The 113,166-nt window shown below is 59.9% G+C and carries 109 protein-coding genes, 1 tRNA gene and 2 pseudogenes (2 of these 112 cut by a window edge); 79 read left to right on the forward strand and 33 right to left on the reverse strand.

What is annotated here, in order from left to right; genetic code table 11:
• Both metC and ACYZTZ_RS10920 read left to right on the forward strand, forming a co-directional pair.
• Window positions 1-1,765, forward strand: the 3' portion of a protein-coding gene (metC, locus tag ACYZTZ_RS10915; RefSeq protein ID WP_461998180.1) for a cystathionine beta-lyase. 989 nt of this gene lie to the left of the window's left edge; 1,765 of the gene's 2,754 nt are visible here — the last part of the coding sequence; the start codon falls outside the window, past its left edge; it ends in the stop codon at window positions 1,763-1,765.
• 1,005 nt (window positions 1,766-2,770) lie between these two features.
• Window positions 2,771-3,997 carry an RtcB family protein gene (locus tag ACYZTZ_RS10920; protein ID WP_461998181.1) on the forward strand — a complete coding sequence of 409 codons (1,227 nt, stop codon included), beginning with the start codon at window positions 2,771-2,773 and terminating at the stop codon, window positions 3,995-3,997.
• Between the two features lie 81 nt (window positions 3,998-4,078).
• Here ACYZTZ_RS10920 and ACYZTZ_RS10925 read toward each other — a convergent pair whose 3' ends face one another.
• Together ACYZTZ_RS10925 and ACYZTZ_RS10930 are read right to left on the reverse strand one after the other, a co-directional pair.
• Entirely contained in the window at window positions 4,079-4,792 is a 714-nt protein-coding gene (locus ACYZTZ_RS10925; protein WP_461998182.1) for a cupin domain-containing protein, read from the reverse strand.
• A 40-nt stretch (window positions 4,793-4,832) separates the two neighbouring features.
• Window positions 4,833-5,690 (reverse strand): GNAT family N-acetyltransferase, encoded by an 858-nt coding sequence (locus ACYZTZ_RS10930; RefSeq protein ID WP_461998183.1) that lies wholly within the window; start codon window positions 5,688-5,690, stop codon window positions 4,833-4,835.
• 242 nt (window positions 5,691-5,932) lie between these two features.
• On the opposite strand from ACYZTZ_RS10930, the gene ACYZTZ_RS10935 reads away from it, so the two are divergent.
• From ACYZTZ_RS10935 to ACYZTZ_RS10995, 13 genes are all read left to right on the forward strand, one after another.
• A complete protein-coding gene (locus ACYZTZ_RS10935; protein WP_461998184.1) occupies window positions 5,933-7,405 on the forward strand; it encodes an aldehyde dehydrogenase family protein in 1,473 nt (490 codons plus the stop codon).
• A gap of 476 nt (window positions 7,406-7,881) precedes the next feature.
• The gene (locus tag ACYZTZ_RS10940) at window positions 7,882-8,550 is read left to right on the forward strand and encodes a haloacid dehalogenase type II (protein WP_461998185.1); all 669 of its coding nucleotides are present in this window, start codon (window positions 7,882-7,884) and stop codon (window positions 8,548-8,550) included.
• Window positions 8,551-8,607: 57 nt separating this feature from the next.
• The gene (locus tag ACYZTZ_RS10945) at window positions 8,608-9,882 is read left to right on the forward strand and encodes an NAD(P)/FAD-dependent oxidoreductase (protein ID WP_461998186.1); all 1,275 of its coding nucleotides are present in this window, start codon (window positions 8,608-8,610) and stop codon (window positions 9,880-9,882) included.
• A 94-nt stretch (window positions 9,883-9,976) separates the two neighbouring features.
• Window positions 9,977-11,614, forward strand: a complete 1,638-nt coding sequence (locus ACYZTZ_RS10950; RefSeq protein ID WP_461998187.1) for an ABC transporter substrate-binding protein — start codon at window positions 9,977-9,979, stop codon at window positions 11,612-11,614.
• A gap of 45 nt (window positions 11,615-11,659) precedes the next feature.
• The gene (locus ACYZTZ_RS10955) at window positions 11,660-12,616 is read left to right on the forward strand and encodes an ABC transporter permease (protein ID WP_056743945.1); all 957 of its coding nucleotides are present in this window, start codon (window positions 11,660-11,662) and stop codon (window positions 12,614-12,616) included.
• Window positions 12,613-13,488: an ABC transporter permease gene (locus ACYZTZ_RS10960; RefSeq protein ID WP_033062146.1), complete on the forward strand. Its 876-nt coding sequence runs from the start codon at window positions 12,613-12,615 to the stop codon at window positions 13,486-13,488. Before ACYZTZ_RS10955 ends, ACYZTZ_RS10960 begins: the two co-directional genes overlap by 4 nt.
• Before the next feature lies 1 nt (window position 13,489).
• A complete protein-coding gene (locus tag ACYZTZ_RS10965; RefSeq protein ID WP_461998188.1) occupies window positions 13,490-15,331 on the forward strand; it encodes an ABC transporter ATP-binding protein in 1,842 nt (613 codons plus the stop codon).
• Window positions 15,328-15,636 (forward strand): (2Fe-2S)-binding protein, encoded by a 309-nt coding sequence (locus ACYZTZ_RS10970; protein ID WP_415769402.1) that lies wholly within the window; start codon window positions 15,328-15,330, stop codon window positions 15,634-15,636. The genes ACYZTZ_RS10965 and ACYZTZ_RS10970 overlap by 4 nt, the downstream gene beginning before the upstream one ends.
• Window positions 15,618-17,009, forward strand: a complete 1,392-nt coding sequence (locus ACYZTZ_RS10975; RefSeq protein ID WP_461998189.1) for an FAD/NAD(P)-dependent oxidoreductase — start codon at window positions 15,618-15,620, stop codon at window positions 17,007-17,009. Before ACYZTZ_RS10970 ends, ACYZTZ_RS10975 begins: the two co-directional genes overlap by 19 nt.
• Window positions 17,006-18,160: an NAD(P)/FAD-dependent oxidoreductase gene (locus tag ACYZTZ_RS10980; protein WP_461998190.1), complete on the forward strand. Its 1,155-nt coding sequence runs from the start codon at window positions 17,006-17,008 to the stop codon at window positions 18,158-18,160. Before ACYZTZ_RS10975 ends, ACYZTZ_RS10980 begins: the two co-directional genes overlap by 4 nt.
• The gene (gene argE / locus ACYZTZ_RS10985) at window positions 18,157-19,314 is read left to right on the forward strand and encodes an acetylornithine deacetylase (protein WP_461998191.1); all 1,158 of its coding nucleotides are present in this window, start codon (window positions 18,157-18,159) and stop codon (window positions 19,312-19,314) included. The genes ACYZTZ_RS10980 and argE overlap by 4 nt, the downstream gene beginning before the upstream one ends.
• Window positions 19,315-19,587: 273 nt before the next feature.
• Entirely contained in the window at window positions 19,588-21,045 is a 1,458-nt protein-coding gene (locus ACYZTZ_RS10990; RefSeq protein ID WP_461998192.1) for an NAD-dependent succinate-semialdehyde dehydrogenase, read from the forward strand.
• 25 nt (window positions 21,046-21,070) lie between these two features.
• On the forward strand, window positions 21,071-22,150 hold the full coding sequence (locus tag ACYZTZ_RS10995) for a tartrate dehydrogenase (protein ID WP_461998193.1): 1,080 nt from the start codon (window positions 21,071-21,073) through the stop codon (window positions 22,148-22,150).
• A gap of 123 nt (window positions 22,151-22,273) precedes the next feature.
• On the opposite strand, the gene ACYZTZ_RS11000 is transcribed toward ACYZTZ_RS10995, so the two are convergent.
• The gene (locus ACYZTZ_RS11000) at window positions 22,274-23,200 is read right to left on the reverse strand and encodes a 2-hydroxyacid dehydrogenase (RefSeq protein WP_461998194.1); all 927 of its coding nucleotides are present in this window, start codon (window positions 23,198-23,200) and stop codon (window positions 22,274-22,276) included.
• A 272-nt stretch (window positions 23,201-23,472) separates the two neighbouring features.
• Between ACYZTZ_RS11000 and gabT the strand changes: the two genes are divergently transcribed.
• From gabT to ACYZTZ_RS11110, 22 genes are all read left to right on the forward strand, one after another.
• On the forward strand, window positions 23,473-24,765 hold the full coding sequence (gabT, locus tag ACYZTZ_RS11005; RefSeq protein ID WP_461998195.1) for a 4-aminobutyrate--2-oxoglutarate transaminase: 1,293 nt from the start codon (window positions 23,473-23,475) through the stop codon (window positions 24,763-24,765).
• Between the two features lie 95 nt (window positions 24,766-24,860).
• The gene (locus ACYZTZ_RS11010) at window positions 24,861-25,517 is read left to right on the forward strand and encodes an HAD family hydrolase (RefSeq protein WP_461998196.1); all 657 of its coding nucleotides are present in this window, start codon (window positions 24,861-24,863) and stop codon (window positions 25,515-25,517) included.
• A 45-nt stretch (window positions 25,518-25,562) separates the two neighbouring features.
• The gene (locus tag ACYZTZ_RS11015; RefSeq protein WP_008055821.1) at window positions 25,563-26,051 is read left to right on the forward strand and encodes an Lrp/AsnC family transcriptional regulator; all 489 of its coding nucleotides are present in this window, start codon (window positions 25,563-25,565) and stop codon (window positions 26,049-26,051) included.
• 401 nt (window positions 26,052-26,452) lie between these two features.
• Window positions 26,453-27,223, forward strand: a complete 771-nt coding sequence (locus tag ACYZTZ_RS11020) for a DUF4198 domain-containing protein (protein WP_461998197.1) — start codon at window positions 26,453-26,455, stop codon at window positions 27,221-27,223.
• Window positions 27,224-27,251: 28 nt separating this feature from the next.
• Window positions 27,252-28,457 carry a DUF1624 domain-containing protein gene (locus ACYZTZ_RS11025; protein WP_461998198.1) on the forward strand — a complete coding sequence of 402 codons (1,206 nt, stop codon included), beginning with the start codon at window positions 27,252-27,254 and terminating at the stop codon, window positions 28,455-28,457.
• Window positions 28,458-28,523: 66 nt separating this feature from the next.
• Window positions 28,524-29,867 (forward strand): OprD family porin, encoded by a 1,344-nt coding sequence (locus ACYZTZ_RS11030; RefSeq protein WP_461998199.1) that lies wholly within the window; start codon window positions 28,524-28,526, stop codon window positions 29,865-29,867.
• Between the two features lie 20 nt (window positions 29,868-29,887).
• A complete protein-coding gene (locus ACYZTZ_RS11035) occupies window positions 29,888-30,133 on the forward strand; it encodes a hypothetical protein (RefSeq protein WP_461998200.1) in 246 nt (81 codons plus the stop codon).
• A gap of 95 nt (window positions 30,134-30,228) precedes the next feature.
• The gene (gene nirB, locus ACYZTZ_RS11040; RefSeq protein ID WP_461998201.1) at window positions 30,229-32,790 is read left to right on the forward strand and encodes a nitrite reductase large subunit NirB; all 2,562 of its coding nucleotides are present in this window, start codon (window positions 30,229-30,231) and stop codon (window positions 32,788-32,790) included.
• On the forward strand, window positions 32,790-33,167 hold the full coding sequence (gene nirD / locus ACYZTZ_RS11045) for a nitrite reductase small subunit NirD (RefSeq protein ID WP_461998202.1): 378 nt from the start codon (window positions 32,790-32,792) through the stop codon (window positions 33,165-33,167). The genes nirB and nirD overlap by 1 nt, the downstream gene beginning before the upstream one ends.
• A 40-nt stretch (window positions 33,168-33,207) precedes the next feature.
• A complete protein-coding gene (locus tag ACYZTZ_RS11050; RefSeq protein WP_046046902.1) occupies window positions 33,208-33,648 on the forward strand; it encodes a CBS domain-containing protein in 441 nt (146 codons plus the stop codon).
• A 956-nt stretch (window positions 33,649-34,604) separates the two neighbouring features.
• Window positions 34,605-35,048: a CopD family copper resistance protein gene (locus tag ACYZTZ_RS11055; RefSeq protein ID WP_347806199.1), complete on the forward strand. Its 444-nt coding sequence runs from the start codon at window positions 34,605-34,607 to the stop codon at window positions 35,046-35,048.
• A gap of 116 nt (window positions 35,049-35,164) precedes the next feature.
• Window positions 35,165-36,511 carry an oxygen-independent coproporphyrinogen III oxidase gene (locus tag ACYZTZ_RS11060; protein WP_461998203.1) on the forward strand — a complete coding sequence of 449 codons (1,347 nt, stop codon included), beginning with the start codon at window positions 35,165-35,167 and terminating at the stop codon, window positions 36,509-36,511.
• A 23-nt stretch (window positions 36,512-36,534) separates the two neighbouring features.
• Window positions 36,535-37,923: an oxygen-independent coproporphyrinogen III oxidase gene (gene hemN, locus ACYZTZ_RS11065; RefSeq protein WP_461998204.1), complete on the forward strand. Its 1,389-nt coding sequence runs from the start codon at window positions 36,535-36,537 to the stop codon at window positions 37,921-37,923.
• 66 nt (window positions 37,924-37,989) lie between these two features.
• Window positions 37,990-40,203, forward strand: coding sequence for a transcriptional regulator NosR (gene nosR / locus ACYZTZ_RS11070; protein WP_461998205.1), 2,214 nt, complete (start codon window positions 37,990-37,992; stop codon window positions 40,201-40,203).
• A gap of 53 nt (window positions 40,204-40,256) precedes the next feature.
• On the forward strand, window positions 40,257-42,179 hold the full coding sequence (nosZ, locus tag ACYZTZ_RS11075) for a TAT-dependent nitrous-oxide reductase (RefSeq protein WP_409201459.1): 1,923 nt from the start codon (window positions 40,257-40,259) through the stop codon (window positions 42,177-42,179).
• Between the two features lie 27 nt (window positions 42,180-42,206).
• Entirely contained in the window at window positions 42,207-43,496 is a 1,290-nt protein-coding gene (locus ACYZTZ_RS11080; RefSeq protein ID WP_461998206.1) for a nitrous oxide reductase family maturation protein NosD, read from the forward strand.
• Window positions 43,493-44,416 (forward strand): ABC transporter ATP-binding protein, encoded by a 924-nt coding sequence (locus tag ACYZTZ_RS11085; protein WP_461998207.1) that lies wholly within the window; start codon window positions 43,493-43,495, stop codon window positions 44,414-44,416. Before ACYZTZ_RS11080 ends, ACYZTZ_RS11085 begins: the two co-directional genes overlap by 4 nt.
• Window positions 44,413-45,243: an ABC transporter permease gene (locus ACYZTZ_RS11090; RefSeq protein WP_461998208.1), complete on the forward strand. Its 831-nt coding sequence runs from the start codon at window positions 44,413-44,415 to the stop codon at window positions 45,241-45,243. The genes ACYZTZ_RS11085 and ACYZTZ_RS11090 overlap by 4 nt, the downstream gene beginning before the upstream one ends.
• Before the next feature lie 32 nt (window positions 45,244-45,275).
• Window positions 45,276-45,779, forward strand: a complete 504-nt coding sequence (locus tag ACYZTZ_RS11095) for a nitrous oxide reductase accessory protein NosL (protein WP_461998209.1) — start codon at window positions 45,276-45,278, stop codon at window positions 45,777-45,779.
• A gap of 109 nt (window positions 45,780-45,888) precedes the next feature.
• Window positions 45,889-46,632: an SDR family NAD(P)-dependent oxidoreductase gene (locus ACYZTZ_RS11100; protein ID WP_461998210.1), complete on the forward strand. Its 744-nt coding sequence runs from the start codon at window positions 45,889-45,891 to the stop codon at window positions 46,630-46,632.
• Window positions 46,633-47,357: 725 nt separating this feature from the next.
• A complete protein-coding gene (locus ACYZTZ_RS11105) occupies window positions 47,358-47,663 on the forward strand; it encodes a transposase (protein WP_056742306.1) in 306 nt (101 codons plus the stop codon).
• Window positions 47,660-48,496, forward strand: coding sequence for an IS3 family transposase (locus ACYZTZ_RS11110; RefSeq protein ID WP_056742309.1), 837 nt, complete (start codon window positions 47,660-47,662; stop codon window positions 48,494-48,496). The genes ACYZTZ_RS11105 and ACYZTZ_RS11110 overlap by 4 nt, the downstream gene beginning before the upstream one ends.
• 379 nt (window positions 48,497-48,875) lie before the next feature.
• Here the strand turns inward: ACYZTZ_RS11110 and ACYZTZ_RS11115 are convergent, their stop codons facing one another.
• The 11 genes from ACYZTZ_RS11115 to ACYZTZ_RS11165 form a co-directional block, all read right to left on the reverse strand.
• Complete coding sequence (locus tag ACYZTZ_RS11115; RefSeq protein ID WP_461998211.1) at window positions 48,876-50,369, reverse strand: cytochrome D1 domain-containing protein; 1,494 nt, start codon at window positions 50,367-50,369, stop codon at window positions 48,876-48,878.
• Entirely contained in the window at window positions 50,366-51,205 is an 840-nt protein-coding gene (cobA, locus tag ACYZTZ_RS11120) for a uroporphyrinogen-III C-methyltransferase (RefSeq protein ID WP_461998212.1), read from the reverse strand. The genes ACYZTZ_RS11115 and cobA overlap by 4 nt, the downstream gene beginning before the upstream one ends.
• A 70-nt stretch (window positions 51,206-51,275) precedes the next feature.
• Complete coding sequence (gene nirJ / locus ACYZTZ_RS11125) at window positions 51,276-52,454, reverse strand: heme d1 biosynthesis radical SAM protein NirJ (protein ID WP_461998213.1); 1,179 nt, start codon at window positions 52,452-52,454, stop codon at window positions 51,276-51,278.
• A gap of 26 nt (window positions 52,455-52,480) precedes the next feature.
• A complete protein-coding gene (gene ahbB, locus ACYZTZ_RS11130; RefSeq protein WP_461998214.1) occupies window positions 52,481-52,984 on the reverse strand; it encodes a siroheme decarboxylase subunit beta in 504 nt (167 codons plus the stop codon).
• Window positions 52,959-53,402: an Lrp/AsnC family transcriptional regulator gene (locus ACYZTZ_RS11135; RefSeq protein ID WP_461998215.1), complete on the reverse strand. Its 444-nt coding sequence runs from the start codon at window positions 53,400-53,402 to the stop codon at window positions 52,959-52,961. Before ACYZTZ_RS11135 ends, ahbB (ACYZTZ_RS11130) begins: the two co-directional genes overlap by 26 nt.
• A complete protein-coding gene (gene ahbB, locus ACYZTZ_RS11140) occupies window positions 53,395-53,910 on the reverse strand; it encodes a siroheme decarboxylase subunit beta (protein WP_461998216.1) in 516 nt (171 codons plus the stop codon). The genes ACYZTZ_RS11135 and ahbB (ACYZTZ_RS11140) overlap by 8 nt, the downstream gene beginning before the upstream one ends.
• Window positions 53,907-54,365: an Lrp/AsnC family transcriptional regulator gene (locus tag ACYZTZ_RS11145; protein WP_461998217.1), complete on the reverse strand. Its 459-nt coding sequence runs from the start codon at window positions 54,363-54,365 to the stop codon at window positions 53,907-53,909. The genes ahbB (ACYZTZ_RS11140) and ACYZTZ_RS11145 overlap by 4 nt, the downstream gene beginning before the upstream one ends.
• 1 nt (window position 54,366) lies before the next feature.
• Window positions 54,367-55,545, reverse strand: coding sequence for a cytochrome D1 domain-containing protein (locus tag ACYZTZ_RS11150; protein ID WP_461998218.1), 1,179 nt, complete (start codon window positions 55,543-55,545; stop codon window positions 54,367-54,369).
• Window positions 55,542-55,868: a c-type cytochrome gene (locus tag ACYZTZ_RS11155; RefSeq protein ID WP_461998219.1), complete on the reverse strand. Its 327-nt coding sequence runs from the start codon at window positions 55,866-55,868 to the stop codon at window positions 55,542-55,544. The genes ACYZTZ_RS11150 and ACYZTZ_RS11155 overlap by 4 nt, the downstream gene beginning before the upstream one ends.
• Window positions 55,869-55,884: 16 nt before the next feature.
• Window positions 55,885-56,199 (reverse strand): c-type cytochrome, encoded by a 315-nt coding sequence (locus tag ACYZTZ_RS11160; protein ID WP_056739447.1) that lies wholly within the window; start codon window positions 56,197-56,199, stop codon window positions 55,885-55,887.
• 24 nt (window positions 56,200-56,223) lie between these two features.
• The gene (locus ACYZTZ_RS11165; RefSeq protein WP_461998220.1) at window positions 56,224-57,912 is read right to left on the reverse strand and encodes a cytochrome D1 domain-containing protein; all 1,689 of its coding nucleotides are present in this window, start codon (window positions 57,910-57,912) and stop codon (window positions 56,224-56,226) included.
• A 199-nt stretch (window positions 57,913-58,111) separates the two neighbouring features.
• On the opposite strand from ACYZTZ_RS11165, the gene ACYZTZ_RS11170 reads away from it, so the two are divergent.
• From ACYZTZ_RS11170 to ACYZTZ_RS11195, 6 genes are all read left to right on the forward strand, one after another.
• Entirely contained in the window at window positions 58,112-58,915 is an 804-nt protein-coding gene (locus ACYZTZ_RS11170; RefSeq protein WP_046046542.1) for a CbbQ/NirQ/NorQ/GpvN family protein, read from the forward strand.
• Window positions 58,899-59,486, forward strand: coding sequence for a cytochrome c oxidase subunit 3 family protein (locus ACYZTZ_RS11175; protein ID WP_192408277.1), 588 nt, complete (start codon window positions 58,899-58,901; stop codon window positions 59,484-59,486). Before ACYZTZ_RS11170 ends, ACYZTZ_RS11175 begins: the two co-directional genes overlap by 17 nt.
• Window positions 59,487-59,496: 10 nt before the next feature.
• Window positions 59,497-59,754 (forward strand): cytochrome C oxidase subunit IV family protein, encoded by a 258-nt coding sequence (locus ACYZTZ_RS11180; RefSeq protein WP_461998221.1) that lies wholly within the window; start codon window positions 59,497-59,499, stop codon window positions 59,752-59,754.
• Between the two features lie 246 nt (window positions 59,755-60,000).
• Window positions 60,001-60,441, forward strand: coding sequence for a c-type cytochrome (locus ACYZTZ_RS11185; RefSeq protein ID WP_033062194.1), 441 nt, complete (start codon window positions 60,001-60,003; stop codon window positions 60,439-60,441).
• 3 nt (window positions 60,442-60,444) lie between these two features.
• Window positions 60,445-61,872 (forward strand): cbb3-type cytochrome c oxidase subunit I, encoded by a 1,428-nt coding sequence (locus tag ACYZTZ_RS11190; protein WP_056739455.1) that lies wholly within the window; start codon window positions 60,445-60,447, stop codon window positions 61,870-61,872.
• Window positions 61,873-61,951: 79 nt separating this feature from the next.
• The gene (locus ACYZTZ_RS11195) at window positions 61,952-63,793 is read left to right on the forward strand and encodes a nitric oxide reductase activation protein NorD (protein ID WP_461998222.1); all 1,842 of its coding nucleotides are present in this window, start codon (window positions 61,952-61,954) and stop codon (window positions 63,791-63,793) included.
• A gap of 23 nt (window positions 63,794-63,816) precedes the next feature.
• Here the strand turns inward: ACYZTZ_RS11195 and ACYZTZ_RS11200 are convergent, their stop codons facing one another.
• Both ACYZTZ_RS11200 and ACYZTZ_RS11205 read right to left on the reverse strand, forming a co-directional pair.
• On the reverse strand, window positions 63,817-64,017 hold the full coding sequence (locus tag ACYZTZ_RS11200; RefSeq protein ID WP_461998223.1) for a protein DnrP: 201 nt from the start codon (window positions 64,015-64,017) through the stop codon (window positions 63,817-63,819).
• On the reverse strand, window positions 64,014-64,697 hold the full coding sequence (locus ACYZTZ_RS11205) for a Crp/Fnr family transcriptional regulator (protein ID WP_046046537.1): 684 nt from the start codon (window positions 64,695-64,697) through the stop codon (window positions 64,014-64,016). The genes ACYZTZ_RS11200 and ACYZTZ_RS11205 overlap by 4 nt, the downstream gene beginning before the upstream one ends.
• Window positions 64,698-65,144: 447 nt before the next feature.
• On the opposite strand from ACYZTZ_RS11205, the gene ACYZTZ_RS11210 reads away from it, so the two are divergent.
• Both ACYZTZ_RS11210 and ACYZTZ_RS11215 read left to right on the forward strand, forming a co-directional pair.
• The gene (locus ACYZTZ_RS11210; protein WP_461998224.1) at window positions 65,145-66,335 is read left to right on the forward strand and encodes an NnrS family protein; all 1,191 of its coding nucleotides are present in this window, start codon (window positions 65,145-65,147) and stop codon (window positions 66,333-66,335) included.
• Window positions 66,336-66,360: 25 nt separating this feature from the next.
• Window positions 66,361-66,801: a CopD family copper resistance protein gene (locus tag ACYZTZ_RS11215; RefSeq protein WP_461998225.1), complete on the forward strand. Its 441-nt coding sequence runs from the start codon at window positions 66,361-66,363 to the stop codon at window positions 66,799-66,801.
• A 75-nt stretch (window positions 66,802-66,876) separates the two neighbouring features.
• Here ACYZTZ_RS11215 and ytfE read toward each other — a convergent pair whose 3' ends face one another.
• The gene (ytfE, locus tag ACYZTZ_RS11220) at window positions 66,877-67,551 is read right to left on the reverse strand and encodes an iron-sulfur cluster repair protein YtfE (protein ID WP_056739463.1); all 675 of its coding nucleotides are present in this window, start codon (window positions 67,549-67,551) and stop codon (window positions 66,877-66,879) included.
• Window positions 67,552-67,706: 155 nt separating this feature from the next.
• Between ytfE and norR the strand changes: the two genes are divergently transcribed.
• The 9 genes from norR to ACYZTZ_RS11265 all read left to right on the forward strand — a co-directional run bounded on the left by norR (window position 67,707) and on the right by ACYZTZ_RS11265 (window position 76,100).
• Window positions 67,707-69,236 carry a nitric oxide reductase transcriptional regulator NorR gene (norR, locus tag ACYZTZ_RS11225; RefSeq protein WP_056739464.1) on the forward strand — a complete coding sequence of 510 codons (1,530 nt, stop codon included), beginning with the start codon at window positions 67,707-67,709 and terminating at the stop codon, window positions 69,234-69,236.
• A gap of 72 nt (window positions 69,237-69,308) precedes the next feature.
• Window positions 69,309-69,956, forward strand: a complete 648-nt coding sequence (pdxH, locus tag ACYZTZ_RS11230; RefSeq protein WP_461998226.1) for a pyridoxamine 5'-phosphate oxidase — start codon at window positions 69,309-69,311, stop codon at window positions 69,954-69,956.
• A 243-nt stretch (window positions 69,957-70,199) separates the two neighbouring features.
• The gene (gene moaB / locus ACYZTZ_RS11235) at window positions 70,200-70,754 is read left to right on the forward strand and encodes a molybdenum cofactor biosynthesis protein B (protein WP_046046532.1); all 555 of its coding nucleotides are present in this window, start codon (window positions 70,200-70,202) and stop codon (window positions 70,752-70,754) included.
• On the forward strand, window positions 70,751-71,986 hold the full coding sequence (locus ACYZTZ_RS11240; RefSeq protein ID WP_461998227.1) for a molybdopterin molybdotransferase MoeA: 1,236 nt from the start codon (window positions 70,751-70,753) through the stop codon (window positions 71,984-71,986). The genes moaB and ACYZTZ_RS11240 overlap by 4 nt, the downstream gene beginning before the upstream one ends.
• A 76-nt stretch (window positions 71,987-72,062) precedes the next feature.
• On the forward strand, window positions 72,063-73,058 hold the full coding sequence (ubiU, locus tag ACYZTZ_RS11245; protein ID WP_150655791.1) for a ubiquinone anaerobic biosynthesis protein UbiU: 996 nt from the start codon (window positions 72,063-72,065) through the stop codon (window positions 73,056-73,058).
• Window positions 73,059-73,068: 10 nt separating this feature from the next.
• Window positions 73,069-73,959: a U32 family peptidase gene (locus tag ACYZTZ_RS11250; RefSeq protein WP_461998228.1), complete on the forward strand. Its 891-nt coding sequence runs from the start codon at window positions 73,069-73,071 to the stop codon at window positions 73,957-73,959.
• Entirely contained in the window at window positions 73,953-74,423 is a 471-nt protein-coding gene (gene ubiT, locus ACYZTZ_RS11255) for a ubiquinone anaerobic biosynthesis accessory factor UbiT (RefSeq protein ID WP_461998229.1), read from the forward strand. The genes ACYZTZ_RS11250 and ubiT overlap by 7 nt, the downstream gene beginning before the upstream one ends.
• A 538-nt stretch (window positions 74,424-74,961) precedes the next feature.
• Complete coding sequence (locus ACYZTZ_RS11260) at window positions 74,962-75,267, forward strand: transposase (protein WP_056742306.1); 306 nt, start codon at window positions 74,962-74,964, stop codon at window positions 75,265-75,267.
• Window positions 75,264-76,100 (forward strand): IS3 family transposase, encoded by an 837-nt coding sequence (locus ACYZTZ_RS11265; RefSeq protein ID WP_056742309.1) that lies wholly within the window; start codon window positions 75,264-75,266, stop codon window positions 76,098-76,100. Before ACYZTZ_RS11260 ends, ACYZTZ_RS11265 begins: the two co-directional genes overlap by 4 nt.
• 429 nt (window positions 76,101-76,529) lie before the next feature.
• Here the strand turns inward: ACYZTZ_RS11265 and ACYZTZ_RS11270 are convergent, their stop codons facing one another.
• The 4 genes from ACYZTZ_RS11270 to ACYZTZ_RS11285 all read right to left on the reverse strand — a co-directional run bounded on the left by ACYZTZ_RS11270 (window position 76,530) and on the right by ACYZTZ_RS11285 (window position 80,207).
• Window positions 76,530-76,925 carry a putative zinc-binding protein gene (locus tag ACYZTZ_RS11270; protein ID WP_461998230.1) on the reverse strand — a complete coding sequence of 132 codons (396 nt, stop codon included), beginning with the start codon at window positions 76,923-76,925 and terminating at the stop codon, window positions 76,530-76,532.
• A 74-nt stretch (window positions 76,926-76,999) separates the two neighbouring features.
• On the reverse strand, window positions 77,000-77,674 hold the full coding sequence (locus tag ACYZTZ_RS11275) for a Crp/Fnr family transcriptional regulator (RefSeq protein ID WP_461998231.1): 675 nt from the start codon (window positions 77,672-77,674) through the stop codon (window positions 77,000-77,002).
• An 86-nt stretch (window positions 77,675-77,760) separates the two neighbouring features.
• Entirely contained in the window at window positions 77,761-78,408 is a 648-nt protein-coding gene (gene narL, locus ACYZTZ_RS11280; RefSeq protein WP_461998232.1) for a two-component system response regulator NarL, read from the reverse strand.
• Window positions 78,405-80,207 carry a HAMP domain-containing protein gene (locus ACYZTZ_RS11285; RefSeq protein WP_461998233.1) on the reverse strand — a complete coding sequence of 601 codons (1,803 nt, stop codon included), beginning with the start codon at window positions 80,205-80,207 and terminating at the stop codon, window positions 78,405-78,407. The genes narL and ACYZTZ_RS11285 overlap by 4 nt, the downstream gene beginning before the upstream one ends.
• A gap of 304 nt (window positions 80,208-80,511) precedes the next feature.
• Here ACYZTZ_RS11285 and ACYZTZ_RS11290 point away from each other — a divergent pair, with 304 nt between their 5' ends.
• The 12 genes from ACYZTZ_RS11290 (at window position 80,512) to ACYZTZ_RS11345 (ending at window position 96,988) form a co-directional block, all read left to right on the forward strand.
• Window positions 80,512-81,816 carry an MFS transporter gene (locus tag ACYZTZ_RS11290; RefSeq protein ID WP_461998234.1) on the forward strand — a complete coding sequence of 435 codons (1,305 nt, stop codon included), beginning with the start codon at window positions 80,512-80,514 and terminating at the stop codon, window positions 81,814-81,816.
• Window positions 81,794-83,191: a NarK family nitrate/nitrite MFS transporter gene (locus tag ACYZTZ_RS11295; RefSeq protein ID WP_461998235.1), complete on the forward strand. Its 1,398-nt coding sequence runs from the start codon at window positions 81,794-81,796 to the stop codon at window positions 83,189-83,191. Before ACYZTZ_RS11290 ends, ACYZTZ_RS11295 begins: the two co-directional genes overlap by 23 nt.
• Before the next feature lie 69 nt (window positions 83,192-83,260).
• Complete coding sequence (locus ACYZTZ_RS11300; protein WP_461998236.1) at window positions 83,261-87,034, forward strand: nitrate reductase subunit alpha; 3,774 nt, start codon at window positions 83,261-83,263, stop codon at window positions 87,032-87,034.
• 1 nt (window position 87,035) lies between these two features.
• Window positions 87,036-88,574: a nitrate reductase subunit beta gene (gene narH, locus ACYZTZ_RS11305; RefSeq protein WP_046047388.1), complete on the forward strand. Its 1,539-nt coding sequence runs from the start codon at window positions 87,036-87,038 to the stop codon at window positions 88,572-88,574.
• Window positions 88,575-88,576: 2 nt separating this feature from the next.
• Window positions 88,577-89,332 (forward strand): nitrate reductase molybdenum cofactor assembly chaperone, encoded by a 756-nt coding sequence (gene narJ, locus ACYZTZ_RS11310; RefSeq protein WP_056739482.1) that lies wholly within the window; start codon window positions 88,577-88,579, stop codon window positions 89,330-89,332.
• Window positions 89,325-90,005: a respiratory nitrate reductase subunit gamma gene (narI, locus tag ACYZTZ_RS11315; protein WP_461998237.1), complete on the forward strand. Its 681-nt coding sequence runs from the start codon at window positions 89,325-89,327 to the stop codon at window positions 90,003-90,005. Before narJ ends, narI begins: the two co-directional genes overlap by 8 nt.
• A gap of 10 nt (window positions 90,006-90,015) precedes the next feature.
• Window positions 90,016-90,975 carry a peptidylprolyl isomerase gene (locus ACYZTZ_RS11320; protein ID WP_461998238.1) on the forward strand — a complete coding sequence of 320 codons (960 nt, stop codon included), beginning with the start codon at window positions 90,016-90,018 and terminating at the stop codon, window positions 90,973-90,975.
• A gap of 25 nt (window positions 90,976-91,000) precedes the next feature.
• Complete coding sequence (gene moaA, locus ACYZTZ_RS11325; RefSeq protein ID WP_461998239.1) at window positions 91,001-91,993, forward strand: GTP 3',8-cyclase MoaA; 993 nt, start codon at window positions 91,001-91,003, stop codon at window positions 91,991-91,993.
• A 374-nt stretch (window positions 91,994-92,367) separates the two neighbouring features.
• On the forward strand, window positions 92,368-94,383 hold the full coding sequence (locus ACYZTZ_RS11330; RefSeq protein ID WP_461998240.1) for a ribonucleoside triphosphate reductase: 2,016 nt from the start codon (window positions 92,368-92,370) through the stop codon (window positions 94,381-94,383).
• A 32-nt stretch (window positions 94,384-94,415) separates the two neighbouring features.
• The gene (gene nrdD, locus ACYZTZ_RS11335; RefSeq protein WP_017338867.1) at window positions 94,416-94,583 is read left to right on the forward strand and encodes an anaerobic ribonucleoside-triphosphate reductase; all 168 of its coding nucleotides are present in this window, start codon (window positions 94,416-94,418) and stop codon (window positions 94,581-94,583) included.
• Entirely contained in the window at window positions 94,580-95,275 is a 696-nt protein-coding gene (locus ACYZTZ_RS11340; protein WP_461998241.1) for an anaerobic ribonucleoside-triphosphate reductase activating protein, read from the forward strand. The genes nrdD and ACYZTZ_RS11340 overlap by 4 nt, the downstream gene beginning before the upstream one ends.
• A 93-nt stretch (window positions 95,276-95,368) precedes the next feature.
• The gene (locus ACYZTZ_RS11345) at window positions 95,369-96,988 is read left to right on the forward strand and encodes a methyl-accepting chemotaxis protein (RefSeq protein WP_461998242.1); all 1,620 of its coding nucleotides are present in this window, start codon (window positions 95,369-95,371) and stop codon (window positions 96,986-96,988) included.
• Between the two features lie 28 nt (window positions 96,989-97,016).
• On the opposite strand, the gene ACYZTZ_RS11350 is transcribed toward ACYZTZ_RS11345, so the two are convergent.
• From ACYZTZ_RS11350 to ACYZTZ_RS11370, 5 genes are all read right to left on the reverse strand, one after another.
• Window positions 97,017-98,396: a 4Fe-4S binding protein gene (locus tag ACYZTZ_RS11350; RefSeq protein WP_461998243.1), complete on the reverse strand. Its 1,380-nt coding sequence runs from the start codon at window positions 98,394-98,396 to the stop codon at window positions 97,017-97,019.
• A complete protein-coding gene (locus ACYZTZ_RS11355; RefSeq protein ID WP_461998244.1) occupies window positions 98,384-99,238 on the reverse strand; it encodes an FTR1 family iron permease in 855 nt (284 codons plus the stop codon). The genes ACYZTZ_RS11350 and ACYZTZ_RS11355 overlap by 13 nt, the downstream gene beginning before the upstream one ends.
• A 22-nt stretch (window positions 99,239-99,260) precedes the next feature.
• On the reverse strand, window positions 99,261-99,593 hold the full coding sequence (locus tag ACYZTZ_RS11360; protein ID WP_461998245.1) for a cupredoxin domain-containing protein: 333 nt from the start codon (window positions 99,591-99,593) through the stop codon (window positions 99,261-99,263).
• Window positions 99,594-100,124: an iron transporter gene (locus ACYZTZ_RS11365; RefSeq protein WP_461998246.1), complete on the reverse strand. Its 531-nt coding sequence runs from the start codon at window positions 100,122-100,124 to the stop codon at window positions 99,594-99,596.
• 93 nt (window positions 100,125-100,217) lie between these two features.
• The gene (locus tag ACYZTZ_RS11370) at window positions 100,218-100,565 is read right to left on the reverse strand and encodes a hypothetical protein (RefSeq protein ID WP_461998247.1); all 348 of its coding nucleotides are present in this window, start codon (window positions 100,563-100,565) and stop codon (window positions 100,218-100,220) included.
• Between the two features lie 171 nt (window positions 100,566-100,736).
• On the opposite strand from ACYZTZ_RS11370, the gene ACYZTZ_RS11375 reads away from it, so the two are divergent.
• The 5 genes from ACYZTZ_RS11375 to ACYZTZ_RS11395 all read left to right on the forward strand — a co-directional run bounded on the left by ACYZTZ_RS11375 (window position 100,737) and on the right by ACYZTZ_RS11395 (window position 104,141).
• Window positions 100,737-100,958, forward strand: coding sequence for a DUF3079 domain-containing protein (locus ACYZTZ_RS11375; RefSeq protein ID WP_033055179.1), 222 nt, complete (start codon window positions 100,737-100,739; stop codon window positions 100,956-100,958).
• A gap of 204 nt (window positions 100,959-101,162) precedes the next feature.
• Window positions 101,163-101,236: transfer RNA gene (locus ACYZTZ_RS11380), tRNA-Cys, on the forward strand.
• A gap of 488 nt (window positions 101,237-101,724) precedes the next feature.
• Complete coding sequence (locus ACYZTZ_RS11385) at window positions 101,725-102,717, forward strand: hypothetical protein (protein WP_461998248.1); 993 nt, start codon at window positions 101,725-101,727, stop codon at window positions 102,715-102,717.
• Window positions 102,718-102,723: 6 nt separating this feature from the next.
• Complete coding sequence (locus tag ACYZTZ_RS11390) at window positions 102,724-103,293, forward strand: hypothetical protein (protein WP_461998249.1); 570 nt, start codon at window positions 102,724-102,726, stop codon at window positions 103,291-103,293.
• Between the two features lie 188 nt (window positions 103,294-103,481).
• Window positions 103,482-104,141: a hypothetical protein gene (locus ACYZTZ_RS11395; RefSeq protein WP_461998250.1), complete on the forward strand. Its 660-nt coding sequence runs from the start codon at window positions 103,482-103,484 to the stop codon at window positions 104,139-104,141.
• 169 nt (window positions 104,142-104,310) lie between these two features.
• Here ACYZTZ_RS11395 and ACYZTZ_RS11400 read toward each other — a convergent pair whose 3' ends face one another.
• From ACYZTZ_RS11400 to ACYZTZ_RS11420, 5 genes and pseudogenes are all read right to left on the reverse strand, one after another.
• Window positions 104,311-105,378, reverse strand: a complete 1,068-nt coding sequence (locus ACYZTZ_RS11400) for a tyrosine-type recombinase/integrase (protein ID WP_461998251.1) — start codon at window positions 105,376-105,378, stop codon at window positions 104,311-104,313.
• 2 nt (window positions 105,379-105,380) lie between these two features.
• Window positions 105,381-105,635: a DUF4224 domain-containing protein gene (locus ACYZTZ_RS11405; protein WP_461998252.1), complete on the reverse strand. Its 255-nt coding sequence runs from the start codon at window positions 105,633-105,635 to the stop codon at window positions 105,381-105,383.
• Window positions 105,632-105,904: a hypothetical protein gene (locus tag ACYZTZ_RS11410; RefSeq protein ID WP_461998253.1), complete on the reverse strand. Its 273-nt coding sequence runs from the start codon at window positions 105,902-105,904 to the stop codon at window positions 105,632-105,634. Before ACYZTZ_RS11410 ends, ACYZTZ_RS11405 begins: the two co-directional genes overlap by 4 nt.
• An 89-nt stretch (window positions 105,905-105,993) precedes the next feature.
• Entirely contained in the window at window positions 105,994-106,215 is a 222-nt protein-coding gene (locus ACYZTZ_RS11415; RefSeq protein WP_461998254.1) for a hypothetical protein, read from the reverse strand.
• Window positions 106,212-106,391: pseudogene (locus ACYZTZ_RS11420) on the reverse strand (hypothetical protein); the annotation flags it as partial. The gene ACYZTZ_RS11415 and the pseudogene ACYZTZ_RS11420, both read right to left, overlap by 4 nt.
• Before the next feature lie 191 nt (window positions 106,392-106,582).
• Here ACYZTZ_RS11420 and ACYZTZ_RS11425 point away from each other — a divergent pair.
• The 8 genes and pseudogenes from ACYZTZ_RS11425 to ACYZTZ_RS11460 all read left to right on the forward strand — a co-directional run bounded on the left by ACYZTZ_RS11425 (window position 106,583) and on the right by ACYZTZ_RS11460 (window position 111,600).
• Window positions 106,583-106,948 carry a PA0613 family protein gene (locus ACYZTZ_RS11425; protein WP_461998255.1) on the forward strand — a complete coding sequence of 122 codons (366 nt, stop codon included), beginning with the start codon at window positions 106,583-106,585 and terminating at the stop codon, window positions 106,946-106,948.
• A gap of 526 nt (window positions 106,949-107,474) precedes the next feature.
• On the forward strand, window positions 107,475-107,879 hold the full coding sequence (locus ACYZTZ_RS11430) for a phage holin family protein (protein WP_461998256.1): 405 nt from the start codon (window positions 107,475-107,477) through the stop codon (window positions 107,877-107,879).
• A gap of 93 nt (window positions 107,880-107,972) precedes the next feature.
• A pseudogene (locus tag ACYZTZ_RS11435) lies at window positions 107,973-108,212 on the forward strand (phage tail protein); the annotation flags it as partial.
• Complete coding sequence (locus ACYZTZ_RS11440) at window positions 108,187-108,393, forward strand: tail protein X (RefSeq protein WP_149417768.1); 207 nt, start codon at window positions 108,187-108,189, stop codon at window positions 108,391-108,393. The pseudogene ACYZTZ_RS11435 and the gene ACYZTZ_RS11440, both read left to right, overlap by 26 nt.
• Before the next feature lie 78 nt (window positions 108,394-108,471).
• Window positions 108,472-109,518 carry a phage late control D family protein gene (locus ACYZTZ_RS11445; RefSeq protein WP_461998257.1) on the forward strand — a complete coding sequence of 349 codons (1,047 nt, stop codon included), beginning with the start codon at window positions 108,472-108,474 and terminating at the stop codon, window positions 109,516-109,518.
• 49 nt (window positions 109,519-109,567) lie between these two features.
• Window positions 109,568-110,131 (forward strand): glycoside hydrolase family 19 protein, encoded by a 564-nt coding sequence (locus ACYZTZ_RS11450; RefSeq protein ID WP_461998258.1) that lies wholly within the window; start codon window positions 109,568-109,570, stop codon window positions 110,129-110,131.
• Entirely contained in the window at window positions 110,113-110,655 is a 543-nt protein-coding gene (locus ACYZTZ_RS11455) for a lysis protein (protein WP_461998259.1), read from the forward strand. Before ACYZTZ_RS11450 ends, ACYZTZ_RS11455 begins: the two co-directional genes overlap by 19 nt.
• A gap of 150 nt (window positions 110,656-110,805) precedes the next feature.
• Window positions 110,806-111,600 carry a DNA adenine methylase gene (locus tag ACYZTZ_RS11460; protein ID WP_461998260.1) on the forward strand — a complete coding sequence of 265 codons (795 nt, stop codon included), beginning with the start codon at window positions 110,806-110,808 and terminating at the stop codon, window positions 111,598-111,600.
• 379 nt (window positions 111,601-111,979) lie between these two features.
• Here ACYZTZ_RS11460 and ACYZTZ_RS11465 read toward each other — a convergent pair whose 3' ends face one another.
• Complete coding sequence (locus ACYZTZ_RS11465) at window positions 111,980-112,687, reverse strand: hypothetical protein (RefSeq protein ID WP_461998261.1); 708 nt, start codon at window positions 112,685-112,687, stop codon at window positions 111,980-111,982.
• Between the two features lie 12 nt (window positions 112,688-112,699).
• On the reverse strand, window positions 112,700-113,166 hold the 3' portion of the coding sequence (locus ACYZTZ_RS11470) for a hypothetical protein (protein WP_461998262.1). The gene runs 889 nt beyond the window's last position; 467 of the gene's 1,356 nt are visible here — the last part of the coding sequence; the start codon falls outside the window, past its right edge — the gene reads right to left on this strand; the stop codon is at window positions 112,700-112,702.

A 113,166-nucleotide genomic window follows, 5' to 3' on the forward strand; every position in this document is an offset into this window, starting at 1 on the left:
CGTGCGCGCACCGATTGTTGCCAGTTGGCTTCGACAATTGGGGTATGCGGCGTATGTGCTGGCAGGTGGGGTGAGCAGTGATCTGGTGTTGCCTGCGCTTGAGGTGATAGATCACGAGGCGTTGCCATCGATCACGGCGCGGGCCTTGGCCGATGCGCTGAAGGATGACGCGGTCGCACTGATTGACCTGCGACCGAGCATGACCTTCCGCAAGGGGAATATCGCCGGGTCGCGCTGGTCGATTCGCTCGTTGCTGGCGTCTGAAGTGGCCGGTGAGCAACGGCCACTGGTGTTGGTCGCGGATGATCCGCGGCTGGCTGCTTTCGCGGCGCAGGAGCTGCCGGAAAATCAGCGCCTTCAAGTCCGGCTGCTGGACGGCGGGATCGATGCCTGGCGCGCAGAAGGGTTCGCGGTGCAGGAAAATCCGACCACGCCTTCCGATCAGCAGTGCATCGATTTTCTGTTCTTCACCCACGACCGTCACGCCGGCAACAAGGACGCAGCGCGTCAGTACCTGGCCTGGGAAATCGGTTTGCTGGCGCAGATGAACGACGACGAGATCGGCAGTCTCAAGCCGCTGCGCGTCACAGTGCCCCGCGATGCCCGGGTGCGTACGCGTCTGGTCCATTCGGCGCGTACCGAACAGGGCAGTGGCGGGCGGGCAGTCAACGTGCCGGTCACGCGGTTGAGCACGGTGCTGTTCGATAACCTGGCGCAAATGCGCGACGCCCGTGCTCGCCGTGATAGCGAGCGGGTCTTGAGCTATGGCGCCCGAGGCAATCCGACGGCCTTCGCCCTGGAAGATCTGGTGACGGAACTGGAGGGCGGGTACCGCACTCGCTTGTTCGGCACCGGGCTGGCAGCGATCGCGCAGACCTTCCTGGCCTACCTGCGGCCCGGCGATCACGTACTGATCAGCGACGCGGTCTACGCGCCCGTGAGACGGCTGGCCCGTGAGTTTCTCGAGCCGTTCGGTATTCAGGTCAGCTACTTCGCGCCGGATGGCAGCGGTCTGCAAGCGCAACTGCAAGCCAACACCAAAGTGGTCTACACCGAAGTGCCGGGCTCCTTGCTGTATGAACTCTGCGACTTGCCGGCCATCGCCGCCCTGTGCAAACCGCGAGGCATTCTCCTGGCTGTCGACAACACCTGGGGCTCGGGTTACCTGTACCGACCGCTGACGCTGGGCGCGGACATCTCGATCATGGCGTTGACCAAGTACCTGTGCGGCCACAGCGACGTGGTCATGGGCAGCGTCTGCACCCGCGAAGAAGTCTGGCAGCCACTGGCGTCCATGGGCGACACCTTTGGCGCCACGGTCAGCCCCGACGATGCCTATCTGGTGCTGCGCGGCGCGCGAACCCTGGCACCGCGACTGGAAGTGCACGAACGCCAGGCGCTTGAAATCGCTCATTGGCTGCAAGCGCAACCGCAGGTGAAACGGGTGTTCCATCCAGCGTTGCCCGAGCATCCCGGTCACGCCTTGTGGCAGCGCGACTTCAATGGCAGCAATGGTTTGCTGTCCTTCGAATTGCGTGATGCGGACCCGACCTACGTTGAACGTTTTATTGATTCGCTGCAGTTGTTTGGGCTCGGCGCTTCTTGGGGCGGTTATGAAAGCCTGGTTACCGTCGCCGATACCACGGATCGCAACAGTGTTGCGGATCGTTCATTGAATCCGGTGCTGCGGTTGCATATCGGGATTGAGGATGTCGAGGCGTTGATTGAAGACCTGCAGCGCGGGTTTGCGGCAATGGATAACTAGGTTTCACCGCCAACAGCTGAAAGGGTGCGTATTCATTACTCCAGCAGAACCCACAAAAAACGCCGCTCAGTGAGGGTGATGCTGTTCACTTAGGGGGGTACATATCCGTTTCTTCGGTCACGGCGGCTGGCGGTTTCGCTTTTACAGCGACTCCCTTTTGCAGACGCCCAAAAGGAAGCAAAACGCTTTGCCCCTCCATTCGGTGCCTCGCTTAGGCTCGGCATGCCCTTACTCCGGCATTGCTCCGGGGGCCCGCCGCCATCGGCCATCCATGGCCGGGGGCGGCTACCGCGGCATCCTTGCCGCGGTGCCCCCCTGCGCAACGCCTGCGTTCGGCCTCTGGGAAAGGGGCAGTAGATCAAAATCAAACGCCAGAGCCAGAGCCAGAGCCACAGCAAGATCTAAAGATCGCAGCCTCGTTTCACTCGACAGCTCCTACAGAAGGGAAGGGTGTACGCACGCTCATCACAACTCAACAGGCCGAGCGTTAGCTCGCCTGCAGCTTTTGATCTTGATGCACCGCCCCATCGAGAGGCCGAGTGGAGGTTCTGCGCAGTGGGCAACCCGGCATGGATGCCGGGTTAGCCGCCCCCGGCCATGGATGGCCGATGGCGGCGGGCCCACGGAGCAGGACCGGAGCGAGGGCATGCCGAGCCTAGGCGAGGCACCGAACGAAAGGGGCAAGAGCCCTTGGTTACTTGGGGCTCTTCCAAGTGACTCGCTGTAAAAGCGAAACCGCCAGCGGCCGTTACCGCAGAATCGGATATGTACACAAAAAACAAAAGACAGGTCGGCGGCTGTTTTCTACGGTGTACCGAGCGCTACTCGGGGAATCCTTGTCTGCTCATCGAAGCTTGCGTACCGGGCGATTCCCAGTAAATAAATTTGTCCCCTTTTTTCCGCGAAGTAGGAGAATCAAAGCTGGCGCGTCGGCTGCTAATACCTTTTTCACCTCAGGCGCCAGAACAACGCCGAACAGTTGGCCAATAGAAAAGAATCAAAATCATGCAAGCACATACTTACCAACTGCTGGAAGTCGCCAACGGTAAACCGATCAAGCTCTGGACCGAAGGCGTGCCGGTAGAAAACGAAGCCAGACAGCAATTGATGAACACCGCCAAGATGCCGTTCATCTTCAAGCATCTGGCCGTGATGCCCGACGTACACTTGGGCAAGGGTTCGACCATCGGCAGTGTGATTCCCACGGTGGGCGCAATCATTCCGGCCGCTGTTGGGGTGGATATCGGTTGCGGGATGATCGCCGCGTGCACGTCGCTGACCGCCAGCGATTTACCGGACAACCTGCATGGCTTGCGTTGCGCGATCGAGAAAGCGGTGCCCCATGGCCGCACCGGGGGGCGCGGCGGTCGGGACAAGGGCGCCTGGGACAGCGTTCCGCGTCAGGCGGACCGGGCCTGGGCGGCACTGGACTCGCGGTTCAAGGCGATCACCGGCAAGTACCCGAAAATCTCCAACACCAACAACCGTGGGCACTTGGGCACGCTGGGCAGCGGGAACCACTTCATCGAGGTGTGCCTGGATGAAACCAACCGGGTCTGGTTCATGCTGCACAGCGGCTCCCGTGGCGTCGGCAACGCTATCGGCAACCTGTTCATTCAGATGGCTCAGGCGGACATGCGTCAGCACCTCGCCAATCTGCCGGACCGTGACCTGGCTTACTTTAAAGAGGGCAGCCGGCACTTCGCTGACTACGTCGAAGCGGTCGGCTGGGCCCAGGACTTCGCCAGGCAGAACCGTGCATTGATGATGCAAGCGGTGATTCAGGCGACCCGAAAAGTGATCAGCAAGCCCTTCGAGGTGGCGCTGGAAGCGGTGAACTGCCACCACAACTACGTGCAGAAAGAGCGGCATTTTGGTGAGGAAATTCTGGTCACCCGCAAAGGCGCGGTATCGGCCAGGAAGGGCGAGCTGGGGATTATTCCGGGATCGATGGGCGCCAAAAGCTTCATTGTCCGTGGGCTGGGTAACGAGGATTCATTCTGCTCCTGCAGCCACGGCGCCGGCCGCACCATGAGTCGTACCAAAGCGAAAAGCCTGTTTACCGTCGAAGACCAGATCCGTGCCACCGCCCACGTGGAGTGCCGCAAGGATGCTGCCGTCATCGATGAAATTCCGATGGCCTACAAGGACATCGACCACGTCATGCACGCCCAGCGCGATTTGGTGGAAGTGCTGCACACCTTGCGTCAGGTGGTGTGCGTAAAAGGATAGAAAAAAGGGGCGCGCGTTCATCGCGGCAGCATTGGAGCGTACCTACCCAAACTGCCGCGCACTCAGGAAGACGCTACGCCACTACTTCACCGCATAGAACTTGCGCACATACCGCGTACTTTTCCACGCGCACCGTGCCCCTAGCGGCACAAACACGCTGTCGCCGGTATTGACCTCCACGCTCGTTCCGTCAGGCGCCAGCAGGGTGACACTGCCTTCGATCAGGTTCATCAGCTCATGGAGTTTGTGCGGGCGGCCGTGACGCTCATACGGTGTCGAATCCCAAACGCCGACGCGCAGGTGAGTGGCGTCTTCTTCAAAGGCATTGTGTGAGCGGCACTGCGGCGTCGGCCCGATCAAAATCTGCGGTTCCGGTGCGGCCGAAGGCGAGAGCATGTCCAGCGGGTCGAGCGCGGTCAGGCCGGGTGTTGGGCTAGCGGTAGGGCTGGTGACGGCACAAAAGGCCCAGCACGTATCAGCTTGAGCCTGGAGTCGCAGCGCTGTACCGCGACCGATCACGGCGCTGGCGCCGACGCCCAGTTTCAGCGTCTGCGTTTCGGATTGCAGCACGACGTGGCCGGCGTGGACCACGATCACTTCGGTGTGCGGAAAGTCATCGCTATCGAGCGTTCCGCTGATGTGCACGATGCCCGCTGACACGCCATCCGGCCCGTTGTAGGCCACCTGACGACCGTCCTTGAACGGATCGAAAGTACCCAAAGACGCTGCTGTAAAAGACGTGGTAACGCGGCTGCCGTCGGCGCGAGCCAACAGCAGAACGGTAGGTTCAGACATACGGGTGACGCTCCATAAAAAAGGACTGTGGGGACAGCGATCAGCCAATGGCTTGAGTCACCAGTGCGAACTGTTGGACGCCATTGGCTGTTTGTGGCGGCGTGCCCTTGGCCATTTGCGCCACGGTATCGACCTGCTTCAAACCTGCCGACTCCAGCCATTCGGCCAGACCGCTGTCTGCCGGAATGTCGATGCGCACGAAGGCGTCAGGTACGTGCGCCAGCAACACCTCAATCAGGTGTTTGGCCTGTTCGAGGTTTTCGGCGACGACCGGGCCGATGCAACGACCACGGCCGAAGGGGCGCAGCAGGGCGAAGGCGCGTAACTGGCCGTCGCGTTCGATCCCCACGGAATGCTCGACCACCTCAAACAGATCGGTCAGCACCGCTTTGCGATCCAGGCCGCTGCCGGCGTTGGCCAACGCCAGCACGCGGGCCTGATCCGCCGCGTTCAGTGCGCGGCAGTGTTCGCCGTCGGCCAGTGCTGCGGGCGCAGGTTCATTGGCGTTGCCCTGATGCTGCTGAATCCGGCCGAATTCGACAAAGCCCTGACTGGCGTAAAGCGGTGCCCCGGCCAGTGTGGCGTTGAGCATCGGGGTGCGTGACTGGCAGGCATCCAGTGCCTGTTCCATGAGCTTGCGACCGATGCCCTTGCCTTGATAGTCATCACTGACGATTACCAGGCCAATGGTGGTGAAGCCGCCTTGGGGGCAGGCGAATGCCGTGCCGATCAGACGATCGCCATCGAGCACCACAAAACCGTCACTGACCCGTTGCAGCATCGCCCAGTCGTCCAGGCGATGGGGCCACTTCAACTGCACGGACAAGGCATGGGCCGAGGGCAGGTCGGCGGCCGTCATTGGCCGATAGACATAAGCAGGTTGTTGCAAGGCGGACATGGCGAGTCTCCGTTGGACAGTGTGCGCGAGCGGCCGGTTTTCCAGCGCGATGGTGCCTGTATCCCATCTGTGTGAAGGCCTGACAAGGGGGGCTGGAGCATTCGGCAGATTCCGCAAGCCCGAGGCCGGCAGACCACACTTACTACTTAAATGCACCGCAAGGTCGGCAGCAAATGCCAGGGCTTTTTTTCTACGATGGAGACCTGAGTTCACGACGCCTCGTCCCTTGTTTGGAGTGCTCCATGGATAGCTTCGATCCCCGCCTTATCGCTGTGCGCAGCGCTCACTTCATTGCGGGTAAATACCGCGATGCGCAACCCGGGCTTGAAGTGGTGCGACCCTCTGACGGCCAGGTCTATGCGCAGTTGCCAATCGCCGATGCCGACCTGGTGGATGAAGCGGTCACTGATGCCTGGCAGGCGTTCAACCGCAGCGATTGGGCCAGCCGTCCACCCCGGGAGCGGGCGCGGGTGATGCGCCGCTGGGCCGATCTGATCGAGGCGGACGCTGCCATTCTGGCACCGCTGGAAGCCGTGGGCTCGACGCGTCCTCATAAAGATGTGATCGCCTGGGACATTCCTTATGTCGCCGAAGGCATTCGCTTTTTCGCCGAGCTGGCGGACAAACATGGCGGTCACGTGGCGGCGACCCAGACCGATCGACTGGGCATGCAGATCGCCGAACCCTACGGCGTCATTGCCGCCATCGCACCGTGGAATTTTCCCTTGAGCATGGCCTCCTGGAAAGTGGCCCCGGCGTTGGCCGCCGGTAATGCCGTGGTGCTCAAACCTTCGGAGCTGACACCGTTCTCCAGCCTGCGCTTTGCCGAACTGGCGCTGCAGGCGGGCATTCCGGCGGGGATTTTCAACGTCATCCAGGGCGATGGCCACATCACCGGCGATGCTTTGTGCCGCCATCCTCGAGTGGCCAAGGTGACGTTCACCGGGTCCACGGCGACAGGGTCGAGCATCATGTCGACTTGCGCGTTAGTGGGGCCGAAACCGGTGACGCTGGAACTCGGCGGCAAGAGCCCGCAACTGGTATTCGCCGACGTGCCGGACATCGCCAAAACCGCGCGCACTGTGGCGCTGGCCATCACCGGCAACGCCGGGCAGGTGTGCGTGTCCGGTTCGCGGTTGTTTATCCAGCGCTCGATCATGGAACCGTTTATCGCGCATTTGCAGGCGTATTTCGAGGAGCTGCGCCCGGGGCCGACCTGGTCAGCCGAGAGCACGTTGTCGCCGATCATTTCCCGACTGCAAGCCAGCCGCATCGACGGCATCGTCCAGCGCTCGCGTCAGGCCGGTGCTGAAGTGCTGACCGGCGGCGGAGTGTTTGAAGGTCTGGGCGGCGCTTATTACCAACCGACCTTGCTGACGGGGCTGGACAATGACAACCCGGCCGTCTGCGAAGAAATCTTCGGCCCGGTGCTGACGGTGCAGGCATTCGATGATGAAGAGCAGGCGCTGAGCCTGGCCGCGCATGCCACCTACGGCTTGGCGGCGGGCGTACACACCGCCGATATCAATCGCGCCCTGCGTCTGGTTCGGCGGCTGGAGGCGGGGACCGTTTGGGTTAACCGTTACGGGCGCAGTAACGATTACATCCTGCCGACTGGCGGCTACAAACGCTCCGGCATCGGCAAGGACCTGGGGCGCGAAGCGTTCGAAGCCAATTTACGCTTCAAGAGTGTGCTGATCGATATCGTCCAGTAATACAAATCCCCCTGTGGGAGCGGGCTTGCTCGCGAAGGCGGTGTGTCAGGCAGCATTGATGTCGACTGACACTCCCTCTTCGCGAGCAAGCCCGCTCCCACAGGTTCTCAGCAACCTCCAGATATTCGCCACGATTAAATCAGCACCCAAACGGGCGCTTCCGCAAGGAAGCGCCCGTTTTCGTTCAGCCCGGCGCAGGTTCTGCGGTAGATCGGTGCGTGATCGGCCCTTGCAGGGCTATAAAGGGCCATAAGAGCGCACAAATACGGGGTTTGCCCAAGGCTTGTGCGCGCCGCAAAGTCTGCTGAGGGCGGGTGTTAAAACGGTGGTTTGTATCAAGCGAAGGTCGCTTTTAACGCCATCTGCTGATTTCACAGTGTTGTAATGACGGTGTGCTGCAGCGTTGCATCACAGCTTCGGTAACGGAGCAAATGCTTGTCACGCCATGACCTCAACGAACTTCAGGACCGCACTCAATGAGCTTTCTTCGCCCCAAATTCATTACGTTCGACTGCTACGGTACGCTGACCAATTTCCACATGGGCACGATGACTCGCGAACTATTCGCCGATCGCGTGAAGCCCGAGCAGATGGATCAGTTCGTCAAGGACTTCTCGGCCTACCGCCTGGACCAGGTCATGGGTGACTGGATGCCGTATGACGAAATCCTCAAGACCGCACTGGCGCGGACCTGCAAGCGCTGGGGCATCGAGTACCGTGACGAAGGTCAGCTGTATTACGACGCCGTGCCGACCTGGGGCCCGCACGCCGATGTGCCGGCCGGCCTGTCGAAAATCGCCGACAAGATCCCGCTGGTGATTTTCTCCAACGCCAGCGACAGCCAGATCATGTCCAACGTCGACAAGCTCGGCGCGCCGTTCCACAAGGTTTTTACCGCCGAACAGGCCCAGGCCTACAAGCCGCGTCTGGCCGCGTTCGAGTACATGCTCGACAACCTCAACTGCGGACCGGAAGACATCTTGCATGTGTCCTCCAGCTTCCGTTATGACCTGATGCCGGCCCACGACATGAAGATCAAGAACAAGGCCTTCGTCGCCCGTGGTCATGAAGTCCCGGGCAATGCCTTCTACGGCTACCAGCAGATCACCGATATTGGCGGGCTGGCCGCGCTGGTCGGGCTCTGAGTCGAACGGTAACGGCACTCTTCAGCGCATTCTTTTTTTGGCATAGGCGGGTTAGACATGGGCAGTGAATCCTACTGGCTCGACACCGCACCGGCGTTCAGCGGTGCACAGCTCGGCGCATTGCCCGGGCAGGTCGACGTGGCCATCGTCGGTGGTGGTTTCACCGGCCTGGCGGCGGCCCGGGCGTTGGCCTTGAAGGGCGCCAGTGTGGTGGTGCTCGAGGCCGGAAGGGTCATCGGTGAAGCGTCGGGACGCAATGGCGGCCAGTGCAACACCGGCGTTGCCCAGGATTACGCCGGGCTCAGCGCCAGCCTCGGTGCCGACAAGGCTCGGGCTTATTACCAGGCTTACGAAAGCGCGGTGCAGAGTGTCGTTTCATTAGTGGACCAGGAGCAGATCGCCTGCGACCTGATCCGCAATGGCAAGCTCAAACTGGCGGCCAAGCCCATGCACTACGAGGGCCTGGCACGGACCTGCGAACTGATTCGCAAGGAAGTCGATGCCGACGTCGAATTGCTGACTGCCGAGCAGACCCGCGCGGAAGTCAATTCAGCGCAGTTCCACGGTGGCTTGCTGCAGCGCAACGGTGTGCAAATGCATGTCGGGCGCTTCGGTGTCGGGTTGGCCGAGGCCGCCGCTCGCCATGGAGCGTTGATCCATCAAGGCACCTCGGTGACGGACTGGAAAGCCCAGGCCGGCGGTTATCAGGTCAACACCAGCAAGGGATCGCTGCACGCCGGCCAGGTGCTGTTGGCCACGGGCGCCTGTCAGCACGGCGGTTTGGGCTGGTACCGGCGGCGGATCGTGCCGGTGGGCAGTTTCGTGATTGCCACCGAAGTCCTTCCACCGTCGCTGATCGAGCAATTGTTGCCGGGCCGCCGCGCCTATGTCACCAGCCGCATGATCGGTAACTACTTTCGCCTCACCCCGGATAACCGCCTGCTGTTCGGCGGCCGTGCGCGGTTCGCCATGTCGGACAGCGTCAACGACGCCAAAAGCGGCAAAGTGCTGCAAGCGGCGATGGTGCAGATGTTCCCGCAGTTGGCCAACGTGAAGATCGACTACTGCTGGGGCGGGCTGGTGGACATGACGTCCGATCGGCTACCCCGGGCCGGTCAACACGGCGGGATTTATCACTCCATGGGCTACAGCGGCCATGGCGTGCAGATGTCGGTGCACATGGGCCAGGTCATGGCCGATGTCATGGCCGGCAACGTCGAAGCCAACCCTTGGCGCGAACTCGAATGGCCGGCGATTCCCGGGCATTTCGGCAAACCGTGGTTCCTGCCGTTTGTGGGCGCCTATTACCGCTTCCAGGATTATTTACATTGAGTTGATGTTGTGGCGTCACCGTCGTTTGCGTTTCCAGACGCTCCGGATAACCAGGAGCACTCGAGCCTTCTCATTTTCGACAGGTACAACTGATATGACTGACAACAAGATCGACTCCCAACTGATCTCCGGCCAGGAAAGCCTGCGGGTATTCGAAGGCCTCAATCGCGGCATGTCGCGCCGTAACGCCTTGCAAATGCTCGGCGTGGCCGGTGTGGCTGCGGCGGGCGCCGGCAGCCTGTTCGGCGCCGCCGGCAAACTGTTCGCCGAAGAAGCTGCCACCCCTGGCAAAGGCAAACCGGGCGGGCGGATTCGTGTCGCCGGCATGTCCAGTTCCACCGCCGATACGCTGGACCCGGCCAAAGGCGCATTGTCGACCGACTACGTGCGCCACTTCATGTTCTACAACGGCCTGACCCGTTTCGACAGCCATCTGGTGCCGCAACTGGAACTGGCCGAGCGCATCGACAACACCGATGCCACGCTGTGGACCATCACCCTGCGCAAGGATGTGACCTTCCACAACGGCAAGACCCTGAGCGCCGCCGATGTGGTGTACTCGCTGTCGCGCCACAAGGATCCACTGACCGGTTCCAAGGTCATGCCGCTGATGGCGCAGTTCGAAGAAATCAAAGCCACCGGCCCCAACGAAGTTCAAATCCGCCTGAGCGCGCCGAACGCCGAGCTGCCGTCGATCCTCGCCGTGTCGCACCTGCTGATCGTTCCGGAAGGCACCACCGACTTCAACCAGGGCATTGGCACCGGGCCGTTCAAGGTCAAGGAGTTCAAACCGGGCGTGCGCTCGATTGCCGCGCGCAATACCGGCTACTGGAAACCGGGGCTGCCGTACCTGGACGAGATCGAGTTCATCGCCATTGCCGATGAGCCGTCGCGGATCAACGCGTTGCTGTCGGGTGACGTGCACCTGATCAACGAGGTCAACCCGCGCTCAACCACGCGCATCAAGGCCAGCCCCAAGCACCGTGTCGTCGATGCACCCTCGGGCAACTACACTGACTTGATCATCCGCCAGGATCAGATGCCGGGCAAAAGCGCTGAATTCACCCAGGCCATGAAGTACCTGCTGGACCGTGAACAGGTCAAATCCGCAGTGTTCCGCGGCTTTGCCGTAGTCGGTAACGACCATCCGATTTCCCCGGGTTCGCGCTACTACAACGCCGATCTGCCGCAAAGGGTCTACGACCCGGAAAAAGCCAAGTTTCTGCTCAAGAAGGCCGGCATGGAAAGCATCACCATGCCGCTGGTCGCATCGCCAGCCGCCACCGGTTCGGTGGACATCGCGGTGCTGTTGCAACAGTCGGCGAAACAGGCCGGGCTCAAGCTCGACGTCAACCGCCTGCCGAGCGATGGCTACTGGTCCAATCACTGGATGAAGCACCCGCTGAGCTTCGGCAACATCAACCCGCGGCCGAACGCCGACGTGATGTTCTCGCAGTTCTTCCAGTCGAAAGCACCGTGGAACGAATCGGGCTGGCAGAACGATCAGTTCGATCAGTTGCTGATGCTCGCCCGGGGTGAAACCGACGACGCCAAGCGCAGCAAGATGTACGCCGACATGCAGACCCTGGTGCATGACCACAGCGGTATCGGCGTGCCGGTGTTCATCAGCAACATCGACGGTGTCGACCAGCGCATCAAAGGCTACGGCAGCAACCCGTTGGGCGGTTTCATGGGCTACATGTTCGCCGAGCAGGTCTGGCTGGACGCTTGATGTGCGGTGGTTGAAGCGACGGGGACATTGCATGAGGGTAGGGCGATGAATAGCAACACACTGTGGTTGATCGGCCGGCGCCTGGGCGCCGCGATCGTGACTTTGTTGATCGTGTCCATGGTCGTGTTTGCGATCACGGCGGTACTGCCGGGGGACGCGGCGCAACAATCGCTCGGGCAGTTCGCCACGCCGGAACAAGTGGCGGCGTTGCGCCTGAAACTGGGGCTGGATCAGCCCGGTGTGTTGCGTTACCTGCACTGGTTGATGAACCTGCTGAGCGGCGACATGGGCCAGTCGGTCTCCAACGCCATGCCGGTCAGCGAGTTGATGGCCGGGCGGGTGCCCAACACCTTGATGCTGGCGGCCGCCACGGCGCTGGTGTCAGTGCCGGTGGCGTTGATTCTGGGCATCGGCTCGGCGATGGGCCGCGGTGGGCGCATCGACAGCTTCCTGAGCTTTTTCACCCTGGCCATGGTCGCGGTGCCGGAGTTTCTGGTGGCGACCCTGGCGGTGCTGATTTTTGCGGTGAACCTGGGCTGGTTGTCGGCGCTGTCGTACGCCAGTGACATCACCTCACCTTGGCAATTCATGCGCACTTACGCCTTGCCGGTGCTGACGCTGTGCTGCGTGATCGTCGCGCAAATGGCCCGCATGACCCGGGCGGCGGTGATTGATCAACTGGACAGTCCCTACGTGGAAATGGCCCGGCTCAAAGGCGTGAGCCCGATGCGCATCGTCTTGCGCCATGCCTTGCCCAATGCCATCGGGCCGATCGCCAATGCCATCGCCCTGAGTCTGTCCTACCTGTTGGGTGGGGTGGTCATTGTCGAGACGATCTTCAACTACCCCGGCATCGCCAGCTTGATGGTCGATGCGGTGACCAACCGTGACATGGCGCTGGTCCAGGCCTGCACCATGCTGTTTTGCACGGCGTACCTGGGGTTGGTGCTGCTGGCCGACCTGTGCGCGATTCTGTCCAATCCGAGGCTGAGAAACCAATGAACAATCTCATTGTGAAATCGACGCCTGCGACCCCCGACCTGTCGGTTGGCAAGGTGTCTCATGGCCCGGCCTGGCTGGGTCTGATCGGGGCTGCGATGTGCGTTATCTGGTTGCTGGTGGCGATTTTCGGCCCGTGGCTGGCGCCGCACCCGGTGGGCGAAGTGGTCTCTGACAATGTCTTTGACAGCATCAGCGCCGTTTACCCGTTCGGTACCGATTACCTGGGCCGCGACATGCTTAGCCGAATCCTCGTCGGCGCACGCTTCACCGTCGGCCTGGCGTTGGTGGCGGCGGTGTTGGCCAGCGGTCTGGGCACCAGTTGCGCGCTGCTGTCGGTGGTGTCGCCGAAATGGCTGGATGAGGTGATCAGTCGCTTGATGGACGCCTTTATCTCGATCCCGAGCAAGATGCTGGCGCTGATCATGGTCTCGGCCTTCGGCTCGTCGGTGACCTTGCTGATCTGCACGGCGGTGCTGAGTTTCACGCCGGGCGCGTTCCGCATCGCCCGCAGTATGGCGGTGAACATCGAAGCCCTGGAATACGTGCAGGTGGCCCGCACTCGCGGCGAGCGTCGGCTGTACATCGCGTGCGTGGAGATCCTGCCGAACATGCTCAACCCGGTACTGACGGACCTGGGGCTGCGTTTTGGTTTCATCGTGCTGCTGCTCAGCGGCATGAGCTTCCTCGGCCTGGGCGTGCAACCGCCGGATGCCGACCTTGGCTCACTGGTGCGCGAAAACATCGGCGGCCTCAACCAGGGCGCACCGGCCATCGTGATTCCGGCCCTGGCCATCGGCACACTGACCATCGGTGTGAATCTGTTTATCGACCGCCTGTCTTCGCGACGTAGTCGACGTTCGGGAGGCCATTGAAATGAGTGAATTGATTCGAGTCGAAAACCTGCGCGTGGTCGCCTGTGGCGAGCGTGGCGAAGTGGAAATCGTCAAGGGCGTGAGTTTCTCCCTGGAAAAAGGTGAAGTGCTGGCGTTGATCGGCGAGTCCGGTTCCGGCAAGACCACCATCGCTCTGGCGCTGCTCGGTTACGCCCGGCGCGGTTGTCGCCTGGCGTCCGGCGTGGTGCAGATCGGCGAGCACGACATGCTGGCGTTGAGCGAAAGCGAGCTGCAAGGCCTGCGTGGCAACCGGGTTTCGTACATCGCCCAAAGCGCTGCTGCGGCGTTCAACCCGGCGAAAAAACTCATCGATCAAGTGGTGGAGGGCGCATTGATTCATGGCCTGGGCAGCCGCGCCGTGCTCGAAGCCAAGGCCATCGAATTGTTCCGCGACCTGGCGCTGCCGGACCCCGATCGCATTGGCCAGCGCTACCCTCATCAGGTCTCCGGCGGGCAACTGCAGCGGGTCATGGCGGCCATGGCGCTGATCAGCGATCCGCTGCTGGTGGTGCTCGACGAACCGACGACGGCCCTCGACGTGACGACCCAGATCGACGTGCTGCGCGCCTTCAAACGGGTGGTGCGCGAACGGGGGGCGACGGCGGTTTACGTGTCCCACGACCTCGCCGTGGTCGCGCAGATGGCCGATCAGATTGTGGTGCTCAACGGCGGCGAGATTTTCGAACAAAGCGCCACTGCGCCCTTACTCAAAGGCCCGACCCACGAATACACCCGCAGCCTGCTGGCGGCGGCGCGGCCGGACACGACGATTCGTCCGCCCTGCGATGTGGCGCAAGACACGCCCTTGCTGACCATCCAGGGCCTGACCGCCGGTTACGGCAACAAGAACATGCACGGCATGCCGTCGATTCGGGTGCTGGAAGACATCGACCTGACCGTGCGCCGGGGCCAGGCCATCGGCGTGATCGGTGAGTCGGGCTCGGGCAAATCGACCCTGGCGCGGGTGGTGGCGGGGTTGCTGACCCCGGCGCTGGGCGGGCTGACATTCGATGGTCAGCCACTGGGTGGCAGCCTGTCCGAGCGCACCGCCGAACAGTTCCGCCGCATTCAAATGGTCTTCCAGAATGCCGACACCGCGCTCAACCCAATGCACAGCGTCAGCACCATTCTGAGCCGGCCGCTTAAGATGTATTTCGGTCTCAAAGGGGCCGCATTGCGCGAGCGCATCGGCGAGTTGCTGGATCTCGTTCGTTTGCCGCGAACCATGGCCGAACGGCGCCCGAATGAACTGTCCGGCGGGCAAAAGCAGCGGGTCAACCTGGCCCGGGCGCTGGCGGCCAAACCGGACCTGATTCTGTGCGATGAGGTGACCTCGGCGCTCGATACCGTGGTCGGCGCGGCGATTCTCGAACTGCTGCGCGACCTGCGTCAGGAACTGGGGGTTTCGTACCTGTTCATCAGTCACGACATCTCCACCGTGCGCGCGCTGTGCGATGACATTGTGGTGATGTACAGCGGCCACAAAGTTCAGGCCGGCACTCGGCAAGCGTTCGCCCAGGCACCGTTCCATCCTTACACCGACCTGTTGATCCATTCGGTGCCGGAACTGCGTCAGGGCTGGCTGGAGAACTGCGGCACCACTTGCGGCGAACTGCCGCCAATCGGCGCCAGGGCCAACGTGTCGGAGCTGTGCACTTTCCTCAATCGGTGCCCGGTGCGGGTCGACGGCCTGTGCAATCGCACCGCGCCGAACCGCCGAGTCATCGCCGGCGGCAGTGAAATCCTTTGCCACCACGACACGGCCGAGCTGCTGAAAACCCAGCAGGATTTGAACATCATGAGCCAGGGAGCCTATGCATGAAGGGGCGTTTTGTAAGGCTGGCCGAGCAGGGCCGACCGACCGTCAATCTGAAGGTGGACGGCGCACCCATCGAGGCGTTGCAGGGCGATACCCTGATGGTCGCGTTGCTGACCCAGGGCTCGGCGTTGCGCCAGTCGGAATTCGATTCGGGCCGCCGCGCCGGTTTTTGTTTGATGGGGGCCTGCCAGGATTGCTGGGTCTGGACCCGCAGCGGCGAACGCCTGCGTGCCTGTTCCAACGAAGTCCGTGAAGGGCTGGACATCGTCACCACACAACCGGAGGCGACATGGCCACTGCACGGCTGAGCTCTAATAAAGTCGTTATCGTTGGCGCCGGGCCGGCCGGGATTCGCTGTGCCGAAACCCTGCTGGCCGCTGGTGTAAAGCCGATCCTGATCGATGAAAATCGCCGGGATGGCGGGCAGATCTACCGTCGCCAGCCAGAAGGCTTTACCCGCGATTACGCCACGCTGTACGGCACCGAAGCCGCCAAGGCCCGGGACCTGCACCAAAGCTTCGATCGCTTGCGTGGGTCGATCGACTACCGCCCGGACACGCTGGTGTGGAACCTCACGCCGGGGCAATTGTGCTGCGTCAGTCAGGGCAAGCACTCGACGGTGGATTACGACGCGTTGATCCTCTGCACCGGCGCCACCGATCGCTTGATGCCGATCGAAGGCTGGCAACTGGCGGGCACCTACAGCCTCGGCGGGGCGCAGATCGCGCTCAAGTCCCAGGCGGTTTCCATCGGCCACAGCGTGGTGTTCATGGGCAGTGGGCCGTTGCTGTATCTGGTCGCCAGCCAATACGTCAAAGCCGGCGCCAACGTGGTGGCAGTACTCGATACCTCGCCGCTGAGCAAACGGATCGGCGCGTTGCCCAAACTGCTGGCGCGTCCCGGATTGCTGTTCACCGGGATGAAACTCTTGGCGCAGCTGTATCAGGCGAAGATCCCGGTGCACCTGGGGATCAAACCCCTGCAAGTGCTGGGCGACGCCGCGAGCGGCGTCAGTGGCGTGCGGGTCAGCACGGCGCGCGGGGAAACCCTGACGGTCAATTGCGATGCCGTGGCCCTGGGTTATCACTTGCGCCCGGAAACGCAATTGGCCGACCTGGCCGGTTGTCGCCTGCGGTTCGATGAGGCGTCCAGCCAATGGTTGCTGGCGGTAGATGAGGATGGCCGGACCTCGGTCAGTGGCGTGTACGCGGCCGGGGACGGCTCGAAGATTCGCGGCGCGGATGCGGCTGAACACGCCGGAAGGCTGGTCGCCATGGCGCTGTTGGAGGACCTGCACCAACCTTTAAATGCTGGTTTGCGCGACGAACAACGCCACGCGCTGGCGGTGATGGATCAGTTTCGTTTGGGGCTGGCCCAGGCGTTTCCCTGGCCGTCGGCGCAAGCCAAAGCTTTGCCGGATGCCGCCATCGTCTGTCGCTGCGAGATGATCAGCGCCGGCGAGTTGCGCCGCACCGTCAGCGAAAAGGGTGCTTGCGAAGTCAATCGGGCCAAGGCGTTCAGCCGGGTCGGCATGGGCCGTTGCCAGGGCCGTTATTGCTCCCAGGCCGGGGCCGAGGTGATTGCTGCCGCTGCGGGTGTCAGCGTGCAGCTGGTCGGCCGGCAGCGCGGTCAGGCGCCGGTCAAACCCCTTTCGATGCTCACCGAGGAGGTGTCGCCATGACGGTTCACAAAGCCGATGTCGTGATTGTCGGTGGCGGCCTGATGGGTTCGGCGGCGGCGTTTTTTCTGCGTCAGCGCGGTCAGTCGGTGATCCTGCTGGAGCGCGACCAGATTGGTCAGTACGCCAGCGGCGTGAACTTCGGCAACGTACGCCGTCAGGGCCGATTCCTTGGGCAACTGGCGTTGGCCAACCGTTCGTGGGCCCTGTGGAAGCGCTTGCCGGAGTTGATCGACGACGATCTCGAATTCATCGCCAGCGGGCACATGCGTGTGTGTTACCGCGAAGACGAAACCCCTGAGCTGGAAGCCTACGCGGCAGCACCCGAAGCGGCGCAACTGGACCTGAAAATCTTTCGCGGCGCCGAGTTGCACGAGCGCTTCCCGTTTCTCGGGCCAGACGTGAAGGGCGGCTCCTACGCGCCCCACGACGGCCACGCCAATCCGCGTTTGGCCGCCCCGGCGTTTGCCCGCGCCGCACGACGCCTTGGCGCGCGGATCGAAGAACAGACCGAAGTCGCCGAAGTGCAGAAGGTCGCTGGCGAGTTCAGCATTACCACCACCGATGGCCGGCAATTCAGCGCCGCCCAGCTGTTGATCACCGCCGGCGCCTGGGGCCAGAAACTGTCGGCGCAGTTCGGCGAGCCAGTGCCGCTGGACACCCATGGCCCGCAAATGGCGGTGACCGAACCGGTGCCTTACGCCTTGCCGACGGTGATTGGGGTGTACACCAAAATTCCCGAGGAAGTGATCTATTTCCGCCAGATCCCGCGCGGCAACATCGTCATCGGCGGCGGTTACCGCAGCAAACCGGACATGCTCAATCGCCGGGCCTATGTCGAGCCACGCAGCATCCTCAATCAGATGGAACAGATGCGCCGCCTGCTGCCGGGTGTCGGCAACCTCAACATCATTCGGGTCTGGAGCGGCATCGAAGGCTATCTGCCTGACTCCCTGCCGGTGATGGGCCCCAGCGGCACTGTCGATGGCTTGTTCTATGCGTTCGGCTTCTGCGGCCACGGCTTCCAGCTCGGCCCTGGCGTCGGCGATGTGATGGCCGAACTGATCAGCACCGGCAGCACCAGCACGTCGATTGAGCCGTTCTCCATCAACCGGTTCGCCCTCTCAGCCGAGCAACGGAGCAAGGCCTCATGAAACCCCGTGTACTGGATATTCTCAAACGCCTGATGGCCTTCGACACCGTGTCTTCGGAGTCGAACATGGCCCTCATCGACTACGTGCGCGAGCTACTGCTGACCAAGGGCATCGAGTCGCTGATCGTCAAGGATGAAACCGGCAAAAAGGCCAACCTGTTCGCCAGCACCGGCCCACGCGAGTTGCCGGGGATTCTGTTGTCCGGGCATACCGACGTGGTGCCGGCGGCGGGGCAGGCCTGGACCTTCCCGGCATTTCAGGTGACGGTGCAGGACGGGCGGATTTACGGCCGTGGCAGTTGCGACATGAAGGGCTTCATCGCATTGGCCATCGACGCCATGCTCGACGCGGCGGACAGCCCCTTGAGCCGACCGCTGCAACTGGCGCTGTCCCATGACGAAGAGACCGGTTGCGTCGGCGTGCGACGTTTGCTGGACGTGTTGCACCTGGCGCCGGTGCGACCGTTTTTGTGCCTGATCGGTGAGCCGACCAACATGCAGTTTGTGTTGGGGCACAAGGGCAAGGGCTCCTACCGCACGTATTGTCGTGGCCTGGAAGCGCATTCCTCACTGGCACCGCGCTCGGTCAATGCGATTCACGTGGCCTGCGATTTCATCGCCGCGCTGCGTCAAAGCCAGCGGCAATTGCAAGAGCAGGGCGCCCAGGATGCTGACTACGACGTGCCCTACAGCACCGTGCATGTCGGGCAGATTGTTGGCGGCAAGGCGCTGAACATCGTGCCGAACCTGTGCACCCTGGACTTCGAAGTGCGCAACTTGCCGGCGGACGATCTGGATCAGTTCCTGGAACAGATGCGCGAACGGGCCGAAGTCATCGTGCGTGAGGCCAAAAAGCTGTCCAGTGTTGCGGCCATTGAGATTGAAACCGTCAACGTCTATCCCGGTCTCGATACGCACCCGAGCGTCGAAGCGGTGCGCTTCCTGAAGAACTTCGCCGCGCCGGATACCGGCACCGCCAAAGTCTCTTTCGGCACTGAAGGCGGACTGTTCAAGCAGCGTCTGGATGTTCCGGTGGTGGTCTGCGGACCGGGTTCGATCGAACAGGCGCACAAACCGGACGAGTTCATCGAGATCAGCCAGATGGAGGCCGCGGAGCGGTTTCTTGATGGCCTGCTCGGTTCCCTGAAGTTGTAATCAGGTTCCATGGCAAGCACCGATCAAATGTGGGAGCGAGCTTGCTCGCGATAGCGGAGTGTCAGCCAACATCAATGTTGAATGTCAGTCCCTCATCGCGAGCAAGCTCGCTCCCACAGGGTTTTGTGTTTGTCTGAAGGACCATAAGACTCTCGGTAGAGCCTGCCGTCCCACCCCGAATTTCAGCATCCAACACCGCGCAAACCGCACTTTCAGCATCCTCATCCGCAACACCTCCCTAGACTGGAGCGTGTCTCGGATCAGGACTCGACCATGCTCAAGAATCGTTTGAAAGACCCCAGCCTTTTGGTAGAACTCGCCTATGTCGACGGGCAGTGGATCGGCGCCGACAACGCCGCGACTCTGGACGTCATCGACCCGGCCAACGGCCAGTTGCTTGCCCGCGTACCAGCGATGCAGGGCGCGGAAACCCGTCGCGCCATCGAAGCCGCCGAAAAAGCCTGGCCGGCCTGGCGCGCACGCCCGGCAGCGGAACGTGCGGCGCTGCTCGAGCGCTGGTATCAGGCCATGATCGACAACCTCGACGACCTGGCGCTGATCATGACCTGCGAACAGGGCAAACCGTTGAACGAAGCCAAAGGCGAAATTCGCTACGGCGCCGGTTTCGTCAAATGGTTCGCCGAGGAGGCCCGACGGGTCTACGGCGAAACCATGCCGGCCCCCAGCGGTGACCGCCGACTGCTGACGCTCAAGCAACCAGTGGGTGTGTGCGCCGCGATCACCCCGTGGAATTTCCCCAATGCGATGATCACCCGCAAATGCGCGCCGGCCCTGGCGGCCGGGTGCCCGATCATCGTCAAGCCCTCGGACCTGACGCCATTGTCGGCCCTGGCCCTGGCGGTGTTGGCCGAACGCGTGGGCATCCCGGCCGGGGTGTTCAACGTGTTGACCGGCATGCCTGCCGGGATCGGCGAAGAACTGACCGGCAACCCAAGCGTGCGCAAGATTTCCTTCACCGGCTCGACCGCCGTCGGCCGCTTGCTGATGCGCCAGAGCGCCGAACACATCAAGCGCTTGAGCCTGGAACTGGGCGGCAACGCGCCGTTCATTGTGTTCGACGACGCTGACCTTGAGCAGGCCGTCGCCGGCATCATGCTCAGCAAGTTTCGCAACGCCGGGCAAACCTGCGTCTGTGCCAATCGTATTTTGGTGCAGGACGGCATCTACGAACGTTTCGCCCAGCGTCTGGTGGAGGAGGTGGGCAAGCTCAAGGTCGGTAACGGCCTGGACGCCGACGTCACCATCGGTCCGCTGATCAATCCGGCGGCGGTGAGCAAAGTCGCCCGGCACATCGACGATGCCCTGAGCCAGGGCGCACGTTTGCTCTGCGGCGGCATTCCCGAGGGCGACAGCCAGTTTGTCCAGCCCACGGTAATCGGCGAGGCCCACGCGGGCATGCTGCTGGCCAACGAAGAAACCTTCGGCCCGGTGGCGCCGCTGATGCGTTTCACCGACGAAGCCGAAGCCCTTGCGCTGGCCAATGCCACGCCTTACGGTCTGGGTGCCTACTATTTCACTCAAGACTTGCGTCGTTCATGGCGTTTCGGCGAGGCGCTGGAATTCGGCATGGTCGGCCTCAACACCGGGATCATTTCCATGGAAGTCGCGCCGTTCGGCGGCATCAAACAATCAGGCCTGGGCCGCGAAGGCAGCAAGTACGGTCTGGATGAATACCTTGAAGTCAAAGCCTTCCACATCGGCGGGCTGTAATTCACAGACACGGGGAGGCAGATTGATGAGCAAGACATTCAAAATCGCCGCGATTGCCGGCGATGGCATCGGCAAGGAAGTCCTGCCGGAAGGCCTGCGAGTACTGGAGCAAGCCGCGAAGAAATGGCAGCTGGATCTGAGCATCGAAGTGCTCGACTGGGCGCATTGCGATTACTACCTGGAACACGGGCAGATGATGCCCGACGATTGGTTCCAACAGCTCAAGGGCTTCGACGCGATTTACTTCGGTGCCGTGGGTTGGCCGGACAAGGTGCCAGACCACATTTCCTTGTGGGGCTCGCTGCTCAAGTTCCGTCGGGACTTTGACCAGTACGTGAACATTCGCCCGGTGCGGCTGTTCCCCGGCGTGCCGTGCCCCTTGGCCGGACGCAAACCGGGGGACATCGATTTCGTGGTGATCCGCGAGAACACCGAGGGCGAATATTCCTCGGTGGGCGGCAAGATGTTCGAAGGCACCGAGCATGAGTTCGTGCTGCAAGAGTCGGTGTTTAGCCGGCGCGGCGTGGACCGGATTCTCAAGTTCGCCTTCGAGCTGGCCCAGACCCGACCGCGCAAGCGCCTGACGGCGGCGACCAAGTCCAACGGGATTTCCATCAGCATGCCGTACTGGGACGAACGCACCGCATTGATGGCGGCGCAGTACCCGGACATCACCTGGGACAAGCAGCACATCGACATTCTGTGCGCGCGTTTCGTGCTGCAACCGGACCGGTTTGATGTGGTGGTGGCGTCGAACCTGTTCGGCGATATTCTGTCCGACCTGGGACCGGCGTGTGCAGGGACCATTGGTATTGCGCCGTCGGCCAACCTTGATCCTGAACGGCGGTTTCCGTCGCTGTTCGAGCCGGTGCATGGCTCGGCGCCGGACATTTATGGGCAGAACATCGCCAACCCGATTGCGATGATCTGGTCCGGGGCGTTGATGCTGGACTTTCTGGGGAATGGAGACGAGCGCTATCGTGCGGCGCATGACGGGATCTTGCAGGCGATCGAGCGGGTGATTGCGGAGGGGCCGATTACACCGGATTTGGGGGGGAAGGGGTCGACTCAAGAGGTTGGCAAAGCCATCGCCGACATTCTCTAAGCCACCGCCCAACCAATGTGGGAGCGAGCTTGCTCGCGATGAGGGACTAACATTCAACATGGATGTTGACTGAAACTCCGCCATCGCGAGCAAGCTCGCTCCCACATTTGTTATGTGTTGAGTTCAGTAACCTTGGGTGCGGTCGATTTGGCCCACCATTGGCTTACCCTGTTCAAACCGCCGAATATTCTCCAACAACACCCCAAACGCACTCTCCGGCTGCGTCATCGCGGCAATATGCGGTGTCAGCAGAATCTGCGGGTGATCCCAAAACGGATGATCCGCCGGCGCCGGTTCTTCCTGTAGCACATCCAGCACCGCACCACTGAGCTGTCCGCTGTCCAGCGCCTCAAGCAGATCACTTTCCACCAGATGTCCGCCACGGCCCATGTTGATCAATGCCGCGCCATGGGGCAGTTGCCGGAACAACTCACGATCAAGAATGCCCTGAGTCTGCTCAGTCAGCGGCAGCACGCACAGCAGAATGTCGCACTGGCTGAGGAACGCCGGCAGTTGCTCGCGCCCGGCATAGCACTCCACGCCAGCGACCTGATGCGCACTGCGCGCCCAACCCGACAAGGCAAAGCCCATCGGCTGCAACGTCGCCAGAATCTGCTGAGCCTGGGTGCCAAGGCCCATGACCCCGATCCGCCGCGTGGCCGCCGGTTGCAGCAAGTGCGCCTGCCAGCACCGGGCCATTTGCTGCTGGCGATAACGCAGCATGTCCCGGTGCAGGCTCAGCACCGCAAAACTGGCGTACTCGCACATGCCGCGGGTGATGCCGGGGTCCAGCAGACGCACCACCGGCAAGCTTGCGGGCAAGCGACTGAGGTCCAGTTGATCGACCCCGGCGGACAACGCGAACAACACGTTCAGATTCGGCAGCAAAACCTCTAGATCGTCGGGTGCCTGCCAGGCGGCGAGGTACTCGATGTCCGCGGGATCACCGATGTCCGGCCAGGCGCGCCATTCGATATCCGGGGCGTGTTCGGCAAACAGCGCTTTCCACTGTTCGCCGCGCACAGGGTCAGCTTTATAAAGCAGGGCCATGGGCATGTCCTGATGGATGAAGGTGCTGCCCATCATCGCGCAACGTCAGCGCAGGATCTGTCGAAAGGGCCGGGTTAAACGGGTTTCGCGATGTTCGATCGGCGACGGCCCGGCAGATTCGGCGGGTGAAAGGAATCTGCCGTTTGGCAGGGTGAAAACAGTCGATCCGAATTTCTCAGGGGCCAAGTTCGGCGTAGATCGTTTCGCGCAAGGCTTAACCTGAACACCATCGCAACCACCTCCCGGTTGCCGGACTCACGATGGGATATGCCATGAATAGCAAAGTCGACGAAACCCCTCATTTGCTCCGTCAGCGCGATCAATTCGTGCCACGTGGCCTGGTTACCGCTCACCCGTTGGTGATCGATCGCGCCCAAGGTGCCGAGTTGTGGGACGTGGACGGCAAGCGCTACCTGGATTTTGTCGGCGGCATCGGTGTGCTGAACATCGGTCACAACCACCCGAAGGTGGTCGCTGCGGTGCAGGCGCAATTGCAAAAGGTCTCTCACGCCTGTTTCCAGGTGGTGGCCTATAAGCCATATCTCGATTTGGCCCAGCGCCTGTGCGAAATGATCGGTGGCCAAGAAGCCTATAAAGCGGCGTTCTTTACCTCCGGTGCCGAGGCGGTGGAAAACGCGGTGAAGATCGCCCGCGCCCACACCAATCGCTCGGCGGTGATCGCCTTTCGCGGTGGCTTCCACGGTCGTACCTTGCTCGGCACCACGCTGACCGGCATGAGCCAGCCGTACAAGCAGAACTTCGGGCCGTTCGCGCCGGAGGTCTTCCACACTCCGTATCCGAATGCCTATCGCGGCGTCACCAGCGAGATGGCGCTCAAGGCCCTCGACGAGTTGTTGGCCACCCAGGTTGCCCCTGAGCGTGTCGCCGCGATCATCATTGAACCGGTGCAGGGCGACGGCGGTTTCCTGTCAGCGCCGGCGGAGTTTCTCCAGGCCCTGCGCGCGCTGACGGAAAAGCACGGCATCGTGCTGATTCTCGATGAAATCCAGACCGGTTTCGGCCGTACCGGCAAGTGGTTCGGTTTCCAGCACGCCGGCATTCAGCCGGACCTGGTGACCGTCGCCAAGAGCCTGGCCGGTGGCTTGCCGTTGTCCGGGGTGGTCGGCAAAGCCGAGATCATGGACGCGCCGCTGCCCGGTGGCCTGGGCGGCACCTACGGTGGCAACGCCTTGTCCTGCGCCGCCGCGCTGGCGGTGATCGAGGCCTTCGAGCAGGAACAATTGCTGGCCCGCGGCGAAGCATTGGGCGAGCGTTTGCGTCAGGGGCTGCTGCGTTTGCAGGCCCGTCACGGGCAAATCGGCGACGTGCGCGGCACCGGGTTCATGCTGGCGATCGAACTGATCAAGGATGACGCGGCCCGCACGCCGGACGCTGACCTCAATCAGCGACTGATCGATGAAGCCCGGGCCGGCGGTTTGCTGGTGATCAAATGCGGTGTGTACCGCAACGTGCTGCGCTTCCTCGCACCGCTGGTGGCCACCGAAGCACAGGTCGATGAAGCGCTGCAGATTCTTGAAGCGGCATTGGCACGCGTCTTGAACTGAGCTCATGGCCGCTCGGGGCGGTGCCACAAGGCATCGTCCGTGAGCGTTTATGGAGCATGGATTGATGGAATGCATCATCGGAGGCTTTGCACACCATGGGGCTGACTGATTATCGAGCACTGCTCATCGATTGCGATGAGGTCCTGGTCGATCGGGACTCGGGTGTCTGGACGGCACTGCAACCGCTGCTGGACAGCCGAGGCGGTCATCCGGACAAGGAACAGGTGCTGGCCGAATACAGCGAGGTGGTGCAAGCGCTGTATCCGCGTTTCGCTGAGCTGGGCTTTAGTGGCGTGCTGTGTTTCGCCCATCGCCAACTGGCCGAGCGCTGGGGCCTGAAAGCCAGCTGGGAGGAGGGCATGAGCTTTGCCCGTTCGGTGGCCGGTTGGTCGCTGTTCGAGGACGCGCCTGGGGCAATGTTGTACCTGCGCAAGTTCTACCGCTTGCTGGTGCACGGCGACCGGGATGCCGAGGATCGAGGGTTGCTGTGTGAACGACTGGGGATCATGCCCGACGATTTCATTTCACTGGCCAGCGACCCTTTGCTCGATCCGCAGTGGTTAAAGACCAACGACCTTGAACCCGGCAACATCCTGCAAGTGACCCGTCCTTCGGCTGGTCGACAGGCGGCCAAAGACGTGTGCCTGATCTGTCGCGGCCGGTCAAAACACCCCACGCCGTGCGCGGCGGATTACTGTATTAACAGCATGGCGGATCTGGTAGCTCAGCATCAGCTGTCTTTACGGCGCTGATTTTGCTAGAAGATTGTCTTACAAACGGCAGTCAAGAGGTACGCAATGGAAGGGTTAGTCAAACTGGACCGAATCGACATCAGCATCCTGGTTGAGCTGCAAAAGGACGGGCGCATGACCAACGTCAGCCTGGCCGATGCGGTGGGGTTGTCGGCCAGTCCCTGCCTGCAACGGGTCAAACGGCTTGAGTCGGCCGGGTATATTTCCAGCTACAAGGCGCACCTGAACCTGGCCAAGATCACCGATTCGGTGACGGTGTTTACCGAAATCACCTTGAGCGACCACAAGCGAGAAGACTTCGCCAAGTTCGAGTCCAATATCCGTCTGGTGGACGAAGTGCTCGAATGCCATTTGATCAGCGGTGGCTACGATTATCTGGTGCGCTTCATGACCCGCAGTATCCAGCATTATCAGGAAGTGATCGAAAGCCTGCTCGACAAGAACATCGGCATTTCCAAGTACTTCAGTTACATCGTCATCAAATCTCCAGTGCTCAAGGACGGCGTGCCGCTGCGCAAGCTCCTGCGCCACTGACAGACTCCATTCTCAAACCCAATACAAATCCCCTGTGGGAGCGGGCTTGCTCGCGAAGAGGCCGTATCAGTCGGTAGAAATGTCGACTGACAAACCGCTTTCGCGAGCAAGCCCGCTCCCACATTTGTTTTGCAGCGCCACCTGCACCGCGTTTGGACATGAGTTCGTTAGATCCCCTCAACGCGCTTCATCCTGGCGCAAGCCGCATAAACGGCTGTTTCAAGCCACAAAAACAGTTGCCGATTGCCCCCTATGCACTGATTTCAGAGCAAAGCGCAAAAGTCTCTGCGCTGTAATGCGTTCAGAGAGAGGGGAGCGGTTTTTGAAGTCGCTGATTCCACAGGATGAGACGGCTGCAACAAACCGCTGAATAACACCAATCGGAGCGTAAAAAAATGCGAATGAGCAACGCAAAAGCACTATTGGGTTACGGCGTCTTATTGCTGGCGAGCAGCAGCGAGGCGCATCAGATCTGGTATGAACAACCACCCGGGCAACCCCTGGCGTTGTACTACGGGGAATATGACAAGAACATGCTGGAAGTCACGCCGGGCGGGATGGACCGGTTCCAGCAACTCAAGGGCTGGTCGATCAGCAACAAGTCCCAGCCGTTAACACTGACCTTGCAGCGCCAGGCCTTTGCGGTGGCGCATCAAACCCGGGCAGATGATTCGCTGCTGGCCCAGGACCCGCACTATCCGATCTTCGATACTCATGAGGCCGACAAGGCGCTGAAGACCCACTGGACGCCAGCGACCCGTTGGGTTGGCGACTTGCGCGCCCGCACCCCGGAACTGACCCTGGACATCGTGCCCACCGGCGTCGCCGATGCAGGCAAGGCGCAATTCCAGGTGTTCTATGCGTCCAAACCGTTGGCCGACCAGGACGTGGTGCTGGAAACCGGCTCCGGTGAAGTGTTCACCCAGCGCACCGACGCCGCGGGCAAAGTCAGCTTCGAGCTGCCGTGGCAGGGCACCTACGTGGTGGCCGTGGAATACAAGGACCGCACGCCCGGCGAGCGCATCAGTCCTCAAGGCAAAGCCGAACCGTTCGATATAAAGAGCTTCAGTTCGACACTGTCGTTCTATCGATCACAGGGCCAGACGCCGTTGCCGCGCGCGCCGTCGCAGCTGCCGGCATCGGAAGTCGCCAGGCTGAAGAAACAGGCCTGACCCCTCGACCACTACATGAGTGACTGATATGACCCCATCTTCAGGATTGGCAGGGCAGGCGACAGCCGCTTCCCCTGCGCTTGCAACCAGTGCCGTCAAGGCCAACACCCGAATGCTGGCGATCGACGCCTTGCGCGGCTTCGTCATGCTGTTGATGCTGATCGACCATGTGCGCGAAACCTTTCTGCTGCACCGTCAGGTCACCGACCCGATCGATGCGTTGAGCGTCACGCCGGACCTGTATTTCACCCGCATGCTCAGCGAGATCTGCGCGCCTGCGTTCATCTTCCTCACCGGTTTGTCGGCCTGGCTCTACAGCCAGAAACACACAGCGAAAGAAACCTCGGTGTTCCTGCTCAAGCGCGGGTTGTTCCTGGTGTTTCTCGAAGTCACCTTCGTGTGCTTTGCCTGGAACGCCGAATTCCCGCCCAAGACCCTGTGGCTGCAGGTGATCTGGTGCATCGGCATCTGCATGATCGTGCTCGCCGGGTTGCTGCACTTCAAACGCAGTTGGCTGATCGTGCTCGGGGTGGCCATTGTCGCCGGGCACAACCTGCTCGATGGCGTGACTGTGGGGCCGGAGTCGCCGTTCTTCGTGCCGTGGTCGATCTTGCATCAGCGGGTGTTCATCGACATCACCGAGTTCACCCGGGCCCGCACCACTTACCCGGTATTGCCCTGGATTGGCGTGATCCTGCTGGGGTGGGGAATCGGGCCGTGGTTCGGCAAGGACATGGACCCGGCCGAGCGGATTTCCCGCCTGCTCAAACTGGGCGCCGGCCTGTTGGTGGCGTTCGTGTTCATCCGCTACCTGAACGTCTATGGCGAGAAACCCTGGGTGCAGACCGGTGATTCGTTGCGCACCTTCATGAGTTTCATGAGCGCCAAGAAGTACCCGCCCTCGCTGATGTTCCTGATGCCGACGATTGGCCTTTCGCTGATCTTGCTGGCGCTGTTCGAGAAGCTGCAGGATCGCTGGTCCACCGCGACCCTGGCGATTTACGGCGGGGCGCCGATGTTCTTCTATTTGCTGCACTTGTACGTACTCAAGGCCATGTACCTGGTGGCGGTCGCGATCTGGGGCGCCAATCAGGGGGCCTACTATGGCTTCGACAACCTGCCCACGGTGTGGCTGTGGAGTGTGATCCTCGGGGTGTTGCTGTTCTTCCCGACGCGCTGGTTCGCCAACCTCAAACAGCGCCGCCGCGATATCGCGATCCTCAAATACCTCTGAGGTGACCTACGGTGTCCCCCGTTCGGCGGGACACCTTGCAGACCCCGAACTCTGTGGAGTTGCACTGTGAAAACCTTATCGACACACACCCTGCTATTGGCATTGGGCGGGCAGTCTCTGCTCGCCCTGGCTTCAGAGCAAGACACCGCAAAAGGCTTTATCGAAGACAGCCAATGGAGCCTGCTCAACCGCAGCCTCTACGACCGTCGCGACTATGAACACGGTTCACTGAGCAATGGCGCGCGCAATGCCTTCAAGCCCCGCGCCGAACGCAGCGACCTGGCCGAGGAGTGGGCCTACGGCCTGATGGCCGATTTCACCTCCGGCTACACCGCCGGCACCGTGGGCTTGGGCCTGGACGCCCATGTGTATTCCGGCTGGGAACTGGACAGCGGCGGCGGGCGGGCCGGCAAGGCGCGGGTGTTGGGCGTGGACAATGACGGGCACCCCAAGGATGAATTCAGCCGTGGCGGTGCCGTGGCCAAGCTGCGGTTTTCCTCGACGGAATTGCGTTACGGCGAGCAGCGGGTGAAAACCCCGGTGTTCGGTTCATCCGACAGCCGCTTGCTGCCGGAGACCGCCACCGGCTGGCTGCTGACCAGTCGCGAATTGCCCGCCACCACCTTGTATGGCGGACATTTCAACGAAAGCACCGACCGCAACGCCACCAGCCATGACCAAGGCTTTGTGGTCAATTACTCCAACGGCAAACAGGGCGACAGCTTCGACCTGGTGGGGGTGCGCAACACGGCGGTCAAAGGACTCAACGCCAGCCTGTTCAGCGCGGATTACGCCGACACCTGGCGACAGCATTACCTGGGCGCGCTCTACACCCAGCCGTTGGCGGAAGGCCAAGACCTGATCTTTGATCTCAATTTGTACCGAACCCAGGACACCGGCAAAGCCTTGTCCGGCCGCATCGACAACACCACCTGGAGTTTGCTGTCGACCTACAAGCTCGGGGCCCACAGCTTCGGGCTGGGTTATCAAAAGGTCGATGGCGACACGCCCTTCGATTACGTGACCCGGGGCGCGATCTACCTGAGTAACGCTGTGGCGCTGTCCGATTTCAACGCGCCCCGGGAGGCTTCCTGGCAAGCGCGCTACGATCTGAACATGGCCGGTTACGGGATTCCCGGCCTGACCTTCGGCGCCCTGTACGTGCGCGGCAGCGGCATCGACGGTACGCACATGGACCCGAACGGCGGCTACAAGTGGTTGGGTTACGGGCAGGGCGGCAAGCACTGGGAACGTGATCTGCAGGCCAAATACGTGGTGCAGTCGGGCGTCGCGAAAAACCTCGCGTTCAGCCTGCGCCATGCGGTTCATCGCGGGAATGCGGCGCAAGCGGAGCTGGACGCCAATCAGATCCGCCTGGCCATCGAGTACCCGCTAGGTGGCAAATTCTGATCCGGAACGGGATCGTCTTTGTGCACTTTTATAAGGCCGTGCAACACGCCTCTGCACTATGCGAAGGCAAATGTCGGGCGTTCATGGCCACCCGTGGTCAACGTTTACTGGCGCAAGGACTGCCAATGGCCGACTGGCACAAAGTCTGCAAGACACTGTTCAGGCCCACTGTGAATGCAGTCGAGTGGGCAGCCCCCTCGGTCAACGACGATCGATTGGCCGAACAGGTCGCGGGCAACATCGGTGGATCCGGCATAGATGCCTGACTTAGCACCGTAAACGAACAGGCAAAGACGCCTGGAACCGCAAGGTTTCAGGCGTTTTTTTTTGCTTTTTGAACAGCTATCGACGGGTGTCTCTTATGAATTCCAATGTTGCCACTTTGAACAAGCTGCAAACGCTGATCGTGATCGGCAATGGCATGGTCGGACATCATTGTGTCGAACAGCTGATCGAACGCGGTGCCCTTGATCAGTATCGGCTGCACGTGTTCAGCGAGGAGCCGATGCGTGCCTACGACCGCGTGCACCTTTCCGAGTATTTCTCCGGCCGTGATGCCGAGTCGCTGGCCCTCGGTGAAGCCTCGCTGTACCAGACCCCGGGCGTCACGCTGCATCTGGGGGTGCCGGTCCTGGAAATCGACCGCGCACGCCGCCAGGTGATCACCGCACAAGGCTGTGTCTCCTACGACAAATTGGTGCTGGCCACCGGGTCCTATCCGTTTGTTCCGCCAATCGAAGGCGCCGAGGGCGATTCGCGCCTGGTGTATCGCACCCTTGAAGACCTCGACGCCATTCGTGCCGCGGCAAGCAACGCTCGACGCGGTGTGGTGGTCGGCGGTGGCTTGCTCGGTCTGGAAGCGGCCAACGCCCTGAAAACCCTGGGGCTGGAAGCCCATGTGGTGGAATTCGCCCCGCGCCTGATGCCGGTGCAGTTGGACGAATACGGTGGCGTGGCGCTCAAGGCGCAGATCGAACGCCTCGGCGTCGGTGTGCACCTGTCGCGCGGTACGCAATCGATCAGCGCAGGCGAGGAATACCGCTACCGGATGAACTTCGCCAATGACGAATTCCTTGAAACCGACCTGATCGTGTTTTCCGCCGGTATCCGTGCGCAAGACGCACTGGCCCGTCAATGCTCGCTGGAAGTCGGCCCGCGCGGCGGTGTGGTGATTGACGACCAATGCCAGAGCCGCGATCCGAACATCTATGCGATCGGCGAGTGTGCCGCGTGGAACGGCAGCATTTTTGGCCTGGTCGCCCCGGGCTACCAAATGGCACGCGGTGTCGCCGCATTGCTGTGCAACGAAACCGCCGAGCCGTTCATGGGCGCGGACATGTCGACCAAGCTCAAGCTGCTGGGCGTCGATGTCGGCTCCATCGGCGACGCCCACGGCAGCACGCCGGGCGCGCGCAGTTATCAGTTCATCGACGAAACCACGGCCAGCTATCGTCGCCTGGTGGTGGATGCCACGGGCAAGCACGTCATCGGTGCGGTGTTGGTCGGTGACAACAGCTATTACGACACACTGCTGCAATACATGCAGAACGCGATTGCGCTGCCGGCGGAACCCGCCAGTCTGATTCTGCCGTCGTCCGAAGGCGCGCCGACGCTGGGCCCGGGCGCGTTGCCCGAAGCGGCCACGGTGTGCTCGTGCCACAACGTGACCAAGGGTTCCATTTGCTCGGCCATCGACGGTGGCTGCACCGACCTCGGCCTGCTCAAGTCGCAGACCAAGGCGTGCACCGGTTGCGGTGGTTGTGCCGGGCTGCTCAAGCAGGTTTTCGAGCATGAGTTGATTGCCCGTGGCGTCAGCGTCGACAAGAGCCTGTGCGAACACTTCGCCTATACCCGCCAAGAGCTGTATGCGCTGGTGCGGGTAGAAGGGGTGATCACTTTCGAAGAACTGCTGGCCAAGCATGGCCGTGGCCACACCGGTTGCGACGTGTGCAAACCGGCGGTGGGCTCGATCCTCGCGTCGTGCTGGAACCAGCCGATCATGGACGCCTCACTGGTGCCGCTGCAGGACACCAACGACACCTTCATGGCCAATATGCAGAAAAACGGCACCTATTCGGTGGTACCACGCATCCCCGGTGGTGAGATCACCGCCGACAAACTGATTGCGATTGGTGTAGTGGCGAAGAAATACGACCTCTACACCAAAATCACCGGCGGCCAGCGTATCGACCTGTTTGGCGCGCAGTTGCATGAACTGCCGGACATCTGGGCCGAGCTGATCGAAGCCGGTTTCGAAACCGGGCATGCCTATGGCAAATCGACCCGCACGGTGAAGTCTTGCGTCGGCAGCACCTGGTGCCGTTACGGCGTGCAAGACAGCGTGCAAATGGCCCTGACCATCGAGGACCGCTACAAAGGCCTGCGCTCGCCGCACAAGCTCAAATTCGCGGTGTCCGGTTGCACCCGTGAGTGTGCCGAGGCCCAGAGCAAGGACGTTGGCGTGATCGCCACCGAGAAAGGCTGGAACCTTTACATCGCCGGTAACGGCGGCATGCGCCCACGTCACGCTGAGCTGTTCGCCACCGACCTCGACGATGCGACCCTGATCCGCTACATCGACCGCTTCCTGATGTTCTACATCCGCACCGCCGACAAATTGCAGCGCACCTCGGTGTGGCGCGAAAGCCTGGAGGGCGGCCTCGATTACCTCAAGGACGTGATCATCAACGACAGCCTCGGGCTGGGTGAAGAGCTCGAGTCGCAGATGCAACTGGTGGTCAATCGCTATGAATGCGAGTGGGCCAACGCCCTCAAAGACCCGGAAAAACTCAAACGCTTCCGTACCTTCGTCAACGATAAACGCCCGGACCCGGACATCCACTTTGTCCAGGAACGCGGCCAGCGGCGCCCGATCATGGCCGCCGAACTCAACCTTATCCCTGTTACCGAGGAGATTGCCTGATGAGCCAGTCCAATACCCAACGCATCGATTCCCTGGAAAACCCCGAGGCCTGGCAAACGGTGTGCGAGCAACAGGACCTGGTCAGCAACTCAGGCGTTGTCGTCTGGCTCGATGGCGCGCAAGTGGCGCTGTTCTACCTGCCGAGTGCGGAGGGTCGGACCCTCTATGCCATCGACAACCATGACCCGCAATCCGGGGCGAATGTCATCGGTCGCGGGTTGGTGGGCAGCATCAAGGGTGATCTGGTGGTTGCATCGCCGATCTACAAACAGCATTTCCGTCTTGAGGACGGCAGCTGCCTGGAGTACCCGCAACAGCGTCTGCGTGTCTGGCCCGTGCGGTTGAACAGCGGCGTGGTGGAAGTCGGGGTGGCTTGAGCCTGTTCAACAGCATCGCGTATCCGCATCGGAGGCATTTATGAAAACAGCCGCACAATTGCTGAAACTCAAGGTCGTGCAAAACCGTCAGGTGCATAGCATCGCGCCCGATGAGATGGTCCTTGAAGCGCTGAGGATCATGGCCGAAAAAAACGTGGGCGCGCTTCCGGTGATCGAGGCCGGGCAGGTGGTCGGCGTGATCAGCGAGCGTGACTATGCGCGCAAGGTCGTTCTGCAGGGGCGCTCTTCGGTTGGTACGCCGGTGCGCGACATCATGAGTGCGCCTGTGGTGACCGCTGACAGTCAGCAGAGTATTGAGCGTTGCATGGCGGTTATGACTGACAGCCATCTGCGTCATCTGCCGGTGATGGAGGGTGGCGAGCTGATGGGGCTGTTATCGATTGGGGATCTGGTCAAGGAAGCTATCGTTGAGCAGGCGGATTTGATTCGGCAGCTGGAGCATTACATTCGCGGGCACTGAGCAGGTTGGCGCTACGCTGGTCACTTAAGGTTGGGGGACATATCCGTTTCTGCGGTGATGGCTACTTAGGGTTCCGCCCTTACGGCGGGTCACTTTGGAAAAGCGCCAAAGTAACCAAAACGCTTTGGCCCCTGACGTGCGGTGCCTCGCCTAGGCTCGGCATGCCCTCGCTCCGGTCCTGCTCCGTGGGCCCGCCGCCATCGGCCATCCATGGCCGGGGGCGGCTACCGCGGCATCCTTGCCGCGGTGCCCACTGCGCAGAACCTGCGCTCGGCCTTCCGACGGGGCAGATCAAGATCAAGATCAAAAGCCAAAGCGAGGCGGCCTGATAGCCGACCTGATGTCTGTCAAGGTCATCGGCGGTGGACACCTATGTCATGCCCGCCAAAAATCCAACTGTGGGAGCGAGCCTGCTCGCGAAGGCGGACTGACATTCAACATTGATGTCGACTGACAGGGCCTCATCGCGAGCAGGCTCGCTCCCACAGGGGAAATGCGTACGCTTGAAGAAACAGGCCGGCCGGTAGGCCGCCTCGCTTTGGCTTTTGCGGTGCCCGCACCCTCGAGAGGCCGAGTGGAGGTTCTGCGCAGTGGGCAACCCGGCATGGATGCCGGGTTAGCCGCCCCCGGCCATGGATGGCCGATGGCGGCGGGCCCACGGAGCAGGACCGGAGCGAGGGCATGCCGAGCCTAAGCGAGGCACCGAACGAAAGGGGCAAAAGCGCTTTGGTTACTTTCGCGCTTTTCGAAAGTGACTCGCTGTAAAAGCGAAACCGCCAGCAGCCGTGACCGCAAAAACGGATATGCACACGAGCCTGGGGGTTTTAAACGGCTTTCTTGATCAGTGTCAACCGCATAGCCAGGCGGTCTCTGTAGTCTCAAGAGACCGACAGCCAGTGCGCTCACCCCCAATGTTCGCCGTAGCGCGGGTTGCCTTGACCCAAGGCGAAAACACCATGATCTATCCGCTGATTCTGACCTTGCACCTGTTTGCCGCGCTGATCTTCATCGGCACGGTGTTCTTCGAAGTCCTGTTCCTGGAAAGCATCCGCAAACAGCTACCCGCCAGGGTGATGCTGCTGGTGGAGCAGGGCATCGGCCGCCGGGCTCGCTCGCTGATGCCGTGGGTGCTGCTGGTGTTGTTCGGTGCGGGGCTGGGCATGGTCTGGTTACGTTACTTGCCAGCCCTGGCCTCACCACTGGCCTCATCGTTCGGCACATTGCTGGCGTTGAAAATCGCGGTGGCCGTGAGCGTGCTACTGCATTTCCTCGGCGCCATGTTGTTGTTCAAAAGCGGCCGAATGAGCCCGCGATACCTGCACTTCATCCATGGCAGCCTGTTCTGCCACATGGTCGTTATCGTGTTGCTGGCCAAGGGCATGTTTTACCTGACGTGGTAATCAAGCTTGACCGGTGGTCCGTTGTGCAGACACTTCGCTTGCGCTTGATGCAAATCAAGGAGCATTGATGGTTAAACCCGGAGACTGAAAGTCCGCAGCCAGTCTCGGAGACCGTCATGCTCGATTTATTTCACAATCCCGGCGAGTTGATCGCTCGGTGCGATCAAGGCGTGCTTGACCCTAACTGTCATGCCGACACGCAAAAATTTCATGACGGTATTGGCTCTCTGGACCTGCTTCGTGCATTGCGCGTCAGCCGCCAGAAGTGCCGTCCGCTGTCCCTGAACGTTCAACTGCCTTCCAGCCTCAAGCCGTCTTCATGTTCCCCGCGCGATATCGCCGGCGAGCACAACGGTATCGAGCAGTACCTTCAGCACCTGGAGCAGGAAATCGACCTCGTCGGTTGTCACCTGGGTGCGGAGCAACGGGTCGAGCAGTTTCATCTGGGCGGCGGAACTCCCGAACCTGCCCATCTGGAGTGGCTGATGAGTCATCTGCGTGGCCGGTTCAACTTTCTCGAACATGAAGGCGGCGACTACAGCGTCGAGGTGGACCTTCACCACACCGACTGGTCGACCATGGGGTTGTTGCGCAATCAGGGATTCAATCACGTCAGCATCGGCGTGCCGGATATTGACGCCGACTGTGACAGGTCGGTGGCCTGCTACCAGAACCCGGCGCCGATCCAGTCGCTCATGGACGCGGCGCGCACCTTTGGTTTTCGATCCATCAACGTCGATCTGGGTTTTGGCCATGCCTGGCAGACGCCAAACAGTTTTGCGCTGAAGCTGGCGAGCATTATCGAGCTGGAGCCGGACCGGCTGATGGTGTTCGATTATGCCCGGCCACCACGGCGCTATCGGCCGGTGCTTGGTGACAAAATCAGAGCACTGTGCAGCCAGGACGATAAAGGTGCGATGCGCCAGATCTGCTTCGATCAACTGCTTTGCGCGGGTTATCACTACATCGGTCTGGGGCAGTTTGTCCGGCCTGATGATGATTTGGCGGTCGCCCAGGAACGAGGCCGGTTGCGCCGTACCTGCGAGGGTTTCTCCCGTCACGGTTATTGCGATCATGTCGGATTTGGTTTGGGCGCGATCAGCCAGATCGACGATTTGTACACGCAAAACACCGACGAGATTGAACGCTATCAGCAGCAACTGGACATGAAGCAATTGCCGACATGTCGAGGCTGGCGCTTCGAGGCGGGGGATCAGATCAGGCAAATGGTCATGGAGCGTCTGGCCTGTGATCAGGAGCTGGATATCCGCGCTATCGAGAGGCGCTATGGGCTGGTTTTTTCCAAGTACTTCTCCGCCGTCTGGCCGTTGCTGGAGCAATTGAGCCGGGACGGGTTGATTGAATTGTCAGACCGTTTTATCTGCATCCTTCCCGCCGGTCGGCCGGAAGTGGATGTCATCTGCAACCTGTTTGAAAAGGATTTGGGCGGTGCAAGGCATTAACCCCATTTGCGAGTTGATCGATCATGAACACGACATTTGATTTCAATCGCGCCCTGGTCGAAAAGTACGACCGCCCGGGGCCGCGCTATACCTCTTACCCCACGGCGCCGCAGTTTCACCAGGCGTTTGCCGTTGATGACTATCAGCGTGCTGCCCGCGACAGCAATCAGGTGGCCGCGCCGAAACCGTTGTCGGTGTACATCCACATCCCATTCTGCAAAAGCCTTTGTTACTACTGCGCCTGCAACAAAATCATTACCCAGAAAACCCATCGCGCCGTCGAGTACCTGACGTACCTCAAGCGTGAAATCGCGATGCAGGCGGCCTTGTTCGACAACACCCGAAAACTCACTCAATTGCACCTAGGGGGCGGCACGCCGACCTATTTGACCAGCGAACAGCTGGCGGACCTGATGGACTGCCTGCACCAGGCGTTCAACATGGATGATAGCGATGACCATGAGTTCTCCATCGAGGTAGACCCGCGTACCATCAGCACCGAGCAGATTCAATCGTTGCGCCAGTTGGGCTTCAATCGCCTGAGTTTCGGCGTGCAGGATTTCGACCCCGACGTGCAGGCAGCGGTCAATCGCCTGCAAAGTGAAGAGCAGATTTATGCGCTGGTCGCGGCGGCGCGCGAGGCGCAATTCAAGTCGATCAGCGTCGACCTTATCTACGGCCTGCCACTGCAAACCGTGCAGAGTTTCGACGTCACCCTCAGCAAGATCATCGCGCTGCGTCCGGACCGGATTGCCGCCTACAGTTACGCGCATCTGCCGGAGATGGTCCGCGCGCAACGGCTGATTCGTCCCGCCGACATGCCGCCACCGGAGCGCAAGCTGGAACTGCTCGAGCTGACTATTCGTCGTCTGACCGAGGCCGGTTACGTCTATATCGGCATGGATCATTTCGCCTTGCCGGATGACGAACTGGCGCTGGCCCGGGCCAATGGCACCCTGCAGCGTAACTTTCAGGGCTATTCCACCCATGCCGACTGCGATTTGATCGGCCTTGGGGTGTCGTCGATCGGCAAGGTCGGCGACAGCTACAGCCAAAGCGTCAAGGAGCTATCGCAGTACTACGCGCGTATCGATCAAGGGTTGCTGCCGGTGCATCGCGGTTACCGCTTGAACGCCGACGACCTGCTGCGCCGCGAGGTGATCAGCGACCTGATGTGCCATGGCCGTATCGCGTTCGACAAGTATGAGGCGCGTCATGGCATTCGCTTCACCGAGTATTTTGCCGAGGCGCTGGCGCAGCTGGGCGAGCATGTGCGCGATGGATTGCTGCAGATTCACCGCGACGAATTGGTGCTGTTGCCACAAGGGCATTTGATGATGCGCAGTGCCGCGATGGCGTTTGACGCCTATCTGGGTGGTGAGCAAAAAGGCCAGTTTTCACGCACGGTTTGAGGCAGCGTGTCCTCTAAAGACGCAAGTTGATTTCAATCAAGGGCAGGGGGCGCAACGCTCCCTAACATGACCGAAAGCCCTTTTGAAATCAGCGAACCCATGACAATCCATCAGCCTTCGATACACGCCAACCTGCGCGCCTGGGGCGTCGGGCTGGTGGTTTTGCTGATGCTGATGCTCGCCACCTTCGAAGGCGCGCAGGCCAAGCAATACGGTGACATCGAGCAGCAGCGCATCGAGAAAACCTTCCCTCAGACCGATTCCGTTTCCGCCCCCGAAGGCCGGTTCAAGGTGCGCACGCTGTCCGCCGCCGGCAATGTGCTCGGTTATGTGTTCCAGAGCCTGGACGTGGTGGATATTCCGGCCTACTCGGGCAAACCGATCAACACCCAGGTGATCCTCGACACCACCGGCATGATTCAGGATGCCTATGTGCTGGAGCACCACGAGCCGATTCTGCTGATTGGCATTCCTGAGGCAAAACTTCACGGCTTCAGCGCGAAATACAAAGGGATCAAGGTCAGTCAGCGGGTGGTCGTCGGCCATTCCAGTGACCCGAACGCCGTCACCGTCGATGCGATCGCCGGCGCAACCGTCACGGCGATGGTGGTCAACGAGGTCATCATGCGCGCCGCCCACGAAGTGGCCGTATCGCTCAAGCTGATCGAGGACTCGGCCGGTGTGGCGCGCAAGCCCGCCACCGTGCGCCAGGACTTTTTCGAGCCCGCCACCTGGGAACAACTGACCGGCAACGGCGCCATCCGCCGCTTGAACCTGACCCGTGGGCAAGTCGACGTAGCCTTCAAGGGCACCGATGCCGAAGGCGTCGACAACGCTAGCGCCGATCAGGTTGATGAGACCTTTATCGAGCTGTACACCGCCGACCTGAATCCGCCGACCATCGGCCGCGCGCTGTTGGGCGACAATCAATATCGCTTCCTCATGCAAGACCTCAAGCCCGGCGAGCAGGCCATCGCGGTGCTGGGTCGTGGGCTGTTTTCCTATAAAGGTTCGGGGTACGTGCGCGGCGGGATCTTCGATCGGGTGCAATTGCGTCAGTTCGGCAACGTCATCAGCTTTCGCGATATGGACCACCAGCGGCTCTCGGATGTGTTTGCCAAAGGCATGCCCGAGTTCACTGAGATGTCGATTTTCATTGTGCGCGAACCGGCGAAGTTTGATCCGGGATCGCCCTGGTCCCTGGAGTTGTTGGTGCGACGCCAGACCGGCCCGCTCAGTGGCACGTTCAGCAGCTTCGAACTGGCCTATCAATTGCCCGAGCCCTACCTTGAGCGCCCACTGCCCAGCGCTGAAGAACTGGCGGCCCTCGAAGAAGCCAGTCGGCCAATGTGGTTGAACATCTGGTACCAGAAATCCTTCCAGATCGCCGTACTCGGGACTGCGTTGTTGCTGCTGACGGCGATCCTGTTTTTGCAGGACACCTTCACCCGCCGGCCGCATTTCTTGCACTGGCTGCGTCGGGGTTACCTGGTCTTTACCGTGGTGTTTATCGGCTGGTATGCGCTGGGGCAGTTGTCAGTGGTCAATGTCCTGACCTTCGCCCATGCGCTGTTCGATCACTTTCGCTGGGAGCTGTTTCTCACCGATCCGCTGATCTTCATGCTCTGGGTCTTCGCCGCCGCGAGCATTCTGCTGTGGGGCCGCGGCGTGTTCTGCGGCTGGCTGTGTCCGTTTGGCGCCCTGCAAGAGTTGATCAACGAAGCCGCGCGCAAGCTGAAGATCCCTCAATACGAATTGCCCTTCGCCGTGCATGAGCGCTTGTGGGCGATCAAATACATCATTTTGCTGCTGCTGTTCGGCATCTCCCTGGAGTCGATGTCCACCGCCGAACTGTTCGCCGAGGTGGAACCGTTCAAGACCGCCATCACCCTCAGGTTCGACCGCCAGTGGTGGTTCGTGTTCTACGCGGTGGCGCTGCTGGTCATCAATATTTTCACGCGAAAAGTCTATTGCCGCTACATCTGCCCGTTGGGTGCGGCGCTGGCGATTCCGAGCAAATTTCGCCTGTTCGACTGGCTCAAGCGCCGCAAGGACTGCGGCACGCCGTGCCAACTGTGCGCCAAGGAATGCGAGATCCAGGCGATTCATCCCGATGGCCGAATCAATGCCAACGAGTGCCACTACTGCCTCGATTGCCAGATGACTTACCAGAACGACAACAAATGCCCGCCGCTGATCAACAAGCGCAAGAAGCGCGGCAAAGCGGCACCCGTCGGTGTGCAACTGATACCTGTCGTGGAAGTGACCGCTCTGGAATGAACCCCGCGAGCGCCTGTCCGCAGTGACCGTTTTTATCCCTTCAAGGAAAACACCTGATGAACGACACAGAATCCAAAAAAACCACTGAAGTGCCGGAACCGACCGGCCTCAGTCGTCGCGGCTTCCTGGGCACCAGCGCGGTGACCGGCGCGGTACTGGCCGGTGCCACGGCCATCGGTGGCGCGGTGTTCACCCGTGAGACTTGGGCGGCTGCGGCCAAGGACGCGCAACTGAAAACCCACGTCGGGCCGGGCGAACTGGACCAGTACTACGGTTTCTGGAGCGGCGGTCATCAGGGTGAAGTGCGGATCATGGGCATTCCGTCGATGCGCGAGTTGTTGCGTGTTCCGGTGTTCAACGTCGATTCTGCCACGGGTTGGGGCCTGACCAACGAAAGCAAACGGATCATGGGCGACAGCGCGCATTTCCAGAATGGCGACTGCCACCACCCGCACTTGTCCATGACCGACGGCAAGTACGACGGCAAATACCTGTTCATCAATGACAAGGCCAACAGCCGCGTTGCGCGTATCCGTCTGGACATCATGAAGTGCGACAAGATGCTCACCGTGCCCAATGTGCAGGCCGTTCACGGGCTGCGCCTGCAAAAAGTGCCGCACACCAAGTATGTGTTCGCCAATGCCGAATTCGTGATTCCGCATCCCAATGACGGCAGCACCTTCGACCTGCAGGACAAGAACAGCTACACCATGTTCAACGCCATCGATGCCGAGAAAATGGAAATGGCCTTCCAGGTCATCGTCGACGGTAACCTGGACAACACCGACGCCGACTACACCGGTAAGTACGCGGCCTCGACCTGCTACAACTCGGAGAAGGCCTACGACCTGGGCGGCATGATGCGCAACGAACGCGACTGGGTGGTGGTGTTCAACATCCAGCGCATTGAAGCGGCGATCAAGGCTGGCAAGTTCATTACCCTGGACGGCTCCAAAGTCCCGGTGGTCGATGGACGCAAAAACGATGGCAAGGACAGCGCGTTCACGCGTTACATCCCGGTGCCGAAGAACCCCCACGGGATCAATATGACGCCCGATGGCAAGTACTTCATTGCCGCCGGCAAGCTCTCGCCCACTTGCACGATCATCGCCACTGCGAAGCTGGATGATTTGTTCGACGACAAACTCAAGGATCCGCGTGACGCGGTGGTCGGCGAGCCCGAGCTGGGTCTGGGTCCGCTGCACACCACTTACGACGGCCGCGGCAATGCCTACACCACGCTGTTTATCGACAGTCAGGTGGTGAAGTGGAACGTGGAAGAGGCCGTTCGCGCCTACACCGGCGAGAAGGTCAACTACATCAAGCAGAAACTCGACGTGCAGTATCAGCCGGGGCACAACCATGCGTCGCTGACCGAAACCCGCGAGGCCGACGGCCAATGGCTGATGGTGCTCAGCAAGTTTTCCAAGGACCGCTTCCTGCCGACCGGCCCGCTGCACCCGGAAAACGATCAGCTGATCGATATCTCCGGCGAGGAAATGAAACTAGTGCACGACGGCCCGGCCTTCGCCGAACCCCACGACTGCGTCATGGCCCGTCGCGACCAGATCAAGACCAAGAAAATCTGGGACCGCAACGACCCGTTTTTTGCCGAAACCGTGGTCATCGCCGCCAAGGACGGGATCAAGCTGGAGACCGACAACAAGGTCATCCGCGACGGTAACAAAGTCCGCGTCTACATGACCTCGATGGCCCCGGCCTACGGCCTGCCGGAGTTCACCGTCAAGCAGGGCAACGAGGTCACGGTGACCATCACCAACATCGACCAGATTGAAGACGTGACCCACGGTTTCGTGATGACCAACCATGGCGTCAGCATGGAGATCAGCCCGCAGCAGACTTCATCAATCACCTTCATCGCCGACAAGGCCGGCCTGCATTGGTACTACTGCAGCTGGTTCTGCCATGCGCTGCACATGGAAATGGTCGGCCGCATGAAGGTCGAGAAGGCCTGACCGTTGCCCATCGACAGGAGCGAAGCAATGACTGATAGCAAGGGAAACCCGGTGAAGGTCATTGCGCTTGCGCTCCTGCTGATGTCCGGCAGCGCGCTGGCGGTGCAACCCATCACCACGCTGCCGTTGACGGTGGACGCCGATCAACGCTGGCACCTGCCGGCGGGGGAGTACCGTGGCTCGTTCAGCGTCGATCAACCGATGCAGATTGTCTGCGAGCCGGGCGCGGTGTTCCAAGGGGAGGGGCAGGGCAACGGTTTGATCATCAGTGCGCCGGATGTCGGCATCGAGGGCTGCACCTTTCTGGACTGGGGGCACGACCTCACGGCCATGAATGCAGCGGTGTTCATCCAGCCCAAGGCCCAAGGTGCGGTGATTAAAGGCAATCGCCTGCAGGGTAAGGGCTTCGGTATCTGGGTCGACGGTACGCAGGATGTGAGCCTGATCGACAACCGCATTCAGGGCGATCCGGCGATGCGCTCCCAGGATCGCGGCAACGGCATTCATCTGTATGCCGTGCATGGCGCCAAGGTCATTGGCAACCAGGTGCGCGACACTCGCGATGGCATCTACATCGACACCTCCAACGGCAACCTGCTGCAGGGCAATACCCTGGAAGACCTGCGCTACGGCGTGCATTACATGTTCGCCAACGATAACCAACTGATCGGCAACACCACCCGCCGCACCCGCACCGGCTACGCCCTGATGCAAAGCCGCAAGCTCACGGTGATCGGCAATCGCTCCGAACAGGATCAGAACTACGGGATCCTGATGAACTACATCACCTATTCAACCTTGCGTGACAACTTCGTCACTGACGTGCGCGACGGCTCGACCGGCGACAGCATGATCAGCGGTGCCGAGGGCAAGGCGCTGTTCATCTACAACTCGCTGTTCAACAGCATCGAACACAACCACTTCGAGCACAGCGCCGTGGGTATTCATCTCACCGCCGGCTCGGAAGATAACCGCATCGCCGACAACGCTTTTGTCGGCAACCAGCGGCAGGTCAAGTACGTCGCCACCCGCTTGCAGGAATGGTCGGTGGATGGCCGGGGCAATTACTGGAGCGATTACCTGGGCTGGGACCGCAACAACGACGGCCTCGGCGATATCGCCTACGAACCCAATGACAACGTCGACCGTCTGCTGTGGCTGTACCCGCAGGTGCGACTGTTACTGAACAGCCCCGGTATCGAGTTGCTGCGCTGGGTGCAACGGGCCTTTCCGGTGATGAAGTCGCCGGGGGTGCTGGACAGTCATCCGCTGATGAAGTCATCCACTCAAACCCTGACCCAGGAGCCCACCTCATGAACGTCATCGACCTGCAAGGCGTGAGCCAGCGTTATGGGCACGCCACCGTGTTGCATCAGCTCAACCTCAGCCTGGCGGAAGGGGAAGTGTTGGGTTTGTTCGGACACAACGGCGCGGGCAAAACCACCAGCATGAAACTGGTGCTTGGCCTGCTCCAGCCCAGCGAAGGGCAGGTCAGGGTGTTTGGCCGTTTGCCCAGCGATCTGCATGTGCGGCGCCTGCTCGGTTATTTGCCGGAAAACGTGACGTTTTACCCGCAGCTGAGCGGTCTTGAGACCTTGCGCCATTTCGCCCGACTCAAAGGCGCCGCGTTCACTCAGGTGGACGTGCTGCTGGAGGAAGTCGGCCTGGCCGGTGCCGCGCATCGGCGGGTCAAGACCTACTCCAAAGGCATGCGGCAACGCCTGGGGCTGGCGCAAGCGCTGCTCGGCGAGCCGCGTTTGTTGCTGCTCGACGAACCGACGGTCGGCCTCGATCCCATCGCAACCCAGGACCTTTATCGGTTGCTCGATCGCCTGCGTAGCCAGGGCACCAGCATCATTCTCTGTTCCCATGTATTGCCGGGCGTCGAAGCGCATATCAACCGCGCCGCGATTCTGACCCAGGGCCGCCTGCTGGCCCTCGGCAGTCTCCACAGTTTGCGCGAGGAAGCCGGGTTGCCGACGCTGATTCGCGCCAACGGCCTCAAGCACGCCGGGCCCTTGCAGCAACGCTGGAACAACGCCGGGCACGTCACCGAACGCTGGGGCGTCGAAGGGCTTGAAGTGGCCGCGCTCAATGGCAGCAAGCTCGGGCTGTTGCGCCAACTGCTCAATGAAGACGAACCGGCCGACGTGGAAATCCATCAGCCGTCTCTGGAAGATATTTACCGCTACTACATGAGCCGGGCCGGTGCGGCGCCGATCGGGGAGGCCGTATGAACGCTGTCTGGAACATGGCCCGCAAGGAATTCAGCGACGGTTTGCGCAATCGCTGGTTGCTGGCGATCAGTGTGTTGTTCGCGGTGCTGGCCATCGGCATCGCCTGGCTGGGGGCCGCGGCTTCCGGGCAATTGGGTTTCACCTCGGTGCCGGCCACCATCGCCAGCCTCGCCAGTCTGGCGACGTTTTTGATGCCGTTGATTGCCTTGCTGCTGGCCTATGACGCCATCGTCGGCGAGGACGAGAGCGGCACGTTGCTGCTGTTGCTGACGTACCCGTTGGGTCGCGGGCAGATTCTGCTGGGCAAGTTTGTCGGCCACGGGTTGATCCTGGCGCTGGCGACACTGATCGGTTTCGGCTGCGCCATGCTGGCCATCGCCGTGCTGGTGGACGATGTCGAACTGAGCCTGCTGCTCTGGGCCTTTGGCCGGTTCATGGCGTCGTCGACGTTGCTGGGCTGGGGTTTTCTGGGGCTGGCCTATGTGCTGAGCAGTGTGTCGGCCGAGAAATCCACGGCGGCCGGACTGGCGCTGGGCGTCTGGTTCTTCTTCGTGCTGGTGTTCGACCTGGCACTGCTGGCGCTGTTGGTGCTCAGCGAAGGGCAGTTCAACCCCAAAGTGCTGCCCTGGTTGCTGCTGCTCAATCCGGCCGACATCTACCGTCTGATTAACCTCTCTGGTTTTGAGCCTGGCGCCAGTGCCGCGGGTGTGCTGACCCTGGGCAGCGATTTGCCGATGCCGGGCTCGATGCTCTGGCTGTGCCTGTCGCTGTGGGTGGTGGTGCCATTGGGCTCAGCCTGGCTGTTGTTTCGTCGCCGGGCGACATGAATTTTCACTTTGGTTTTTAGGAGTAGTTGACGATGAGTACGTTTTATTTGACGACAATGCGCGCGGTGGCGGGCCTGATGATGTGTCTGTTGCTGACGGCCTGTGACAATCCGGCGCAAGCCACCTACAGCAGCGCGGCCGCAGCCTTTCATCCCAGTAATGAATGCCATGTCTGCGGGATGATCATCAACGGATTCCCCGGGCCCAAGGGCGAAGTGGTCGAGCGGGCCGGGGTCAAGAAGTTCTGCTCCACGGCGGAAATGATCGGTTGGTGGTTGCAGCCGGAAAATCATCATGGCGATGCAAAACTGTATGTCCACGACATGGGCCGCAGCCCGTGGAATGCGCCGGATGACGCTCACCTGATCGATGCCAAAGACGCGTTCTACGTGGTCGGCACCCAACTCAAAGGCGCCATGGGCGTGGTGCTGGCGTCCTTCTCCAGTCGTGAGGCCGCTGAAAAGCTTGCCGCTGAACAGGGCGGTCGCTTGTTGCGATTCAGCGAGATCACTCCGGCGCTGTTGCAGCAACACTAACGACGTCGAAAAAATCTGATCGCCGTCAAGTCGTTTTTTCTTCTCCTGTTCAAAGATAGGGCTCGCTATGTCCCCAGTGCTTGGCATCCGTGATGCCCAGGAGTAGATGATGAAAACCGAGTTTCAGGATCGTTTGGCGGTGGTCACGGGTGCCAGCTCCGGGATTGGCCTGGCACTGTGCGCCGCGCTGTTACCGCGCGGGGTCAAGGTGCTGGCGATGTCACGGACCCTCGGTGAATTGCCGGCGTTGCAGCAGATCTACGGTGAGCGGTTGCAGTGGTTTGCCGGGGACGTCACGAATCAGCAAGACCTGCGCGAACTGGCCGAGCGTGCTGCGGCGATGGGCCCCGTGGACTATCTGGTGCCCAATGCTGGGATCGCCGAAATGGCTGACAGCCTGGATATGCAGGCTTTTCAGCGTCAGTGGGCGGTTAATGGTGCCGGGGCGTTGAATACGCTGGCGGCGTTGCGGGGTGAATTGGCGAACCCGGCTTCGGTGGTGTTTGTCGGGAGTTTCCTGACGGGTTCGAGCTTTCCGGGGTTGGCTGCGTGCATTGCCAGCAAGGCTGCGCTGGCGGCTCAGGCGCGGACGCTGGCGGTAGAGTTTGCGAGTTTTGATGTGCGCATTAATCTGGTCTCGCCGGGACCGACGGCTACCTCGATGTGGGATCACTTGGGGTTGAGCGATGGTGAGCTTGGCGATGTTGCCGACACGCTTGGTAAACGTCTGTTGCCGGGGCATTTTCTTGATGCGGCGGCGGTGGCTAATGTGATTGTTTTTCAGCTGTCTCAAGGCGCCCGAGGTGTCTATGGCCAGGACTGGAAGGTTGATAACGGTTACACCTTGGGCTGAAGGGTAAATATTTACGTTCGGCGTACATATCCGTTTCTGCGGTAACGGCTAATTATTGTTCCGCCCTTACGGCGGGTCACTTTGGAAAAGCGCCAAAGTAACCAAAACGCTTTGGCCCCTGACGTACGGTGCCTCGCCTAGGCTCGGCATGCCCTCGCTCCGGTCCTGCTCCGTGGGCCCGCCGCCATCGGCCATCCATGGCCGGGGGCGGCTACCGCGGCATCCTTGCCGCGGTGCCCACTGCGCAGAACCTGCGCTCGGCCTTCCGACGGGGCAGATCAAGATCAAGATCAAAAGCCAAAGCGAGGCGGCCTGATAGCCGACCTGATGTCTGTCAAGGTCATCGGCGGTGGACCTCTATGTCATGCCCGCCAAAAATCCAACTGTGGGAACGAGCCTGCTCGCGAAGGCGGACTTACATTCAACATTGATGTCGACTGACAGGGCCTCATCGCGAGCAGGCTCGCTCCCACAGGGGAAATGCGTACGCTTTGAAGAGACAGGCCGGCCTGATAGCCGAGCTGATGTCTGTCAAGGTCATCGGCGGTGGACACCTATGACATGCCCGCCAAAAATCCAACTGTGGGAGCGAGCCTGCTCGCGAAGGCGGGCTTACATTCAACATTGATGTCGACTGACAGGGCCTCATCGCGAGCAGGCTGAACTGGCCTAATAATTCCGGACACCTCTTAAGGGCGATATGATTTCGCCAACTTGGAGGCTCCATGAACGAAAGAAAGGTCTATTCGCGCGAGTTCAAACTGCGTGCTGCCAGCATGGTACTTGATGATGATTGTCCCGTTCCAGACGTCTGCGCGTCGTTGGACATTGGGCCTACCGCTTTGCGGCGGTGGGTCGAACAGGTTCGTAAGGAGCGCGAAGGCCAGCCGGTAAAAGGCACCAAAGCGATTACCGAAGATCAGCGTCAGATTCAGGAGCTGAAGGCCAAAATCAAGCAAATGGAGTTGGAGGCCGAGATCTTAAAAAAGGCTACCGCGCTCTTGATGTCGGATCCCGCTCGTTTTCGATGATAGCGGAGCTGAGAGCGTCGTATCCGACCGCCACGCTGTGTCGTGTTTTCAACGTCAAGCGCAGTAGCTTCTATGAATGGATTCAGCGGCGCTCCCGCCCCAAAATCAGGCGTGAAGAGCTTATGGCTCAGGTGGTCAACCTACACGCTGAGAGCCGCGAAAGTATGGGCTCCAGAATGATCTCCAAACGCCTGAAGGCCGAGCATTTTCCAGTAGGAAGAAGCCTCGCTGCGTCGCTGATGAAGGAAGCCAACATTGTCAGCAAACAGCGCCGACCGCATCCATTCAGATCCAAGGGGGTCGAAGCCTTTGTTGCGCCTAATCGACTCGAACGTAACTTCAGGCCGGCGGCCATCAACCAGGTCTGGTGTGGCGATGTAACCAGTCTTTTAGTGGGAAAACGCTGGTGCCACCTGGCAATCGTGATCGACTTGTTTGCGCGGCGTGTCATTGGCTGGGCGTTTTCCCTGATCAATGATGCCAACTTGGTCAGCAAAGCACTGCGCATGGCAGCAGACCTTCGACAAGGTGCGCCAGGGCTGATGTTCCATTCTGATCAGGGCTGCCAATACACGAGCCGCAAGTTTCAAGGGGAGTTGGAGCGATATGGCATATTGCAGAGCATGAGCCATCGTGGGCAATGTTGGGACAACGCACCGACGGAGAGGTTTTTCGGAACGCTGAAGTCGGAATGGGTACCTCGCAAAGGCTACGGCAGCACCGAAGAAGCACAAACCGACATGGTTCGCTTCTTCATGTACTACAACCGCACTAGGCTCCACAGCTACAACAACTACCTGTCGCCAATAGCTATGGAGCAAAAAGCGGCATAAACACCGTAACCGGTGTCCGGATTTGCTTGACCAGTTCAGGCTCGCTCCCACAGGGGAAATGCGTACGCTTGAAGAGACAGGCCGGCCGGTAGGCCGCCTCGCGGTGTTTTTTTGCGGTGCCCGCCCCATCGAGAGGCCGAGTGGAGGTTCTGCGCAGTGGGCAACCCGGCATGGATGCCGGGTTAGCCGCCCCCGGCCATGGATGGCCGATGGCGGCGGGCCCACGGAGCAGGACCGGAGCGAGGGCATGCCGAGCCTGGGCGAGGCACCGAACGAAAGGGGCAAGAGCGTTTGGTTACTTTGTGCTTTTCAAAGTGACTCGCTGTAAAAGCGAAACCAATAGAAGCCGTTACCGCAGCAACGGATATACACCCAAAACCTAATGCGAAGTCCCCTCAGCAAATTCGATTTTGTTCCCCACGTTGTACTTGCCCGAAGGCTTGTTCATCGGAATACGTTTGATCTCCTTGAGGGAGTTGCTGTCGTAAACAATCAGCGCACCGTCGGTGGCCCAAATGCTCAGCAGCAGATAACGGCCATCTCGTGTGAACTCAACATGAGCGGCAGTTTTCCCGGGCATCGGACGCAAGGTGTGGGCAATCTCCAGCGTCTGCTTGTCAATCAGGTGGATCGCATCGTTGTCCGGCCCAAAGAACACATCGCTCCAGGCATACCGCGAGTTGACGTGACTGCGCATGAAAAACCCGGGCCCCAGGGTCGGGATTTCCTTGATCAGTTTCCAGGTCTTGAAGTCGATGACCGAGATCAACCCCTTGCTGATATTCGGCGTGGCGAACACCCACTCACCGTTACGTTTCCAATAGGTCCCCGAGCCCAAATGCGGCATGCCTGGCAGCGGGATGTCGGTGACCACCTTGCCGCTGTCGAGGTCGATCACCTGACCGCCCTGGGCTTTGCGCGACGTCGCCAGCAGCTGTTTGTAGTCCGGCGAAAAGGAGAAGTCGTCGAGGAAATCCCCGGCAGGAATCCGCCGTGGTTCGAAATTCGGTGTGCCAACCCAGGACAGTTCCCAGACTTCCTTCACGTCCTTGAGCGCCACGATGAAACTGTCGCGCGGCGGGGCGGAGTAGACCGCGCTGACCCGTGACGCGGTGCCGTTCTGACCGATCGTGGGAATGGTTTTGACCAGCGACAGATCGCGGGCATCGAGCACCACCACGTTGCCGGGCAAATAGTTGCCCACCAACACCCAGCGTCCATCCTTGCTCACCGCCAGGTTGCGGGTGTTGAGACCCGCGCGAACCTCGGCGATCAGTTTCAGGTTGTGCAAGTCATACAGGCTGATCCAGCCGTCACGGGAGGCGAAGTAGACGAAGCGTCCGTCCGGCGAGAACTTCGGTCCGCCATGCACGGCGAAGTGCGAAGCAAACCGCGCCAGCACCTCAAAGCGGTCACCGTCGAGGATGTCGATGTGATGGTCGCCGGCTTCCACCACCACGAACAGGTTCAGCGGATCGGCGCCATGCTGGGGCGTGGTTGGCAATTTGCTGAGGTCCGCGAGCATCGAGTGACTGCCGAGAATGTCGTCATTGCTCCAGGTGGGCGGGGTGGCGGGCGGTTGCTGAAGGTAATCCACCAGCGCGTCGATCTGCGCGGGGTTGAACACGTTGACATAGCCGGCCATCTGGCTCGCGGGGCGGCCGTTCTGAATCACGCTGCGGATTTCATCGGGTTTGATCCGGCTGAGACTCTCCGGCAACAACGCCGGCCCCGCACCGCCGAGACGGTTAATGCCATGACAACTCTGGCAATGCTGCTGATAGTTTTCCGCGGCGTGTTCAAGTGCCGGATTCGTAGCGCCGGCATGGGCCGCGCCGACCCATAACAAGGGGGCAAGGATCAGACGCCTCATATCGCCACCTTGGCATGGCGCTGCAGCGCTTGGGCCGGGTAAAGCCGCGCCGGGTATTCCAGCTGTTCGGCGGCGAACAGATCGACCACCGTGCCGATCACCGTCAGCGTCGGAATGCCCGGTGGACAATCCAGTGCCAGGGTTGGCAATTGGTGCAGCTTGCCACGGGCGACGTGCTGGTCGGGACGCGTGCCGTTGCTGATCAGCGCCGCCGGCGTATCGGCCGACAGCCCGGCTTCGATCAAGCGTTGAGCGATGATCCCCAGGTTCGACAAGCCCATGTAAAACACCAAGGTCTGGCTACTGTCGGCGAGGCTGCTCCAGGGCAGCGACAACTCGCCATCGCGTTGCAAATGGCCGGTGATGAACCGGCAGGAATTGACCAGGTCGCGGTGGGTCAACGGTATGCCCGCGTAGGCGCTGCAGCCGGACGCGGCGGTAATGCCCGGGACCACCTGGCAGTCGATGCCGCGTTGCAGCAGGTACTCCAGCTCCTCGGCGCCGCGACCAAAAATGAACGGGTCGCCGCCCTTGAGCCGGACCACACGCTGCCCTTGATCGGCAAGGTCGGCCAGCAGTTCGTTGATCTGTTCCTGGGGCAGGCTGTGGCAGCCGCTGGCCTTGCCGACGTAATGGCGGGCGCAGGTGAGAGGGATCAACGACAGTAGCTCGGGGCTGATCAGTCGGTCATAGACCACGGCGTCGGCCTGCATCAACAGGCTCCAGGCGCGCAGGGTCAGCAGGCGTGGATCGCCGGGGCCGGCGCCGACCAGGGCAACTTCGCCCGGCCGGAACGGGGACTCAAGTGTGGCCGGTATAGCAATTGATGGAGGCATGGGACGTCCTTGGTGCTTCATCAGGTTGGCCGGCCCCAACCTTTGTCAGGTGGTTGGCCGGACGGGCTATTCAGTGGGTGATGCAAGGGATGTTTACTGACGGCGGAATTCCGATTTCGTCATCGCTGAGGTGGCAACCGGGGTCCTGGCCCCACAAATCCCCCTCGGCCCAGGCGCGTGTTCGGGTGTTGCCGTTGCAGATGGGCAACCAGCGGCATTGCGCGCAACGGCCACCGACGGCGCGGGGATGTTCACGCAGGCGCGATAGCAGGGCATCCGGCTGATCCAGCCACAACGTGCGGAACGGCGTGCGCCGGACGTTGCCCACCGAGTGCTGCCACCAGTAGGTGTCCGGGTGCACTTCGCCGGTGTTGTCGATGTTGGCAATGCCGCTGCCCGATGCGTTGCCACCCCATGCGCGAAGCATTTTTTCCAGTCGTGGGTAATGCTCAGGCAGACGAAGGCTTGCCCATTGCAGCAGGAGAATGGCGTCGGCATCGTTGTTGCCGCTGACAAAATCGCTGTCGCGGCCCTGTTGGATGTCTACCCAGGCGCGCTCGAAGATCAACGTCATGGCCTCGCGGCTCATTTGCTGGTGCGCATCGAGTTTGCGACTGCGTTTACCGCGACCGCTGTAGTTGAGGTGCGACAGATAGAACTTTTGCACGTCGTACTCGCGCATCAGCGCCAGCAGTTGGGGCAGTTGTTGATGGTTCTGCTGGGTCAGGGTGGTGCGCAGCCCGACGCGAATGCCCTGCTCGCGACAGAGCCGGATCGCCTGCATGGAACGGGCAAAGCTGCCCTTGAGTTGGCGGAAGGCGTCATGGGTGGCTTCCAGGCCATCGATGCTGATCCCGACGTAGTCGAAATTCGCCGCGCTGATCTGCGCGATGTTCTGCTCATCGATCAGCGTGCCGTTGGTGGACAAGGCGACAAAGAAACCCTTGGTCCGGGCATAGGCGCTGAGCACAAACAGATCCTCGCGCAACAACGGTTCGCCACCGGAAAGAATCAACACCTTGACGCCGGCATCGTGCAGATCGTCAATCACGGTCAGCGCGGCGGCCGTATCCAGTTCGTCGCGAAAGACACTGTCGGCCGAGGTGGCGTAGCAGTGTTTGCAGGTCAGGTTGCAGCGCCTGAGCAGGTTCCAGATCACCACCGGCGCCCGATTGCTGCCCGGTGGACTGGTTCTGGGCGCAGGCGCCTGGCCGGCCAGTGCACGCAGGTATTGGCTGATCCTCAACATGCCACTCTCCTTGAGTCAGGGTGTGTTCAGCGCGAAGCGGGCGACAGGCGCAAGCCGGTTTTCTTCAGGATGCGGCTGCTCACCAGCATTTCGTCGGCCCCACAGGCGTCGCCCAGCAAGTAGCGCAGGTGCTCGCGGTAGTTGTTGATTTCATCGCTGCTGCGGCCATGCACCATGGCGAACAGGTTGTAGCGCCAGTCGGTTCGGCGCGGACGGCGATAGCAGTGGCTGACGAAGGGTTGCGCGCCGATCAGTGCGCCGAGGCGCGGCATGTCGGTGTCGCGCACATCCCAGACCGTCATGCCGTTGTGGCGATAGCCCAGTCGGTAGTGATTGGGCACGGCGGCAATCCGCCGAATCGCGCCCTCGGCTTGCAAGCGCTTGAGCAGATCCAGGGTGGCTTCGATGTTCAGCCCCAGCTGTTCGGCGAGCCACGCCCACGGATCGTCCAGCAGCGGCAGACCGGCCTGGGTCAACACGATCAGGCGCTGGACGAGGGTGTCTTCAGGCCGGGAAATACAGACCGACATGGTAGGTCTCCACTTTGGGCAGGTTGAGCAGCGGCAATCCGGTGAGGGTTTCGATGTGGTGCAGGGTCTCGGTCAGGTCATGTTCAGTTGCGCAGGCGAGCACGAACCACATGTTCCAGGCGTGCTCGCGTCGGTAGTTGTGCGCCACTTCCGGTAGGCCCTGCAGTTGCTCGGCGACGTCTTCAAAACGTTCTTCCGGGACCGCCAGCGCGGCGAGGGTGAAGGCACCGCCCAGCCGTTCGATGTCGAACATCGGGCCGAAGCGTGTGAGCACGCCGTCATCGAGCAGGGCATGCAGTCGGCCGAGCAGTTCAGTGCTGCTGGTCTCCAGTTCGTTCGCCAATACCCGCCAAGGGTGGCGCACCAGCGGCAGGCCCAGTTGCAAGCGGTTGATCAGGCGACGGTCGAGGTCATCCATGGGTCGGTGCTCCTGTGCGCGAGGGCGCAAAGCGTCCGCCGCACTGTTTGAAGACCTGGGTGCTGAACAGCAATTGATGGGGCAGGTCGCTCAGCAGATGCTCTTCCAGCAACGTCTGGATCTGCGCCTCGACTTGGTCACGTTGACGCCCGTGCACCATGCAAAACAGGTTGTACCGCCACTGCGGCAAGCGCCGGGGCCGCTGATAGCAGAGGTTAATGCCGGGTGCTCGCCCCAGGCGCTGGCCGACTTCGTCGATCAGCGCGTCGGGAATGTCCAGCACCAGCATGGCGTTGGCGGTATAGCCCAGCGCGCGATGGTGCAGCACCAGGCCAATACGGCGGAACAGCCCTTGCTCGCTCCACTGGCGCATCTGTTCGAGCACCTGGTTTTCGTCGGTGTTTATTCGTTCGGCGAGTTCCTGATAGGGGCGCGGTACCAGCGGCAATCCGCCTTCGAGGTGCCGGCGCAGCGCCAGCGCTTGTTGGGGGCTCAATCCGGGCTTCATGAGTTTTCTCCCAGGGCAAAGCCGAGGTCGATGCGGTAGGCGGTCAACATCGGCAGGTCCAGCGGCATGAGGCCGGTGTCGTTCTCCAGTTCTTTGAGCACGCGGTCAATGTGTTGGCGATCAGGGGCGGTCAGCACAAACCACAGGTTGTAGAAATGCTCCCGTGCGTAGTTGTGATTGACCTCCGGGTACTGACTGACGCGATCGGCCACCTGTTGCAGGCGTTCGGCGGGCACGGCGAGGGCGGCGAGGGTGCTGGCCCCGGCGCGGCTGTGTTCGAACACCGGGCCGATGCGTGAGAGGGTGCCGGCCTGATCCATTTCTTCCAGGCAGGCCATTACTTGCGATTCGCGGCACCCGAGAATCCGCGCCATCTCCTTGTACGGTGACGGGCACAGCGGCATGCCGTGCTGGAAGCGGTCGATGAGTTGGCGGCTGAGCAGCTCAAGGTTCATTTCAATACCCCATTTTCTGCGCGCGACTGCTGAAGAAGATGCCGCTTGGCGCACTGGCGGGCAGGGTGCTCAGCAGCTTCAGGCTGTACGGATCCCAGACTTGCACCTGATTGCCGTCGCGTAACGACAGCCACAACTGGTCGCCGCGTGCGGTGAATTCCATGTGCAGCACCGCCGGCCCCGGTTTCAGATCCGCGACCACAGCATGGGTTTCGGTGTCGATGACCTGAACCCGATCGTTGTCCGGGTAGGCGAAATTGACCCACAGCTGCCGACCGTCCGGACGCGAGGTGACGAACACTGGTTGACCGGCCACAGGGATCACCGCGGTCTGTTTCCAGGTGCGCGAATCCATCACCAACACCTGATGACGGCCAACGGCGGGCACAAAGGCCTGGTTATCGGCGACGGCCCAGCCTTCCAGGTGCGGCATCTTGTAGACCGGGAGTTTCGCCTGGCCGCGTCCGTAATCGCCGAGTACCCGCTGCACCCCGCGCTCTGGATGCCAGAGATCGAGTTGGGCCATGCCGTCTTCACCGAACAGGCCGGCCATGTAATAGCGCCCATCGGGAGTTATCAGGGCGTCGTAGGGTTGATGGCCGATGTCGGTGAAACGGCTGATTTGCGGTGTGCCGCCCTGACTGAAATCGGCGGTCCAGATCTCGCCGGTATCGAACAGGCTGAACACAAAACGTTGCCCCGGCGCGTCGACCAGACCGACCACCCGAGAGCGCTTGCTGCCATCGGCCAGGGGCGTGGCCGGAATATCGGCCACCAGTTGCAGGGTGTCGGCATCGAACACCTTGACCCCGCCGGGCACGTAGTTGGACACCGCGATCAACTTGCCGTCCTGACTGATGGCGCCGCCAATGCTGTTGCCGCCCTGGATGACGCGATGGTCGATACGCCGGGTCAGCAAATCGATTTTGCTCAACCCGCCGTCGCGGCCGAATACATAGGCGTAGCGCTGGTCACGTGAGAACACCACCGAGGCATGGGACAGGTCGCCGAAACCCTCGAGTCGGGCCAGCGCGGTGCGGGTGTCGCTTTCGATGATTTGCACGCTGCCGGTGGCGCGCTCCACGACCACGCCCAAGTCGCCAGTGCCGCGCAACGGTGGCTGAACGCAAGCGGACAACAACAGCCCGGTCGCCGCTGACAGCAGGATTGAACGGATCATGGTGCGGGATATCCCTGGAGAAGAAGATCGACCAGCCAACGGATGTCACCGGGGCTGAGCAACGGAGCCCAACCGGGCATCGCGGTGCCGGGCCGGCCTTGGGCGACGGTGGCAATCAGGCTGTCCCGTGATTTGCCGGCCAGCGCTGCGCGCGTCAGTTCGGGGCCCAGCCCGCCGGTCAGGTGCAGCCCATGGCAGGCGCCGCAGTCCTGGGTCAGCAGGTGTTCGAGTTGCGCCTGACGCTGGGCGTCAGGCGCCGCAACCGCGGTTGCGCAAATGAGGAGGAGGGCCGCCAGAATCACAGCGTGTCGATAAACCATCATGACGCCCTCCAGGCGGTTATTTGAGTGTCAGTACCCAGGTCGCGAGAATTTTTGCTTCTTCTTCAGTCACCGGGTTGGCCGGCATGGGCATCGGGCCCCAATTGCCTTGTGTGCCGTTCTTGATGTGGCCGGCCAGGGTGTCCACGGCCCCGGGTACGCCAGCGTTCTTGGCCGCCACATCCTTGAGCGCCGGGCCGACAATCTTGGTGTCGATGGAATGACAGGCAGCGCAGGGTTTGCTCTTGAACAGCTCCAGCGCGTCTTGGGCCATGGCCGGCTGCACACTCAGCGCAGCGGTCAGGGCGAACAGTGAGAACAGAGTATTTTTCATGGTGTTTCCTTGCATTGATGGAGCTCAATAGATGTCGTGTTGGGTGTTGTAGACGTTGAACTTCCCGGTGGGTGTGATCAGTCGTTTGTCCTTGATGACTGACTTGAGCTTCAGTGTTTTGTCGTCGATCACCACCAGCGCCGACTCGTCTGCCTGGCCGCTCCACACGGAGAACCAGACTTCATCGCCGGCCTTGTTGAATTCCGGTTGCACGACGCGCATGGCGCCTTGCTTGATGCCCGCGTATTCGGCGATGGGCAGCACGGTGTAGCCGGCATCGAGCTTGTCGATGTCGAATACCGCCACCGATTGGCTGAGCTTGGCGTCTGGGTTGAGGGTGGTGTCGACGTACAGGTGGCGAGAGTTGGGGTGGGTTTTGATAAACAGCGATCCACCGCCCTGGCCCTTGAGCGAGGCGACCTGTTTCCAGGCGTATTGCGGGTGTTTGGTCGGGTCGGTGCCGATCAGCGAGATGCCGTCATCACCCAGGTGGCTGGTGGCCCAGACCGGGCCGTAGGTCGGGTGGTTGAAGTTGGCGCCGCGACCCGGGTGAGGGGTTTTGCCGACGTCCACCAGCGCGGTCAACTTGCGCTCCTTGGAGTCGATCACGGCGACCTTGTTGGAGTTGTTGGCGGCGGTCATGAAGTAGCGGTGCGTGCTGTCCCAACCGCCGTCATGCAGGAAGGGCGCGGCATCGATGTAGGTGACGGTGAGGTTTTTGATGTCCTGGTAATTGACCAGCATCACCTTGCCGGTTTCCTTGACGTTGACGATGAACTCCGGCCATTCGTGGGAGGCGATGATCGCCGCGACCCGGGGTTCCGGGTGATATTCCTGCTTGTCGACGGTCATGCCGCGGGTCGAAACGATCTGCTTCGGCTCCAGGGTTTCGCCATCCATGATGGTGAACTGCGGCGGCCAATAAGAACCGGCGATGGTGTATTTGTCTTCGTAGCCCTTGAACTTGGAGGTCTCGACCGAGCGTGCCTCGATGCCCACTTTGACTTCGGCGACCTTGGTCGGCTCCACCGGCCACAGGTCGATCATGTCGATCCGCGCGTCCCGGCCAATCACCAGCAGGTAACGGCCCGAAGCCGATATGCGTGAGATGTGCACGGCATAACCGGTCTCGATCAGTTTGACGATCTTCTTGCTGTCACCGTCGATCAGGGCGATCTTGCCGTCATCGCGCAACGTCACCGAAAACAGGTTCGGCAGGTTGAGTTTGCTCAGCTGCTTCTTCGGACGGTCCTCGGGTTTGACCAGCACTTTCCAGGTTTTCAGCGTCTCGGCCATGCCCCATTCCGGCGGCGTCGGCGGCGTGTGCTGAATGAACTTGGCCATGACCGTGATCTGATCCTTGGTCAGCGCATTGGACGTCCCCCAGTTCGGCATGCCCGCCGGTGAACCGTAGGTAATCAAGGCCTCCAGATACGGTTGCCCGCGGCTCTGGGTAATGTCCGGTGTCAGCGGTTTGCCCGTGGCCCCTTTGCGCAAAACGCCGTGGCAGCCTGCGCAGCGCTGGAAGTAGATTTCCTTGGATGAGTCGAACTCGGCCTGGCTCATGTCGGGAGCGCCGACGGTTTTGACCATGGGCGGGGTGGCCGCGGCGGCGGGCTCTTCAGCGCTGGCGGCATGACTCACCGCCAGGGTCAGTGCCGAACACAACGTGGTGAGCGTCAGGGCAAACGTTTTTCTATTGCTGATCAGCATTCCATTTCTCCTCAGGCAAGACCTTTGCGATGTGCTGAAACGGCAGCGCAGAACGCAGGTTCTTAGTGCCGTGCAAGGCTATGCCCGAGCAGGCCAATGTTCGCTTGACGACGATCAAGTTTGCCGGCCATCTCACTTGCCAGGTTGTCGCAGGGGCCCGTAGCGTGTTCCTTGAATCCGCTTTTGGAACAGGCAGCCCATGGACCGTACCCAGTCTTGCGAACACCCGATCGAACCCTTCTACCAACCGCTGAATAATGAGGAGGCGCTGTTCGAACAAGCCTGGCGACACGGCATGCCGGTGCTGATCAAAGGCCCGACGGGGTGCGGCAAGACCCGTTTCGTCCAGCACATGGCTCATCGGCTGAAACTGCCGTTGTACACCGTGGCGTGTCATGACGATCTGAGTGCAGCCGACCTGATCGGTCGTCACCTGATCGGTGCCCAGGGCACCTGGTGGCAGGACGGACCGCTGACCCGCGCGGTGCGTGAAGGCGGCATCTGTTACCTCGACGAAGTGGTCGAGGCGCGTCAGGACACCGTGGTGGTGTTGCATCCACTGGCCGATGATCGTCGGGAGCTGTTCCTGGAACGCACCGGCGAAGTGCTGAAGGCGCCGCCGTCCTTCATGCTCGTGGTGTCTTACAACCCCGGCTACCAGAACCTGCTCAAAGGCATGAAACCCAGCACCCGCCAACGCTTTGTGGCGATGCGCTTTGGCTATCCGCCGGTGGCCGATGAGGAACGCATCGTTGCCCGGGAGGCTCAGGTGGACAGCGCGCTGGCGGCGCAAGTAGTGCGGTTGGGCCAGGCGCTGCGCCGGCTCGATCAACATGATCTGGAGGAGGTCGCCTCAACGCGGCTGCTGATTTTCACGGCGCGGATGATCCGCTCCGGCATGAGCCCCCGTGAGGCCTGCATGGCCTGCCTGGCCGAGCCGCTGAGTGATGATCCGCTGACCGTTGCGGCGCTGATGGACGTGGTTGATGTCCACTTCGGCTGAGTCAACGGGCGTTTCGCAACGTCACTTGCCGGGCGATCTGGCGATGTGGTTTTTCATTCTGGCCGAGCTGTCGGTGTTTGCCATCCTGATTTTGGTGTTCGCTGTGACCCAGGCGCTCAAGCCGCAGATGTTCAGTGAAAGCCGTCTGTTGCTGAACACCTCCACCGGGCTGGCGATGACCCTGAGCCTGCTCACCGCGGGCCTGTTCGCCGCGCTGGCACAGGAGCAAGTCAGGCGCTCACGATCCCGTCACGGCGCGGTCTTCCTGCTGATGGCGTTGCTCGCCGCCAGTGTCTACGTGGTGCTGAAACTCACGGAATACCGGCACTTGCTGGCCTCTGGGCTGGGCATGGAGCACAACACGTTTTTCACGTTGTACTGGATTCTTACCGGGTTTCATTTTCTCCATGTAGTGCTCGGCATGGTCATTCTCGGATGGCTGGCCGAGCGCTGTCGCCGTGGCCTGTACGACGCCAACACGCGCAGCGGGTTTGAATCCGGCGTGCTCTATTGGCACATGGTCGATCTGATCTGGGTCATGCTTTTTCCGCTGGTCTACGTGCTGAGTTGACGAGGTTCTCATGACTGTTTCCAGGGTTTTGCTCGTCTGTTGGGCGGCGCTCGCGACGTTAAGTGTGTGCACGGTGGCGCTGGCACAGGTTGGCGCGACATCGCTGCTGTCGATTGCCATCTTGCTGGTGGCGGTGGGCAAGGCCTGGCTGATCACCGACGGCTTCATGGAGATGCGCCATGCGCCGCGACTGTGGCGGCGCTTGATGTTGAGCTGGGCGCTGGTGTTGGCGGCCGTTGTGGGGCTGACACTGATGTCGTTCCGCTGAGGGAATACAGCCCGTAAAACACCGCAACTCAAGTGTGGGAGCGGGCTTGCTCGCGAAGGCGGTGTGTCAGTCGCAATTGATTTGCCTGACACACCGCCTTCGCGAGCAAGCTCGCTCCCACATTGGATCTTCGTCAGCCATACGATCTATACCCGACCAAAACCATCTGACTTTCTTGATCGCCATCAAGCAGGTTTCAACCCTTCGCTTCCTATGATGGACGGGCCTAGCAAAGAGGAAGCGACCATGTCAGACACCTTCACCAAAGGCATGGCCAGGAACATCTACTTCGGGGGAAGCATTTTCTTCTTCCTGATATTCCTGGCTTTGACCTATCACACGGAACAGACCTTTCCAGAGCGCAGCAATGAAGCGCAGCTCACCGAATCAGTGGTGCGCGGCAAGTTGGTCTGGGAACAAAACAATTGCATCGGCTGCCACACGCTGCTGGGCGAGGGCGCCTACTTCGCGCCTGAGCTGGGCAACGTGTTCCAGCGCCGCGGCGGGGAGGCGGGCTTCAAACCCTTTCTGCATGCCTGGATGAAAATGCAGCCACTGGGCGTACCGGGCCGTCGCGCGATGCCTCAGTTCAAGTTGAGTGACCAGGAGGTGGATGACATCGCCGAGTTCCTCAAATGGAGCTCGAAAATCAACACCAATGGCTGGCCGCCAAACAAGGAGGGCTAAGCGATGAGCATTGCTAATCCGCATCTGAAATTCGCCTCGCAAGCCGTGGCCAAACCGTACTTCGTGTTTGCCCTGATCCTGTTTCTCGGTCAGGTGCTGTTCGGTTTGATCATGGGCCTGCAATACGTGATAGGGGACTTTCTGTTCCCGATCATTCCCTTCAACGTGGCGCGGATGGTGCACACCAACCTGCTGATCGTCTGGCTGCTGTTCGGGTTCATGGGCGCCGCCTACTACCTGATTCCGGAAGAGGCCGACCGCGAATTGCACAGTCCGAAACTGGCGATCATCCTGTTTTGGGTATTCGCCGCCGCTGGCGTATTGACGATCCTGGGCTACCTGCTGGTGCCGTATGCCGGCCTGGCCAGACTGACCCACAACGAGCTGCTGCCGACCATGGGCCGGGAGTTCCTCGAGCAGCCGACCATCACCAAGATGGGCATTGTGGTGGTGTGCCTGGGCTTCCTCTACAACATCGGCATGACCCTGCTCAAAGGTCGCAAGACCACCGTCAGCATGGTCATGATGACCGGGCTGATCGGGCTCGCGGTGTTCTTCCTGTTCTCCTTCTATAACCCCGGCAACCTGGCCCGCGACAAGTTCTACTGGTGGTGGGTGGTGCATCTTTGGGTGGAAGGCGTGTGGGAACTGATCATGGGCTCGATGCTGGCCTTCGTCCTGATCAAGATCACCGGTGTGGACCGGGAGGTCGTGGAGAAATGGCTCTACGTGATCATCGCCATGGCGCTGATAACGGGGATCATCGGTACCGGTCACCACTTCTTCTGGATCGGTGCACCCGAGGTCTGGTTGTGGGTCGGTTCAATCTTCTCGGCACTCGAGCCGCTACCGTTCCTGGCCATGGTGATATTCGCCTTCAGCATGGTGAAGAACCGTCGCCGGCAACACCCGAACCGCGCGGCAACCCTGTGGGCCAAGGGAACCGTCGTCACAGCGTTCTTCGGCGCTGGCGTCTGGGGCTTTTTGCATACCCTTGCGCCGGTCAACTTCTACACCCATGGCTCGCAACTGACGGCGGCGCACGGCCACCTGGCTTTCTACGGTGCTTACGCGATGATCGTGATGACCTTGATCAGCTACGCCATGCCACGACTGCGCGGGCTGGGTGAAGCAGGCGATGAGCGCTCGCAGACCCTCGAAATCTGGGGCTTCTGGTTGATGACCCTGTCGATGGTGATGATCACGCTGTTCCTCACCGCTGCCGGTGTCGTTCAGGTCTACTTGCAACGCTGGCAGGTCGATGGCGTCGCATTGCCATTCATGGCCACGGTCGAACATCTGCAGGTGCTGTTCTGGGCCCGTTTTGGCGCCGGTCTTGGTTTCCTGGCGGGACTGCTCTGTTACCTGTTCAGCTTCAAGCAACGTGGCCGCGCAGCGCTGCGCGCCCCGGCTGCCGTTGTTCCTTCATGAGCCGGTGTAACGGCTAGACAAGGTCGGCCCGGCTGATACAGCGGGCCGTTTTTTTGGTTTACAGAAAAGGGCAAATGTCATGGCCTTTACCGTCGAACTGGAAGAGTGGGTTGGCAGCGTCTGGCATCGCTTCATCACCCGGCGCGCCAGCCCGGACTTCCCCGAAGCACGCGTCGAACTGGCCAGCCAGCAACGACCGCTGGCGCTGCTGTTTCGCGCCATGGGTGGCGCCAATGGCGTCGGCGTGGAAGCCGCCAGCGACCGTGATCTGCTGTTGCGGCGCAACGTGCTGCAGCAGATCGCCGGCACCTGCAAGCAAGTGCCTTTGGCGTGGTGCGACGAGACGAACCTGCGTCTGCCGTCGAGCCTGGCGGTGTTTCCTGAAGTCGCACTCAACGAGGAACTCTATCGTTGGCTCGCATTGCTGGCGGCCCAGGCCGGTCAGATGCGGCACTGGGGGCGGGACAATCAACGCTGGACGCAACAGCTGTTGCGGCGCTATCCCGCGTTGCGTGCCCGGTACAAACGTTTGGTCGATGCTCATCTGCAACTACGCCCGGATCCGGCAACATTGAATGCTGGCGAAGCGGCGCTGGAGCGGGCGTTATGCCAGGCGCTACGCGAGCCCGGCAGTGTCGAACATTTTCCCCGCAGCGAACGGGCCGCATGGCCGTTGCCGCTGTGGTTGTACCCGCCAGAAAACCTCGCCAGCCCGCAGGCGGCCGACCTCGGTGACGAGTCGGAAGAGTCGCTGACGACCCCGCCCGGCGAACAGAAAGGCGCAAGCAAACGCGCCAAGCGGATCGATGAAGGCAGCCGCGACGGCGGGTTGTTAATCGTGCGCCTGGAGAACCTGTTCAGCTGGACCGAACACGTCGACCTCGATCGCTGGTCAGACGACAGCGAAGACCCGGACGCCGCCAAAGTCGCCGAGGACCTGGACGAGTTAAGCCTGTCGCGCACCCGTCTGCGCAAGGGCGGCGGCCTCAAGCTGCACCTGGATTTGCCGCCGGCCGATGTCGACGATATTCCCCTGGGCGAGGGCATCAAGTTGCCGGAATGGGACTATCGCAAACAGCAAATGCAGGACGCCTTCGTCAATCTGCAAATGATGGTGCCCCGCGACTGTGAGGCGCAGCCATTGCCACCACGGCTGAAGGCTTCGGCGCACCGTCTGCGCCGCCAGTTCGAGCACCTGCGCAATGACCGCCAATGGTTACGCCAGCAACCCCAAGGGTCTGAACTGGACATGCAGGCCTGGCTGGATTTTCACGTTGAACGCGAGCATGGCCAATGTGCGGAGCGAGGTCTGTTCATGGAACAACGGCAGACGCGCCGCGACCTGGCGTGCCTGTTGCTGGCCGACGTGTCGATGTCCACCGACGCGCATTTGAACGATGAGCATCGGGTGATTGATGTGATCCGCGACAGTTTGCTGCTGTTCGGCGAAACCCTGTCGGTGCTCGGTGATGATTTCGCCCTGTACGGATTTTCCTCGCTGCGTCGTCATCAAGTGCGCATGCAGGAACTCAAGTCCTTCACCCAGCGTTATGACGACAACACCCGTGGTCGCATTCAAGGGCTCAAACCGGGTTATTACACCCGCATGGGCGCCGCCATCCGCCACGCCACCCAACTGCTGGGCAAGAGCAAACGACGCAGTAAGCTGTTGCTGCTTCTGACGGATGGCAAACCGAATGATCTGGATCTGTATGAGGGGCGTTACGGCGTTGAAGACACCCGCGAGGCGGTGCTGGAGGCGCGGCGTCAGGGGTTGACGCCGTTCTGTATCACGATTGACCGCGAGGCCGGGGATTACTTGCCTTATATGTTCGGCGCCAACGGCTACACCTTGATCCGCCAGCCCGAGCAATTACCCCTGCGCTTGCCGCAGTTGTATCGTCAGCTGACCCAGCCTTGAGCCCGGGATCGAGAAACGCAGCATCAACTGATGCTGCGTGGCAGCCAGAAAAACATCGTCACGCAGAAGATCGTCAGGCCGATGCAGAACCACATGAATTGACGCAGCCGGCGTTCCCCCGCCTGTGCAGCCAATGCCGGCAGGGGCATGCCGCATTGGCGGCACTCGGTTTCTTCTGCGGGATTGGCGTGTTGGCAATACAAACAGACGGGCATGGCACTCACTCGAACTGTTCCAGGCGCAAACGATCGAGAATGGCAATCTGGCGGCCGTCCTGGGTGATGATTTTTTCATCGATCAGGCGACGGATGATCCGCGAAAAGGTTTCCGGCTGGATCGACAGATGCCCGGCAATCAGTTGCTTGGCCATCGGCAGTTCGAATTGGCTGTCAACGGTTTGCTGGCGCACCAGTTGCGTCAGCAGATAGCGCACGACCCGGTGGGTGGCGTTTTTCAGGGACAGGGTTTCGATTTCGTTGACCCGTTGGTGCAGGCGAACGCAGAGCTTGCCGAGCAGCGCAAAGGTCAGGCGGCTATTGCTCTGCAGCAGGCGCATGTAGGTGTTGTTGGATAACCGATAGAGCTGAGTCGGGCAGATCGCTTCGGCCGAGGCCACATAGTTCGGGGTGTCCATCAGCATCATCGCCTCGGCGAAGGTTTGCCGATCGCCGATCACCTCAAACACTTTCTCCTGCCCATCCGGTGTCAGGCGGTAGATTTTCACCGCCCCGGCAATCACGAAATAGAACGAGTCTGCCGGCTCGCCCTGGCGGAACAACGGTTCGCCCTTGTCGATGCTGAGCAAGTGGCTGGTACTCATCAATTCATCCAGCTGTTCTTCGTTCAACGGCTCGAACAAGTGATGACTGCGCAGAATCTGGTGATGGACGCGATGAAGCACCATAAGAATTCATCCTGAAGATTGAGGAGGGGGTGGCGATCAAGTCAAACGAGGCCCAGCGAGACGCCGCTGGCCAACGCCAGAACCGAGGTCAACACCACAAACCAGGCCAGTGGCTGGATGACTTTTTTCATGACGACTCCTGGGGATCGAGAGGGATCAAGGTTTCTTTGATTGCTGAAAGCTTGAGCAAGACGCGGGCCATGCCTGGAGGCCCTTGTTTATTAGGGTTCTCAGATAAGAGGGTGAAAATAACCACGAGGTATAGGGTTTAAATAACCCTTAAATGGTCATTTGTACCCTGAATGGTTTTCATCGGCGGCACGCGAGGCTTGCTACCGGCGCGGATCGGCAACGGGGCACGCCCCTTGCACACTTGATCTGCGACAAAGGCAATTGATCGCCAATACCCGATGATTGCCCCATGTAGCAAGGTAAAGGAGTGGCTTTATGCAAGTGCTCGACCGCCGTAAAGCGATGGCCATCGCGCCGCTGTTACGTTTGGCCTTTCGGCCATTTTTCCTCGCAGGCTGCCTGTTGGCGGTGCTGGTCATTCCGCTCTGGCTGACCGCCTTCAGTGGTGCGCTTTCCGGCTGGCAGCCGGCGGGTGGCTGGCTGGGCTGGCATCGACACGAATTGTTGTTCGGGTTCGGCTTGGCGATCATTGCGGGCTTTCTGCTGACGGCCGTGCAGACCTGGACCGGTCGTCCCGGCCTCAGCGGGCGACCCCTGGCCGCGCTGGCGTTGCTGTGGTTGTTGGCGCGCGTGGCCTGGCTGGTCAATGCACCGTGGCCGGTGCTTGCGGTGCTGGAGTTGGCGTTCCCGCTGGCGGTGGCCGCGCTCATGGGTTTCACCTTGTGGAAGGTGCGCCAGAAACGTAACTACCCGATTGCGGTGGTGCTGTTGTTGTTAGCGGCGGCCGACGGGTTGTCCCTGTACGGTCTGGTCGAAGGTCATGAAGGCTGGCAGCGTCAAGGCGTGCTGACCGGCCTCTGGCTGGTGGCGGCGATGATGGGCTTGATCGGCGGGCGGGTCATTCCGTTTTTCATCCAGCGCGGCCTCGGCAAGGTCGATGGCGTTACCCCTTGGTCTTGGCTGGATTGGCTGCTGCTGATTGGTTCTCCTCTTGTGGCGTTGTTGTATGCCGCCGGACCTGCGCTTGATCCCAATCTCTGGGTGGGCCTGTTGTTTGCCGTGTTGGCCGCCGGGCATCTGGTGCGTCTGGTTCGCTGGCATGATCGCGCCCTCTGGCGAGTGCCGTTGTTGTGGTCGTTGTACCTGGCGTATGCCTGGTTGGCGGTGGCCTGTCTCGGCATGGCGCTGTGGCATTTCGGTGTGCCGATCAACCCGAGTCTGGCGGTGCATTGCCTGACGATAGGTGCGATGGGCGGCCTGGTGCTGGCGATGATCGCCCGGGTCAGCCTGGGGCATACCGGCCGAGCGCTGGAGCCGCCGTCGGGCATGACGTTGGCGTTCATTTTGCTCAACCTGGCCTGTCTGAGCCGGGTCGTGTTGATCCTGTTCTTTCCCCTGCCTGCGTTGTGGCTGGCCGGTCTGTGCTGGGCGCTGGCGTTTGCGCTGTACGCCTGGCGCTACGGGCCGATGCTGCTGCGGGCCCGGGTGGACGGTCATCCGGGCTAACCACGTGAACTGATGGAGGCTGCCGGTGTTATATCCCTTTTTACTGGTCACCCACTTGCTGGCGGCGATTGCCTTCATCGGCACGCTGTTTTTCGAGGTGGTGATCTGGCATCGCGCCCGTCAGCAGTTGGCGGATACCGCGCAAACGAGCGCAGATCAAGCGATTGCAGTGCGCTCGCGCAAGGTGCTGCATGGCGTGGTGTTGCTGTTGTATGGCGCCGGTATCAGCCTGGCGTGGCAGCACCGTGGCGTATTGAGTCAGCCGCTGGCCAGCAGTTTTGGCACGTTGCTGAGCCTGAAGATCGTCCTGGCGCTGAGCATCATCGGCCATTACTTCCTGCTGGCGTACTGGCTGAAAAGCGCACGACTGACCACGACCCGCGCCAGCTGGATTCGCCGCAGTATCCTCGGGCACATGGTGTTGATCGTGATCCTGGCCAAGGCGATGTTCTATTGGCACGGTTGATCGTCCGCCGTCCCTGACAGACAAAACCCGCGTCAACCGGTGGGCTGGCGCGGGTCGGGTGTGAGCGGCAATCGATCAATGACGACGGTTCAAGGCATTAACAAACAACACGTTGTTCTCCAGATGGATGTGTTGCATCAGGTCATCACGAAACTCCAGCAGCCCACGATAAAGGGCACGCCAGGTGTTACAGGCATCGGCCGGCGGGGTGATGTTGTTGGTCAGCGCGAGCAGCCTCTCCAATGCTTCGCCATGTTGATCATGTTCAAAGCGCAGCACCTGGATCGGCGGCGCGGCCTGAGGTCCGATGCCCTGTTGCAGCATCGGGAACAGCACTTGTTCTTCCTTGAGCATGTGGCCTTCGAGTTCCTGTTGCATGTCGGTCAGCAGATCGGCCAGGCCGTTGGGACAGCTGCTGCGCGCACCATGGACCTGCTCAACGCGGCGGGCCAGGCGGATCAGTTCCGGCAGTTGCTCGCGATGACGGGCGTGGTAGCGCGCCAGAAGGTGGGCGATCAACAGCTCCGACGGTTCGTTGCGCCAGTCGTGTTGGGTTTCGCCGGTGTCTTGCAGCCGGTGCAGCGCATCGGCAATCAGGGCCGGATCGAGGTCTTTGCCAGCGGCCGCTTCACGCAGGCTTTTATGCCCGCCACAACAGAAGTCCAGTTTGAAGGTGTGAAAAATCCGCGTGGCGCCGGGAATGTCGCAGGCCAGTTGGCCGAGGCTTTGTTCCAATAGAGTCAGGCTCATCAGGGGTTCCTTGTTTGGATTTCAACGGTTCCCCAGGCTCATTGCATCCGGCATGCCATATTTAACGTATTGAAAAATATAGCTTAATTTTTAGTTGTGGTGATAGACACCCGGACGCTTTAGGGTGAATCCAACCATAGAGGGTAAAAACTACCATGCTGCGTGAAAGCCTGGCGGCCGACCTGATTGTCGAGTTGCCCAATGCTGTGCGGTTGCAACGATTGGTCCAGACCCTGCGCGAGTACTTCAACAGTGGCGCCGTGGGTTTGCTGCGTCTGGATGACGACAGTCTGAGGCCGGTTGCGACGGTGGGGCTGGTGCATGAAGCGTTGGGGCGCCGGTTTGTCATCGCCCAGCATCCGCGCCTGGCGGCGATCATGGCGTCGCGCGAACCCACCTGGTTCGAGCCCGACAGTCGCCTGCCGGATCCTTATGACGGCTTGCTCGACAATCACGCTGGCGAACCGATGCCAGTGCACGACTGCATGGGCGTGAGCCTATATGTGGAGGGGCGGATCTGGGGCGCGATCACCCTCGATGCACTGCACGCCGGGACTTTCGACAGCCGTGCCCGGGAAGAGCTCAAGCGCTGCACCTTGCAGATCGAAGCCGCCGTGCGAGTCACCCGGCTCGAGCAGGAAAACCGCAGCCTGCGCTTGTCCCGCAGCGATATTCAAGACGTGCGACGGCCGGCTGATGAAGGCGAAATCCTCGGGCAGAGTGAGGTGCTGCATCAGTTGCTCAATGAACTGGACGTACTGGCCGATTCCGAGCTGCCAGTGTTGCTGCTGGGCGAGACCGGCGTCGGCAAAGAACTGTTCGCGCGGCGCTTGCATCGTCTGTCGCGCCGCAGTCATAAGCCGCTGGTGCAGGTCAACTGCGCCGCCTTGCCGGAGTCTCTGGCAGAGAGTGAATTGTTCGGCCATGTCAAAGGCGCGTTTTCCGGCGCCACCAGTGACCGTGCCGGACGTTTCGATGCGGCCAACGGTGGCACGCTGTTTCTCGATGAAGTCGGTGAATTGCCATTGGCCGTGCAAGCGAAGTTGCTGCGCACCCTGCAGAACGGCGAGATCCAGCGCCTCGGCGCCGACAAGCCGTTGCATGTCGATGTGCGCATCATCGCCGCGACCAACCGGCACCTGCCGGACAGCATCCGCGACGGCTTGTTTCGGGCCGATCTGTATCACCGGCTCTCGGTGTACCCGGTGCCGATTCCGCCGCTGCGCGAGCGAGGTAATGATGTATTGATGCTGGCCGGGCATTTCCTTGAGCTCAATCGGGCGCGGCTCGGTCTGCGCGGCTTGCGTCTGTCGCCGGCGGCCGAGCGGGCGCTGTTGACGTACAGCTGGCCGGGCAACGTGCGCGAGCTGGAGCATGTGATCAGTCGAGCCGCGTTGAAGCAGCTCAGTCGCGGCACCAGTCGCACCCTGATTATGACGCTGGAACCCGAGATTCTGGACCTCGACAGTGCCATGGGCGGGCAGGGCGCGGTCGTCGAAAGTCCCCTGGACGTTATGGCTGATGAGCCGTTCCAGCCTTTAGGTGAAGCGGTCGACGATTACCAGCGCAAGAAGATTCTCCAGGCGTTGAGCCTGTCCGGGGAGAACTGGGCCAGCGCCGCGCGGATTCTGGAAGTCGATCCCAGCAACCTGCACAAACTGGCTCGGCGTCTGCGTCTCAAATAAGGTTGATGGTGGTCAAGGTGCTGTTGCGCTGTGTCTTGCACACTGGGCAGAACCTTTTTGGAGATCACCGTCATGCCCCTTTCCCTGGCACAGATGCGCCGCAACTACACCCTGTTTGGCCTGCAAGACGAGTCGGCGCTGGACGACCCGATGGCGATGTTCCGGCAATGGCTGCAACTGGCCCGCGACACCGAGCGCGCGCCTGTCGAAGCCAACAGCATGGTGTTGGCGACGGTCGACAGTGAAGGTCGCCCGCACTGCCGGGTCCTGCTGCTCAAGGGTTTGAGCGATGAAGGCTTCACATTTTTCGGCAATTACCAGAGTGACAAGGGCCAGCAACTGGCCGTTAACCCGCATGCCGCCATGACCTTTTTCTGGCCGGGGCTGGAGCGTCAGGTGCGTATCGAAGGCCAGGTCTCCAGGCTCGACCCGACGCTGTCGGATGCGTACTACGATTCCCGCTCACAAGACAGTCGCCTGGGCGCCTGGGCTTCACCGCAAAGCCGGCCGTTGGCCAATCGCGCCGAGCTTGAGTCGCTGCTGCTACAAACCACCCAACGTTTTGCCGGCAAGACCGTGCCGCGGCCCGAGCATTGGGGCGGCTACTGCCTGCACCCTGAGCGTCTGGAGTTCTGGCAGGGGCGTGCCGACCGCTTGCATGATCGTCTTGATTACCGGTTGTGTGATGGCGTGTGGCAGCGAAACCGCCTGGCGCCTTGAGACCGCAGAACGCGCAGCGATAGAGAACAATGTGGGAGCGAGCCTGCTCGCGATAGCGGTGGATCAGTCGACATCAATGTTGCCTGACAAACCGCTATCGCGAGCAGGCTCGCTCCCACAGGTTTTGCGTGGCCTACACGTTCTTCATATGTCCCCGTGGAGGTACCTCCTTGGAGGAATAGGCTCACCGGGGATTCCGGTTCAGGCTTTATCCCATACCCTCATACACGGGAAGGCTTGGATATGGCCCATCTGGCGCAACGCACGTTTGAACCCTTGAACATTGCCGTGCTGACCATCAGCGATACGCGCACCTTTGACACCGACACCTCGGGGCAGACCCTGACGGATTTGCTGCAAACGGCCGGGCATGTATTGATCGACCGTGACCTGGTCAAGGACGACATTTATCAGATCCGCGCCAAGGTCTCCCACTGGATCGCCGACCCTCAGGTTCAAGTGATACTGATGACCGGCGGCACCGGTTTCACCGCGCGCGACAACACTCCGCAAGCGGTTTTGCCATTGCTGGACAAACACGTGGAAGGCTTCGGTGAACTGTTTCGTCAGGTGTCCCTGGCGGAGATCGGCATGTCCAGTCTGCAATCCCGGGCATTGGCCGGGATGAGTAACGGCGTGCTGGTGTGCTGCGTGCCGGGCTCGCCGGGTGCGTGTCGAACTGCCTGGAACCAGATCCTGCTCGAACAATTGGACAGCCGCACCGGCCCGTGCAATTTCGCCCCGCATTTGAAACCGCAAGCACAGCGGGTCATCGACGCCTGTGAGTCACGCTCATGACCGGCCGGGTGTGCGACCTCGGCAATCTGATGCCGGTGGACGAGGCCATCAGCCGTCTGCTGGACCAGGCACCGCCGCCGCCCCTGGCGCAAAAGATCGGTCTGGATCAAGCCTTGGGGCGGGTGCTGGCGGCGGACATTCATTCCCCCGTCAACCTGCCGGCCTGGGACAACAGTGCCATGGACGGTTACGCCCTCAGGGCCGCTGACCTGCCACCGGACGGGGGCTATTTGTCGATTGGCGGACGAATTGCGGCGGGGGATCAGGCGTGCTCGCCGTTGCTCGCGCAGCAGGCAGTACAGATTTTTACCGGTGCGCCATTGCCACCGGGTGCCGACACCGTGGTGCCGCAGGAACGCTGCCGGATCGACGGCGAGCGTGTCTGGTTCCCGCCCGTAAGCGCTGGCGATCACGTGCGCAAGGAAGGTGAGGAGGTTCGCCGGGGAGACCTGTTGCTCCAGGCCGGTAAACGCCTGCGTGCGCAGGAAGTGGGGTTGCTGGCCGGCGCTGGCATCGCGCGGGTCGAGGTCTACCGCCCGTTGCAGGTGTGTTTGCTCAGCAGCGGCAATGAACTGCGTGAACCGGGCGATCCATTGGCGCCGGGGCAGATTTACAACAGCAATCGTTACTGCCTCGCGGCGTTGTTGAGCGGTTGGGGCGTCGAGGTGCACGACTATGGCGTCATGGCCGATGAGTTGGCGGCCAGCCGGCATGCCTTGAGCCTGGCGTCCTCGGAATGCGACCTGTTGTTGAGTTCCGGTGGCGTCTCGGTGGGCGAGGAAGATCACCTCAAACAGGCCATCGAGGAACTCGGCAGCCTGGACTTCTGGCGGCTGGCCATTCAGCCGGGTAAACCGCTGGCCTTCGGCGAAGTGGCCGGCAAACCCTGGATCGGCATGCCGGGCAATCCTTCGGCGGCGCTGATTACCGCGTTGGTGGTGGTGCGTCCGTTCCTGCTCAGGGCTCAAGGCGTGAAAGACGTGTTGCCGGTGCCAATGGCCGTTCCCGCCGGGTTCGACTGGTTGCAGCGTAACAAGCGTCGGCAGTACCTGCGGGCACGGTTGACGCCGGGTGCTGACGGCCAGTTGAGCGTGGAGCTGCACCCTCAGCAAAGTTCGGCGATGTTGACCGCCGCGTGTTGGGCCGACGGGCTGGCGGTGATCGAGTGCGAGCAGCAAGTGCTCAAGCACGACAACGTGATGTTCCTGTCCTTCGCCGACCTGATGCATTGATGGCAATTGATTGCCGTCAAGGCTCTGCCTGCCGGTCTCGCTAGACTGGCAGCGCGTTTTTCCATGAGGATTACCCATGCAACTGGTCTGCCCGGCAGGGAACCTGCCTGCGCTAAAAGCGGCGGTGCGCCAAGGCGCCGATGCCGTTTATGTTGGTTTTCGCGATGACACCAATGCCCGGCATTTCGCGGGGCTGAACATGGACGACAAACAGTTCGACGCCGCGGTCGCCCACATCCGCCAGCATCAACGCAAACTCTACGTCGCGGTCAACACCTACCCGCAACCCAAGGGTTGGGAGCGCTGGCAGCGCGCAGTCGATCGCGCCGCCGATTTCGGCGTGGATGCGTTGATCGCCGCCGATCCCGGGGTACTCAACTACGCCAGCCAGCGGCATCCGCAATTGGCGTTGCACCTGTCGGTCCAAGGCTCGGCGACCCATGCCGCGGCGTTGGAGTTTTATGCGCAACGCTACGGGATTCGTCGCGCGGTGCTGCCGCGAGTATTGTCGTTGGCGCAAGTGCGCCAGGTCGCCGCGAGCAGCCCGGTGCCCATCGAAGTGTTTGGCTTCGGCAGCTTGTGCATCATGGCTGAAGGGCGCTGCCATCTGTCTTCTTACATCACAGGCGAGTCGCCGAACCTCTGTGGCGTTTGTTCGCCGGCCAAAGCGGTGCGCTGGAGCGAAGACGCTGAAGGCTTGAGCGCACGGCTCAGTGAAGTGCTGATCGACCGCTACACACCTGACGAACCCGCCGGTTACCCGACCCTGTGCAAAGGCCGTTTCCTGGTCGGCGGCAAGCGTTTTCATGCGCTGGAAGAGCCCACCAGCCTCGACACCCTGGACTTGCTGCCGGAATTGACGGCCATCGGCGTTGAAGCAGTAAAAATCGAAGGCCGGCAGCGCAGCCCGGCCTATGTCGAACAAGTCACCCGAGTCTGGCGCGCGGCACTGGATGCCCACCGTGGCTCGCCGGGCAGTTTTCGGGTCAAGGAGGAATGGCGTCGGGTGCTGGCCGGTTTGTCCGAAGGCAGCCAGACCACCCTGGGTGCTTATCATCGATCATGGCAATGAGGGAGGCGACATGAAGCTCAGCCTTGGACCGGTCCTGTTTTATTGGGACAAAGAGCAACTCAGCAACTTTTACGCCGAGATGTCGGCCTTGCCCCTGGATGTGATTTATCTGGGTGAAACCGTGTGTTCGAAACGCCGGGCCTTTTCACTGGATCAATGGCTGGGTCTGGGGCGCGAGTTGCAGGAATGCAGCCAGGCACAGTTGGTGATCTCCAGCCTGACGCTGATCGAAGCGGCCTCCGAACTGTCCAGCCTGCGTCGGCTCTGCGACAACGGCCAATTGCTGGTGGAGGCCAACGACATGGGGGCGGTGCAGTTTTTGGCCGAGCGCAAGTTGCCGTTTGTGGGCGGTCCGGCGCTGAATTTGTACAACGGTCATACGCTCGCGCAACTGCTGGACTGCGGGATGACCCGTTGGGTGCCGCCGGTGGAATGCTCGGCGGCGCTGATTGGCGATGTGCTTGAGCAGGTGCGCGAACTGGGCCGTGAGGTGCCGGAAGTCGAGATCTTTGCTTATGGGCGTTTGCCCTTGGCCTATTCCGCACGCTGTTTCACGGCCCGGGCGGAAAACTTGCCCAAGGACGACTGCCGGTTTTGCTGCCTCAACTACCCTGACGGCCTGCCGCTGACCAGTCAGGAAGGGCAGGCGTTGTTCACCATTAACGGTATTCAAACGATGTCGGCGGAGGTGACCAATCTGCTGGCGGATTACACCGGGCTGTTGGCCTGTGGCGCCGATTTGTTGCGCCTGAGCCCTCGCGCTCAGGGCATGGCCGAGGTTATTGCTGCCTATCAACGGGTTCGTCTGGGCGAGACGCCGCCGCTGTTTGTCGACGGTTGCAACGGTTACTGGCATGGCCAGGCCGGGATGTTGCGCGTCGAGGAGGTCGGACTGTGTTGAATCGTAAAAAGTGGTTGTTGAAAGGTGCCGACCGGTTGTTGCCGTTGGTGCGTCGGGTGCCTTTTGCCGTGCAGCGACTGGCGTTGCAGCAGGCGCTGAATCGTTGCCTTGCCGAGCCGTTGCGCGATGGCGAGTTCGAGGTTTTGCGGGGGCGTTGGTTGTGCTTGCGGATTCCGGATTTGGGGTTGTCCTGGTTCCTGACGCTGACCCGTCAAGGGTTGCGAATTGCTGAACGTGCCACGGCGCATGTGACGATCAGCGGTAACTGGCGTGAGTTTTTATTGTTGGCGAGTCGTCAGGAAGATCCGGATACGTTGTTCTTTCGCAGGCGTTTGGTGATTGAGGGTGATACGGAGTTGGGGTTGGCGCTGAAGAATTTGATCGACAGTCTGGATCCTGATGTTCTGCCTGTTTGGTTGTGGCGCAATCTGGAGCGGGCAGGGAAGGGGTTGGCGGCCGGTTAGCCGAGCTGTGTTTTTGGTTGGGGTACATATCCATTCTTGCGGTAATGGCCGCTTAGGGTTCCGCCCTTACGGCGGGTCACTTTGGAAAAGCGCCAAAGTAACCAAAACGCTTTGGCCCCTGACGTACGGTGCCTCGCTGTGGCTCGGCATGCCCTCGCTCCGGTCCTGCTCCGTGGGCCCGCCGCCATCGGCCATCCATGGCCGGGGGCGGCTACCGCGGCATCCTTGCCGCGGTGCCCACTGCGCAGAACCTGCGCTCGGCCTTCCGACGGGGCAGATCAAGATCAAGATCAAGATCAAGATCAAAAGCCAGAGCGAGGCGGCCTACTAGCCGACCTGATGTCTGAAGGTCATCGGCGGCGGACACTTATGTCATGCCCGCCAAAAATCCAACTGTGGGAGCGAGCCTGCTCGCGAAGGCGGACTTACATTCAACATTGATGTCGACTGACAGGACCTCATCGCGAGCAGGCTGAACTGGCCTAATAATTCCGGACACCTCTTAAGGGCGATATGATTTCGCCAACTTGGAGGCTCCATGAACGAAAGAAAGGTCTATTCGCGCGAGTTCAAACTGCGTGCTGCCAGCATGGTACTTGATGATGATTGTCCCGTTCCAGACGTCTGCGCGTCGTTGGACATTGGGCCTACCGCTTTGCGGCGGTGGGTCGAACAGGTTCGTAAGGAGCGCGAAGGCCAGCCGGTAAAAGGCACCAAAGCGATTACCGAAGATCAGCGTCAGATTCAGGAGCTGAAGGCCAAAATCAAGCAAATGGAGTTGGAGGCCGAGATCTTAAAAAAGGCTACCGCGCTCTTGATGTCGGATCCCGCTCGTTTTCGATGATAGCGGAGCTGAGAGCGTCGTATCCGACCGCCACGCTGTGTCGTGTTTTCAACGTCAAGCGCAGTAGCTTCTATGAATGGATTCAGCGGCGCTCCCGCCCCAAAATCAGGCGTGAAGAGCTTATGGCTCAGGTGGTCAACCTACACGCTGAGAGCCGCGAAAGTATGGGCTCCAGAATGATCTCCAAACGCCTGAAGGCCGAGCATTTTCCAGTAGGAAGAAGCCTCGCTGCGTCGCTGATGAAGGAAGCCAACATTGTCAGCAAACAGCGCCGACCGCATCCATTCAGATCCAAGGGGGTCGAAGCCTTTGTTGCGCCTAATCGACTCGAACGTAACTTCAGGCCGGCGGCCATCAACCAGGTCTGGTGTGGCGATGTAACCAGTCTTTTAGTGGGAAAACGCTGGTGCCACCTGGCAATCGTGATCGACTTGTTTGCGCGGCGTGTCATTGGCTGGGCGTTTTCCCTGATCAATGATGCCAACTTGGTCAGCAAAGCACTGCGCATGGCAGCAGACCTTCGACAAGGTGCGCCAGGGCTGATGTTCCATTCTGATCAGGGCTGCCAATACACGAGCCGCAAGTTTCAAGGGGAGTTGGAGCGATATGGCATATTGCAGAGCATGAGCCATCGTGGGCAATGTTGGGACAACGCACCGACGGAGAGGTTTTTCGGAACGCTGAAGTCGGAATGGGTACCTCGCAAAGGCTACGGCAGCACCGAAGAAGCACAAACCGACATGGTTCGCTTCTTCATGTACTACAACCGCACTAGGCTCCACAGCTACAACAACTACCTGTCGCCAATAGCTATGGAGCAAAAAGCGGCATAAACACCGTAACCGGTGTCCGGATTTGCTTGACCAGTTCAGGCTCGCTCCCACAGGGGAAATGCGTACGCTTGAAGAGACAGGCCGGCCGGTAGGCCGCCTCGCGGTGTTTTTTTGCGGTGCCCGCCCCATCGAGAGGCCGAGTGGAGGTTCTGCGCAGTGGGCAACCCGGCATGGATGCCGGGTTAGCCGCCCCCGGCCATGGATGGCCGATGGCGGCGGGCCCACGGAGCAGGACCGGAGCGAGGGCATGCCGAGCCTGGGCGAGGCACCGAACGAAAGGGGCAAGAGCGTTTGGTTACTTTGTGCTTTTCAAAGTGACTCGCTGTAAAAGCGAAACCAATAGCAGCCGTTACCGCAGAAATGGATATGTACTGAGCCAAAAGACGCCTTCGCGAGCAGGCTCGCTCCCACATTTGATCTGCGTTGCCCTCAAACCATCAGTTCAGAGGCGTGATTCTGCCGAGCATCACTCGCAATCAACTGCCTGATCCCTTCAAACAACTCATCCCCCTGCGCCTCCGTGCAATCCTCGCCATAGCGCTTACGCAACCCATAATGGCTAAGAATCAAATGCACATCAGCATGCAGACCATGCTGCTTCAGGCAATTTTCAACACATTGCAACGGACACCCATCCAGCGCAAAAATCCGCCGTCCCGAACGTGCCTTGTTAACCAGCGCCGCCACATGCCCGCCGACCCCGACGATGCAGGACATTTCAGCCAGGCCGCTGCGATCGAGCCGCACGGCCAGGGTATTGGCCAGTTGGGCAACGTTGGAGCAGCCTGAGCAGGAGTAAATCAGGGGCAAGGTTGAACCGGACATGAGCGCTCTCCATGGATGGACTTCTTCAGTGTGCAAGGCCGGTGGCATTGCGCATTGACGGCGGTCAATTCCGTCTATTGGAACGCCGCGAGATCCTCTTCGGCGAGGATGCTGATATTGCGCCGTTCCATGGCGATCAGGCCGCTGTCCACCAGGCGGTGCAAGATCCGCGAAAAGGTTTCCGGCTGAATACCCAGCTTCGAGGCCACCAGGCGTTTGGACACCTGCAAGACAATCAAGCCGCTGACCGGGTTGCGTTCCTGGAACAGGAAATTGATCACCCGCCTGCTCGCGCTGGCCATGGTCAAGGTGTCGATGTCGCGCAGACGCAGGTGCAGGTGCACACTCATACTCGCCAGGATCGCCAGGCAAACTTTCGGCTGGTCTTCGAGGGCGTTGCGGTAATGGTTGCCCTCGATACTCACCAGCACGCTGTCCTTCAGCGCCGTGGCGCTCACCGGGTAGAGACGGGCCTGGCTGAACAGCAAGGCTTCGGCAAAGGTCTGGCCGGGCTGAATGATCTCCACCAGGTTTTCCTGGCCTTCGCCGGTAAGCCGGTACAACTTGATCTGGCCGCTGACCAGCAGGAAAAAGCGCTTGGCCGGATCCCCTTGGCGCATGAGTGTGCTGTGACAGGCCAGGCGCTTGAGCATCGCCAGGCCGCAGACTTCCTCGAAGATTTTCTCCGGCAACTGGCTGAACAGATGATGACGACGCAACGTTAAAACGATGGAAGGGTGGGTCAGCATGGCGTACCTCCGCTGACGGTCATAGTAGAGAGCAAGAGGCGAATGAAATATGCCTCTGCCGGCCTACCTCCAAGGAGGCATGCCCGTCAGCCCGCGTTGCGCAGATGCTCCATGGCCCATACAGCCGCCTCTACCCGAGAGCGTAAGCCAAGTTTGTGCAGCAGGTTTTTCACGTGAACCTTGACCGTGCCTTCGGTGATGCCCAACTTGTGCCCGATGACTTTGTTGCTGAAGCCGCTGGCGATGGTTTTCAGCACCTGACGTTCACGCTCGGTCAGTTCCACCACAGTCTGGCGCTGCGGTGAGCGCAGCGCCTGGGCCATGACTTGGGTGAGGCCCGGGCTGATCACCAATTCGCCGTTCAAGGCATTGCGGATGTATTGAATCAACAGCTCGGGTTCCATGTCCTTGAGCAGATAGCCGTCGGCATCCAGACGCAATGCGTCGCGAATATCGTCTTCGGCATCCGAGACCGTAAACAGCAGCACCTTGCCGGTGTAGTGCATCGCCCGTAATTGGCGCAGGGTTTCAATGCCATTCATCAGCGGCATGTTGTTGTCGAGCAACACCAGATCCGGTTGCAGCGGCTCGATCAGACTGAGTGCTTCTTCACCGTTGTTGGCTTCACCGACGATCAGGAAATCATCTTCGAGTTCGAGCATCTGGCGGATGCCGTGACGCATCATCGGGTGGTCGTCGACCAACAGGATGGTGTGTTGCAGGGAGGTGTTCATGTGACGCTACCTTCTGTTTGCTGCCCGAGAAACTCCGGTTGGAATTCCATCTGGACGCGGGTGCCTTGCGGCTCCCTGGAGACTATTTCGAGTTGACCGTGCAAGCTGCGGGCCCGCTCATCCATGATTTTCAGGCCGTGGTGTTCGCGTTGGTCGACGTTGCCGCTGAAGCCGCGCCCGTCGTCTTCGACGATGAGCCTCACGGTTTCACCGTCCTGACGCAGTTGCAGCCAGGCGTTCTGCGCATGGGCGTGGCGCAGGCAGTTGGAGAGCGCCTCGCGGGTGATCTGCAAAATGTGGATTTGCTCGCTGGCCGATAGCTGAAAGGCCAGCGCGTCGACGTGCAAGTGCACCTGGAATTCGCCGCGACGGGAGAACTCCTCGGCGGTGTCCTTGAGTTCCTGCACCAGCCCCGCATCGTGAATCTGCAAGCGAAAGGTGGTCAGCAACTCGCGTAACTGGCGGTAGGCATTGTTCAACCCCTCGCGCAGTTCGGCGGTGACGTTTTCCAGGGTTTCGACCGGTTCGCCACGGCGCATCAGGGTCTGCAGGCGACTGACTTGCAGCTTCATGTAGGACAGGGCCTGGGCCAGTGAGTCGTGCAGCTCGCGGGCGATGATCGTGCGTTCGTCGAGCAACAGCAGGCGATGATCCTGTTCCCGTTGACGCTTGAGCGACAGCGAGGTGCCAATCAGGTTGGCCAGGGCCTGGATCAGTTGGGTTTCCCAGGCTTGCGTCGGATGTCCGTCGACAAAGTGCGCCTTGAGTTCACCCAGTTCACTGCCCTGGTTGCTGATGCTGAAGGTTTGCGGACTGGCTTTATGGTGCTTCTGACACGTAGCGCAGTCGCTGCTGGCGCAGACTTCCCGGATGTTCGCACCGTGGAGGGCGAGCAACTGCTGGGCCGGTGCCTGCATTTGTCCTTGCAGGCACAGCGACAGGCGTAAGCCGGGCAAGCGTTGCTGGAAGCGTCGGATCAACTCATCCAGCCCTTCGGCATTGGCCAGGCGTGTGGCCAGGCTTCGACTGCTTTGGTACAGCAACTCGAGGGCGGCATTGGCTTGTTGCAGGTTCAGGGTTTTTTGCTGGACCTGACTCTCAAGGGTGCGATGCGAGTCTTCGATCGTCTCGGCCATGGCGTTGAAGCTCGTGGCCAACTGACCCAGTTCGTCCTGGGACTGATGATTGACCCGCACCTTGAAATCGCCGCGACGGAAGCGCTGGGTCGCATCCACCAACTCTTTCAAGGGCATGACGACCCCGTACTGCAATTCGTAGAGCCCAATCAGCAGGACGAACAGGGTGGTGAACAGGGCCAGGCCCTGGATCACTTGTTGCCAGCCTTGCTTCTGTTCGCTTTGGCGCTGCAACAGGTTGACGAACTGGTTCAGTTGTTCAATGAAGGGCAGGGCCTGGACTTGAAAATAGGCGGCATCGCCACGCTCCAGTGCAGGGCGCAAATCCTCGTTCCAGTGTTGCTGGATTTGCCCGTAGCTGATTTGCAGCGCGGTGGTCGGGCCATCTTCCAGCACTGCCTTGAGTGACTGGCTGTTGAGGCGGGTTTGCAGGCTGTCGCTGATGGCGATGACTTCTTCGCCGGTTGCACCCGAAGCCAGTTTCCAGCTCAGGTGGTAAGTCTCCATGCGCACCGAGCCTGCGGTGTTGATGGCGGCCGCATCGCCCTGGCTGAACCAGGCGATCAGTCCGGCGCTCAACGAACTGGCGAGGGCGAGCACGGCGATCAGGATCACCGCCAGCCCGGCGCGAGCGGGCAGGGAACTGCGCAACCAGCGCACCATCAGCGCAGGTCCGGGAAAAAATCAGGAAAACCGAGCATGTGCAGCTCCAGGATGGGTTTTGCCGCCGATCCCGGGCGCGCTACCTCTAAAGAGTTGTCGACTGATCCTTGTCAGCAAAAACCTTGGTGGAAAACCTTAAGACGCTGATAAACCAACGGTTTTAGGGTTTTCCTGTACTACCTCCTTAGAGGTAGACCGCACAAGCATAGGCCTATGCCCACTTGGGCTTCGTTGACATGGATCAAGTTTTTGCGGGGTTGGCCTCTCTAGTCTGCCGCCATGGCTAATTGATTGGAGAGCATTTGTGAACCCACCGCGTGTACGACAAGGCTTGGTGCTGGGCATGAGCACGCTGGCCTTCACTGTCTGTTTCATGGTCTGGATGATGTTTGCCGTGCTCGGGGTGCCGATCAAGGACCTTCTCCAGCTCAACGAAACCCAGTTCGGCCTGCTGGCCGCGACCCCGGTGCTGACCGGCTCGCTGGTGCGGCTGCCGCTGGGCCTGCTGACCGACCGCTTTGGCGGGCGCAGCGTGTTCTTCCTGCTGATGCTGGCCTGCGTGGCGCCGCTGTACCTGATCAGTCACGCCACCGCCTACTGGCAGTTCCTGGTGCTGGGCTTGTTCGTCGGCCTGGCCGGCGGTTCGTTCTCGGTCGGGATTGCCTACGTCGCCAAATGGTTCGACAAAGAGAATCAGGGCTTCGCGATGGGCATCTTCGGCGCCGGTAACGCCGGGGCCGCGGTGACCAAGTTTCTCGCCCCGGCGCTGATCGCTGCCGGTAGCTGGCAGCTGGTGCCGAAAGTCTTCAGCGCGATCCTCTTTATTACCGCGTTGTTGTTCTGGTTCCTCAGCGCCGAAAACAAGGACCACCGCATTGCCACCGGCGCCACCTTGCGTGAGCAGTTGAGCTCGCTGAAGGACCCGGCGGTGTGGCGCTACTGCCAGTACTACTCGATCGTCTTCGGTGGTTATGTCGCCCTCGCGCTGTGGATGACCAAGTACTACGTGCAGGAATACGGTTTCAGCCTGCAAAGCGCGGCGCTGCTGGCGGCCTGTTTTTCCCTGCCCGGCGGTGTGCTGCGTGCCGTCGGCGGCTGGTTGTCGGATCGCTGGGGTGCGCAAAGCGTGACCTGGTGGGTGTTGTGGGTCAGCTGGATCTGCCTGTTCCTGCTCTCGTATCCCCAGACCCAACTGCAAGTGCAAACGATCAACGGCCCGGTGGATTTCCACATCGGCCTCAATCCTGCGCTGTTCACCGTGCTGCTGTTCGTCATGGGCATCGCCTTCGCGTTCGGCAAGGCCTCGGTCTTCAAATACATCGCCAACGACTACCCGAAAAACATGGGTGCGGTGTCCGGCATCGTCGGCCTCGCCGGTGGCCTGGGCGGTTTCGTGCTGCCGATCCTGTTCGGCGCCCTGGTGGACCTCACCGGTGTGCGCTCTTCCTGCTTCATGTTGATGTACGGCGTGGTCTGGGTCTCCCTCACCTGGATGTACTTCAGCGAGATACGCAAAAGCGCGGTGCTGGGTAAAGCGCCGCTGCTGACCCCGTCCCCGATTTCCAGCATTGCCCTAGGAGAAGAACATGTCCGTTCTGCAAAAGCCTGACAAAGGCCCGGTCATTCATGACTGGCGCCCCGAGGACCCAGCATTCTGGGGAAGTAGCGGCAAACAGACCGCCACGCGCAACTTGTGGATTTCCATTCCTGCGCTGCTGCTGGCCTTTGCGGTGTGGATGGTCTGGAGCACGGTGATCGTGCGTTTGAACGCCATCGGTTTCACCTTCACCACTGACCAGCTGTTCTGGCTGGCGGCATTGCCGGGGTTGTCCGGGGCGACCTTGCGGGTCTTCTATTCCTTTATGGTGCCGATCTTCGGTGGCCGTCGCTGGACTGCCCTGAGCACCGCATCGCTGTTGCTGCCCTCGATCTGGATGGGCTTCGCCGTGCAGGACCCGGGCACCTCCTACAGCGTGTTCGTGTTGATTGCCTTGCTCTGCGGTTTCGGTGGCGGCAACTTCGCCTCGAGCATGTCCAACATCAGCTTCTTCTACCCCAAGTCGCAGCAGGGCACGGCCCTTGGCCTCAATGCCGGGCTGGGTAACCTGGGCGTCTCGGTGATGCAGTTCTGTGTACCGCTGGTGATTACCTTCGGTGTGTTCGGTTTCATGGGCGGTTCGCCGCAAGCACTGCCGGATGGCGGTCAGTTGTGGCTGCAGAATGCCGGCTTCATCTGGGTGCCGTTCATTGTCCTGGTGACGGTGCTGGCCTGGTTCGGCATGAATGACCTGTCCAGTGCCCGCGCTTCCTTCAGCGAGCAGGCGGTGATCTTCAAACGCAAACACAACTGGCTGATGTGCTGGTTGTACCTGGCGACGTTCGGTTCGTTCATCGGTTTCTCCGCCGCGTTTCCGCTGCTGATCAAAACCTCGTTCCCTGATGTCATCGCGTTGAAATTTGCCTTCCTCGGCCCGTTGGTCGGTGCGCTGGTACGCCCATTGGGCGGCTGGCTGGCGGACAAGCTCGGCGGCGCGAAAGTGACCTTGTGGAACTTCGTGGCGATGATCGTGATGGTCTTCGGCGTGTTGCACTTCCTGCCGCAGAACGGTTCGGGCGGCAACTTCTACGGCTTCCTCGGCATGTTCATGCTGCTGTTCATTACCACCGGTGTCGGCAACGGCTCCACCTTCCGCATGATCCCGGTGATCTTCCGCACCCAGCACGAAAAAGCCTCGGCCGGCAAACCACCCGCCGTGCGCGAACAAGCGCTGAAGAATGCCGGCAAAGAGTCAGCCGCGGTCCTGGGCTTCAGTTCGGCCATGGGCGCCTTCGGTGCGTTCTTCATTCCCAAATCCTTCGGTTCTTCGATGGCCCTGACCGGCGGCCCGGAGATGGCCTTCTACATGTTCGTCGGCTTTTACCTGAGCTGCATCGTCGTGACCTGGTGGTGGTACGCGCGCAAAGGCGCCGCGACACCCTGCTGAGACGACCCGAATCCAACCATTGCGTGGGCGGGGCACAGACTCCGCGACAAAGCCTGAGAGGACTACACCGTGAGTCATTTACTGGATCAATTGCGGTTTTTCAATCGCAAGCAAAACGAGTTTTCCGACGGTCATGGCGAGACCCGCAAAGAGTCTCGCGACTGGGAGAACGTCTACCGTTCGCGCTGGCAGTACGACAAGATCGTGCGTTCCACCCACGGGGTGAACTGCACCGGTTCCTGCTCGTGGAAAATCTACGTCAAGAACGGCCTGATCACCTGGGAAACCCAGCAGACCGACTACCCGCGTACTCGTAACGACCTGCCTAACCATGAGCCCCGTGGCTGCCCGCGTGGTGCCAGTTACAGCTGGTACATCTACAGCGCCAACCGGCTCAAGTACCCGAAAATCCGCAAGCCGTTGCTCAAGCTCTGGCGCGATGCGCGGCAAACCATGGCGCCGGTGGAAGCCTGGGCCAGCATCGTCGAGGACAAGGCCAAGGCCGACTCCTATAAAAGCAAGCGCGGCATGGGTGGCTTCATTCGTTCCAACTGGGAGGAAGTCAACGAGATCATCGCTGCCGCCAACGTCTATACGATCAAGCAATACGGCCCTGACCGGATCGTCGGTTTCTCGCCGATCCCGGCCATGTCGATGGTCAGCTATGCCGCAGGTTCGCGTTACCTGTCGCTGATCGGCGGCGCCTGTCTGAGCTTCTACGACTGGTACTGCGACTTGCCACCGGCCTCGCCGATGGTTTGGGGCGAGCAGACCGACGTGCCGGAATCGGCCGACTGGTACAACTCCAACTACATCATTGCCTGGGGCTCCAACGTCCCGCAGACCCGTACCCCCGACGCGCACTTCTTTACCGAAGTCCGTTACAAGGGCACCAAGACCGTCGCGATCACCCCGGACTACTCGGAAGTCGCCAAGCTCACCGACTTGTGGCTGAACCCTAAACAAGGCACCGATGCGGCGCTGGCCCAGGCGTTCAACCATGTGATCTTCAAAGAATTCCACCTGGACAAACCGAGCGCCTATTTCACCGACTACGCCAAGCGCTTTACCGATTTGCCGGTGCTGGTACTGCTCAAGCAAATGGTCGACAAGGCACCGGGCGCCGGTTACCAGCCGGACCGCTTCCTGCGCGCCAGCGACCTGACCGACAACCTCGGCCAGGAAAACAACCCGGAATGGAAAACCATCGCCCTCGATGTCAGCGGCGAACTGGTGTCCCCTCAGGGTTCCATCGGTTATCGCTGGGGCGAGAAGGGCAAGTGGAACATCCTGCCTCGTGAAGGCGGCGAAGGCCGTGAGATCGATCTGAAACTGAGCCTGATCGGCGATGACGTCGCCGAAGTGGCGTTCCCGTATTTTGCCGGCGAGTCCCACGAGCACTTCCAGCACGTGGCCGGCGATGCCGTGCAATATCGCCGCGTGCCGGTGCATAACGTGGTGCTGGCGGACGGCAGCGTGGCCAAAGTCGCCACCGTGTTCGACCTGTCGGCCGCCAACCTGGCCATCGATCGCGGCCTCGGTGGTGAAAACGTAGCCAAGGATTACGACGACGCCTCGGTGCCTGGCACCCCGGCGTGGCAGGAGCAGATCACCGGCGTCAGCCGTGAGAAAGCCATCCAGATTGCCCGTGAGTTCGCCGACAACGCCGACAAGACCAAGGGCCGCTCGATGATCATCGTCGGCGCGGCGATGAACCACTGGTACCACATGGACATGAACTACCGCGGGCTGATCAACATGCTCATGCTCTGCGGGTGTGTCGGTCAGACCGGTGGCGGTTGGGCGCACTACGTTGGCCAGGAAAAACTCCGTCCACAATGCGGCTGGCTGCCCTTGGCGTTCGGCCTGGACTGGAACCGTCCGCCTCGCCAAATGAACGGCACCAGCTTCTTCTACGCCCACAGTTCGCAGTGGCGCCACGAGAAAATGAGCATGCACGACGTGCTCTCGCCGCTGGCCGATAAATCACAATTCCCCGAGCATGCCCTGGACTACAACATCCGCGCCGAACGCGCCGGCTGGTTGCCCAGCGCACCGCAACTCAACACTAACCCTTTGCACATTTGCCGCGACGCGGCTGCGGCCGGCATGGACCCGAAAGACTACGTGGTCAAATCGCTGCAGGACGGTTCGCTGCGCTTCTCCTGCGAACAGCCGGACAGCCCGGTCAACTTCCCGCGCAATATGTTCATCTGGCGTTCCAACCTGCTGGGCTCCTCGGGCAAGGGCCACGAGTACATGCTCAAGTACCTGCTGGGCACCAAAAACGGTGTGATGAACGAAGATATCGGTCAGGTCGGCGACTGCAAACCCGAAGAAGCCGAATGGGTGGACGAGGGCGCCATCGGCAAGCTCGATCTGGTCACCACGCTGGACTTCCGCATGTCTTCGACCTGCGTCTATTCCGACATCGTGTTGCCGACCGCAACCTGGTACGAAAAAGACGACATGAACACCTCGGACATGCACCCGTTCATTCACCCGTTGTCGGCCGCCATCGACCCGGCGTGGGAATCGCGTTCCGACTGGGAAATCTACAAAGGCATCGCCAAGGCGTTTTCCAGCATGTCCGAAGGGCATCTGGGCGTTGAGAAGGACCTGGTGACCATCCCGTTGATGCACGACAGCGTCGGCGAACTGGCCCAACCGTTTGGCGGCACCGACTGGAAAAGCGACGGCGTGGCACCGGTACCGGGCAAGAACGCGCCGAACCTGCATGTGGTGGAGCGTGACTACCCGAACATCTACAAGCAGTTCTCGTCCCTCGGACCATTGCTGGAAAAACACGGCAACGGCGGCAAAGGCATCAACTGGAACACCGAAGACGAAGTGAAATTCCTCGGTGAACTCAATCACAAAGAAGGCGATGCCGGTATCAGCCAGGGTCGGCCGAAAATCGACACGGCGATCGATGCCGCTGAAGTGATTCTGTCCCTGGCACCGGAAACCAACGGGCAAGTTGCCGTCAAGGCCTGGGCCGCGCTGTCGGAATTCACCGGTATCGACCACAGCCACCTGGCGCTGTCCAAGGCCCACGAGGCGATTCGTTTCCGCGACATTCAGGCACAGCCACGCAAGATCATTTCCAGCCCGACCTGGTCGGGGCTTGAAGACGATCACGTCAGCTACAACGCCGGCTACACCAACGTTCACGAAGGGATCCCATGGCGCACCATCACCGGTCGCCAGCAGTTCTATCAGGATCACCCGTGGATGCAGGCGTTCGGCGAGCAACTGATGAGTTATCGGCCGCCGGTCAACACCCGCACCATCGAAGGGGTGAAAGGCAAGCGCAGTAACGGCCACAAGGAAATCGTCCTGAACTGGATCACCCCGCACCAGAAATGGGGCATCCACAGCACCTACAGCGACAACCTGCTGATGCTCACCCTCAGCCGTGGCGGGCCGATTGTCTGGCTCTCGGAGAACGACGCGAAAAGCGCCGGTATCGAGGACAACGACTGGATCGAGTGCTTCAACATCAACGGTGCATTGACCGCCCGCGCGGTGGTCAGCCAACGGGTCAAGGACGGCATGGTGATGATGTACCACGCACAGGAACGGATCGTGAACGTGCCCGGTTCGGAAACCACCAAGACCCGTGGCGGCCACCACAACTCGGTCACCCGCGTTGTGCTCAAACCGACCCACATGATCGGCGGCTATGCCCAGCAAGCCTACGGTTTCAACTATTACGGCACGGTCGGTTGCAACCGCGATGAATTCGTCGTGGTGCGCAAAATGTCCAAAGTCGACTGGCTCGATGGTTCAAGTGGCGATGACCTGCCACGTCCGCTGCCAACCGATATTGAGGAGAACTGAGATGAAGATTCGCTCACAAATCGGCATGGTTCTGAACCTGGACAAGTGCATCGGTTGCCACACCTGTTCCATCACCTGCAAAAACGTCTGGACCAGCCGCGAAGGCATGGAATACGCGTGGTTCAACAACGTCGAATCGAAACCCGGGATCGGCTACCCGAAAGAATGGGAAAACCAGGACAAGTGGAAGGGCGGCTGGATCCGCAATGCCAACGGCACGATCAACCCGCGCATCGGCGGTAAATTCCGCGTGTTGGCGAACATTTTCGCCAACCCGGACCTGCCGAGCCTCGACGACTATTACGAACCGTTCGACTTCGATTACCAGCACCTGCACACCGCACCACTGGGCGAGCATCAGCCGACTGCACGTCCGCGTTCGCTGATCTCCGGCAAGCGCATGGAAAAAATCGAGTGGGGCCCGAACTGGGAGGAAATCCTCGGCACCGAATTCGCCAAGCGTCGCAAGGACAAGAACTTCGACAAGATCCAGGCGGACATTTACGGCGAGTACGAAAACACTTTCATGATGTATTTGCCGCGCCTGTGCGAGCACTGCCTCAACCCGACGTGCGCAGCGGCTTGCCCGAGCGGGGCGATCTACAAGCGTGAAGAGGACGGCATCGTCCTGATTGACCAGGAAAAATGCCGTGGCTGGCGGATGTGCATCAGCGGCTGCCCGTACAAGAAGATCTATTTCAACTGGAAAAGCGGCAAGTCCGAGAAATGCATCTTCTGCTACCCGCGTATCGAAGCCGGGATGCCGACCGTTTGCGCGGAAACCTGCGTCGGGCGCATTCGCTACCTCGGTGTGCTGTTGTATGACGCCGACCGCATCAGCGAAGTGGCGAGCACCGCCAATGAGCAGGACCTGTACGAGAAACAACTGGAGATCTTCCTCGATCCGAATGACCCGGCGGTGATTCGTCAGGCCTTGGCCGATGGCGTACCGCAATCGGTGATCGATTCCGCGCAACGTTCGCCGGTCTACAAAATGGCCGTGGACTGGAAACTCGCACTGCCGCTGCACCCGGAATACCGCACCTTGCCGATGGTTTGGTACGTACCGCCACTTTCGCCGATTCAAAACGCTGCCACTGCCGGCACCGTCGGTATGAACGGGGTGATCCCGGATGTCGACAGCCTGCGGATACCACTGAAGTACCTGGCCAATCTGCTGACGGCGGGCGATGAAAAACCGGTCAAGCGTGCGCTTAAACGCTTGCTGGCGATGCGGGCCTACAAACGTTCCGAGCAAGTCGACGGTGTTCAGGACCTGCAAGTGCTGGCGGATGTCGGCCTGAGCGTGGCCCAGGTTGAGGAGATGTATCGCTACCTGGCAATCGCCAACTACGAAGACCGTTTCGTGGTGCCGAGTGCGCACCGTGAAGACGCCATGAGTGATGCCTTCGCCGAGCGTTCCGGGTGCGGCTTCAGTTTCGGCAGCGGGTGCAGCGGCAGTTCCGACACCAACATGTTCGGCGCCAAGAAAGCCAACCGCCGCGACATCCTGAAAACCGTCCAGTTGTGGGAGGAATGAGCATGCAAATTCTCAAAGTGATTTCGCTGCTGCTCGACTACCCGACCGAGACGCTGATTGGCGGTCGCGACGAACTGGAGCAAGCGATCATCCAGTCGCGGGAAATCAGCCCGACGCAGCGCGGTGCGTTGTTCGAATTGCTCGAGCTGATCTGCGCCAATGACCTGATGGACGGGCAGGAGCACTACGGTGCGCTGTTCGGTCGGGGGCGCTCGCTGTCGCTGCTGTTGTTCGAGCATGTGCACGGTGAGTCCCGCGACCGTGGCCAGGCGATGGTCGACATGATGGCGCAATACGAAGAAGCCGGTTTTGCCATCGGCGTCAAAGAGCTGCCCGATTACATCCCGCTGTACCTGGAGTTCCTCTCCACCCGCGAAGACATCGAGGCCCGCGAGGGCCTGGCGGATGTTTCGCACTTGCTGGCCTTGCTCGCCGCACGTCTGGAAGAGCGCGAAAGCGCCTATGCCAGCTGCTTCCGGGCGCTGCTGCAAATTGCCGGGGCCGAGCCGCATCAGGCGGTCGCCGACCTGCGGGCGCAGGTCGCGGCGGAACCCCGCGACGACTCCCTCGAAGCCCTCGACAAGATCTGGGAAGAGGAGGCCGTGGACTTCCTCCAGGCCGAACAGCAGGACCGTTGCAGTTCGCTGCCTAGCGCTCCGGGCAAGGCCCGTGAGGAAAGCGCGGTGCCGTTGCACTGGGTGGATTTTCAGCATGAAGGGTTGGCCGCCGTGCCAGCCAAGGAGGTAGGCAATGTCTAAATGGAACCTGTTGTTGTTCGGGGTCTATCCCTACGTAGCCCTGGCGATTTGCCTGATTGGCAGCTGGGCGCGCTTCGACCTGTCGCAATACACCTGGAAGGCGGGCTCCAGCCAGATGCTCAATCAGCGCGGCATGCGCGTGGCGAGCAACTTCTTTCACATCGGTGTGTTGTTCGTACTGGCCGGACACTTTGTCGGCCTGCTGACCCCGGCGTCGATTTATCACCACGTGATCAGCACTGAGAACAAGCAGTTGCTGGCAATGGTTTCGGGCGGGTTCTTCGGTCTGTTGTGCCTGATCGGCCTGCTGATGCTGGTTAACCGGCGGCTCAGCGACCCTCGGGTCCGTGCCACCTCCAGTCCTTCGGACATCCTGATTCTGCTGGTGCTACTGGCGCAATTGCTGCTCGGTCTGCTGACGATTGCGGCGTCCACCGCGCATATGGACGGCTCGGTGATGGTGATGCTCGCCGATTGGGCGCAGAACACCGTGCTGTTGCGTCCGATGGAAGCGGCGGCGTCCATCGCGCCGGTCGGGCTGACCTACAAGTTGCATGTGTTTCTCGGTTTGACCCTGTTTGTGCTGTTCCCCTTCACTCGTCTCGTACACATGATCAGCGCACCGATCTGGTACCTGGGGCGTCGTTATCAAATCGTTCGTCAGAAGTACTGAGGAGACAATCATGTCAGGTGGATGTGGATGTGGTGGCGGTAACGGGGGCAGCGGTGGCTGCGGTTCTTCAAAAAAAGCGGAGGCCGTTCTCGACATCGCGCCGGTCGCTCAGGCGCAGTTTGAAGCCCTGCCGGTTGAGCCCGCAGGGGCCGATGACGCCCCGGCGCAGTTGATCGCCAGCAGTGAACAGGAGTGGCCGATCATCAGCGTCAACGAGGTGTCGATCACCCCGGAGGCGATGGCCCAGGAGCTGCAATATCACCCGGCCGAAAGCCGCGAGGAGGCGGTCTATCTGGCCGCCCGGGCGCTGGTGATCCGCGAGTTGTTGCAGCAGCGCATCACCGAACTCGGTGTATCGCTGGAGATCGGCGCCGGTGAGAACGAAGAAGAAGCGGCCACGCGCTTGCTGCTCGAACGTGAGGTGAAAGTGCCGCAGTGCGACGAGGAGTCGAGTCTGCGTTACTACGAAAACAATCGCGGGCGCTTCCACAGCGCGCCGTTGCTGGCGGTGCGGCACATCCTGCTCGAGTGTGCGCCGGACGATGTCGAGGCCCGGGAGCTTGCGCATGGTCAGGCGGAAGTCCTGCTGCAGCAACTGGATGAATTCCCCGGCAGTTTCGCCGAACTGGCGGTGAAATATTCGGCCTGCCCATCGAAGGCTCAAGGCGGTTCTTTGGGACAGATCAGCAAGGGCCAGACCGTGCCCGAACTGGAGCGTCAGTTGTTCACCCTGGCACCGGGCCTGGCCAGCAAACCGCTGGAAAGTCGCTACGGCTGGCATGTGGTCAGTGTCGATCAGCGGATCGAAGGCATGCCGTTGCCCTATGAAGTGGTGTCGACGGCGATCCGCACGCAATTGCAGCAAGGCGTGTGGCAGAAAGCGCTGGTGCAATACCTGCAAACCCTGATCGGTGCAGCCGATATTCGTGGCATCCACTTGCAGGGCGCCGACTCACCGCTGGTGCAGTGAGCATCGAGGCAAACCGGGAGAAGTGATGAACGCTGTGATGCAGGATGGTTTTGGACGGCAGATCGATTATCTGCGGATGTCGGTGACGGACCGCTGTGATTTTCGCTGTGTGTATTGCATGGCGAAAAACATGACGTTCCTGCCACGTCAGCAGGTGCTCACGCTGGAGGAATTGCAGCGCTTGGCGACGCTGTTCGTTGGCCTGGGTGTACGCAAAATCCGTCTGACTGGTGGTGAGCCGCTGATCCGTCCCGGCATTGTCGAACTGTGCCGCAACATCGCCGCGTTGCCCGGTTTGCGCGAACTGGTGATGACCAGCAACGGCTCGCAGCTGGGCCGTCTGGCCCGGCCGTTGGTCGATGCCGGAGTCAAGCGGATGAACATCAGCCTCGATAGCCTGGACGGGCAGAAGTTTCGGGCGATCACCCGCATCGGCGATCTTGATCAAGTGCTCAACGGCATTGAAGCGGCGCGGGACGCAGGGTTCGAGCGGATCAAGCTCAACTGCGTGGTGATGAAAGGACGCAACTTCGATGAAGTCCCTGCGTTGGTGCAATACGCCATCGACCAACGCATCGACATCAGTTTCATCGAGGAAATGCCCTTGGGCGACGTCGGACGTTCCCGGGGCGAATCGTACTGTTCCAGCGACGAAGTGCGCACGCTGATCGCCAGCCAGCACCGGTTGCTCGACAGCACCGAGAACAGCGGCGGCCCGGCGCGCTATGTGCGTCTGGAACGCCATCCTGATACCCGGATTGGTTTCATTTCGCCCAATAGTCACAACTTTTGTGGCAGCTGTAATCGGGTGCGGATGACGGTTGAAGGGAAGCTGTTGCTGTGTCTGGGCCAGGACGATGCTCTGGATTTACGTGGATTGTTGAGGCGGTATCCGTTGGATGATCAGCCGGTGATCAACGCGGTGCAGCGGGCCTTGCGCGGCAAGCCGCTGCGGCATGATTTCAGCCCCGACGGGGAGGTGCAGATTGTGCGGTTCATGAACATGAGTGGCGGTTGATTCGGGGGCTGTGTGCTGATCCGTAATCCACCCCTCACCCCAGCCCTCTCCCCATAGGGGAGAGGGGGAAAGGGGGTCGATCTTCATGCTTTTCGAGCCTGAGTTCGACTCGGGCTTTCAGGTCGATGTAACTCTAAGATCAACTCGGTCAGTCCCCTCGCCCCTTTGGGGAGAGGGTTAGGGTGAGGGGTGGATTTCAGATCCGAGTGTTTATACCCGCCTTTTCAATAGTTTCCCTTTGCCGCCTCAGGGCGGTTTTTTTGTCCGTCAATTCTTGATATCGATCAATTGCAGAACAGCACTTTGTCCGTAGCCTTCACTGCATGTTGTGGTTTTAAGTTTGTTTAAGTCTATATGTAGTGTCTGGAGGCTAAATGCAGAGCACGCTGATCGCAGTAGGATGTAACCGCTTGCACAAGCGCGATGGCAGTCAGGTCGCCTTCGATGCCGACAAAATCCGTCAGGCATTGATCGCCGCCGGCAAGGCGACGGGGGAGTACGGCGAGGTTGAGGTTGAAGGCTTGCTTCAGGCGGTATTGGCCAGGCTCGAAGGATTGCCGAGGCTGCACGTCGAGCAAATCCAGGACCGTGTTGAACGGGTGTTGATGGACGCCGGTTTTTTCCTCGCCATGCGCGCCTACATTGTCTACCGCGAACAGCACGGGCGCTTGCGCCGCGACCGCCGGACCATGGTCGAAGTGGCGACCTCGATGAACGAATACCTGGACCGTGAAGACTGGCGGGTCCAGGCCAACGCCAATCAGGGCTATTCCCTGGGCGGCCTGGTGTTGAACGTGTCGGGCAAGGTCACCGCCAACTACTGGCTGGACGAGGTGTACAGCGAGGCCATCGGCCAGGCCCACCGCGAAGCGGATTTGCATGTACATGACCTGGACATGCTCGCCGGTTACTGCGCCGGCTGGTCGCTGCGCACCCTGCTGCACGAAGGGCTCAACGGTGTGCCCGGGCGTGTCGAAGCCGGTCCGCCGAAGCACTTGAGCAGCGCCCTGGGGCAGATGGTGAATTTCCTCGGCACCCTGCAAAACGAATGGGCCGGCGCCCAGGCGTTCAGCTCGTTCGACACCTACCTGGCGCCCTATGTGCGCAAGGATCAGCTGAGTTTTCAGGAGGTACGCCAGGCGATCCAGGAGTTCATCTACAACCTCAACGTTCCTTCGCGCTGGGGCACTCAGACACCTTTCACCAACCTGACCTTCGACTGGGTGTGCCCGCAGGATTTGCGTGAGCAGATACCCGTCATCGGCGGTGAGGAAATGCCGTTTGCCTATGGCGACCTGCAAGTCGAAATGGATTTGCTCAATCGCGCCTACATCGAGGTGATGCAGGCCGGCGATGCGAAAGGGCGGGTGTTCACCTTTCCGATCCCGACCTACAACATCACCCATGACTTTCCATGGGAGAGTGAAAACGCCGACCGGCTGTTCGAGATGACCGCGCGTTACGGCCTGCCGTACTTCCAGAACTTCCTCAATTCGGACCTGCAGCCCAATCAGGTGCGCTCGATGTGCTGCCGTTTGCAGTTGGATGTCCGCGAGTTGCTCAAGCGGGGCGGCGGCTTGTTCGGCTCGGCGGAGCAGACCGGATCGCTCGGCGTTGTCACCATCAACTGCGCGCGGCTGGGCTATGTGTTCAAGGGTGATACCAGCGGTTTGCTGCAGCGCCTGGACACACTGATGGAGCTGGCGATGGAGAGCCTGGAGGTTAAGCGCAAGGTGATTCAGCACCACATGGATGCCGGTTTGTACCCGTACACCAAGCGATACCTCGGCACCCTGCGTAACCACTTTTCGACCATCGGCCTCAACGGCATGCATGAAATGCTGCGCAATTTCACCGGCGACGAGGAGGGTATGCACACCGAACAGGGCCGCCAGTTTACCCTGAAGATGCTCGATCATGTGCGTGCCACGTTGCTGCGATTCCAGGAAGAAACCGGCCACATGTACAACCTGGAAGCGACACCGGCCGAGGGCACGACCTATCGCTTCGCCAAGGAAGACCTCAAGCGCTACCCCGACATTCTCCAGGCCGGCAGCGCGCTAGCACCGTATTACACCAACTCCTCGCAACTGCCCGTGGGCTACACCGAAGACCCTTTCGAGGCCCTGGAACTTCAAGACGAGCTGCAATGCAAATACACCGGCGGCACGGTCTTGCACCTGTACATGGCCGAGCGGATTTCTTCGACCGAGGCCTGCAAGCAACTGGTGCGCAAAGCCCTTGGCCGCTTCCGCCTGCCGTACCTGACCGTGACCCCGACATTCTCCATCTGCCCGGTGCACGGCTACCTCGATGGCGAGCATGAGTTCTGCCCCAAGTGCGACGAAGCACTGCTGCTGCAAGAACAGAAACTCGGCACCGTTCATTGATTTCGATCCACTCAACTGCAAGGAGCTTCACCATGACTGCATCGCAAACATTGCCCCAGGCTCAACGTCAACGCTGCGAAGTCTGGACCCGGGTAATGGGCTATCACCGCCCTGTGTCGGCGTTCAATCCGGGCAAACAGTCGGAGCACCGCGAGCGGGTGCACTTCACTGAAAGCGCGGCGCTGGCCGGGCGCCAATGAGTCGAACGCTTCGGGTCGGGGGCATGGTGCCCCTGACCACTATCGACTATCCGGGACAGCTCGCCTGCGTGCTGTTTTGCCAGGGTTGCGCCTGGCGTTGTCGTTACTGCCATAACCCGCAGTTGATCCCGCCTCGTGGCACAGACGAAGTGGATTGGCGGCGGGTGTTGGCGTTTCTGCAACGGCGTCAGGACCTGCTCGATGCGGTGGTGTTCAGTGGCGGAGAGCCTACCTTGCAGGATGGTTTGCTCGGCGCCATGGATGAGGTGCGGGCGATGGGATTTCGCATCGGTTTGCACAGCGCCGGCATCAAACCCTTGGCGTTCGCCAAGGCACTGGCCGGGGCCGATTGGGTCGGTTTCGATGTCAAGGCGTTGCCCGAGGATTGCCAGGCGATCACCCGGGTAGAGGGCAGCGGAACGGCCAACTGGCGCAGCCTTGAGCATCTGCTGGCCAGCGGTGTCGACTACGAGTGTCGCACCACCGTGCATTGGCATCTGTTCGAACCGGCGCGTCTGCTGATCCTCGCCAAGCGCTTGAGCGAACTCGGCGTCAAACGCTTCGCCGTGCAGCTGGTTCGCACTGAGCGGATGTTCGATCCGCTGCTGCCGAGTGTTTCGGCACAAGCCTTGCTACCTGAGCTGTGGGAGGCCATGCGCGAGTTGTTTCCAGCCTTCGTGTTACGGGGGTAACCGAGGCTGAGGTTTTACGTTTAGCAGGGATATCCATCATTAGGTTTTCAAATGCGCTGCCAATCGGCAGGTATCAAACGGGGAGCATTTGATATGGCCAAATTAACGACAGCACAACGTATCGTCATCGGCTTTGCCATCGCGCCGTTGGCATTGATGGGCATGGCGTTTTACGCGTTGCACGATCTGGCAACGCTCAAGGATCAGGCGGTGGTCATCGTCAAGCAGGACTGGCCGAAGATCGATCCGATCATGGTCATCGCCACCGGTGTGCGTGATAACGCCAGGAATACTCGGGATCTACTGATCGATAAAGACAATCAGCAAGTGCAGCAGTCGATCGACGCCACCAAGAAACGGATCACTCAGGCGCTCGAAACGCTTGAACCGTTGTTCTATTTGCCCGAGGGTAAAACCGCTTTTGCCGCGCTGAAGAAGAATCGCGAAGCCTACGTGGCGGCGTTCACCCAAGTGCAGGTGTTGATCCGGCAAGGGGCCTTCGACGACGCCATGGCACAGCTGAAACAAAAGGTCGTGCCGGCCGAGCGCGAGGTTTATGGCAGCCTGGATCAGTTGATGGTGCTGCAAGGCAAAATATTCGCCGACCGGGAACAGTCGGCGCAGGAACTGTACAGCGATGCCCGGCGCAATATGCTCGGATTGTTTGTGTTCTGTGTGGCGTTGGTCATCGCCGCGGCGGTGATCGTCACGCGCAGTGTGACCCGTCCATTGGGCGGCGAACCGGATGATGCTGCACGGTTTTTGAGTCAGATCGCTCAAGGCGACCTGACGATTCAGGTGCCCGTGAACTCAAGTGTCGGCGGCAGCGTGATGATGAACATGCATCAGATGCAGCAAAGTCTGAATGCCATGGTCAAGCACATCGCGACCTCGGTGGACCAGGTGGCCAGTTCCTCCGAAGAACTGAGCGCGGTCAGCAGCCAGACCAGCAGTAACCTGCAATTGCAGGGGTTGGAGATCGAGCAGGCCGCCACCGCAGTGAACCAGATGACCGCTGCGGTCGATGAAGTGGCGCGCAATGCGGTGAGCACCTCCGAGGCCTCGCGGCAGTCCGAGCAAACCGCACAGCGCGGGCGTGAACAGGTTCAGGAAACCGTGGTTTCAATCGGCGCACTGGCCGATGGCGTCACCGACACCTCGCAACGCATCGAGCAACTGGCGGGCCGGGTGCAGGACATCAGCAAGGTGCTGGACGTGATTCGCAGCATCGCCGAGCAGACCAATTTGTTGGCCCTCAACGCGGCCATTGAAGCGGCCCGTGCCGGGGACGCCGGACGCGGTTTTGCCGTGGTCGCCGATGAAGTGCGCGCCCTGGCGCATCGCACTCAAGAGTCCACCCAGGAAATCGAGCAGATGATTGGCAACATTCGTCTCGATACCGGCCACGCGGTGACGGCCATGCAAAGCAGCAGCAACCTGGTGCGAGCCACCCTTGAAGTGGCGCAACGCTCGGGCGATGCATTGGACGAAATCACCCGGTCGATCTCACAGATCAACGAGCGCAACATGATGATCGCCAGCGCCACGGAGGAGCAGGCATTGGTGGCGCGGGAGGTGGATCGCAATCTGATGGGGATTCGCAATTTGTCCGAGCAGGTCTTGCTGGGGGCCCAACATACTCACACGGCGGGTCACGATTTGGCGCAGATGGCCGGGGCGCTGCACCAGACGGTGGCGCGTTTTAAGGTCTAGTTGATTCGGTGGTGGTTGTGTCGGGGGCTCAGGCCCAGCCCCAGAATTGCAACCACCAGCCACATCCAACGGTCCCGATGGCCAGTAACAGGCAAGCGCTGCCCAACCCGCGCCGTGCCAGGGAAAGGCCTTCGCGGTTAAGCCGTTTCCAACCCAGCAGCAGGCTCCAGCCCATCGCGGCCATTAACAGACAGGCCCTGGCCGGTTGAACCCATTCCAGCAGCAGACCTTCATAGCGCAGTAATTTCACCGTTGTGGCCGACAGCCCGAGAAACAATCCCGCACCACCCAAGGGCGTGAGTGTCAGCGCCAGGGGCCAATACAGTGCAGGATTTTGCGCCAGTCGCGCCGTCAGGCGCAGCAGGATCATCAACGCCGTGCCCAGCACCATCGAACTCAAACTCAAGTAAGCGCCGATGCTGAAACCATCGAGCCAGGTGAAGCTGTCGTTGAGCTGCGGGTAATGGGTCAGCAGCCACCAGGGCGCGTTGTCCTGCAATGCCCAGAGTTGGTCGTGCTCGACCAGCCATTGGGCGAGGGTTTGTTTGAGGGCGACGAACCATGGGCTGACCGTCCACTGAAACGCGCCCATGGCCAGGCCGATTACACCGAACAACAATAAGCGCGCGTCCCACGGTGACAGCGTCTGCGCCGTCGCGTTTAGAATCTCTTGGTTGCTGGAGCGGGCGATCAGCTGAACGGCGCCGCGTTGTCCGCTGCAACGTCCGCAGGCATGGCAGTCACTGGCGCCTCGCATACGACGGATATCGAGCAAGGGCGCGCAGTTGGGCGGCGGCAGGCGCGGCGCGGCATTGTCCATCCAGCGTTGTTCGTCGACCTGAAAATGCACGGGCGCCAGGCGGGCGAGCAGGGCGAAGACGCCGCTGACCGGGCACAGGTAACGGCACCAGACCCGCTTGCCCCGGGCGAACAGCAACCCGACGACAACTGCGGCGACGGTCGAGCCGCCCAGAATCAACAGCGCCGCCTGAGCGTAGTCATAGACACTGATCAACTGGCCGTAGAGGGTCGTCAGACAGAACGCCAGGGTTGGCCAACCGCCCCAGCGCAACCAGCGCGGCACACCCAAACCTTTGCCGTAATGGCTGGCCCATTCGCTGAGTGAACCTTCCGGACAGAGAACGCCACACCAGAGTCGTCCGAACAGCACGATCGACAACAGCACGAACGGCCACCAAACGCCCCAGAACAAAAACTGCGCGAACAGGGTCAGGTTATCGAGCATCCGTGCCTGGCTGTCCGGCAGCGGCAATACCGCCGGGATCACCAACAGCAACGCGTAGAACAACACGACGACCCACTGCACGGCCCGAATCACGGGCGCATGACGACGCATGCCGTCGCCCAGTCGCTGGAGTAAACGATTGCGGCGACTCAGCTCAGGCATGGGACTTTTTCCGCAGCACGTTGACGCAGCCAACCGCCGACGGCCAGCCAATAACCGGCCAGCACCAGTAACGTCATGCCGCTGGGTGTTGCGCGATAACCGGCGAAGCCGGCAAGAAAACCACCCAACCCATGGCTGTCGCTGAGTAACGCACTGCTGTCCCAAAGCGCATCACCAACGAGGCTGTACATCACCTCCGGTAAATCCATGGCAAGTAATTGACCGCCAATTCGCTCGGTGCCGCTGACCAGCAATGCCGCGCCGAGTACCAGCAAAATCGCTTCGCTGATGGCAAAGAATCGCTGCCACGAAATGAACCGGCGACTGCTGTGCAGCAGGGCAATGGTCAGCGCCGACAGTGCCAGTCCCATTGCGCCGCCGACGGCAAACAAACCGAGCTGTGGACCTAGCAACTGAGCACCGGCGCCATAGAGAAAGACCACCGTTTCACTGCCTTCGCGGCTGACGGCGAGCATGGCCAGCAGTAACAGGCCTGCGCCACCTTGCCGGGCCAGGTGGCTGTCGGCGTGTCGTTGCAAATCGTGCTTGAGCGTGCGCCCGTGGCGGTGCATCCAGCCGACCATTTGCACGATCAGCAGGCTGGCCATCAGCGCGAGTGCGGCCTGGAACCATTCACTGGCTGAGCCGCTCATGGCCTCACCGGCAAACAGAATCAACACCGCCAGCAGGCCCGAGAGCATCAGCCCCAGCACCACACCTGCCCACAAGTATTTCGCCAGTCGATTGCCCTGATGCTGCTGGCTGACCCAGGCCTGAAGAATGCCGATCACCAGCAGCGCCTCGACGCTTTCGCGCCAGACAATGAACATTGATTGATTCATGAAAACTCCGTGTCTGAACGGGTTATTTCGCGAGGATGCCGCCCTCGGGCAATTGCGGATTGAACTCGTCGAAGAAGGGGTAGTGACCGGGCCTGAGCGGATGAATGACCACGAAGGTCGTCACGCCCGGCGACAGTACTTTTTCAACTCGCAATGGCGTGCTCTCGAACTCGGCTGGGCCTTGACCGATATTTTTCAGGATAATTTTGAAGCGCTGTCCGGCTGGAACCTCCAGCAAGGCAGGGGAGAAGTGGCCATCGCGCAGGCTCAGCTCGTAGCTGGGTAACTCGGCATAAGCCGTCAATGGCAGCACCGCTCCGGCAAACATCAGCCAGGTAAAGTGCAGGCGCTTCATTTAATAACCGCCTTTTTTACCAATGCCGGCGTAGATGAACTCGTAGTGCAATTCGCAGCGCTCAAACCAGGGCGCTACGCCGGTTTCCTTGTCGGTATGGCGGCCGAGGGACCCATGACCATCGGGTGGCAGAACGGTGAAGGTCAGCTGATATTTACCTGGACCGAGCAGCTTTACGTTGTCGCCATAGTGCGGACCGTCATTGGCGACCATGGCGTGGAAATCGCCTTTGAGTTCGTTCTCGTTGCCCTGTTTTTTCAGGTTGAACGAGACATTGAGGTAAGGCACGAAACTGCCTTCCTGAAAGCCCTGTCGATTGTCCGCCGTGGCGCGAATGTCGGCTTCCAGATGCACATCGGAATCCGCGGTGGTCCGCATCATGCCGGCAGGCGCCATCTCGATCGGCTGCAAATACACCGCCCCGACTTCCAGCCCCGGACACAACTGGGGTTCCCCGATCGGGTATTCCTTGGCCTGAGCCAACGGTGTGAGCAAGAGCAGGGCGAGTGACAGCGAAAAGGTCGTACGCATGATGTCTTCCTGGGCACTAACGAGTAAGAGCCCGAGTGTAGGAAGCTTTCCTGCGAACAATAATGATTGTTATCAAGTTTTCAGCGATTAAGCCTATGACTGGGAACGCTTTCGAAACCGCTCGGCGCGGTCGACGCTGTCACTCATCTGCGCAGCCGCGTGAATCGTCAGAGGATGCTGGGTGAAGCCGGGACGGGGTGAAATGTAGGCGGCCATTTCGCGAGCGACGGCTAACTGTTGATCCGAACCTTGTGTCAGTAACGCGATGACCAGATTTTCCAAGGCAATCACCCGGACACGAAGGTGGACCAGTTCTGCATTGGTCAATTCGGGGGGAGAGGAAAATGCTTCTGCATCGAGTGATTTTTCCGCGCCCTCATCATCCCAAGTCGACAATCGAACAGGGCTCTGTTCTCCGGCAGGTGTTTTTTTACCAGGCATTAGAAGCTTCTCCAGGTGTTTTTATGTGGCTGCCCAAGGACCGGAAAACGCTATGCCGTAGCCGAGTTCCCGGCAGGACAAAGCTTAGCCGTACCTTGATCCGTATCAAGGCCACCTTTGCGCGAGCGATGTAGGTTGGAGGCACATCCTAGAGGCAAACCGGGGATCGACATGGCCAAGAACTTTCCCATCAGCCCCAAACATCCCGAGCGCATTTGCTGGGGCTGCGACAGATACTGTCCAGCCAATTCCCTGGCGTGCGGCAATGGCTCCGACAGGACAATGCATCCAGCCGAAATGATCGGAGACGATTGGTATTTGCATGGCGACTGGGGCATTGAACCGTTGATCGCAGTAGAAGACGTAACGGACGATCCCGGCCTGAAGGGTTGAATAACCCCCTTGAAACATGGAAACCACCTGACGGAATTTTTTTTGAAATCAAGGGGTTGCCAGCCTCGGGAAATCAGTACATAATTCACGCCATCGAAAGCACTGACCGCTGAAAAAGCTCAATGTTTTCAAGGAGTTAGATCACGTATCTGATTCCAAGTTTGTACGCGTTTGGTGTTGTGCTACATGACATCCGATGCTTGAGGCCGAGTAGCAAAATGGTTATGCAGTGGATTGCAAATCCACCTACGCCGGTTCGATTCCGACCTCGGCCTCCACTCTTAGAAACCCCGTAGATCAATGATCTACGGGGTTTTTTTATGCCTGTAGAAAACCGGGGTGTTCCGCAATTTTCGGATGGTGTTCCGCAACTGTGATTGACGCGCACCTTAAATGGGGGGGGCTCATAGGTGATCGCACGGACCATCAATCCCCGTGTGCGTTAGGTTGCCGAACCCTACAAAGGGTGCCATTATCTGGCCAGCGTCGGATGGATTCGAGGATGTCATGAAAGGACAACTGATGAGGGGGAAATGCCTAAAAATTTATGCATTAGCTATAATGCATGGTGATTTTTCCTCCGCGTTACACATAGTCCTAAATAAACAAATAAGTCCATTCAGCATCAATTATTAATAATAGTTTGGATGTTGTATTTTTTTGCCTGCAATTTAATGTCTGTTGTTTTTCCTGTGGTTGTGGTTGCCAAGAGAAATAATTGCTGCGGGAGAAGGGTGTAAATTTAATTTTTTAGCTGAGAGAGAGTATGTCCAGGAGAGTTGCTACATTTTTTGATATGAAGTTGTATGCCCGTGGCCGCTCTAGAGCTGAGGGCAATACTGCTGATTTTCCAGCTCAGCCAAAATCAATGTCCGAAATTAAGCAGTTGGTCGAAGAGCTTTTAGACGGAGGTGATAATTTTCTAAGCAGAGGTCAAAGTGATAAGGCCGACAAGTACTACATAGCTCATACGGATGTAGTCGACGGACATTGGGTGCTTCTGATCAATCGTTGTGATCCAAGCGCGCCGGACTCTGTATATAGTAATCCAGAATCCAAAGAGCGAACCGTCAATGAAAAATTGCCGGGGCAAGGTTCTGAATATTCTGCACATTTGATTTTGAACCTCAAGCCGGTACAGGGCGGCGAATATTATTTCTGTATTATTGAAGCTTCCTACGGTGCTGGGCTTGGTAGTAGTGCAATCACAAACTATTTTGCTCATGTCATTAGACATTGCAAAAAACAGAAGCCACTGCTTTTCAAGATTCCAAATATTGATGGTTCCTGTGATAAAAAAGGCCAGCAAAATATTGTGCACCTCAACCACGAAGTTGAACTGCATGGTCATATTTCAGATACCTTCAAAACTGATTTGCAAAGTGGTGCTTTAGGTGGCATTGAGCTCATCAGCTACAAAGCTGAAGGCGGGAAATGGGATGACGCGGGTTTCGTAAAAGAAAAGCATCGAGTGATAAAGCTAGCGCTTGAAAAGAATTTGATCGGAGATGCTGTAAAAACAGTAGCAGACGTGCTTAGAAATGCCAAAACTGAGGGTGTAGCTGAAATGCGAGTCAGCTTCAAGGACGGTTCGGGCTCACCTAATAGCGCATTACTTTCTGTCGATACTGGCCAGCTTGCAACGGATGGTCGTTATCTAAAGCGCTACTATATTTCTTCGGCCAACAATGTTAGCTCCGCGAGTATTGAGCAAGTTAACCATGCTATAGTGAAGGAAGTTTTGAAAAGCTTGGAGTGATATGAAATGTTGAACCAAATGTTGCAGCCTCTTTCTTATCTTGTAATACGGCATCCACAGAAGTGGAAAGTCGATTGGCTTTTTCCAATTATTATTGCTCTGGTTTGCACTGCCTGCTCTATTGGTGAAGATTGGGTGGCAGATATTTACAGGTCATCTGGTCCAGTCAGTATGTTGCTTGGCTTTTTCTCAAGTCTCCCTGGATTTTACATAGCTGCCTTAGCTGCAATAGCGACTTTTGGCCGAAATGATATTGATAATGTACTTCCTGAGCCAACGCCGACTGTAAAATTAACCACGCGTGGAGAAAATATTCTCGTAAAACTTACGCGCCGAAGATTTCTCGCTATGCTGTTTGCTTTTTTGACTTGTGAAAGCATCGCATTAGTGCTGTTTTCGGTTCTATTCCTATCTTACGGACCTATGTTTGCCGGGGTGGGTTTATGGGGTGGAGTGGCTGGCAAGGTTTTGGTGTTAGGAATGACTTTTATCTACTATACGTTGTTGATGCAAATGCTGGCTGCGACATTTTGGGGTCTGTATTATTTAGGTTTTAAACTTCATGAGCCTCAGTGATGATGCGGCATTGTATATGACTATTTATAGAATTTTCTATTGAGTGATATTAGCGCATCAGAATGTACTCGTTGTACATTTCGGTTTTGACTCTGTAGAGATTTCAAGGTTTTGATTTTTAATCGAAATTATCTGAGTTGCTTCGTGTTGTTTTCTAAGATTGGTTTTTATGACATGGAAATGCGAAAATGAATTATTCCTCTCAGTATCCCGCTACAAAAATGCTCGATATGATATTGGAAGTGTTGTCCGAAGAGAATTTGCATGCATATGACACTATCGATTTAGCGAAGTCTTTGGTAGGGCTTAAGGTTGCACTGAAGCAGGAGTTGCCTGTAAATTATTCTTCTGATGTTCCTGTATCTCTGTCTCTTCTTAAAAAAATTCTAAAAATATGTGTGGCGGCACGGGGGCGGTTGAATGAGTTGGGCGCGACACAAGCAGGGGCCGAGCGGACAACTCTTTCAGCGGTGGTTGCGCACATAGATACTGTTTTTTCCTTAAGTTATAGAATTAGTCAGAGTGATATTGATGACGCTCGCTTTGAGGATAAACTGCGCGAATTATTAATAGCGTTAAATCTCCGCCGCTCCGAAGTCCGGAGTTTTGGGGGGGCGTGGGATAACAGGACAAATGAAGAAATAAAGCTGGAGGAGGCTGAAAAGCTCCAGGGCCTTCTGGATTTCGCTAGAACTAACACGGTTGAGGTGATTACCACTGTTTATCGATGGGCAGAAAATGGATATGGACACAAAGCTCGTATTGATCAACAGTTCAAAAGTGTCATTGAAGTGTTTGATTTATTGCAAGATGCACGTCAAGAGGTTCCCGGTTTGGGCCGAAAGTGAGTAGGTTTTCGGCGCTGAATGTATCGTGCATTTAACTAATAGAGCGACCGCTATTTTATTAAATAGCGGCGTGTTAGAAGTGGTTCGTTCAGCGCTGCGGTAAGGGCTTACCGCTCAGAGAGCTATGGAATTCGAAGAAGTCTAACGGATGCTATCGCCGAATCTGTAATTACCTAGTAGGTCGGACAATTTCTCCGACGCGTCGATAGATTTTTTTTGTCATTTCTTGTGTCGAATGTCCTAGCAAGCTACTGGCGTGCCCTATATCGTCGATCTCACTCGCTGCCTTTGGGCGAATGTCACGAAACTGAAAATTGCGGATGGTGGCTGCAAGCGTAAGGTCACCTTCAGTCGCAGACTTGATTGCCGCCTTCTCCCGGGCTTCGTCCCAGCGATTGCGCAACATTGCGTAGCTCATTCGCATTCCGGCTTGGTTGGTGATCAGGTTGGAGCTTTTGATGGCTGCCATGGCTTTGCGGTCGAGCAGTGCATCTAGAAAGGCACTGAGGTCGGATGCAGCGGCACCGTCGTGCAGGCGTATTCTTAAGCGTTTCTGGGTTTTGCCCTGACCGACCATCAAGAATCCATTGTTGATGTCCGACACTGATGCTTTCAGTACGTCAGCAGGGCGTTGCCCCGTTAAGTACGCTAGATCCATAGCGTCCTTGAGTTCGGGCGGGGCTTGGGCGTAAACCGCATCCCACACGATTTCGCCTGCGTAGAAGTCCCGCGGCGTCTCCTTGTTTCGCCGCAGGCCGATGCAAGGGTTTGCCTTGTCGGTAAGCCCCCACTCGCGGGCGAAGGTGAACATTGTAGACAGCAGGGCGATTTCCCGATTCGCTCGAACTTTGGCCGATCTGGCGTCGCGATATTGGGCGATTACCTGCGGAGTCATTGCCTCTAGTGGGGCAGACTCGAAAGCATTGCGCAGCTGCTTTAAACCTTTGCGGTAGTCATCTTGGGTGCCTTTTGTCAGCCCTGGTATGACTTTCGATTCATAGTCGTCGAATAGGCGTCCCATCAAGTGCGCTGGTTTAGGTATGGCTTTGCGATCTAGACGTGCCCATTCGATTTTGGCGTCATCGAGGTCGCCGCCGAGCGGAATTTCGACTCGGTTCCCTTCGGCGTCCCGACCGTTGTAGTAGTAGCCCACCCAGGTACTGCCGTTCTTTCTTCTGCGGCTACGGCGGATCATCCGTGGCGGCAGATCCCGGTTTGCGGCTTTCTTCTGGCGCATCGTTAACCTACATGTGAGAGATCAAGGGACCAGGTTTCAGCTACAGCATTGGTTGCTGATGGTTTCACCCCGGCTAGCTTCAGGCGGGCGTACACGCGACCTACAACGGGGCGTTGTGCGGCTGTGAGCACGTGTTCCCAAGCATTGCGTTGCAGCCACTGACGTTGGCAGGACGGAATCTTGTAGCCTGTAATAGCGGCCAACTCATCTTCTGTAAGCGTCTCGCTCGGCAGCTGAAACGAGTTCTCTCTGTTCATGCTGCCTCCTGAGCGATGGTGACAGCTTGTACCTGCGTATACCCCACAACAGGCTGCGCGGGCGGGCGATTCTGAGCGAATAGCGTTGCATCGGGTGTGGCTGCCTCGCGCAGCTTTTCTTGGGGTATAAGTGCCTCGGCAGTGGCATGGAGAGGGGCAATAATGCCTGCTGCTGCGCAGCAGAGACTGTTTGTTTCTGGTGCGTCGACGCTATTGGCGTTGCGGAGCAAAGCGGTCGATGTTTGGGTGGTGTGCAGTTCCATCGTCATGCCTCTTTCCTCCGGTGTTCTATTGCGAGTTGGCCCGTTAGACGCTGGTGACGCGTGAGCCGTGTTGCGATGGTGGCGAGAATCTCGGCTCATGCAGCCTCCTTGATCAGGTCCGCAAGTAGCAGAGCGTTATTGGTGTCTTTGTTCAATTTGCGCACGGCGTCGTTGCCGATCAGCACGGCCAGCTGCCGGTCGAACTCTTTGCGAAAGCGCATCAGCTCCTGCAGCTTGCTGGTGGCTTTGGTGCATAGCCCCTGCAGCTCGCCGGCTGCCTGGGGTGTCAGGCGCAACATTGGGATAAGGCTATTCATGCTGCTTTCTCCTGTGTTTCTGGCTCCAGGAGAGCGGCCATGGCGAGCGCTTGATCTCGTAGCGCAAGGGTGTCGCGTTCGAGTTTCTTGCCGGTGCGGAATGCGCTGAATGTCTCAGCTGCGATTCGCAGTTTTTCTGCGATTTCTAGTAGAGTTTGACGTTCTGTCTCTCCCAGCTTGGAAGCCTCTAAAGCGCGCGTGAAGCCGGAGCAGATGCGCGTCGGGGCGATCATGCATCGCCTGGGCTGGCGGAAGAAGCGCATGCCGGCGTTGGTAAAGAGCGGCATCCGGCAATGGGCCTATCAGAAGCCCGAGACTTGGGGGCGTGGGGCTGCATTGCAGGCGCCCCTGGTAGAGGAGCCTTGCTTTGATTAAGCGAATTGATGAGATGCTCAAGCTCTGGGCGCAGGATCTGCATTCTCCGATGAACCCCGACTTTGCCGGATCTGGTGGCGGCAACATGATTGCGATGTTGATGGAGTGCAAGGGCGAGCTGATACGTGGGACTCGCGGTAGTCGGGTGCTGCTGGATGAGTCGGCGGATATCGAGCTGATCGTGAACAAGCATCTGCCGCCGCAGCTGTCGGTGGTGGTGTGGGAGCACTATTGCAATCACGAAAGCTTCCTCTCACAGAAGTACACCCACTGCGGTTGCAGTCGCGATACCTATTACCAACGTCTGCACGAAGCGCACCTGCACATTGCTGGCATGTTGATGGGGAAGGCTGCGTGACCCCTGGTATCACTCCGCGTGCCACTGTCCTACTGTCCGACCTTGTCCGACTGCCATTTAGAGCAGTCGGACAAGCGCAGGCCGCGCCGTTACTGGGGTGTCCTACGGTCCAACCTTTGCCCGCCCCATGCACACGTAAGCATAGCGGGCACGTAGTCGCGCCCATGGCGCGCATGCGTGCTTTTAGTTTTCTCTCTATACACAAGAGAAAGTTAAATAAGGTAGGACAGTAGGGCAGAGCCCCGAATTTAGGCGCCTGTAGCTGTCCTACTTCGACTCTGAATAGTGGGACAGGTAGGACAGGGCATCAGAAGCGATAGCCGATTGAATGCGTTGTACCTGCGTTGTACCTGCGTCACACCCACGTTGCACCCGTATTGCTCCATGGCATTAAAACTCGCTTGCTGCCATCGGAATCCACCTGTAAAAAGTACCCATCTTCGATAGGTGCGACCGCAGAGAGCGGCAGGCACCACACACCAAACCCGGCCATTGCGCCGGGTTTTTGCGTTTATGGAGTAGGGCGATGACGAACGAGCAACAAGCGCTGGCAGAGATGCCAATCTGGTTAGTGATCGTCCTGGCCTTGGTCGGTGGCGTGTCGGGAGAGATGTGGCGAGCCGACAAGGACGGGGCGCGGGGCTGGGCGTTGTTGCGACGACTGGCGCTTCGGTCCGGTGCCTGCATTGTCTGCGGGGTGTCGGCGATGATGCTGATGATCGGCGCGGGTATGACGATCTGGACGGCCGGCAGCTTGGGTTGCCTGACCGCGATGGCCGGCGCTGATGTCGCCATCGGTCTTTACGAACGCTGGGCCGCCAGGCGGCAGACTTTCAAAAGTCTCGCGCTCTGCGAGAGCACTACCTGGCCCTGCAAGAGCAAGCCAACTTTCACAAACAGCAAGGTTCTCTGGTCGAACGTGTCGCAGTAGAAACCGGTGCCTATAACGCAGGCCGCCTGTTGCGGGACCAACTGCTGGGCATGACCCCGCAACTGGACTGCCGCCATTGAAAGCGATCCGGTGACTAAAGGCACGATCTACCCGGGCTTCAAGGGTGGCCTCAAACAGCTCGACACGTTGCGCACCATTGGGGCCAGGCTTCAGCCGCTGACCCTGACCACGGGCTATGGCGAGGTGATTGGGACCTGGTGCCTGAAGACCATCGGCGACGAGCAAGGCGCGTTTTTGCACGGCGGTATTCCGCGTAAACAAGGGTTCACTCTGGAGTTTGTGCGCTATGGCGACGACATGCAGAACGTCTGATGGGGACATGCTCGATGTCATTTGCCATAACGTTTATGGCCATCTGAACGGCAGCACCGAAGCGGTGCTGGATGCTAATCAGGGGTTGGCGGATGAGCCCCAGCCCTACCGCACCGGCGTGGTGATCTATCTGCCGGATCTGCCCAGTCCGACCGGGGAGGGGGTCAGCTTGTGGGATTGATGGGCTACACTTTTCTCGTTCACTTCAAACTCCTTACTTTCTAGCCCGCCTTGTGCGGGTTTTTTTTGGACAAAATTCATGACCCCCATGTTTCGAATCGTGGCCGATGGCGCCGATGTGACAGCCAAGATCAATGATCGGTTGTTGTTGCTGCGCACCTCTGACAAACCCGGGATGGAGTCCGACGAGTTTGAGTTGCGCATTGATGACCGAGACGGCCAGGTGCAGCTTCCTCGGAAAGGCAGCTCCATCGAGATCTATATGGGCTATGCCGAAACGTCCTTGGCGCGCCTGGGGCGTTACGCGGTAGACACGGTCGAGGTGTCGGGTCCGCCGGACACGATCGTGATCAAGGGCAAGGCCAGCGACATGCGCGGCAGTGGCAAGACCATCCGTAGTGGCAGCTGGGAAGACGTGCCGCTGTCGACGATCGTGGCCGATATCGCCGCGCGCAACGGCTGGCAGCCGGTGTGTCCGGTGACCACGAAAGTCGCCCGGGTCGATCAGCTCAACGAGTCCGATTTTAATTTCATCACGCGTCTGGCCAAGCAGTACGACTGCACGGCCAAGGTGGCCGACGGCAAGCTGTTGGTGATGCCGCGTCAAGGCGGCCAGACCGCCAGCGGCAAGGCGTTCGGCGCGATCACCCTGACGCGTAGCGACCTCAGCCGCTGGCAGTTCAGCCTCGGCGATCGCAACTCGCATAAGGCCGTGGCGACCAAGCACCAAGACAAGAAGACCGGCAAGCTCGCCATCGTCACCGTGGACAACGACGACGCCCCGGATGGCTTGCCGGCGGTGCATACCGATCGGCATATCTACCCGAACAAGACCGCCGCCGAGTCGGCCGCCAAGGCGCGTTTGGCGGCGTTCAATCGTTCAACTGCGGATGTGCGTTTCGAGATGCCCGGGCGCACCGACATTTTTGCCGAGCGGCCGATTAACGCCCAGGGCTTCAAGGTCGGCCTTGATGGTGAGTACTTGGCGGATTCGGTGGAGCAGGTGTTCACCCAGTCCGGCTGGTCGACCACCGTCGAGTGCAATGCCGGCAAGCAGGGCAAGTCCAAAGGTAAAAAGAAGAAAGTTAAACCGCCGCTCAAGGTGGTGAATGTCAACGCGCCGTAGCGCACCCCATCGCCGCCTGAGTGCGGCTTTTTTATACCTGGAGTTTTGTATGCTCATCACTGAACAGCAATTGCTGAGAATCCTCCCGAACGCCCGCCGCCAAGCGGGCGTTTTTGTATCTGCCCTTAACGCTGCCATGGCGCACCGGCAGATCAATACGCAGAAACGTCAGGCAGCGTTCCTGGCCCAGGTCGGGCACGAGTCGGGCCAGCTGCAGTACGTCCGTGAGTTGGGGGGCGATCAGTACCTGAGCAAATACGACACCGGCAATCTGGCCGCAAAACTGGGCAACACCCCGCAAGCGGATGGTGATGGCCAGCGCTTTCGCGGTCGCGGCCTGATCCAGATTACCGGCCATAGCAACTACCTGCGCTGCAGCTTGGCGCTGTTCGGAGACGAACGTTTGCTGCGCACCCCTGAGTTGCTCGAACTGCCGCAATGGGCGGCCGAGTCGGCAGCGTGGTTCTGGTGGGTGCGCGAACTGAACGCCTTGGCGGATCGGGATGAATTCAATGCGATAACTCGCCAAATCAACGGCGGACTCAACGGCCTGCAGGATCGGCTGGAGTTGTGGACTCGGGCGAGGGCAGTGCTATGCGCGTCGTCGACCTGATCCCCGCGCCGTACCGGCTGTTAGCCGTTGGCGTGCTGCTGACCGCATTGGTCGGCGGATCTGCCGCGTCGGCCTGGAAGGTTCAGGACTGGCGCTATGGCCAGCAACTGGAGCGGCAAGCCCGGCTGCAGGCGGAAAGCCTCAATCAACAGGTGCTGGCAGCGGCGACCCTGCAACAAGCCGAGCAGGACAAACGCCTGGCACTGGAGCAACGGCTTTCTGCCAGTGAACAAACCCATTACCGAGTTTTGAGCGATGCCCAACGTGATCAAAGTCGCCTGCGCGACCGCCTTGCCACTGCTGGTCTGCGCCTGTCAGTCCTACTCGACGCTACCGCTGTTGCGGGCGACGACGCAGTGTCAGCCACCACCGCCACCGGCGGCGTGGTTCATGGCGCCACAAGAGCCCAACTTAACCCAGCGCATGCTCAACGAATTATCAGCATCACCGATGCCGGCGATCAAGGACTGATCGCGCTGGCGGCCTGTCAGGCCTACGCCAAAGAAGTCTCAACAGCGAAGTGAAAAAGAGCGACCGGGGTGGATGCGTCAACATCCAACCCGGTCGCCGTCCCCGCAGATTGCCCCTGCAAGTCCAGCCAAGGCTCTTACTCCGTGCACGAAGCGCGGCGAGCCTAGCACCTGTTTATCCATACAGTAAAGGTCTTGCTCTCAATGTCCACACCCATCATTCCTTGGATGGGCGGTAAACGCCGCCTGGCCGACCGCCTCATCCCGCTTTTTCCGCCTCACGAATGCTACGTCGAAGTCTTTGCCGGCGGTGCCGCGCTCTACTTTATGCGACCCCAGGCAGCGTCCGTTGAAGTCCTCAATGACATCAACGGCGACCTGGTCACTCTGTACCGCGTCGTGCAGAACCACCTCGAAGAATTCGTGCGCCAATTCAAATGGGCGCTCAGCTCGCGCCAGGTGTTCGAGTGGCAGAAGATGACCCGCCCCGAAACCCTCACCGACATCCAGCGCGCAGCCCGATTCTTTTACCTGCAGCACCATGCCTTCGCCGGCAAGGTCACCGGGCAGACGTTCGGTACCGCCACCACCGGCCCAGCGATCAACCTGCTGCGGATCGAGGAAAACCTCTCGGCCGCCTGGCAGCGTCTGTCCGGCACCTACGTCGAAAACCTCCCTTGGCTTGAATGCGCTGAACGCTATGACCGTGTCCACACCTTCCACTACATGGACCCGCCTTACTGGCAGACTGCCGGTTATGGGGTGGACTTTCCGTTCGAGAACTACGAGCGCATGGCCGACTTCATGCGCCGCTGCAAAGGCAAGGTGATGGTCAGCATCAACGACCACCCAGACATCCGCCGAGTTTTCGAGGGATTCCATTTCGAGACGTTGGACATTCGCTACACCACGACCAACCAACGACAGAGGAAGACTGAGATCAGCGGCGAGCTGGTGATCATGAACTGGGAGCCGGCTGCATTAGGAGGGTTGTTTTAGCAAAGTGTCGACAGCTATGCGTGTAGTAAGCAAGACGCCACCTTTAGGTGGCGTCTTGACGTTGTAGTGCAAACGGAGCCGGCGATTGGCGCTCAGGCGTCGAGGAGTGGAGGCTTCTGGCATGCTACAAGGAGGCAAAAATTATATGCTGAGGTCCCACAACCTCTTCGTCCGACGCATCTCTACCTGTGATCGGTTACCCAAGTCGCCGATCACTACGTCACCATGGGTGCCGACAGTGCTGACCAGTGCGGCATTCTACTTCTAGCTGTCAAACGACGGTCACCATTGGCAGCATCGTCTGATTGAGCAGAAATTTGAAGGTGTCTAGCAAATAGCGCTGAAGCGAAAGTGGTACGAGGAGAGTTGAACTGTTCTGTTAGTCTTCCCCCCCGACGTCGCTCGGACCTTCTCCGAGATCGCCTGAATTCGTCGAACCGCCGTCAATCTCACCACGGCCCGGCATCGTAGGCTTCGGCGCAGCACCCTCGAGTGCCCCTTCCGCAGAGGGCTCTGGTGCGCTCTCAGACTTATTGTGTGATTGATCCTTAAAGCTATCAATAAATTCGATTGCGTGGCTTTGTAAACTATAAGCCTTATCAATTGCCCCCAAGATGTCGTTTTCAGCAATGCGCTTTGCACCATCTGCCAAGTCTCCCGCAGCCGCGAACAGTGCCCCCCCTCGATCTGCACCTCTTTCAGACCCAGTAAGCAACGCTCCCAAAACAAAGCCAGCTTGTTTGGTTATATCAATAATTTCAAGCGCGTCATGACAGTGAATGTTGTCAGCTTCTGTCTTCGAAGCGGCGGTGCATAAAAGTCCCCCGCATCCCTGTTCGAGTTCCTTTACAGAGGCAAAAAAAATACCCAAAGCTACATTCGGCGCAATTGCTGCGCCTTCGCCAGCTATCATCAGGGCGAGAAGGCCGACTGCTCCGCGTCCACACTGGTAGACGTCACGAGTGGTTTGCTTGGCTGAGCGGGCGTCATCCGACGGCGCTGAAAATCTTCCATTCCCGGATTCGCGGGTGGAGTCATATGAGCCACCGCCATCTAAATAGTCGCGGCCTGGTTTCTTATGGGGCATGTTGGTAATCGCTCAATGTTGCGGATTACGCGGACCCGCTTTTCGGGTGCGCATTTCTATCACAATGTCATCTGGTATAAGCTCCGATACTGTCCAATTTGTAATTGGACCGTTACCTAATAGAGGGGGGCCTACGCTTACTATCCATTCACCGTACGGAGAAATATTATGAAGGGGGATTGCACCATAATCATCGCGTTGTAAAGTTATGGGGATACCACGGGTGGCAAAGAGATCTTTCGTGAAAAGAGTGGTGTGTGGGAAACTTTCAGTAATAGCGCGCTCTTGCCAAACTTCAGGATTAACTTGTTGTAGCGGGGATGTTACTGTGATGGGTACCGCTACGTTAGAAAAATCATCATATCCCGCAGACCCCTTGTATTTGATTAATCCTACACCAACCGACATTAGTCTTTCCGTCATTCCGTCATCCCAGGGGCCGCTCGTGGGGCGATCGAACTTTAATTTAAATCTCTGGT

The sequence above is a fragment of the Pseudomonas sp. LB3P58 genome (genome assembly GCF_054897895.1).

Coding starts and splice junctions, on each gene's coding strand:
- ACYZTZ_RS10920 (WP_461998181.1), top strand. CDS start 2,771: ATGCAAGCACATACTTACCAACTGCTGGAAGTCGCCAACGGTAAACCG.
- ACYZTZ_RS10925 (WP_461998182.1), bottom strand. CDS start 4,792: ATGTCTGAACCTACCGTTCTGCTGTTGGCTCGCGCCGACGGCAGCCGC.
- ACYZTZ_RS10930 (WP_461998183.1), bottom strand. CDS start 5,690: ATGTCCGCCTTGCAACAACCTGCTTATGTCTATCGGCCAATGACGGCC.
- ACYZTZ_RS10935 (WP_461998184.1), top strand. CDS start 5,933: ATGGATAGCTTCGATCCCCGCCTTATCGCTGTGCGCAGCGCTCACTTC.
- ACYZTZ_RS10940 (WP_461998185.1), top strand. CDS start 7,882: ATGAGCTTTCTTCGCCCCAAATTCATTACGTTCGACTGCTACGGTACG.
- ACYZTZ_RS10945 (WP_461998186.1), top strand. CDS start 8,608: ATGGGCAGTGAATCCTACTGGCTCGACACCGCACCGGCGTTCAGCGGT.
- ACYZTZ_RS10950 (WP_461998187.1), top strand. CDS start 9,977: ATGACTGACAACAAGATCGACTCCCAACTGATCTCCGGCCAGGAAAGC.
- ACYZTZ_RS10955 (WP_056743945.1), top strand. CDS start 11,660: ATGAATAGCAACACACTGTGGTTGATCGGCCGGCGCCTGGGCGCCGCG.
- ACYZTZ_RS10960 (WP_033062146.1), top strand. CDS start 12,613: ATGAACAATCTCATTGTGAAATCGACGCCTGCGACCCCCGACCTGTCG.
- ACYZTZ_RS10965 (WP_461998188.1), top strand. CDS start 13,490: ATGAGTGAATTGATTCGAGTCGAAAACCTGCGCGTGGTCGCCTGTGGC.
- ACYZTZ_RS10970 (WP_415769402.1), top strand. CDS start 15,328: ATGAAGGGGCGTTTTGTAAGGCTGGCCGAGCAGGGCCGACCGACCGTC.
- ACYZTZ_RS10975 (WP_461998189.1), top strand. CDS start 15,618: ATGGCCACTGCACGGCTGAGCTCTAATAAAGTCGTTATCGTTGGCGCC.
- ACYZTZ_RS10980 (WP_461998190.1), top strand. CDS start 17,006: ATGACGGTTCACAAAGCCGATGTCGTGATTGTCGGTGGCGGCCTGATG.
- argE (WP_461998191.1), top strand. CDS start 18,157: ATGAAACCCCGTGTACTGGATATTCTCAAACGCCTGATGGCCTTCGAC.
- ACYZTZ_RS10990 (WP_461998192.1), top strand. CDS start 19,588: ATGCTCAAGAATCGTTTGAAAGACCCCAGCCTTTTGGTAGAACTCGCC.
- ACYZTZ_RS10995 (WP_461998193.1), top strand. CDS start 21,071: ATGAGCAAGACATTCAAAATCGCCGCGATTGCCGGCGATGGCATCGGC.
- ACYZTZ_RS11000 (WP_461998194.1), bottom strand. CDS start 23,200: ATGGCCCTGCTTTATAAAGCTGACCCTGTGCGCGGCGAACAGTGGAAA.
- gabT (WP_461998195.1), top strand. CDS start 23,473: ATGAATAGCAAAGTCGACGAAACCCCTCATTTGCTCCGTCAGCGCGAT.
- ACYZTZ_RS11010 (WP_461998196.1), top strand. CDS start 24,861: ATGGGGCTGACTGATTATCGAGCACTGCTCATCGATTGCGATGAGGTC.
- ACYZTZ_RS11015 (WP_008055821.1), top strand. CDS start 25,563: ATGGAAGGGTTAGTCAAACTGGACCGAATCGACATCAGCATCCTGGTT.
- ACYZTZ_RS11020 (WP_461998197.1), top strand. CDS start 26,453: ATGAGCAACGCAAAAGCACTATTGGGTTACGGCGTCTTATTGCTGGCG.
- ACYZTZ_RS11025 (WP_461998198.1), top strand. CDS start 27,252: ATGACCCCATCTTCAGGATTGGCAGGGCAGGCGACAGCCGCTTCCCCT.
- nirB (WP_461998201.1), top strand. CDS start 30,229: ATGAATTCCAATGTTGCCACTTTGAACAAGCTGCAAACGCTGATCGTG.
- nirD (WP_461998202.1), top strand. CDS start 32,790: ATGAGCCAGTCCAATACCCAACGCATCGATTCCCTGGAAAACCCCGAG.
- ACYZTZ_RS11050 (WP_046046902.1), top strand. CDS start 33,208: ATGAAAACAGCCGCACAATTGCTGAAACTCAAGGTCGTGCAAAACCGT.
- ACYZTZ_RS11055 (WP_347806199.1), top strand. CDS start 34,605: ATGATCTATCCGCTGATTCTGACCTTGCACCTGTTTGCCGCGCTGATC.
- ACYZTZ_RS11060 (WP_461998203.1), top strand. CDS start 35,165: ATGCTCGATTTATTTCACAATCCCGGCGAGTTGATCGCTCGGTGCGAT.
- hemN (WP_461998204.1), top strand. CDS start 36,535: ATGAACACGACATTTGATTTCAATCGCGCCCTGGTCGAAAAGTACGAC.
- nosR (WP_461998205.1), top strand. CDS start 37,990: ATGACCGAAAGCCCTTTTGAAATCAGCGAACCCATGACAATCCATCAG.
- ACYZTZ_RS11080 (WP_461998206.1), top strand. CDS start 42,207: ATGACTGATAGCAAGGGAAACCCGGTGAAGGTCATTGCGCTTGCGCTC.
- ACYZTZ_RS11085 (WP_461998207.1), top strand. CDS start 43,493: ATGAACGTCATCGACCTGCAAGGCGTGAGCCAGCGTTATGGGCACGCC.
- ACYZTZ_RS11090 (WP_461998208.1), top strand. CDS start 44,413: ATGAACGCTGTCTGGAACATGGCCCGCAAGGAATTCAGCGACGGTTTG.
- ACYZTZ_RS11095 (WP_461998209.1), top strand. CDS start 45,276: ATGAGTACGTTTTATTTGACGACAATGCGCGCGGTGGCGGGCCTGATG.
- ACYZTZ_RS11100 (WP_461998210.1), top strand. CDS start 45,889: ATGAAAACCGAGTTTCAGGATCGTTTGGCGGTGGTCACGGGTGCCAGC.
- ACYZTZ_RS11105 (WP_056742306.1), top strand. CDS start 47,358: ATGAACGAAAGAAAGGTCTATTCGCGCGAGTTCAAACTGCGTGCTGCC.
- ACYZTZ_RS11110 (WP_056742309.1), top strand. CDS start 47,660: ATGATAGCGGAGCTGAGAGCGTCGTATCCGACCGCCACGCTGTGTCGT.
- ACYZTZ_RS11115 (WP_461998211.1), bottom strand. CDS start 50,369: ATGAGGCGTCTGATCCTTGCCCCCTTGTTATGGGTCGGCGCGGCCCAT.
- cobA (WP_461998212.1), bottom strand. CDS start 51,205: ATGCCTCCATCAATTGCTATACCGGCCACACTTGAGTCCCCGTTCCGG.
- nirJ (WP_461998213.1), bottom strand. CDS start 52,454: ATGTTGAGGATCAGCCAATACCTGCGTGCACTGGCCGGCCAGGCGCCT.
- ahbB (WP_461998214.1), bottom strand. CDS start 52,984: ATGTCGGTCTGTATTTCCCGGCCTGAAGACACCCTCGTCCAGCGCCTG.
- ACYZTZ_RS11135 (WP_461998215.1), bottom strand. CDS start 53,402: ATGGATGACCTCGACCGTCGCCTGATCAACCGCTTGCAACTGGGCCTG.
- ahbB (WP_461998216.1), bottom strand. CDS start 53,910: ATGAAGCCCGGATTGAGCCCCCAACAAGCGCTGGCGCTGCGCCGGCAC.
- ACYZTZ_RS11145 (WP_461998217.1), bottom strand. CDS start 54,365: ATGAACCTTGAGCTGCTCAGCCGCCAACTCATCGACCGCTTCCAGCAC.
- ACYZTZ_RS11150 (WP_461998218.1), bottom strand. CDS start 55,545: ATGATCCGTTCAATCCTGCTGTCAGCGGCGACCGGGCTGTTGTTGTCC.
- ACYZTZ_RS11155 (WP_461998219.1), bottom strand. CDS start 55,868: ATGATGGTTTATCGACACGCTGTGATTCTGGCGGCCCTCCTCCTCATT.
- ACYZTZ_RS11160 (WP_056739447.1), bottom strand. CDS start 56,199: ATGAAAAATACTCTGTTCTCACTGTTCGCCCTGACCGCTGCGCTGAGT.
- ACYZTZ_RS11165 (WP_461998220.1), bottom strand. CDS start 57,912: ATGCTGATCAGCAATAGAAAAACGTTTGCCCTGACGCTCACCACGTTG.
- ACYZTZ_RS11170 (WP_046046542.1), top strand. CDS start 58,112: ATGGACCGTACCCAGTCTTGCGAACACCCGATCGAACCCTTCTACCAA.
- ACYZTZ_RS11175 (WP_192408277.1), top strand. CDS start 58,899: ATGTCCACTTCGGCTGAGTCAACGGGCGTTTCGCAACGTCACTTGCCG.
- ACYZTZ_RS11180 (WP_461998221.1), top strand. CDS start 59,497: ATGACTGTTTCCAGGGTTTTGCTCGTCTGTTGGGCGGCGCTCGCGACG.
- ACYZTZ_RS11185 (WP_033062194.1), top strand. CDS start 60,001: ATGTCAGACACCTTCACCAAAGGCATGGCCAGGAACATCTACTTCGGG.
- ACYZTZ_RS11190 (WP_056739455.1), top strand. CDS start 60,445: ATGAGCATTGCTAATCCGCATCTGAAATTCGCCTCGCAAGCCGTGGCC.
- ACYZTZ_RS11195 (WP_461998222.1), top strand. CDS start 61,952: ATGGCCTTTACCGTCGAACTGGAAGAGTGGGTTGGCAGCGTCTGGCAT.
- ACYZTZ_RS11205 (WP_046046537.1), bottom strand. CDS start 64,697: ATGGTGCTTCATCGCGTCCATCACCAGATTCTGCGCAGTCATCACTTG.
- ACYZTZ_RS11210 (WP_461998224.1), top strand. CDS start 65,145: ATGCAAGTGCTCGACCGCCGTAAAGCGATGGCCATCGCGCCGCTGTTA.
- ytfE (WP_056739463.1), bottom strand. CDS start 67,551: ATGAGCCTGACTCTATTGGAACAAAGCCTCGGCCAACTGGCCTGCGAC.
- norR (WP_056739464.1), top strand. CDS start 67,707: ATGCTGCGTGAAAGCCTGGCGGCCGACCTGATTGTCGAGTTGCCCAAT.
- pdxH (WP_461998226.1), top strand. CDS start 69,309: ATGCCCCTTTCCCTGGCACAGATGCGCCGCAACTACACCCTGTTTGGC.
- moaB (WP_046046532.1), top strand. CDS start 70,200: ATGGCCCATCTGGCGCAACGCACGTTTGAACCCTTGAACATTGCCGTG.
- ACYZTZ_RS11240 (WP_461998227.1), top strand. CDS start 70,751: ATGACCGGCCGGGTGTGCGACCTCGGCAATCTGATGCCGGTGGACGAG.
- ubiU (WP_150655791.1), top strand. CDS start 72,063: ATGCAACTGGTCTGCCCGGCAGGGAACCTGCCTGCGCTAAAAGCGGCG.
- ACYZTZ_RS11250 (WP_461998228.1), top strand. CDS start 73,069: ATGAAGCTCAGCCTTGGACCGGTCCTGTTTTATTGGGACAAAGAGCAA.
- ACYZTZ_RS11260 (WP_056742306.1), top strand. CDS start 74,962: ATGAACGAAAGAAAGGTCTATTCGCGCGAGTTCAAACTGCGTGCTGCC.
- ACYZTZ_RS11265 (WP_056742309.1), top strand. CDS start 75,264: ATGATAGCGGAGCTGAGAGCGTCGTATCCGACCGCCACGCTGTGTCGT.
- ACYZTZ_RS11270 (WP_461998230.1), bottom strand. CDS start 76,925: ATGTCCGGTTCAACCTTGCCCCTGATTTACTCCTGCTCAGGCTGCTCC.
- ACYZTZ_RS11275 (WP_461998231.1), bottom strand. CDS start 77,674: ATGCTGACCCACCCTTCCATCGTTTTAACGTTGCGTCGTCATCATCTG.
- narL (WP_461998232.1), bottom strand. CDS start 78,408: ATGAACACCTCCCTGCAACACACCATCCTGTTGGTCGACGACCACCCG.
- ACYZTZ_RS11285 (WP_461998233.1), bottom strand. CDS start 80,207: ATGGTGCGCTGGTTGCGCAGTTCCCTGCCCGCTCGCGCCGGGCTGGCG.
- ACYZTZ_RS11295 (WP_461998235.1), top strand. CDS start 81,794: ATGTCCGTTCTGCAAAAGCCTGACAAAGGCCCGGTCATTCATGACTGG.
- narH (WP_046047388.1), top strand. CDS start 87,036: ATGAAGATTCGCTCACAAATCGGCATGGTTCTGAACCTGGACAAGTGC.
- narJ (WP_056739482.1), top strand. CDS start 88,577: ATGCAAATTCTCAAAGTGATTTCGCTGCTGCTCGACTACCCGACCGAG.
- narI (WP_461998237.1), top strand. CDS start 89,325: ATGTCTAAATGGAACCTGTTGTTGTTCGGGGTCTATCCCTACGTAGCC.
- ACYZTZ_RS11320 (WP_461998238.1), top strand. CDS start 90,016: ATGTCAGGTGGATGTGGATGTGGTGGCGGTAACGGGGGCAGCGGTGGC.
- moaA (WP_461998239.1), top strand. CDS start 91,001: ATGAACGCTGTGATGCAGGATGGTTTTGGACGGCAGATCGATTATCTG.
- ACYZTZ_RS11330 (WP_461998240.1), top strand. CDS start 92,368: ATGCAGAGCACGCTGATCGCAGTAGGATGTAACCGCTTGCACAAGCGC.
- nrdD (WP_017338867.1), top strand. CDS start 94,416: ATGACTGCATCGCAAACATTGCCCCAGGCTCAACGTCAACGCTGCGAA.
- ACYZTZ_RS11340 (WP_461998241.1), top strand. CDS start 94,580: ATGAGTCGAACGCTTCGGGTCGGGGGCATGGTGCCCCTGACCACTATC.
- ACYZTZ_RS11345 (WP_461998242.1), top strand. CDS start 95,369: ATGGCCAAATTAACGACAGCACAACGTATCGTCATCGGCTTTGCCATC.
- ACYZTZ_RS11350 (WP_461998243.1), bottom strand. CDS start 98,396: ATGCCTGAGCTGAGTCGCCGCAATCGTTTACTCCAGCGACTGGGCGAC.
- ACYZTZ_RS11355 (WP_461998244.1), bottom strand. CDS start 99,238: ATGAATCAATCAATGTTCATTGTCTGGCGCGAAAGCGTCGAGGCGCTG.
- ACYZTZ_RS11360 (WP_461998245.1), bottom strand. CDS start 99,593: ATGAAGCGCCTGCACTTTACCTGGCTGATGTTTGCCGGAGCGGTGCTG.
- ACYZTZ_RS11365 (WP_461998246.1), bottom strand. CDS start 100,124: ATGCGTACGACCTTTTCGCTGTCACTCGCCCTGCTCTTGCTCACACCG.
- ACYZTZ_RS11370 (WP_461998247.1), bottom strand. CDS start 100,565: ATGCCTGGTAAAAAAACACCTGCCGGAGAACAGAGCCCTGTTCGATTG.
- ACYZTZ_RS11375 (WP_033055179.1), top strand. CDS start 100,737: ATGGCCAAGAACTTTCCCATCAGCCCCAAACATCCCGAGCGCATTTGC.
- ACYZTZ_RS11385 (WP_461998248.1), top strand. CDS start 101,725: ATGTCCAGGAGAGTTGCTACATTTTTTGATATGAAGTTGTATGCCCGT.
- ACYZTZ_RS11390 (WP_461998249.1), top strand. CDS start 102,724: ATGTTGAACCAAATGTTGCAGCCTCTTTCTTATCTTGTAATACGGCAT.
- ACYZTZ_RS11395 (WP_461998250.1), top strand. CDS start 103,482: ATGAATTATTCCTCTCAGTATCCCGCTACAAAAATGCTCGATATGATA.
- ACYZTZ_RS11400 (WP_461998251.1), bottom strand. CDS start 105,378: ATGCGCCAGAAGAAAGCCGCAAACCGGGATCTGCCGCCACGGATGATC.
- ACYZTZ_RS11405 (WP_461998252.1), bottom strand. CDS start 105,635: ATGAACAGAGAGAACTCGTTTCAGCTGCCGAGCGAGACGCTTACAGAA.
- ACYZTZ_RS11410 (WP_461998253.1), bottom strand. CDS start 105,904: ATGACGATGGAACTGCACACCACCCAAACATCGACCGCTTTGCTCCGC.
- ACYZTZ_RS11415 (WP_461998254.1), bottom strand. CDS start 106,215: ATGAATAGCCTTATCCCAATGTTGCGCCTGACACCCCAGGCAGCCGGC.
- ACYZTZ_RS11430 (WP_461998256.1), top strand. CDS start 107,475: ATGACGAACGAGCAACAAGCGCTGGCAGAGATGCCAATCTGGTTAGTG.
- ACYZTZ_RS11440 (WP_149417768.1), top strand. CDS start 108,187: ATGGCGACGACATGCAGAACGTCTGATGGGGACATGCTCGATGTCATT.
- ACYZTZ_RS11445 (WP_461998257.1), top strand. CDS start 108,472: ATGACCCCCATGTTTCGAATCGTGGCCGATGGCGCCGATGTGACAGCC.
- ACYZTZ_RS11450 (WP_461998258.1), top strand. CDS start 109,568: ATGCTCATCACTGAACAGCAATTGCTGAGAATCCTCCCGAACGCCCGC.
- ACYZTZ_RS11455 (WP_461998259.1), top strand. CDS start 110,113: ATGCGCGTCGTCGACCTGATCCCCGCGCCGTACCGGCTGTTAGCCGTT.
- ACYZTZ_RS11460 (WP_461998260.1), top strand. CDS start 110,806: ATGTCCACACCCATCATTCCTTGGATGGGCGGTAAACGCCGCCTGGCC.
- ACYZTZ_RS11465 (WP_461998261.1), bottom strand. CDS start 112,687: ATGCCCCATAAGAAACCAGGCCGCGACTATTTAGATGGCGGTGGCTCA.